111 protein-coding genes, 1 tRNA gene, 2 pseudogenes and 1 riboswitch (1 of these 115 running past the window's edge) are annotated in these 111,722 nt (G+C 64.7%); of the genes and pseudogenes, 49 read left to right on the top strand and 65 right to left on the bottom strand.

Annotated features, from left to right (window positions below):
• The 7 genes in view from JQ566_RS00565 to JQ566_RS00535 are tightly spaced (at most 58 nt apart) and all read right to left on the bottom strand, a layout consistent with a single transcriptional unit that may run on beyond the window.
• Positions 1-1,289, bottom strand: the 5' portion of a protein-coding gene (locus tag JQ566_RS00565) for an ATP-dependent acyl-CoA ligase (RefSeq protein WP_212367890.1). 337 nt of this gene lie to the left of the window's left edge; the window shows 1,289 of its 1,626 coding nt (coding positions 1-1,289); it begins with the start codon at positions 1,287-1,289; its stop codon lies beyond the left edge, outside the window.
• Positions 1,290-1,331: 42 nt separating this feature from the next.
• The gene (locus JQ566_RS00560; protein WP_212367887.1) at positions 1,332-2,489 is read right to left on the bottom strand and encodes an ABC transporter substrate-binding protein; all 1,158 of its coding nucleotides are present in this window, start codon (positions 2,487-2,489) and stop codon (positions 1,332-1,334) included.
• Between the two features lie 58 nt (positions 2,490-2,547).
• Positions 2,548-3,330: a cyclase family protein gene (locus JQ566_RS00555; RefSeq protein WP_212371414.1), complete on the bottom strand. Its 783-nt coding sequence runs from the start codon at positions 3,328-3,330 to the stop codon at positions 2,548-2,550.
• A gap of 35 nt (positions 3,331-3,365) precedes the next feature.
• Positions 3,366-4,607, bottom strand: coding sequence for an SDR family NAD(P)-dependent oxidoreductase (locus JQ566_RS00550; RefSeq protein WP_212367884.1), 1,242 nt, complete (start codon positions 4,605-4,607; stop codon positions 3,366-3,368).
• Complete coding sequence (locus tag JQ566_RS00545) at positions 4,604-5,782, bottom strand: thiolase family protein (protein WP_212367882.1); 1,179 nt, start codon at positions 5,780-5,782, stop codon at positions 4,604-4,606. Before JQ566_RS00545 ends, JQ566_RS00550 begins: the two co-directional genes overlap by 4 nt.
• 25 nt (positions 5,783-5,807) lie before the next feature.
• Entirely contained in the window at positions 5,808-6,236 is a 429-nt protein-coding gene (locus JQ566_RS00540) for an organic hydroperoxide resistance protein (protein WP_349643293.1), read from the bottom strand.
• Positions 6,237-6,269: 33 nt separating this feature from the next.
• On the bottom strand, positions 6,270-7,052 hold the full coding sequence (locus JQ566_RS00535; RefSeq protein WP_212367879.1) for an aspartate/glutamate racemase family protein: 783 nt from the start codon (positions 7,050-7,052) through the stop codon (positions 6,270-6,272).
• Between the two features lie 612 nt (positions 7,053-7,664).
• Between JQ566_RS00535 and JQ566_RS00530 the strand changes: the two genes are divergently transcribed.
• Genes JQ566_RS00530 through JQ566_RS00515 form a run of 4 tightly spaced genes read left to right on the top strand, consistent with a single transcriptional unit; the run spans position 7,665 to position 12,378 of the window.
• Entirely contained in the window at positions 7,665-8,813 is a 1,149-nt protein-coding gene (locus JQ566_RS00530) for an ABC transporter substrate-binding protein (RefSeq protein WP_212367876.1), read from the top strand.
• A 45-nt stretch (positions 8,814-8,858) separates the two neighbouring features.
• A complete protein-coding gene (locus JQ566_RS00525; protein WP_212367873.1) occupies positions 8,859-9,902 on the top strand; it encodes a branched-chain amino acid ABC transporter permease in 1,044 nt (347 codons plus the stop codon).
• A complete protein-coding gene (locus JQ566_RS00520) occupies positions 9,899-11,668 on the top strand; it encodes a branched-chain amino acid ABC transporter ATP-binding protein/permease (protein ID WP_212367870.1) in 1,770 nt (589 codons plus the stop codon). Before JQ566_RS00525 ends, JQ566_RS00520 begins: the two co-directional genes overlap by 4 nt.
• Positions 11,665-12,378, top strand: a complete 714-nt coding sequence (locus tag JQ566_RS00515) for an ABC transporter ATP-binding protein (protein WP_212367867.1) — start codon at positions 11,665-11,667, stop codon at positions 12,376-12,378. The genes JQ566_RS00520 and JQ566_RS00515 overlap by 4 nt, the downstream gene beginning before the upstream one ends.
• 157 nt (positions 12,379-12,535) lie before the next feature.
• Here the strand turns inward: JQ566_RS00515 and JQ566_RS00510 are convergent, their stop codons facing one another.
• From JQ566_RS00510 to JQ566_RS00495, 4 genes are read right to left on the bottom strand one after another with little or no spacing between them, the layout of a single operon-like run.
• Positions 12,536-13,261, bottom strand: coding sequence for a hypothetical protein (locus JQ566_RS00510; protein ID WP_212367864.1), 726 nt, complete (start codon positions 13,259-13,261; stop codon positions 12,536-12,538).
• Positions 13,258-13,695 (bottom strand): acyl-CoA thioesterase, encoded by a 438-nt coding sequence (locus JQ566_RS00505; RefSeq protein WP_212367862.1) that lies wholly within the window; start codon positions 13,693-13,695, stop codon positions 13,258-13,260. Before JQ566_RS00505 ends, JQ566_RS00510 begins: the two co-directional genes overlap by 4 nt.
• Positions 13,695-14,603, bottom strand: coding sequence for a fumarylacetoacetate hydrolase family protein (locus tag JQ566_RS00500; protein ID WP_212367859.1), 909 nt, complete (start codon positions 14,601-14,603; stop codon positions 13,695-13,697). The genes JQ566_RS00505 and JQ566_RS00500 overlap by 1 nt, the downstream gene beginning before the upstream one ends.
• Before the next feature lie 57 nt (positions 14,604-14,660).
• Positions 14,661-15,767, bottom strand: a complete 1,107-nt coding sequence (locus JQ566_RS00495; protein ID WP_212371412.1) for a cupin domain-containing protein — start codon at positions 15,765-15,767, stop codon at positions 14,661-14,663.
• Between the two features lie 416 nt (positions 15,768-16,183).
• On the opposite strand from JQ566_RS00495, the gene JQ566_RS00490 reads away from it, so the two are divergent.
• From JQ566_RS00490 to JQ566_RS00475, 4 genes are all read left to right on the top strand, one after another.
• Positions 16,184-18,343, top strand: a complete 2,160-nt coding sequence (locus JQ566_RS00490; RefSeq protein ID WP_212367856.1) for a thiamine pyrophosphate-dependent enzyme — start codon at positions 16,184-16,186, stop codon at positions 18,341-18,343.
• Positions 18,340-19,908 (top strand): indolepyruvate oxidoreductase subunit beta family protein, encoded by a 1,569-nt coding sequence (locus tag JQ566_RS00485; protein WP_212367853.1) that lies wholly within the window; start codon positions 18,340-18,342, stop codon positions 19,906-19,908. Before JQ566_RS00490 ends, JQ566_RS00485 begins: the two co-directional genes overlap by 4 nt.
• A gap of 136 nt (positions 19,909-20,044) precedes the next feature.
• Entirely contained in the window at positions 20,045-20,536 is a 492-nt protein-coding gene (locus tag JQ566_RS00480; RefSeq protein ID WP_212367850.1) for a MarR family winged helix-turn-helix transcriptional regulator, read from the top strand.
• On the top strand, positions 20,536-21,018 hold the full coding sequence (locus JQ566_RS00475; RefSeq protein WP_212367847.1) for a MarR family winged helix-turn-helix transcriptional regulator: 483 nt from the start codon (positions 20,536-20,538) through the stop codon (positions 21,016-21,018). Before JQ566_RS00480 ends, JQ566_RS00475 begins: the two co-directional genes overlap by 1 nt.
• 20 nt (positions 21,019-21,038) lie before the next feature.
• Here the strand turns inward: JQ566_RS00475 and JQ566_RS00470 are convergent, their stop codons facing one another.
• From JQ566_RS00470 to JQ566_RS00435, 8 genes are all read right to left on the bottom strand, one after another.
• Positions 21,039-21,767 (bottom strand): SDR family NAD(P)-dependent oxidoreductase, encoded by a 729-nt coding sequence (locus tag JQ566_RS00470; RefSeq protein WP_212367844.1) that lies wholly within the window; start codon positions 21,765-21,767, stop codon positions 21,039-21,041.
• A gap of 26 nt (positions 21,768-21,793) precedes the next feature.
• A complete protein-coding gene (locus JQ566_RS00465) occupies positions 21,794-23,410 on the bottom strand; it encodes an ATP-dependent acyl-CoA ligase (protein ID WP_212367841.1) in 1,617 nt (538 codons plus the stop codon).
• Positions 23,411-23,417: 7 nt separating this feature from the next.
• Positions 23,418-23,894, bottom strand: a complete 477-nt coding sequence (locus tag JQ566_RS00460) for an aromatic-ring-hydroxylating dioxygenase subunit beta (RefSeq protein WP_212367838.1) — start codon at positions 23,892-23,894, stop codon at positions 23,418-23,420.
• Positions 23,891-25,231, bottom strand: coding sequence for an aromatic ring-hydroxylating dioxygenase subunit alpha (locus JQ566_RS00455; RefSeq protein WP_212367835.1), 1,341 nt, complete (start codon positions 25,229-25,231; stop codon positions 23,891-23,893). The genes JQ566_RS00460 and JQ566_RS00455 overlap by 4 nt, the downstream gene beginning before the upstream one ends.
• Positions 25,232-25,264: 33 nt before the next feature.
• Complete coding sequence (locus JQ566_RS00450) at positions 25,265-26,215, bottom strand: PDR/VanB family oxidoreductase (RefSeq protein ID WP_212367830.1); 951 nt, start codon at positions 26,213-26,215, stop codon at positions 25,265-25,267.
• 111 nt (positions 26,216-26,326) lie between these two features.
• Positions 26,327-26,944: a flavin reductase family protein gene (locus JQ566_RS00445; protein WP_212367827.1), complete on the bottom strand. Its 618-nt coding sequence runs from the start codon at positions 26,942-26,944 to the stop codon at positions 26,327-26,329.
• A gap of 7 nt (positions 26,945-26,951) precedes the next feature.
• Positions 26,952-27,914 carry a carbon-nitrogen hydrolase family protein gene (locus JQ566_RS00440; RefSeq protein WP_212367824.1) on the bottom strand — a complete coding sequence of 321 codons (963 nt, stop codon included), beginning with the start codon at positions 27,912-27,914 and terminating at the stop codon, positions 26,952-26,954.
• Between the two features lie 64 nt (positions 27,915-27,978).
• Positions 27,979-29,613 carry an MFS transporter gene (locus tag JQ566_RS00435; RefSeq protein ID WP_249139148.1) on the bottom strand — a complete coding sequence of 545 codons (1,635 nt, stop codon included), beginning with the start codon at positions 29,611-29,613 and terminating at the stop codon, positions 27,979-27,981.
• Between the two features lie 173 nt (positions 29,614-29,786).
• Here JQ566_RS00435 and JQ566_RS34930 point away from each other — a divergent pair, with 173 nt between their 5' ends.
• Positions 29,787-30,665, top strand: coding sequence for an IclR family transcriptional regulator (locus tag JQ566_RS34930; RefSeq protein ID WP_212367818.1), 879 nt, complete (start codon positions 29,787-29,789; stop codon positions 30,663-30,665).
• 376 nt (positions 30,666-31,041) lie between these two features.
• Here the strand turns inward: JQ566_RS34930 and JQ566_RS00425 are convergent.
• A tRNA-Gln gene (locus tag JQ566_RS00425) sits at positions 31,042-31,116 on the bottom strand.
• Positions 31,117-31,360: 244 nt separating this feature from the next.
• Between JQ566_RS00425 and JQ566_RS00420 the strand changes: the two genes are divergently transcribed.
• Entirely contained in the window at positions 31,361-33,139 is a 1,779-nt protein-coding gene (locus JQ566_RS00420; RefSeq protein WP_212367815.1) for an acyl-CoA dehydrogenase family protein, read from the top strand.
• Positions 33,140-33,302: 163 nt separating this feature from the next.
• Here the strand turns inward: JQ566_RS00420 and JQ566_RS00415 are convergent, their stop codons facing one another.
• Positions 33,303-34,538, bottom strand: coding sequence for an MFS transporter (locus tag JQ566_RS00415; protein WP_249139147.1), 1,236 nt, complete (start codon positions 34,536-34,538; stop codon positions 33,303-33,305).
• A gap of 515 nt (positions 34,539-35,053) precedes the next feature.
• On the opposite strand from JQ566_RS00415, the gene JQ566_RS00410 reads away from it, so the two are divergent.
• The 8 genes and pseudogenes from JQ566_RS00410 to JQ566_RS00380 all read left to right on the top strand — a co-directional run bounded on the left by JQ566_RS00410 (position 35,054) and on the right by JQ566_RS00380 (position 44,152).
• The gene (locus tag JQ566_RS00410) at positions 35,054-36,709 is read left to right on the top strand and encodes a bifunctional metallophosphatase/5'-nucleotidase (protein WP_212367812.1); all 1,656 of its coding nucleotides are present in this window, start codon (positions 35,054-35,056) and stop codon (positions 36,707-36,709) included.
• A gap of 132 nt (positions 36,710-36,841) precedes the next feature.
• Complete coding sequence (locus JQ566_RS00405) at positions 36,842-37,771, top strand: histone deacetylase family protein (protein ID WP_212367809.1); 930 nt, start codon at positions 36,842-36,844, stop codon at positions 37,769-37,771.
• A 74-nt stretch (positions 37,772-37,845) separates the two neighbouring features.
• Positions 37,846-38,097 carry an exodeoxyribonuclease VII small subunit gene (locus JQ566_RS00400; protein WP_008132970.1) on the top strand — a complete coding sequence of 84 codons (252 nt, stop codon included), beginning with the start codon at positions 37,846-37,848 and terminating at the stop codon, positions 38,095-38,097.
• 632 nt (positions 38,098-38,729) lie between these two features.
• The gene (dxs, locus tag JQ566_RS00395; RefSeq protein ID WP_212367806.1) at positions 38,730-40,658 is read left to right on the top strand and encodes a 1-deoxy-D-xylulose-5-phosphate synthase; all 1,929 of its coding nucleotides are present in this window, start codon (positions 38,730-38,732) and stop codon (positions 40,656-40,658) included.
• Between the two features lie 202 nt (positions 40,659-40,860).
• Positions 40,861-40,950, top strand: a pseudogene (locus tag JQ566_RS34925) (nucleoside 2-deoxyribosyltransferase); the annotation flags it as partial.
• 39 nt (positions 40,951-40,989) lie between these two features.
• The gene (locus tag JQ566_RS00390) at positions 40,990-41,724 is read left to right on the top strand and encodes a TlyA family RNA methyltransferase (RefSeq protein ID WP_212367802.1); all 735 of its coding nucleotides are present in this window, start codon (positions 40,990-40,992) and stop codon (positions 41,722-41,724) included.
• The gene (locus JQ566_RS00385; RefSeq protein ID WP_212367800.1) at positions 41,717-42,964 is read left to right on the top strand and encodes a class I SAM-dependent RNA methyltransferase; all 1,248 of its coding nucleotides are present in this window, start codon (positions 41,717-41,719) and stop codon (positions 42,962-42,964) included. The genes JQ566_RS00390 and JQ566_RS00385 overlap by 8 nt, the downstream gene beginning before the upstream one ends.
• 111 nt (positions 42,965-43,075) lie before the next feature.
• Positions 43,076-44,152 (top strand): Acg family FMN-binding oxidoreductase, encoded by a 1,077-nt coding sequence (locus JQ566_RS00380; RefSeq protein ID WP_349643292.1) that lies wholly within the window; start codon positions 43,076-43,078, stop codon positions 44,150-44,152.
• Here JQ566_RS00380 and JQ566_RS00375 read toward each other — a convergent pair.
• Positions 44,149-44,748 (bottom strand): hypothetical protein, encoded by a 600-nt coding sequence (locus JQ566_RS00375; RefSeq protein WP_212367797.1) that lies wholly within the window; start codon positions 44,746-44,748, stop codon positions 44,149-44,151. The genes JQ566_RS00380 and JQ566_RS00375 overlap by 4 nt on opposite strands.
• 109 nt (positions 44,749-44,857) lie before the next feature.
• Between JQ566_RS00375 and JQ566_RS00370 the strand changes: the two genes are divergently transcribed.
• Positions 44,858-45,703, top strand: coding sequence for a nucleotidyltransferase domain-containing protein (locus tag JQ566_RS00370; protein ID WP_212367794.1), 846 nt, complete (start codon positions 44,858-44,860; stop codon positions 45,701-45,703).
• A gap of 3 nt (positions 45,704-45,706) precedes the next feature.
• On the opposite strand, the gene JQ566_RS00365 is transcribed toward JQ566_RS00370, so the two are convergent.
• Both JQ566_RS00365 and JQ566_RS00360 read right to left on the bottom strand, forming a co-directional pair.
• Positions 45,707-46,342 (bottom strand): hypothetical protein, encoded by a 636-nt coding sequence (locus tag JQ566_RS00365; protein WP_212367790.1) that lies wholly within the window; start codon positions 46,340-46,342, stop codon positions 45,707-45,709.
• Positions 46,343-46,517: 175 nt separating this feature from the next.
• Positions 46,518-47,381 carry a DUF1194 domain-containing protein gene (locus JQ566_RS00360; protein ID WP_212367787.1) on the bottom strand — a complete coding sequence of 288 codons (864 nt, stop codon included), beginning with the start codon at positions 47,379-47,381 and terminating at the stop codon, positions 46,518-46,520.
• A 376-nt stretch (positions 47,382-47,757) separates the two neighbouring features.
• A riboswitch (Fluoride riboswitch) is annotated at positions 47,758-47,834 on the top strand.
• 110 nt (positions 47,835-47,944) lie between these two features.
• Between JQ566_RS00360 and JQ566_RS00355 the strand changes: the two genes are divergently transcribed.
• The 5 genes from JQ566_RS00355 to clpS are packed head-to-tail and all read left to right on the top strand — an operon-like array spanning position 47,945 to position 50,684.
• Complete coding sequence (locus JQ566_RS00355; protein WP_212371406.1) at positions 47,945-49,150, top strand: MFS transporter; 1,206 nt, start codon at positions 47,945-47,947, stop codon at positions 49,148-49,150.
• A 16-nt stretch (positions 49,151-49,166) separates the two neighbouring features.
• Positions 49,167-49,556, top strand: a complete 390-nt coding sequence (gene crcB, locus JQ566_RS00350) for a fluoride efflux transporter CrcB (RefSeq protein ID WP_349643291.1) — start codon at positions 49,167-49,169, stop codon at positions 49,554-49,556.
• Between the two features lie 6 nt (positions 49,557-49,562).
• Positions 49,563-49,991, top strand: coding sequence for a fluoride efflux transporter CrcB (crcB, locus tag JQ566_RS00345; protein WP_212367772.1), 429 nt, complete (start codon positions 49,563-49,565; stop codon positions 49,989-49,991).
• 2 nt (positions 49,992-49,993) lie between these two features.
• Positions 49,994-50,335, top strand: a complete 342-nt coding sequence (locus tag JQ566_RS00340) for a DUF190 domain-containing protein (RefSeq protein ID WP_212367769.1) — start codon at positions 49,994-49,996, stop codon at positions 50,333-50,335.
• Between the two features lie 43 nt (positions 50,336-50,378).
• Positions 50,379-50,684, top strand: coding sequence for an ATP-dependent Clp protease adapter ClpS (clpS, locus tag JQ566_RS00335; RefSeq protein ID WP_027570976.1), 306 nt, complete (start codon positions 50,379-50,381; stop codon positions 50,682-50,684).
• Positions 50,685-50,727: 43 nt separating this feature from the next.
• Here clpS and JQ566_RS00330 read toward each other — a convergent pair whose 3' ends face one another.
• The 4 genes from JQ566_RS00330 to fabI form a co-directional block, all read right to left on the bottom strand.
• Positions 50,728-51,918 (bottom strand): adenylate/guanylate cyclase domain-containing protein, encoded by a 1,191-nt coding sequence (locus tag JQ566_RS00330; protein ID WP_212367766.1) that lies wholly within the window; start codon positions 51,916-51,918, stop codon positions 50,728-50,730.
• Between the two features lie 62 nt (positions 51,919-51,980).
• Complete coding sequence (gene aroC / locus JQ566_RS00325; RefSeq protein WP_212367763.1) at positions 51,981-53,069, bottom strand: chorismate synthase; 1,089 nt, start codon at positions 53,067-53,069, stop codon at positions 51,981-51,983.
• A gap of 118 nt (positions 53,070-53,187) precedes the next feature.
• The gene (locus JQ566_RS00320; RefSeq protein ID WP_212367759.1) at positions 53,188-53,787 is read right to left on the bottom strand and encodes a histidine phosphatase family protein; all 600 of its coding nucleotides are present in this window, start codon (positions 53,785-53,787) and stop codon (positions 53,188-53,190) included.
• 12 nt (positions 53,788-53,799) lie between these two features.
• On the bottom strand, positions 53,800-54,615 hold the full coding sequence (gene fabI, locus JQ566_RS00315; protein WP_027570972.1) for an enoyl-ACP reductase FabI: 816 nt from the start codon (positions 54,613-54,615) through the stop codon (positions 53,800-53,802).
• A gap of 173 nt (positions 54,616-54,788) precedes the next feature.
• On the opposite strand from fabI, the gene JQ566_RS00310 reads away from it, so the two are divergent.
• Complete coding sequence (locus tag JQ566_RS00310; protein WP_027570971.1) at positions 54,789-55,277, top strand: sigma-70 family RNA polymerase sigma factor; 489 nt, start codon at positions 54,789-54,791, stop codon at positions 55,275-55,277.
• A gap of 105 nt (positions 55,278-55,382) precedes the next feature.
• Positions 55,383-56,153, top strand: coding sequence for an anti-sigma factor family protein (locus JQ566_RS00305; RefSeq protein WP_212367755.1), 771 nt, complete (start codon positions 55,383-55,385; stop codon positions 56,151-56,153).
• A 361-nt stretch (positions 56,154-56,514) separates the two neighbouring features.
• Here JQ566_RS00305 and JQ566_RS00300 read toward each other — a convergent pair whose 3' ends face one another.
• Positions 56,515-57,477 (bottom strand): DnaJ C-terminal domain-containing protein, encoded by a 963-nt coding sequence (locus tag JQ566_RS00300; protein ID WP_212367752.1) that lies wholly within the window; start codon positions 57,475-57,477, stop codon positions 56,515-56,517.
• 106 nt (positions 57,478-57,583) lie between these two features.
• A complete protein-coding gene (locus tag JQ566_RS00295) occupies positions 57,584-57,991 on the bottom strand; it encodes an RT0821/Lpp0805 family surface protein (RefSeq protein WP_167406985.1) in 408 nt (135 codons plus the stop codon).
• 113 nt (positions 57,992-58,104) lie between these two features.
• Between JQ566_RS00295 and pdxH the strand changes: the two genes are divergently transcribed.
• Positions 58,105-58,746, top strand: a complete 642-nt coding sequence (gene pdxH, locus JQ566_RS00290) for a pyridoxamine 5'-phosphate oxidase (RefSeq protein ID WP_212367736.1) — start codon at positions 58,105-58,107, stop codon at positions 58,744-58,746.
• A gap of 50 nt (positions 58,747-58,796) precedes the next feature.
• Positions 58,797-59,549: an SDR family NAD(P)-dependent oxidoreductase gene (locus tag JQ566_RS00285; RefSeq protein ID WP_212371404.1), complete on the top strand. Its 753-nt coding sequence runs from the start codon at positions 58,797-58,799 to the stop codon at positions 59,547-59,549.
• A gap of 52 nt (positions 59,550-59,601) precedes the next feature.
• Here the strand turns inward: JQ566_RS00285 and JQ566_RS00280 are convergent, their stop codons facing one another.
• The 3 genes from JQ566_RS00280 to JQ566_RS00270 all read right to left on the bottom strand — a co-directional run bounded on the left by JQ566_RS00280 (position 59,602) and on the right by JQ566_RS00270 (position 61,828).
• Complete coding sequence (locus tag JQ566_RS00280; RefSeq protein WP_212367732.1) at positions 59,602-60,231, bottom strand: Uma2 family endonuclease; 630 nt, start codon at positions 60,229-60,231, stop codon at positions 59,602-59,604.
• A gap of 195 nt (positions 60,232-60,426) precedes the next feature.
• Positions 60,427-60,645, bottom strand: a complete 219-nt coding sequence (locus JQ566_RS00275; RefSeq protein ID WP_212367729.1) for a hypothetical protein — start codon at positions 60,643-60,645, stop codon at positions 60,427-60,429.
• Between the two features lie 205 nt (positions 60,646-60,850).
• Positions 60,851-61,828, bottom strand: a complete 978-nt coding sequence (locus tag JQ566_RS00270) for a magnesium transporter CorA family protein (protein ID WP_212367726.1) — start codon at positions 61,826-61,828, stop codon at positions 60,851-60,853.
• 337 nt (positions 61,829-62,165) lie between these two features.
• On the opposite strand from JQ566_RS00270, the gene JQ566_RS00265 reads away from it, so the two are divergent.
• Positions 62,166-62,852: a L,D-transpeptidase gene (locus JQ566_RS00265; RefSeq protein WP_212367723.1), complete on the top strand. Its 687-nt coding sequence runs from the start codon at positions 62,166-62,168 to the stop codon at positions 62,850-62,852.
• Positions 62,853-62,889: 37 nt separating this feature from the next.
• Here JQ566_RS00265 and JQ566_RS00260 read toward each other — a convergent pair whose 3' ends face one another.
• Positions 62,890-63,969 carry an extensin family protein gene (locus JQ566_RS00260; protein WP_212367720.1) on the bottom strand — a complete coding sequence of 360 codons (1,080 nt, stop codon included), beginning with the start codon at positions 63,967-63,969 and terminating at the stop codon, positions 62,890-62,892.
• A gap of 65 nt (positions 63,970-64,034) precedes the next feature.
• On the opposite strand from JQ566_RS00260, the gene JQ566_RS00255 reads away from it, so the two are divergent.
• Both JQ566_RS00255 and JQ566_RS00250 read left to right on the top strand, forming a co-directional pair.
• Positions 64,035-65,663: a fatty-acid--CoA ligase gene (locus JQ566_RS00255; RefSeq protein ID WP_212367717.1), complete on the top strand. Its 1,629-nt coding sequence runs from the start codon at positions 64,035-64,037 to the stop codon at positions 65,661-65,663.
• A 277-nt stretch (positions 65,664-65,940) separates the two neighbouring features.
• A complete protein-coding gene (locus JQ566_RS00250; protein WP_212367714.1) occupies positions 65,941-66,795 on the top strand; it encodes a DUF1499 domain-containing protein in 855 nt (284 codons plus the stop codon).
• A 118-nt stretch (positions 66,796-66,913) separates the two neighbouring features.
• Here JQ566_RS00250 and JQ566_RS00245 read toward each other — a convergent pair whose 3' ends face one another.
• The 4 genes from JQ566_RS00245 to JQ566_RS00230 all read right to left on the bottom strand — a co-directional run bounded on the left by JQ566_RS00245 (position 66,914) and on the right by JQ566_RS00230 (position 72,350).
• Positions 66,914-67,834, bottom strand: coding sequence for an MBL fold metallo-hydrolase (locus JQ566_RS00245; protein WP_212367699.1), 921 nt, complete (start codon positions 67,832-67,834; stop codon positions 66,914-66,916).
• A 185-nt stretch (positions 67,835-68,019) separates the two neighbouring features.
• The gene (locus JQ566_RS00240) at positions 68,020-69,234 is read right to left on the bottom strand and encodes an acyl-CoA dehydrogenase (RefSeq protein WP_024340297.1); all 1,215 of its coding nucleotides are present in this window, start codon (positions 69,232-69,234) and stop codon (positions 68,020-68,022) included.
• 132 nt (positions 69,235-69,366) lie between these two features.
• A complete protein-coding gene (ribB, locus tag JQ566_RS00235) occupies positions 69,367-70,443 on the bottom strand; it encodes a 3,4-dihydroxy-2-butanone-4-phosphate synthase (protein WP_212367696.1) in 1,077 nt (358 codons plus the stop codon).
• 176 nt (positions 70,444-70,619) lie between these two features.
• Positions 70,620-72,350 carry a cation:proton antiporter gene (locus JQ566_RS00230; RefSeq protein ID WP_212367692.1) on the bottom strand — a complete coding sequence of 577 codons (1,731 nt, stop codon included), beginning with the start codon at positions 72,348-72,350 and terminating at the stop codon, positions 70,620-70,622.
• A gap of 67 nt (positions 72,351-72,417) precedes the next feature.
• On the opposite strand from JQ566_RS00230, the gene JQ566_RS00225 reads away from it, so the two are divergent.
• Positions 72,418-72,945, top strand: a complete 528-nt coding sequence (locus tag JQ566_RS00225) for a DUF3124 domain-containing protein (RefSeq protein WP_212367690.1) — start codon at positions 72,418-72,420, stop codon at positions 72,943-72,945.
• An 86-nt stretch (positions 72,946-73,031) separates the two neighbouring features.
• Positions 73,032-74,264, top strand: coding sequence for an aminotransferase-like domain-containing protein (locus tag JQ566_RS00220; protein ID WP_212367687.1), 1,233 nt, complete (start codon positions 73,032-73,034; stop codon positions 74,262-74,264).
• A gap of 21 nt (positions 74,265-74,285) precedes the next feature.
• Here the strand turns inward: JQ566_RS00220 and JQ566_RS00215 are convergent, their stop codons facing one another.
• Positions 74,286-74,558, bottom strand: a complete 273-nt coding sequence (locus JQ566_RS00215; protein ID WP_124159822.1) for a helix-turn-helix domain-containing protein — start codon at positions 74,556-74,558, stop codon at positions 74,286-74,288.
• Positions 74,559-74,717: 159 nt separating this feature from the next.
• Here JQ566_RS00215 and JQ566_RS00210 point away from each other — a divergent pair, with 159 nt between their 5' ends.
• Entirely contained in the window at positions 74,718-75,170 is a 453-nt protein-coding gene (locus tag JQ566_RS00210; protein WP_212367684.1) for a hypothetical protein, read from the top strand.
• Between the two features lie 187 nt (positions 75,171-75,357).
• Here the strand turns inward: JQ566_RS00210 and JQ566_RS00205 are convergent, their stop codons facing one another.
• The 4 genes from JQ566_RS00205 to JQ566_RS00190 all read right to left on the bottom strand — a co-directional run bounded on the left by JQ566_RS00205 (position 75,358) and on the right by JQ566_RS00190 (position 78,336).
• Positions 75,358-76,923, bottom strand: coding sequence for an alkaline phosphatase D family protein (locus tag JQ566_RS00205; protein ID WP_212367681.1), 1,566 nt, complete (start codon positions 76,921-76,923; stop codon positions 75,358-75,360).
• Between the two features lie 281 nt (positions 76,924-77,204).
• On the bottom strand, positions 77,205-77,624 hold the full coding sequence (locus tag JQ566_RS00200) for a hypothetical protein (RefSeq protein WP_212367679.1): 420 nt from the start codon (positions 77,622-77,624) through the stop codon (positions 77,205-77,207).
• Between the two features lie 156 nt (positions 77,625-77,780).
• Complete coding sequence (locus JQ566_RS00195; RefSeq protein ID WP_212367676.1) at positions 77,781-77,939, bottom strand: hypothetical protein; 159 nt, start codon at positions 77,937-77,939, stop codon at positions 77,781-77,783.
• A 22-nt stretch (positions 77,940-77,961) separates the two neighbouring features.
• On the bottom strand, positions 77,962-78,336 hold the full coding sequence (locus tag JQ566_RS00190; protein ID WP_212367673.1) for a PRC-barrel domain-containing protein: 375 nt from the start codon (positions 78,334-78,336) through the stop codon (positions 77,962-77,964).
• Between the two features lie 199 nt (positions 78,337-78,535).
• Here JQ566_RS00190 and JQ566_RS00185 point away from each other — a divergent pair, with 199 nt between their 5' ends.
• The 5 genes and pseudogenes from JQ566_RS00185 (at position 78,536) to JQ566_RS00165 (ending at position 80,384) form a co-directional block, all read left to right on the top strand.
• On the top strand, positions 78,536-78,763 hold the full coding sequence (locus JQ566_RS00185) for a hypothetical protein (protein ID WP_212367670.1): 228 nt from the start codon (positions 78,536-78,538) through the stop codon (positions 78,761-78,763).
• A gap of 12 nt (positions 78,764-78,775) precedes the next feature.
• Positions 78,776-78,868 (top strand): annotated as a pseudogene (locus JQ566_RS00180) (DUF4142 domain-containing protein); the annotation flags it as partial.
• Between the two features lie 99 nt (positions 78,869-78,967).
• On the top strand, positions 78,968-79,552 hold the full coding sequence (locus JQ566_RS00175) for a phosphatase PAP2 family protein (RefSeq protein ID WP_212371402.1): 585 nt from the start codon (positions 78,968-78,970) through the stop codon (positions 79,550-79,552).
• On the top strand, positions 79,549-79,896 hold the full coding sequence (locus JQ566_RS00170) for a DUF3147 family protein (RefSeq protein ID WP_212367667.1): 348 nt from the start codon (positions 79,549-79,551) through the stop codon (positions 79,894-79,896). Before JQ566_RS00175 ends, JQ566_RS00170 begins: the two co-directional genes overlap by 4 nt.
• Entirely contained in the window at positions 79,896-80,384 is a 489-nt protein-coding gene (locus tag JQ566_RS00165) for a DUF3147 family protein (protein WP_212367664.1), read from the top strand. The genes JQ566_RS00170 and JQ566_RS00165 overlap by 1 nt, the downstream gene beginning before the upstream one ends.
• Here the strand turns inward: JQ566_RS00165 and JQ566_RS00160 are convergent.
• Positions 80,381-80,548: a hypothetical protein gene (locus JQ566_RS00160; RefSeq protein WP_212367661.1), complete on the bottom strand. Its 168-nt coding sequence runs from the start codon at positions 80,546-80,548 to the stop codon at positions 80,381-80,383. The genes JQ566_RS00165 and JQ566_RS00160 overlap by 4 nt on opposite strands.
• Positions 80,549-80,719: 171 nt before the next feature.
• Between JQ566_RS00160 and JQ566_RS00155 the strand changes: the two genes are divergently transcribed.
• The gene (locus tag JQ566_RS00155) at positions 80,720-80,965 is read left to right on the top strand and encodes a hypothetical protein (RefSeq protein WP_212367646.1); all 246 of its coding nucleotides are present in this window, start codon (positions 80,720-80,722) and stop codon (positions 80,963-80,965) included.
• A gap of 145 nt (positions 80,966-81,110) precedes the next feature.
• Here the strand turns inward: JQ566_RS00155 and JQ566_RS00150 are convergent, their stop codons facing one another.
• The 3 genes from JQ566_RS00150 to JQ566_RS00140 all read right to left on the bottom strand — a co-directional run bounded on the left by JQ566_RS00150 (position 81,111) and on the right by JQ566_RS00140 (position 81,815).
• Positions 81,111-81,314, bottom strand: coding sequence for a hypothetical protein (locus tag JQ566_RS00150; protein ID WP_212367644.1), 204 nt, complete (start codon positions 81,312-81,314; stop codon positions 81,111-81,113).
• Between the two features lie 70 nt (positions 81,315-81,384).
• Positions 81,385-81,609, bottom strand: coding sequence for a hypothetical protein (locus tag JQ566_RS00145; RefSeq protein ID WP_212367641.1), 225 nt, complete (start codon positions 81,607-81,609; stop codon positions 81,385-81,387).
• Between the two features lie 8 nt (positions 81,610-81,617).
• Positions 81,618-81,815 (bottom strand): hypothetical protein, encoded by a 198-nt coding sequence (locus JQ566_RS00140; protein WP_212367638.1) that lies wholly within the window; start codon positions 81,813-81,815, stop codon positions 81,618-81,620.
• A gap of 93 nt (positions 81,816-81,908) precedes the next feature.
• Here JQ566_RS00140 and JQ566_RS00135 point away from each other — a divergent pair, with 93 nt between their 5' ends.
• The 3 genes from JQ566_RS00135 to JQ566_RS00125 all read left to right on the top strand — a co-directional run bounded on the left by JQ566_RS00135 (position 81,909) and on the right by JQ566_RS00125 (position 90,492).
• Positions 81,909-82,421 carry a DUF4142 domain-containing protein gene (locus JQ566_RS00135; protein WP_212367635.1) on the top strand — a complete coding sequence of 171 codons (513 nt, stop codon included), beginning with the start codon at positions 81,909-81,911 and terminating at the stop codon, positions 82,419-82,421.
• Between the two features lie 273 nt (positions 82,422-82,694).
• Complete coding sequence (locus tag JQ566_RS00130) at positions 82,695-88,991, top strand: HAMP domain-containing protein (protein ID WP_212367632.1); 6,297 nt, start codon at positions 82,695-82,697, stop codon at positions 88,989-88,991.
• Between the two features lie 13 nt (positions 88,992-89,004).
• Positions 89,005-90,492, top strand: a complete 1,488-nt coding sequence (locus tag JQ566_RS00125; protein ID WP_212367629.1) for an HWE histidine kinase domain-containing protein — start codon at positions 89,005-89,007, stop codon at positions 90,490-90,492.
• Here JQ566_RS00125 and JQ566_RS00120 read toward each other — a convergent pair.
• Entirely contained in the window at positions 90,489-90,710 is a 222-nt protein-coding gene (locus tag JQ566_RS00120; RefSeq protein WP_212367611.1) for a hypothetical protein, read from the bottom strand. The genes JQ566_RS00125 and JQ566_RS00120 overlap by 4 nt on opposite strands.
• A 141-nt stretch (positions 90,711-90,851) precedes the next feature.
• Between JQ566_RS00120 and JQ566_RS00115 the strand changes: the two genes are divergently transcribed.
• Entirely contained in the window at positions 90,852-91,109 is a 258-nt protein-coding gene (locus JQ566_RS00115) for a hypothetical protein (protein ID WP_212367608.1), read from the top strand.
• A 95-nt stretch (positions 91,110-91,204) separates the two neighbouring features.
• A complete protein-coding gene (locus JQ566_RS00110; RefSeq protein ID WP_212367605.1) occupies positions 91,205-91,447 on the top strand; it encodes a hypothetical protein in 243 nt (80 codons plus the stop codon).
• A 200-nt stretch (positions 91,448-91,647) separates the two neighbouring features.
• On the opposite strand, the gene JQ566_RS00105 is transcribed toward JQ566_RS00110, so the two are convergent.
• Positions 91,648-91,869: a hypothetical protein gene (locus JQ566_RS00105; RefSeq protein ID WP_212367602.1), complete on the bottom strand. Its 222-nt coding sequence runs from the start codon at positions 91,867-91,869 to the stop codon at positions 91,648-91,650.
• A 115-nt stretch (positions 91,870-91,984) separates the two neighbouring features.
• Between JQ566_RS00105 and JQ566_RS00100 the strand changes: the two genes are divergently transcribed.
• Both JQ566_RS00100 and JQ566_RS00095 read left to right on the top strand, forming a co-directional pair.
• Positions 91,985-92,179 carry a DUF3072 domain-containing protein gene (locus JQ566_RS00100; RefSeq protein WP_212367599.1) on the top strand — a complete coding sequence of 65 codons (195 nt, stop codon included), beginning with the start codon at positions 91,985-91,987 and terminating at the stop codon, positions 92,177-92,179.
• Positions 92,180-92,266: 87 nt separating this feature from the next.
• Complete coding sequence (locus JQ566_RS00095; RefSeq protein ID WP_212367585.1) at positions 92,267-92,560, top strand: DUF6496 domain-containing protein; 294 nt, start codon at positions 92,267-92,269, stop codon at positions 92,558-92,560.
• Positions 92,561-92,566: 6 nt separating this feature from the next.
• Here the strand turns inward: JQ566_RS00095 and JQ566_RS00090 are convergent, their stop codons facing one another.
• Positions 92,567-92,929 (bottom strand): hypothetical protein, encoded by a 363-nt coding sequence (locus tag JQ566_RS00090; RefSeq protein ID WP_249139145.1) that lies wholly within the window; start codon positions 92,927-92,929, stop codon positions 92,567-92,569.
• A 272-nt stretch (positions 92,930-93,201) separates the two neighbouring features.
• A complete protein-coding gene (locus tag JQ566_RS00085; protein ID WP_212367579.1) occupies positions 93,202-94,743 on the bottom strand; it encodes a Do family serine endopeptidase in 1,542 nt (513 codons plus the stop codon).
• 211 nt (positions 94,744-94,954) lie between these two features.
• Between JQ566_RS00085 and JQ566_RS00080 the strand changes: the two genes are divergently transcribed.
• Positions 94,955-95,791 carry a universal stress protein gene (locus JQ566_RS00080; RefSeq protein ID WP_212367577.1) on the top strand — a complete coding sequence of 279 codons (837 nt, stop codon included), beginning with the start codon at positions 94,955-94,957 and terminating at the stop codon, positions 95,789-95,791.
• Positions 95,792-95,811: 20 nt separating this feature from the next.
• On the opposite strand, the gene JQ566_RS00075 is transcribed toward JQ566_RS00080, so the two are convergent.
• The 10 genes from JQ566_RS00075 to JQ566_RS00030 all read right to left on the bottom strand — a co-directional run bounded on the left by JQ566_RS00075 (position 95,812) and on the right by JQ566_RS00030 (position 107,063).
• A complete protein-coding gene (locus tag JQ566_RS00075) occupies positions 95,812-96,024 on the bottom strand; it encodes a hypothetical protein (RefSeq protein WP_212367574.1) in 213 nt (70 codons plus the stop codon).
• Positions 96,025-96,203: 179 nt separating this feature from the next.
• Complete coding sequence (locus JQ566_RS00070; RefSeq protein ID WP_249139215.1) at positions 96,204-98,048, bottom strand: putative bifunctional diguanylate cyclase/phosphodiesterase; 1,845 nt, start codon at positions 98,046-98,048, stop codon at positions 96,204-96,206.
• Positions 98,049-98,321: 273 nt separating this feature from the next.
• Positions 98,322-99,059 carry a ribulose-phosphate 3-epimerase gene (gene rpe / locus JQ566_RS00065; protein WP_212367568.1) on the bottom strand — a complete coding sequence of 246 codons (738 nt, stop codon included), beginning with the start codon at positions 99,057-99,059 and terminating at the stop codon, positions 98,322-98,324.
• Positions 99,056-99,988: a CbbX protein gene (gene cbbX, locus JQ566_RS00060; protein WP_212367565.1), complete on the bottom strand. Its 933-nt coding sequence runs from the start codon at positions 99,986-99,988 to the stop codon at positions 99,056-99,058. Before cbbX ends, rpe begins: the two co-directional genes overlap by 4 nt.
• Positions 99,989-100,087: 99 nt before the next feature.
• Positions 100,088-100,495: a ribulose bisphosphate carboxylase small subunit gene (locus tag JQ566_RS00055; protein WP_212367562.1), complete on the bottom strand. Its 408-nt coding sequence runs from the start codon at positions 100,493-100,495 to the stop codon at positions 100,088-100,090.
• An 11-nt stretch (positions 100,496-100,506) separates the two neighbouring features.
• The gene (locus tag JQ566_RS00050) at positions 100,507-101,967 is read right to left on the bottom strand and encodes a form I ribulose bisphosphate carboxylase large subunit (protein WP_212367551.1); all 1,461 of its coding nucleotides are present in this window, start codon (positions 101,965-101,967) and stop codon (positions 100,507-100,509) included.
• A gap of 37 nt (positions 101,968-102,004) precedes the next feature.
• Positions 102,005-103,090: a class II fructose-bisphosphate aldolase gene (gene fba / locus JQ566_RS00045; protein ID WP_212367549.1), complete on the bottom strand. Its 1,086-nt coding sequence runs from the start codon at positions 103,088-103,090 to the stop codon at positions 102,005-102,007.
• 12 nt (positions 103,091-103,102) lie between these two features.
• On the bottom strand, positions 103,103-105,121 hold the full coding sequence (gene tkt / locus JQ566_RS00040) for a transketolase (protein ID WP_212367547.1): 2,019 nt from the start codon (positions 105,119-105,121) through the stop codon (positions 103,103-103,105).
• 16 nt (positions 105,122-105,137) lie between these two features.
• Entirely contained in the window at positions 105,138-106,013 is an 876-nt protein-coding gene (locus JQ566_RS00035; protein ID WP_212367545.1) for a phosphoribulokinase, read from the bottom strand.
• Positions 106,014-106,025: 12 nt separating this feature from the next.
• Complete coding sequence (locus tag JQ566_RS00030; protein ID WP_212367543.1) at positions 106,026-107,063, bottom strand: class 1 fructose-bisphosphatase; 1,038 nt, start codon at positions 107,061-107,063, stop codon at positions 106,026-106,028.
• Between the two features lie 120 nt (positions 107,064-107,183).
• Here JQ566_RS00030 and JQ566_RS00025 point away from each other — a divergent pair, with 120 nt between their 5' ends.
• Positions 107,184-108,161: a LysR family transcriptional regulator gene (locus JQ566_RS00025; RefSeq protein WP_212367541.1), complete on the top strand. Its 978-nt coding sequence runs from the start codon at positions 107,184-107,186 to the stop codon at positions 108,159-108,161.
• Positions 108,162-108,403: 242 nt separating this feature from the next.
• Here JQ566_RS00025 and JQ566_RS00020 read toward each other — a convergent pair whose 3' ends face one another.
• The 4 genes from JQ566_RS00020 to JQ566_RS00005 all read right to left on the bottom strand — a co-directional run bounded on the left by JQ566_RS00020 (position 108,404) and on the right by JQ566_RS00005 (position 111,084).
• Positions 108,404-108,601, bottom strand: coding sequence for a hypothetical protein (locus JQ566_RS00020; protein WP_027570913.1), 198 nt, complete (start codon positions 108,599-108,601; stop codon positions 108,404-108,406).
• Between the two features lie 129 nt (positions 108,602-108,730).
• Positions 108,731-109,150, bottom strand: coding sequence for a DUF4118 domain-containing protein (locus JQ566_RS00015; RefSeq protein ID WP_212367533.1), 420 nt, complete (start codon positions 109,148-109,150; stop codon positions 108,731-108,733).
• Positions 109,151-109,278: 128 nt separating this feature from the next.
• Positions 109,279-110,472, bottom strand: a complete 1,194-nt coding sequence (locus JQ566_RS00010; RefSeq protein ID WP_212367531.1) for an MFS transporter — start codon at positions 110,470-110,472, stop codon at positions 109,279-109,281.
• A 57-nt stretch (positions 110,473-110,529) separates the two neighbouring features.
• Positions 110,530-111,084, bottom strand: coding sequence for a TetR/AcrR family transcriptional regulator (locus tag JQ566_RS00005; RefSeq protein WP_249139143.1), 555 nt, complete (start codon positions 111,082-111,084; stop codon positions 110,530-110,532).
• Positions 111,085-111,722: the final 638 nt, after the last annotated feature.

Genomic DNA, 111,722 nt, shown 5'->3' with positions numbered 1-111,722 from the left:
CGGCGGATCGAGTCCTTCATGCGATCGATGAAGCGGTAATGTCCATCCGTGTCGCGGACGACACGATCACCCGAATGAAACCAGAGATTCCGCCAGGCCTCGACCGTCTTCTCGGGCATGGCGAAATATCCGGTGGCGAAGGCGAACGGCTCGCTGGCGCGCAAGACGAGCTCGCCCGCCCGCCCATCGGGCAGTTCTGAATCGTTTTCGTCGACGATCCGCGCATCGAAGCCATCGGTCAGATGGCCCATTGTTCCGGGACGGTCGGAGGGAATAGCGCCGGCAAACACGAAGTTGGTCTCGGTCGATCCATAGCCGTCGACCAGCGTCACGCCGAACCGCTCGAGAAACGGCCCATGGATCTGCGGCGGCACGCCCCCACCCAAAGCCACGCGAACGCGATGAGCGGTATCGTCCTCGCTTCGAGGCTGGGCCAGGAGCATGGATGCCATGGCGCCGAGCAAATAGCCGACGCTCGCATTGTGGGCTCGCGCGGCGGCCCAGAAGCGGGACGCGGAGAATTTCGGCTCGAGCACGTACGTGCATCCGTTCAGCATGGCCTGATAGAACGCATTGAGCGCGTTGGTGTGGAACAGCGGCAAGGTCGTGAACAGAGTGTCGCCGTCGCGTATCCCGAGTGCCCGCGCCGAGCAGATGCCCCACCAGAACAGCTGCGCTTGCGGACAGCATACACCCTTGGCCGGCCCCGTGGTGCCCGAAGTATAGAGGATGGCAACGGTGTCCCCCGGCCGCACGGCACCGGCCGGCGCCATGGATGCGAGCGCAGGCAACGGCACGGATGCGATCCTTGACACCTCCGCGACCTGATCGATCGTCCATACGAGCGTCGGCAGGCTGGCCTCGGTGTCAACGGTCTCGATTGCAGCCAGAAACCCCGCCTCGGCAACGAGGAGCGCGGGGCGCGAGTTGCGGAAGATATGCGCGAGCTGGAGCCCACGCAGCGCCGTGTTGATCGGCACAGTGATGGCCCCAAGCCAGGCGCAGCCGAGATAGACTTGAAGAAACTCCGGCCGGTTCGAGCACATCAGCGCGACCCGGTCTCCCGGTTTGATGCCGGCCTCGATCAACGTCTGCGCCGATGCAGCCGCAATCGCCGCGGTCTGCGCGTAGCTCCAGCGCGTCTGTCCCGCAACCAGCAGGATGCGATCGCCATGGTGCTCCGCCTGCCGGGCGAGGATGGTCGCGAGCACGCGGTCGGACGGCGGAAACCGCTCGACCGCACGCGCCCAGGCCGGGGTTTCCTGCTGCCCTGGGCCGTCATCCCGCATGCAATGCTCCGTCGGATCTGGCTCGATCAGGCCGGCCCGAGATCAAGGCAGAAGCTTGTACTTGCCGTCCTCGATCTGAACGAGGACACGGGAACGATTGTCGACGCCGTGCCGGTCCGCCGGCGTGAAATTGTAGATTGCCTGCGTGCCCACGACTTCCTTGGTGGTGAACAAGGCTTGGCGCAGCGCGCTGCGGAATTCCGGCGAGCCCGGCTTGGCTCCCGTCGCCAACGCGCGTTTGGCGGCATCCAGGAAGACCAGCCAGCCATCGAAGGAGTAGGAGGAGAACCCATCCGCCGGCGTCTCGCCGTTCGCCTTCTCGTAGGCCGACCGGTAGGCCAAGGCGACCTTCTGGATCGGATTGCTCGCCGGAAGCTGTTCGGCCGCAATGACCGGTCCCGTCGGGCAGATGATGCCATTGGCGGTCTTGCCGGCGAGGCGGAGGAAATCGGCGCTGATCATGCCATTGTTGCCGTAGAGAGGTCCCTTGTAGCCGCGCTCGGACAGGGCAATGGCGGGCAGTGCGCCCGGCGTCCCCGTGCCACCGAGCATGATGCCATCGGGACGTGCCGCAAGCGCGCGCAGCACTTGCGCGGTGACCGACGAATCGGATCGGGCGTAGCGCTCGTTGGCGATGACCTTGATATCCGCGGCCTTGGCGCTCTGCGACAGCGAATCATACAACAGATCGCCCAGCGCATCCGAGAATCCGATGAAGGCGACCGTCTTCAATCCGTGCGCCTTCATGTGGTCGACGATGCCCTGGACCAGAAGCGGCATCGGCTGCGGCGTCTGCACGATCCAGGGCCCGCCTTCGCCGGCCGGAACGGATGCAATCGGGGACACCGCGACCATCGGCACCTTCATCTCGATCGCGGCGGTGGCCATCGCCAGCGTCTGCGGAGCGCCTGACGTCCCGATCAGGATGTCGACCTTTTCCTGCTCGACGAGCTTGCGCGCGTTCCGGGCCGAGGCGGTGGCGTCGGAAGCGTCGTCGAGCTGGATGAGGCGCACCTTCTCGCCGCCGATTTCGCCGACATAGGCCTCTCCCGCAGCGATCCCCTTTGCGTTGGGAATGCCGATCGACGAGACCGGCCCACTGAGGCCGGTGACGAAGCCGACGAGGATGTCGGCCTGGGCGCAGCACGGAACGCCCAGAAGCAGCAGCGCGGAACCGAGCAGTGATTTCATCGAGATCATGGCACCAGTCCTTCGTGGTTCTTGTCTGTCAATTTCGGGCAAGCGAATCCGCGCATTTTCACGCCGAGGAGACCAGCGCAATCACGCGCAGCGGACTGCCCGAACCGTTCTGGATCTTCAGCGGGGAGGCCACGACGATCGCCCCAATGGGCGGGAGCTGATCCAGGTTGCACAGGCATTGCAGGCCGTAGCGGCCCGCGCCGTGGAGGAAGTGATGCGCGGGATAAGGCGGCTCGAAATGCCCGGCCTGTCCTGCATCGGTGCCGATCGTCTCGGTACCGAAACCGATGATGCCGCGCTCCTCCACCAGCCATTTCATCACGGCCGCGTTCGGGCCCGGCGTGTGAGCGCCGTCATCCCGGAGGTTCGAATAGTCGCGCCATCCCTTCTTCGACCAGTCGGTCCGCAGCAGCACCCAGTGCCGGGAAGGGATTCGGCCGTGCCTGGCTTCCCAGGCCTCGACGATCGGCACCGTGAGCACGAAGTCCGGATCCTGCGCCGCTTGCGCGGAGCAATCGATGACACAGGCTGGCGCGATCATGTCCTTGGCCGGCATGGTATCGACCGCGTTGTTGGCGAGGTCCTTGCCCGTAAACCAGTGAATTGGCGCGTCGAAATGCGTGCCGGTATGCTCACCGAAAGTCACGTTGTTCCAGTACCAGGCCGGACCGCGCGCATCATAACGAGAAATCTCCTGTATGCGCACCGGCGCCGCCTGGCCGAATTCGGGCGGCAACACGATCACAGGAAAGTCGGGACTCAGCGTGAAACTCAGATCGATGACGCGCACGGCGCCCGAAGCGATCGCGCCCGCGAGATCCAGGAGAGTCTTACTGTGCATTGTCGCGTCCTCCAGCTTGATCAAATGGGGAGCACTCACCTATCGAGCTCGCGCTCGAGCGCTTTCGGATTGGCCGCGAGACGCTGCCTTATCTCCTCGGCAACGTCTCCGACATACATCTCTTCAAGTCCGCCCCTCAGCCCGGCGACGACCGCCTGCGCGATGGCCCGCGGCGCCACCTTCGGCGGCGGTACGGTCTGAAACCACTCGGTGTCGACTGGCCCCGTGAAGACGTTCATCAACTTGATGCCGCCGGGCCGGAGCTCGGCACGAAGACAGTGCGAGAGCGACAGGCACGCGGCCTGCGAGGCGGAGTAGGCGCCGAAGGCGGGCCAGTTCGCCAACGCGTGGACGGACAGAATGTTGACCCAGGCAACGCTGTTGTTGATGCCGTCGGCTCCCCGCATCCGCATCACCGGCCCGAATGCCTGCGCAAGATTGATGAAACCGAGATAGGCGTGATCGATTTCATCTCGCGCAATGCTCGTGCCCTTGCGGTCCAGGAGGCCGCCGGGCCTCACATACTCGGTCGTGTTCACGAGAATGTCGACCTTGCCGCCGATGTCGGCGGCGAGATCGCCGGTTGACTTTTCGTTGGCGGCATCGAAGTTCACGAGCTCGATACCGTCCTGCCCTCGGAGCAGCTCCTCTCCGGCGAACGGACGCCACGGCTCGGCGATGCCGACGAACACGACGTTGGCCCCGGCCGCCTTCAAGGCCAAGGCGGCCTCCCGGCCGATCGCGCTGCGGCCATTGGTCACGAACACCCGCCTGAACTTGGGATCGGCGCTCATTTCCCGCCACTGCCTGTCATCTGCCATGTTGGGGGTCTCCGCTTCGGGGCGGGCAAAGGCGACCGCCTGCCCGCTCTTGTCGAGCTGAAACGACATCCGGACCGCAACACCCTCGGCGCAGTCGGCATGGAGGTGCGATATCATGGTCGGGCCGCAATCCATCTTGACGAGCCCGACGCGCCAGGGTGCCCGCTCGCGGAAATAGACGTCGCTCGGCACACGCGCGGTGGTCTCGGCAAGCAGAGTGCCGCGTGGCGGTGCATCGACGAAAACAAGTCGGGCCGAAAGGCACATCGGGCACGCCTCGCGCGCAGGATAGGTGAACTTGCCGCAGGCCTCGCAACGCTGAAGCATGAAGCGCCCCTCGGCAGCCGCCCGCGTGAAGCCGTGCGAGGTCCTGCTCCGCGCACGCGGCGGCGACGTCGGCAGTCGCGTCCGCAGCAGCGGATTCTTGCGCCTCGGCGCTTCGATCGGATCGGTCATCGCGAGGGTCCCGCAAGAATTGCGGCGCCGGAGGCGAGACCGCGGTCATAGTTGATCATGCCGAAGCCGGACGCCAAGCAAAGATTTGCGTCGGCAACCTGGGTTGGGCCGGCCATCCCCAGGACCTGCCGCAAGCCTTCGACGAGGCCGAGATAGGCGCCGGCCGCACCCGCCTGCCCGACCGAAAGCTGGCCACCCGAGGTGTTGTGCGGAAAATCGCCGCCGACAGTCAGATCGTGCTGGCGCACGAACGCGGCGCCTTCACCCTTGCTGCAGAATCCAAGGTCCTCGAATTGCATCATGGTGATGATGGGATAGTCGTCGTAGGTCTGCACGACATCGAGAGCATCGGGTCTGATGCCGGCCATGGCGTAGAGCTCGCCGATGTCCATGGCCCAGCCGCCGCGCACCTGCATCGGATCGTCGGCGAAGGCATTGTGCCGTTCGATGGTCGACAACAGCTTCGCCGCGGGCAGCCGCAGCGATGCGGCCGTGTCCTCCCGCATCACGAGAAAGGCTTCCGCACCGGCGCAAGGCATCACACAGTCGAACAGATGTATCGGATCCGAGATCGGACGCGCCGCCAGATATTGCTCGAGCGTGAGGGGCGTCTTCATCAGCGCGTGCGGATTGCGCAACGCGTTCGAGCGCTGAGCGACGGCGATTCTGCCAACGTCCTCCCGGGTGACGCCGAACCGGCGCATGTAGTTGCGTGCGATCAGCGCAAAGCTCGAATTCGCGCCGCCCGCGCCATAGGGATAGACCGCATCCTGATTGAAGCGCGAGAAGTTCTCGAGCGTCGAACGAAAGGAATCGACGTGGTTGGTGTCTCCGGCGACGCAGACGACGATGTCGGCGTCCCTCGCCTGGACAGCCCGTGCCGCCTTGCGCAGCGCGGCAATGGCGCTGGCGCCGCCGAGCGGGATCGTATCGAGCCATCGCACGCAGAGCCCGAAATGCTGCGTCAACCCGATCCCGCTGTCCGCTCCCAAGGTGAAGCTGGAGACGCACAACCCGTCGATGTCGGAAACCCTGATGCCCGCTTGCGCAACGATCGCGCTCAAGGCGCGACCGATCCACCATTGGGCGCTGTCGATGGAATAGCGCACATAGGGTATCGTGACGGGAGCCGCCATCACGATGCCGTCGTAGGGTGTGCGAAGCGAGATCGTCAACTGTCGCCTGCCTTCTCTGTTCGCCTCAGATCACCGTCAGCCTCACGTCGATATTGCCGCGCGTTGCGTTCGAATATGGGCAGCGTTCGTGCGCACCATTGACGATGGCTTCCGCGGCCGACCTCTCCACGCCGGGCAGATCGACCTTCAATTCGACGGAAAGCGCATATCCGACCGGCACCGGCCCCATCGCCACCTTCGCGGTGACCGAGGGCTCCGCAGACGGCACGACCTTCCTGGTGCGCGCCACGAGCTTGACCGCGCCGAGGAAGCATGCGGCATAGCCCGCGGCAAAGAGCTGCTCCGGGTTGGTGCCTTCGCCGCCCGGCCCGCCCAGCGATTTCGGCAGCGACAGCGACACCGACAACAGCCCGTCCACGCTCGCGGCCTTGCCGTCGCGACCTCCCGTGGCCGTGACCTCGGTCTCGTACAGGATCTTTTCAGGCTTCATCATCTCGACTTCTCCATATGCGCCGGCGCATGAACTCTAGCGGCGCTCGCGCGCAAGCAGCGCGCGGAAATCGTTGCGCGCGGTTGAGCTGGTACGGCTGAAGCTAGGCCCACGGCTCGGCTCGGTGCCGTTGAGGCGCCTGAGCTGGACCCACATCTCGGCGCTCTTCAGCGCGACCGCCGCGCAGTTGACCACCGGCGCGTGCCCGATCTTCAGGCCGCGCTCTCGCCCGATCAACAGGCCCGGCAGCACGCCGGCGGGAATCACGACGTCGGCACCGCGTTCGATGAGGGGCCATGCGCACGCGATGAAATCCTTGATCATGCGGTCGTGCGCGGCCTGATCGCCCGCGAAAGCGTCCGCGAAATCCTCGGGCTTGCAGCCGAGGCCCGTCACGTGGACCAATCGATCGCGGAGACCGTAGCGCTCGACCTGCTCGTAGTGCCAGACCTCGAAGACAGGATCGAGCGTAACGAGGCCGAGCCGCCGACCGAGCTGCGAGGCGGCCAGCAGCGTCGCCTCGCCCGCCCCGATCACCGGAATATCCAGCGTCGCGCGAAGCTCATACAGACCGGGATCCTGGAAATGTCCCATGACGAACGCGTCGAAGCCCTGCTCTTCCGCAGCGATGCCGTTGTCGATGGCCCGGACGGCACAGCGCAGTTCGGCGAGCCGGCCAAATTCGCGATCCGGCGGCGACATGCCTTCGACATGGACCGTCGTGCCCGATGCCGCGATGCTGTTGAGGTATTCCGACAGGCGCGCCATGTAAGGCGCGTTCACGCTCGCATCGACGAAGCTCTGCCAGAAGATGCGCATCGTCCTTTTCCTCGGGAGGGTATGGAGGACCGGCCATCGGACCGTCGGCCTTAATATTTCAACCACAAACTAATTAGCGCGTCAAATGTGTGCGACGCACCCAAGGACGCGGCTCGGCACGCCGTAGCCGGCACCGCCATTCCGAAGGCTCGAACAGCTCAAGAATCGGCCGCCACTGCCGGAATTGTATGCAGCAGCATTTTTTTGAAGAGAGCCGCCAGCGCCTGTTGACGGGTTCCCGGAATATACTTTAGGCTTTAACTAATTCTCGCCGCTCTGCCGTAGCGGTGTAACAATGATGTTGCAGGGCACCGCTCTTGAGAGACTCGATCGTGTCGACAGTCTTCCGAGCTGGACGATGGGCAGCGGTGTCCCCGGGGGCGCTGCGCGGCCGCGCCTTGGAATTTGATGCACCCTCGAGACATGGACGGAAGTCGCTCCGCTACACGACCCTTCATCCGCGGGCAGCGGCATGACGCCGCCGCCAACCAGGCGAATTCCTTATATCTGCGCCGATCTCCGGCGCTGCAATAGCGCTTCCGATTCCCCCAGTCCGGATTCAGGTCCGGCAGCTTCCCACCATTCGCACGCGTATCAAAGCAGGAGAAGGCTATGCGCAAGACCCTGAGCTTGTTGGCACTTGCAACCGGAATCGTCATCGCGCCGGGGGCACGGGCCGACATCACCATCGGCTTCGTGACCTCGCTGAGCGGCAACGGCTCCTCGATCGGCATCCCCTATGGGCGCGGCATCAACGCCGCCTACGAATACAAGAAGTCGGTCAACGGCGAGACCATCCGCCTGATTCAGCTCGACGACGGATCCGATCCCTCGGCGGCGACGCGCAACGCGCGCAAGCTCGTGGAGGAGGAGAAGGTCGACCTGCTGATCGGCACCGCAACGGCGCCCTCGACGATCGCCATGGCGGCCGTCGCGAGCGAACTGAAAGTGCCGATGATCGCGGTTTCGCCGATCGTCAAGCTGCCCGATACGCCGGAGCAATGGGTGGTCTCCGTGCCGCAGCCAGCTTCCCTGCTCGTCAAGGTCATCGCTGATCGCATGAAGCGCGATGGCATGAAGAACATCGGCTATATCGGCTTCTCGGATGCGTGGGGCGATCTCGTCTATAATGGCGCCAAGGCGGCGGAGTCGGCCGACGGCATCAAGATCCAGACCAACGAGCGCTATGCCCGCACCGACACCTCTGTCACCGCCCAGATCCTGAAGGTCATGGCCGCCCGCCCCGACGCCGTGCTCGACGGAGGCTCCGGCACGCAAGGCGCGCTTCCTTTGCTCAGCCTTGCCGAGCGTGGCTTCAAGGGAAACACCTACGGTACGGTGGCGCTGGTCAATCCGGATTTCGTCAACGTGGGCGGCAAGGCGGCGGACGGCATTCAAGTCTCGGCCGGACCCGTGATCGTAGCCGAGCAGCTTCCCGAGGAGCATTTTGCCAGGAAGATCGCGCTGGATTTCCGCAGCGTCTACCAGAAGACCCACAACATTCCGACCACCGACGGCTTCTCCGCCTACTCGTTTGACGCCTGGCTGATTTTCGCCAACGCGGCCGAGCGCGCGCTCAAGTCCGCGAAACCGGGCACGGTCGAATTCCGCACGGCACTGCGTGATGCAATCCTCGGCACAAAGGAGCTGCCGGGGGTGCATGCCGTCTACAATTTCAAGCAAGGCTCGGTGACCGGCGTCGACGAGCGCTCCCTCGTCGTCGTCCGGTTGACTGGCGGCGCCTGGAAATACGTGCCGTAAGGACAGTCAAGGCGATCGACGACATAAAGGGGGAACAACGTCTCAATGACGAGCGATATCGCAGCCATCCTTGCGATCGACGGTATCGCCACCGGCGCCATCTACGCGCTCGTGGCGATCGGAACCGTCCTCATATTCACGGTGACGCGGGTCGTCTTCATCCCCTTTGGCGACATCGCGGCCTTCACCGCGCTGACGCTCGCGGCCCTCGACGCCAAGCGCTTTCCCGGAACGGGCGCACTGGTCGTGGTGCTGGCTTGCCTTGCGACCGTGATCGAGGTCGGCTCGCTGGCACGCTCTGGCGAGCTCCGCCTCGCCCCGCGCGCGCTTCTCTTCTATCTGGTACTCCCCCTTGCCGTGGTCGGTTGCGCCTGGCTGGCCACGCGCATGGACCCGCCCCTCGCCGTGAGGCTCATGCTCGCGCTGATGCTGATCACGCCGATCTCTCCGCTGCTCGACCGCATCGTCTTCCGCCCGATCGCCGACGGCACCGTGCTGCTGCTGCTGACGGTGTCTGTGGCGCTGCATTTCGCGCTGGTCGGGCTGGGTCTCTTGTTCTTCGGCCCCGAAGGCGTCCGCACTGAGCCGCTGACATCGTTGTCCATGGAATTCGCCGGCGTCCTGATCTCGGGCCAGACCATGCTGATCGTCATCGCCGCGCTTGTCTTCAGCGGGCTGCTCTATCTCTTCTTCGATTTCACGCTGGTCGGCAAATCCCTGCGCGCGACGGCCGTGAACCGGACCGGCTCGCGGCTGATGGGAATCCGTCCGGCGCGCGCCGGCACGATCGCTTATCTCCTCGGCTCGCTCATGGCCGGCGTATCGGGCATCCTGATCGCCCCGGTCAACACGGTATTCTACGATTCCGGCTTCCTGATCGGCCTCAAGGCGTTCGTCGGCGCCATCGTCGGCGGCATGACGAGCTATCCGGGGGCCGCGATCGGCGCGGTCGGCGTCGGCATCCTCGAAAGCTTCGCATCCTTCGAGAGCAGCGCACTGAAGGACGTCATCGTGTTCTCGCTGCTGATCCCGATCCTGATCTGGCGATCGCTCGCTTCGCTGCATTCCGAAGAGGAGATCGAGGAATGACCCGGCTTCACGTTCAGATCGCCGCGGCTGCGGCCGTGTTGGGCCTCGCTGTGGCTCCGTTGGTCCTCAGCCCGTTCAGCATCACTTTGATGAACTACATCGGTATCTACTCGCTGGTCGCCATCGGTCTTGCGCTGCTCACCGGCGTCGGCGGCATCGTGTCGTTCGGACAGGCGGCCTTCGTCGGGGTCGCGGCCTACGCGACGGCCTGGGTCTCCGCGTTGAACGGCCATTCGCCCTGGCTCGGCCTGCTGTTCGGCGTGGCGCTGACGTGCGGCGTCGCAACCGTTCTCGGCCTCGTCACGCTGCGCCTTCAGGGTCACTTTCTCTCGCTCAGCACGGTCGCCTGGGGCCTGGCGATCGGATTCCTGTTCGGCAACGTGGATGGGCTCGGCCGGTTCAACGGCATCTCTTCGATTCCGCCGATCAGCTTCGGATCGCTCGCCCTGGTTTCCAGCGCGCAGATCTATTTCCTGATCTGGGGAATCGTCGCTGGCGTGCTCTTCCTCGGCTACAATCTCCTGGACTCCCGGCTTGGCCGTGCCATGCGCGCACTGCGCGGCGGCAATACACTCGTCGAAAGCCTCGGCATCAACGCCTTCAGCATCAAGCTGGCGACGTTCGTGATCGCGGCGTTCCTGGCCTCGCTCTCGGGATGGCTGTACGCCCATATGAGCCGCTTCATCAGCCCGGGTCCATTCGATGCCGGCATGGGCATCGAATATCTGATGATGTCGATGGTCGGGGGCGCAGGAAGCCTCCTCGGCGGCGTCGTCGGCGCCGCCATCGTCACGCTGTTGAAGAACAGCGTGCAGGACTATCTTCCGCTGATCGCCAAGGGCGCGTCCGGGCAGCTCGAAATCGTCGCGTTCTCGGCGCTGTTCATCCTGTTCCTGCAATGGGCGCGACAAGGCATCGTGCCCTTCCTCGCACGCTACCTGCCGAAATTGAAGCGCGAGCGGCCAGCGCCGGCACCGCCCCTTCCCCGCCGTTCCCAGCCCAAACCGGGCGAGCTTCTCCTGAAGGTCGACGGCGCCGAGCGCCGGTTCGGCGGCCTCGTCGCCGTCAACAACGTCAGCTTCGAGGTCCGCGCGGGTGAAATCCTCGCGGTGATCGGCCCGAACGGCGCCGGCAAGAGCACGATGTTCAACTGCCTCACCGGTGCGCTCAGGGTCAACAAGGGCGAGATCGTCTTTGCCGGACGGCCGATCACGCGGGACGCGCAGTCGCGCATCGCGAAGGCGGGAATCGCGCGCACGTTCCAGCACGTCAAGCTGCGGCCGCGCATGAGCCTCTTGGAGAACGTGATGCTCGGCACCTATGGCCGCACCGGCGCAGGGCTGTTCGCCGGGGCCTTCCGGCTCAACCGGCGCGAGGAGGCGAGCGCCCGCCACGAGGCGCTGCTTCAGCTCGAACGCGTCGGGCTCGGCGAGAAACCGTTCGAGCTCGCCGGCAACCTGCCGCTCGGAAATCAACGCATCCTGGAGATCGCGCGAGCGCTTGCCGCCGATCCGACCCTCCTGGTGCTCGACGAGCCTGCTGCGGGCCTCCGCCGCCAGGAGAAGCTCAGGCTGGCCGAGTTGCTGCGCTCGCTGCGGGCGGATCACCTGACCATCCTGATCGTGGAGCACGACATGGAGTTCGTGATGTCGCTGGTCGACCGCATCGTGGTGCTGGATTTCGGCTCGAAGCTCTGCGAAGGCGCGCCGGCGGCGATCCGCAACGACGCACGGGTGCAAGAGGCATATCTCGGAGGCGTCGCGTGAGCTCGATGTTCTCGCTGTCGGACGTCACGGTCTGCTATGACAACGTCGAAGCGGTCCGCAATGTCTCGCTGTCGGTCGAAGAGGGACAGATCGTCACCGTCATCGGCCCGAATGGGGCCGGCAAGACCACGCTGCTCATGGCGGCGATCGGGCTGCTTTCGTCGAAAGGCCGCATGGTCTTTCAGGGCAGCGAGATCGGGAGGATGTCCGTCGAGGACCGCGTCGAGCGCCGGCTATGCCTGGTGCCGGAAAAACGCGAGCTGTTCTCCGACATGTCCGTCGCCGACAATCTTCTGCTGGGATCCTACAGCCTGCGCGACCGTTCGGGCGTCCAGAAGACGCTGGACGAGGTCTACGACCGCTTTCCGCGACTGAGGGAGCGGCAACGCCAGGCCGCCGGCACCCTCTCCGGCGGCGAACGGCAGATGCTCGCGCTCGGCCGGGCGCTCATGGCCAAGCCCAAGCTGCTCATGCTGGACGAGCCGAGTCTCGGCCTGGCACCGCTGATCGTGCGCGAGATCTTCCGCACCATTGCCTCGCTGCGCGATCTCGGTGTGTCGATCCTGCTGGTCGAGCAGAACGCGCGCGCCGCGCTGGAGACGGCCGACTACGGTTACGTCCTCGAGACCGGCGAGATCGTGCAATCCGGCCCCGCCAAGGATCTCATCCATGATCCCAGGCTGATCACGGCCTATCTCGGCGGCCACTAGACCCGGCCGGGATCGGCCGCGCGGGCCGCACCACAAAAATACTCGAAAACAACCCCATGCACAGTAGCCGGTGACAGCGATATCAATGACTTGACCGGCGGCTACGGATTTAGCGAAATCGACTTGCTCCGTCGGGCAAAACAGGGGCATGATGTCATCATCGCGCCGTTCTGGTGACGACCTCCCGCGGCTGCACCACCCTCGTCAGCATCGGAAAATGCTTGTTGCCGCCTGAGAACGGCGGGAACTGGACGAAGTCGGCGCGCATGCGCTCGATCACGTCGGAGCTCAACGCGCGGGAGAGGGCTGCCGGGCTGTCGAATACCAGCTTGTTGCGCTGCATGTACTCGACCCGGCGCGACGGCAGCCGGTCGATCCAATCGATCCGCGTATAGATCTCGATCTGGCGGACATTTGGAAACATCCGCATGATCGCAGGGTGGTACTTCAGATAATGCAGGTGCCAGGCGTTCATGTCTTCCGCCGGGCCGGGATAGTGAACGAGGTAGCTGCAAGAGATGGCCGGACCGTTCGGATGCGCAGCGACATCGACGGGAAACGCGCGCGTCAGCATCACCTGGTGCGTGACATCCAATCCGGTGAGGCCCGACAATCCGGCACCCGCTACCAGACTGGCAAGGACGCCACCGCGATCCATCGCCGCCTCGCATGCGAACAGATCGTCAAACCGCAGCTGAAGCGCGAACGCCGGGCCGGAGCCGTCGGCCTTATAGGGATGATCGACCGACTCCGGCCGCGTAAACAGCATGGCCTCGGTCATCGCCGGAATCGATCCGACCAATTCGGCAACGGCGGCAACTTCATCCGGATCAATCGACCGTTGGCCTGCAGGATCGGAGAATGTCACGAAGAGCGAGATCATGGCGGCGTCACCTGCGTTCCCTCGTCCGCGTGCAGATGCGACACGAGCGCGTCGCGAACGTCATCGGGCCAGGGAATGGCATGATGATCCACCAGCGACGTCGCGGCAAGGATCTGGCGGGCACGCCAGCGCGTGCCGTCTGCGCCGGAGACCACATGCGCCAGGTGAAGCGATGCCCGGCCGACCTTGCCGATGTGCAGCTTGAACGTCAGGAGATCGCCGAACATCGACGGCCGGGAAAAATCGCAGGTCAGATGCACGGTGGGTGTGCCGATCCTGCGGACCGCGATCAAGGCGGGCCAGGGAAATCCGATGTCCACCCAGAAGTCCTCGACGACCCCGTTGAGCATGTTCAGATAGGACGGGAAGTAGGCGATGCCGGAGGGGTCGCAATCTGCGAACCGCAGCTTGCGATCGAAAGAGAACTCCGTCATCAAATCGCGACGACGGGATGCCGGATGACACCGACGCCGTCGACCCCGGCCTCCACCACATCGCCCGGCCACAGCCATTCCTGCGGGCTCATGCCCGCGCCCACCCCTTCCGGCGTTCCCGTTGCGATGATGTCGCCCGGCTCGAGCGTCATTCCGGACGAAATGTCTGATATCAGGACCGGAATATCGAAGATCATGTACTTGGTGTTGGAGTCCTGCTTGGTGACGCCGTTCTTCGTCAGCCACAGCCGCAGATCATGCGGATCGGGAATTTCGTCGGCGGTCACGATGCAGGGGCCGAACGGCGCATAGGTGTCCATGCCCTTGGAGAAGATCCACTGACCGGCCCGGCGATTGTCGCGCGCGGAAATGTCGATCATCACCGAATAGCCGAAGACGTGGTCCATCGCCTTCTCGGGGACGATGCGCGTCGCAGTCCTGCCGATGATGACGGCAAGCTCGACCTCCCAGTCGAGTTGCTGCGTCATCCTGGCATTGTGCTGGATCGCCGCGCCGGGGCCGATCACGGAGGTCGGCGGCTTGGAGAAGACGACCGGCTGTTTCGGCAGATCCTTGTCCGTGTCCAGGCTCTTGGCGGATTCCGCGACATGCGCGCGGTAATTCAGCCCGATGCCGAAGATGTTCTTGCGCGGCCGCGGGATCGGGGCCTGCAGCTTCACGTCTTCAAGGGGAACCGCGGCGCCGGCCGACAGGCGTCCATTGGTGCTTGCAAGGCTATCCTTCAGCGCCGGCAGCAATGTCGCGTTGTTATCGATGAACGAGAGCATGTCGTTCGGCCACGCCAGGCCGGACGATGCGCCGAGGCGCTCGACATCGACGACCAGACCTTCGACGATGACCCCAAGGCGGGCACCGCTCGAGCCGAGAGTGTAGGTAACGAGACGCATGAAAACCTGATCCAGTTCTTTCCGTTGAAATGTGGGGCGGGCAACCAGATGCAGATGTCAGGCAGCCACCGGCTGATGGCCTGCATTGTCGCCATAGGCCTCTTCCCGATAGAGACCAAGGCCTTCGATCACGGGCAGGTCGTTGAAGCAGAACAGGCAGGCGTCCTCGCTCTTCGAGGCGTTGCCGTGCTCGTGCCAGGCCCAGGACGGAACGCAGAAGATGTCACGCTCCCGCCATTCGAAACGCCGGCCGGCGATCACGGAATAGCCGCTGCCCTTGGCGACCTGGTAGATGAAGCTGCCGGTGTGCCGATGCGATTTCGTCGTTTCGCCCGGGCGCAACAACTGCATGCTGGCGCCGATGGTCTGCATGACGTGCCCGCCGGTGACCGGATTGACGTAGTTCATCAGAATGCCGTCGTAGGGAGAGCCGTCGGTCGCAGCCGCATATTTCCGCAAGGCCTCGTAAGTCGGCTCCCATTCATATTTGAACATCGGCGAATATCCCTTCGACCACGGCGCGTTCACCGGGCGAAGTCCGGGATTGCCCCAGGTCCTGGTCATATCGTCGACCGGATAGCCGGATTCCTCCTGCTGGATGTTGGGATGCACCACGAAGAAGTTGGCTTCGAGCGCATTGACCAGCGGGATGTCGAGCCCGTCCTGCCAGATGCACACCGAGCCACCGGCGTCGACCCCATGCTCGTGCCAGGTGCCGTTCGGCGTGAGCACGAAATCGCGGGCTCCTAACGTCATCTTGTGACCGTCGACGATTGTGTAGGCCCCCGAGCCTTCCATGATGAAGCGCAGCGCCGAGGCCGAGTGCGCGTGAGCCGAGGCGACCTCGCCTGGGTGCATGACCTGCAAGCCCGAGTAGAGCCAGCCGACGGCAGCCGACACCTCGCGACGACCGGGATTGTTGAGATAGATCACCCGGCGTCCTGCCTTTTCCGGCGACACCAGCTCGACCGACCGCAGCACGTGTTCGCGCAGATCGTCGTAGCGCCAGAGCACGGGAACGGAGGCCGATTGCGGCTGCCACGGCTCGATCTTGTTGGCGACGGTCCACAAGGCTCCGGCTTCGTATCTCTCGAGGTCCTTGTAATAGGCCTTCAGCTCCGGAGTGTCTTCGACATTGGCCCGGCCGATCACGTTTTCGCGCATCTCATCCTCCAAGTCCTGTTTCGTGACGTCCTGTTTCGTGACGTCCTGTGTCATGAAGTCCTGAGTCATGGCGTCGCTCGATCGAAGCGCCCCCGTGCGTCGATTGCCTTCGCGAGGGCAGCGTCGACGATCCGGTTCCGAAGCAGCTATGGCCGGGAACAGCGTCCCGGAAGCTCGAGATCTTCTCCACGGACCGCGACCCGCGCGCCGGCGAGCCCGGCTTGTCCGCGGTCGCACGCGCGATATGATGACGAGGCGAAGGCCGCACGACGACAGCCTTGAAGCGAGACAGCTCGAGCATCGGCCCCACCCTGTCGCCGGCTTACGACCGGTCCCGAACCCGGGACCAGCGGCGCGGCCGGCATTGACTTACTTTACATGTAAAAGTATGATAATGCATATTTCTGGAGGACGCAATGGCTGAACGGTCTTTCGCGCGCGAAGTCGAAGATCTCCGGCTCGGCGCCGGTGACACCTTTCGCGGCGAAGGCATCCTCGCCATCACCAAGGCACTGCTGCAATCGGGTGTCGCCTATGTCGGCGGCTACCAGGGCTCGCCGATCTCGCATCTGATGGATGTGCTGGCCGATGCCAAGGACGTGCTCGACGATCTCGGCGTCGTGTTCCAGAGTTCGGCGAACGAGGCGGCGGCGGCCGCCATGCTCTCGGCCTCCGTGATGTATCCGCTGCGCGGCGCAGTGGCCTGGAAGTCGACCGTCGGCACCAATGTCGCCTCCGATGCCCTGGCCAATCTCGCCTCCGGCGGCGTCACCGGCGGCACCATGATCGTCGTCGGCGAGGACTACGGCGAAGGCTCCTCCATCATGCAGGAGCGGACCCACGCCTTCGCGATGAAATCGCAGATGTGGCTGCTCGACCCGCGTCCCGACCATGAATGCATCGTCAATCTGATCGAAAAGGGCTTCGAGCTGTCGGAAGTCTCGAACACGCCCGTGATGCTCGAGGTCCGCGTTCGCGCCTGCCACATGCATGGGAGCTTTGCCTGCAAGGACAATGTCAGGCCGGCGCACACCATCAAGGACGCGCTCAACAATCCCAAGCGCGACGTCAATCGCATCGTGCTGCCGCCGGCGGCCTATGAGCACGAGCAGGAGAAGATCAAGACACGCATGCCGGCGGCGATCGGCTTCATCCGGGACAACAGGCTGAACGAATGGATGGGACCGGCGCGAGGCAAGGTGGGCATCGTCATGCAGGGCGGCATGTACAACAATGTCATTCGCGCGCTGCAATATCTCGGCCTGTCGGATGCCTATGGCAATACCCAGGTCCCGCTCTACGTCATGAACGTCACCTACCCCGTGATCGAGGCGGAGGTCGCGGAATTCTGCCTCGACAAGGACGCCGTCCTGATCGTCGAGGAAGGCCAGCCGGAATATCTGGAGCAGGCGATCAACACCGTGCTGCGGCGCAAGGACATCCAGGCGCGCGTCCACGGCAAGGACGTGCTGCCGATGGGTGGCGACTACACAGCGCAGGTCCTGCTTGGCGGCATCAGGGACTTCCTCGAGAAGACAGAGCCGAGATTGCTCGGCAACAGGCCACCGGCGCCGGATGCCGTTCCCGTGCTCGGCCATCCCGCGGTCGAGAAGCTCAAGCAGGTTGTGCCGGCGCGCCCGCCCGGGCTCTGCACCGGCTGCCCGGAACGACCGATCTTCGCTGCCATGAAACTGGTCGAGGAGGAACTCGGCCAGCACCACGTCTCGGCCGACATCGGCTGCCACCTGTTCTCGATCCTGCCGCCCTTCAATATCGGCGCCACGACGATGGGCTTCGGCCTCGGTCCGGCCTCGACCTCGGCCTTCAACGTCAAGGCCGACAAACGCTCGATCGCGGTGATGGGTGACGGCGGCTTTTGGCACAACGGGCTGACCAGCGGCATCGGCAACGCCGTCTTCAACAAGCATGACGGCGTGTTCGTCATCGTCGACAACTTCTATACCTCGGCAACCGGCGGACAGGACATCCTGTCGTCACGCGCTGCCAACAAGCGGCGCAAGACCAACAATTCCATCGTGCAAGCCGTGAAGGGCATCGGCGCCCAATGGGTCCGGCAGATCGACCGCACCTATGACGTCGGCAAGATGCGCGACACGCTGAAGGAAGCGCTGACGACGGCGGATGAAGGCCCCAAGGTTATCGTCGCCTCGTCCGAATGCATGCTGAACAAGCAGCGCCGCGTGAAGCCGCAGATGAGCAAGGCCATCAAGGACGGCGTCCGCACCGTCAAGGAGCGCTTCGGCGTTGACGAGGACGTGTGCACCGGCGACCATGCCTGTATCCGGCTCTCCGGCTGCCCGTCCCTCTCGGTGAAGCAGCTCGACGATCCCCTGCGCGACGATCCGGTTGCCGCCATCGACAATTCCTGTGTCGGCTGCGGCAATTGCGGCGAGGTCGCCGAAGCCGCCGTGCTCTGTCCCTCATTCTATCGCGCCGACGTCATCCACAATCCAAGCCGATGGGACAAGTTGAAGTCGAAGGTCGCGATGTCCGTGATCGGCTGGCTGCAGCGGCGGCGCGATCGCCGGCGCGTGGGGCTCGAGGCGCTGGCATGAGGGACGAGAGGGTACGGCTGGCCCTGCCCGCCGCGGGAGATGCGACCGAGCGGCCGATCTCGATCGCGATCGTTGCGATGGGCGGCCAGGGCGGCGGCGTCCTCACCGACTGGATCGTGCAGCTCGCCGAGAACCACGGCTGGGTCGCGCAGTCGACCTCGGTGCCCGGCGTTGCCCAGCGCACCGGCGCGACGATCTACTATATCGAGGCGATGCCGCCGCTCGACGGCCGCAAGCCGATCCTGTCCTTGATGCCGACGCCCGGCGACGTCGACGTGGTGATGGCCGCCGAATTCATGGAAGCCGGCCGCTCGATCCTGCGCGGCCTCGTGACGCCGGAGCGCACGACCCTGATCGCTTCCAACCACAGGTCGTTTGCGATCGGCGAGAAGATCGTGCCCGGCAACGGCATTGCCGACAAGGGCGCGGTGACAGGCGCAATCGGCGTTGCCGCCAAGACCGAGATCATCTTCGACCTGAACGCGCTGGCGATCGCGCATGGCAGCGTCATCTCGGCGGCAATGTTCGGAGCGCTGGCAGGAGCCGGCGTGCTGCCGTTCAACCGCGAGAGCTATCTCGACGTGATCCGCGCCGGCGGCAAGGGCGCAAAGGCCAGCATCGAGACTTTTGACGCCGCCTTCGACCGCGTCAAGACCGGGCCTGCGGACGTTGCGGCACCGGTCGAGCCGCGACCGGCCAGCACGAAGCCCGCTCCTGCACCGCTCGACCCGCAGCTCAGTGGACTTGTCGCGCGGTTGACGCGGGAGGTGCCCGTACCTGCGCAGGCGATGGCGCGTGCCGGCCTGAGGAAGGTCGTCGATTTCCAGGACGTCGCATATGGCGCCGAATATCTCGACATCCTCGTCGCGCTGTCCACCACGGACCGGAACGCCGGCGGCGCCGAGCGGGACTACGCATTCACGCAGGCCGCAGCAAAGCATCTCGCCAACGCGATGAGCTATGACGACGTCATCCGCGTCGCCGACCTCAAGACCCGCGCCGGTCGCCGCGCGCGGATCGAAAGCGAACTGGAGCTGTCGCAAGACCAGGTACTCCACACCACCGAATTCATGCACCCGCGCATGGAGGAGGTCATGGGCCTGCTGCCGGCAGGCTTCGGGCGCTGGCTTGGCGCGAGACCCCGCCTCCTCGGCTGGCTCGATCGCCGCGTCAACAAGGGGCGCCGGGTGCGGACCTATTCGCTGCCCTGGTTCCTGGTGCTCTATGTCGTGGGCGGGCTGCGGAGCATACGCCGCCACTCGCTGCGTCACGCGGTCGAGACCGATCATCGGGACCAATGGCTCAGGAACGCGACCGATGCCGTCGGCATCAATTACCAGCTCGGCGTGGAAATCCTGCAATGCCGCAGGCTGGTGAAGGGCTATTCCGATACCCACAGCCGCGGGCTGTCGAAATTCGACAGGACGCTGGCTGCGATCAAGCTGGTGGAGCGGCGCGAGGATGCCGCCGACTGGGCGCGGCGGCTTCGGGAGGCGGCACTGAAGGACGGCCCGGGCAAGGAGCTCGACGGTGTGATCCGGACCATCGAGAGCTTCGCCTCATGAGATTGACGCCGGCGCCGAATGCCGTTCAAGCTGAAGCGGGCCAGAATCGGTCTGCCTGACGGCGCTCCCCGGTCGGTCCCGGGGCGACGACCTTCCAAATACCTCCTTCAGACCAACCCGTAGCCCTGGTCACGCGATGCCGGCAGCGCTCAAAGAGACTATCGTTCCCGTCGGGCAGATCGAGACCCGGCTCTGGCTGCAGCTGTTGTCGCTGCACGGCGACATCTTCGCGTCGCTGAACTCCCTGCTGGGCTCGGAGTTCGGCTTGTCGCTGGCGAAATTCGACGTGCTGGCCCAGCTCGACCGCGACAGGAACGGCCTCGCGCTCGGACAATTGTCGCAGAACCTGAAGGTATCCGGCGGCAACGTCTCGGGCCTGGTGCAGCGCCTCCTGGCGGACGACCTCATCAGCAAGGAAATGTCGAGTGAGGATCGCAGGTCGTTCATCGTGCGCCTCACGCCGAAAGGCGAAGCCTTGTTCAGGAAGGCCGCCGACGTGCACAAGAGACATCTCAGCCAACGGTTCGAGAACACCTCGGCCAAGGAACTCGAAACGGCGCTGACGGTGCTGCGTTCTCTTTCGGCAAAAATCCGTACCCCCAGCAAAAAGCAAAGTCGAAAAAGCTAATGGCAAGAGAATCCAGGAGCAGGTGGAGATCCGGGCCGCCAAGGTCGAGGGACCAGCTGCACGCCTACATTCCCTACCTGATCAATCGGCTGGCAAATCGCTGGAACCTGGATCAGAACCGGGACCTCACCGAGCACGGCATCAACAACGTCGTCTTTCGCACCTTGTCGGTCCTGTTCATCTACAAGACCCTCACGGTCAACGAGATCGCCGTTCTCGCCGTGACCGAGCAGTCGACAGCCAGCCGCATGGTCGAATCCATGGTGTCCGCAGGTCTCGTCAAGCGCGAGATCGCCGAGGAGGATCAGCGCCGCCGGGTCGTGGCGTTGACCGCCGACGGCGAGGCGCTGCTGCGAAAGATCTGGCCGATCATGGCAAAGAACTACGAGCGCCTGACTGCCGGCATCGATCCCGACGAGATCGAGGTCTGCGCGCGCGTGCTGGCCAAGATGGTGGAGAACGTCAAGCAGAACCAGATCTGATGCGCGTCATCTGACGCGCGTTATGGGCCGAGGCCGACGAGGCTGGTGCCGCCGCACACATAGAGCACCTGCCCGGTCACGAAGTCCGAGCGTTCGTCGAGAAAGAATTCGATCGCGTGCGCGACGTCCCCGCGCGCGCCGAGCCGGCCGACCGGGACGTTGCGCGCCATTCTCTCCTGTCGCTCGGAGTCCTTGGGGACGATGCCCCAGAAATTGTCGGTCAGGATCGGGCCCGGCGCGACGACGTTGACGGTGATGCCGCTGGCCGCAAGCTCCAGCGCCCATGTCCGCGCCATGCCGTGCACGCCGGCCTTTGTGGCGGAATAGGCCGAGCGGGTCGCGGCGCCCATCGCCGCACGCGAGCTCACGAACACGATGCGGCCGAAACGGCGCGATATCATCCCCTCCAGAGCGGCCTGGGTCAGGAGCATGGGTGCGCCGAGATGCAGCTGCGCAAGCGCCAGGATGTCTTCGGGCTTCGCATCGGGCAGCAGGTTCGGCAGGATGATGCCGGCATTGTGCACGAGACAATCGATCGCGTGGTTGGAGCTGATCTCCTGGGCGACGGCCCGTGTCTGCTCGAGGCACGTCAGGTCGGCGCGATACGCCGTGAGCAGATCGTGCGTCCAGTCCGGTGCGTCCAGCCCGACCGAGACCACGCGCTGGCCCCTGCCGACGAGATTCTTCGCCAGTGCTTCGCCGATCCCGGAATTCCCGCCGGTGATGAGGGTGGTGCGGACATGGCTCATGTTCGGTTTCCCATCGGCGACATGCGTCAGACCTGCCGCCGCTTCAGATCGCGCAGATCGAAGAAGGCGCCGTCCTGCATCAGCTTGGCGACGAATTCCTTCAAGCCGCCGCGCTGGATCTTCTCGGTTGCGGTCAGCGGCAGCCGGCCGACGAAACAAATCCAGCCGGGCGCCTTGTAATAGGCCATCTGCTCCAGGCTCCAGCGGACGATGTCCTCGGCCAGCGCGCGGTCGGCGTCCGCCTGCTCGGCGATGATGACGGCCGCGACCTCGTCGCCGCGCACCGGGTCCGGGGTTGCCGCAACGGCGGCCTGCCGTATCAGGGGGTGACGATTGAGGACGGATTCGACCTCGACGGCTGCGATGTTCTCGCCGGAACGGCGGATGACGTTCTTCTTGCGATCGACGAAATGCAGATCGCCGTCCGCATCCCGCGCGACGATATCGCCGGTGTGCAGCCAGCCCCCGGCCCAGGCCTCCGCCGTGGCCTCGGGGTTCTTGAGGTACTCCCGGAAGAAGCCAAAGCGCGGATCCGCGCCGGCTCGCCGCACCAGCAGTTCTCCCGGCGCGCCGGCCGGTGCGTCATCTCCGCTGTCATCGACGATGCGAATGTCGACCTCCGGGGCCGGGCGCCCGAAGCAGCTGGTGCCGATCTTGCGCGGCTCGACATTGGCGGCGATCACGCCGCCGCTACCGGTCTCGGTCATCGCCCAGGCCTCGATCAGCGGGAAGCCGAAGCGCGCCTCGAACGGTGCGTGGAGCAGCTTGTCGACGCCGGCGCCAAAGCCGAAGCGCACGGTATGCTGCCGATCCTGTTCCGAGGGCGCGGCGCTCATCAGCATCGACGGCATGACGCCGAGATAGTGCAGGCACGTTGCCCGGCTGTCCCTGACCGAATTCCACCAGCTGCGCGGATGAAAGCGATCGAGCATGGTCAGGCAGCCGCCGACCGAAACCATCGCCATCAGCGAGACCGCCATCGCGTTCATGTGGAACAGCGGCAGCGGCGTGATCATGCGTTCGCCATCGTGCTTCAGGCCGATCAGCCCGCCGGCGTCGCGATACCAGTTTCCGCTGTGCAGGAAATACTGGTTGGTGAGAACGCAGCCTTTCGGCTGCCCGGTCGTACCGGACGTGTAGAGCAAGGCGCATTCCGTTGCGCCGCCCGCAGGCCGCAAGGGCCGTTCACCGTCATATGGCGCGGGACTATCGTCGTCGCCGGTCACGACCGGCATCGGTCGGCCGGCCTGGCGCGCGGCAGCCTCGACCTCGGCGCACCGCCCGGCGAGGACGACGGCCGCATTCATCTCGGAATGGGCGACGATGTATTCGAGCTCGCTCATGCGCAAATCGGGATTGATCGGCACGACGGAGACGCCGAGCGCGTTCAGCGCGAACCAAAGCTCGACGAACACGGGCCGGTTCTGAAGCAGCAGCCCGACCCTGTGTCCTTCGCCGTAGCCTTTCGCCGCGAACGCCTGCCGCCGGGCCTCGATCCGTTCGAGCATGGCGCGATAGGAAATCTCGCCGGCCGCGATGCCGTAAATGCCGGCCGTCTCCGGCAGCACGTTGAGAAAGCCGCCCTCGCCCCGGCGCAGGGCGGTCTCGCGAAAGCGGGCATAGACGGTTGTCTCTGCGGTCACGGTGCCCTCACATGAAGAGCTGGATGTTGCCGAAAGGCGCGTCGAAATTGACGAGATCGACGCGCTTGAGCCTGATCTTCAGGCCCTCGTCGGACCGAACCAGCTCGTGAGTGGCCCACCCGGAATAGCGCTCCAAGAGATCGCCGCGCGTCTCGGTGTAGATGTACGACGTGCGCGCCTTGAAGACGCCGGCCGCGGCGTCGCAGGCGATGACCCTGGGCGCCTGGAGCAGATGATGGCAGCGGCTCTTCGGCTTCTGGCTGAAGGTGCGTTCGCCCGCGAGACGCTCGACCCGTACCTTGAGCAGCAGCAGATCCTCATACATCAACGACGGCTGCAGCACCGGGTCCTGCTGCTGCCATTCGAGCGGCATCCAGTAGCGCCCTTCCGGGTGAAACAGATCGAGCCAGCTCTGCCACTGCATGGCGTCGAGAAGCTCGGCCTCCCGGTAGATGAAATCCGCGACGGCCTTCTCGTCGATCATTCCGCGGCCTCGGCGTGCTTGTCCATGCCCATGGTCATGAATTTGGCCCAGGCGTGAAACTGATTGCGCATTTGCCGCTCCGACGTCCCATTGATGACGGCGGTGACGTCCGCCTGTTCGTCCTGCTCGTACAGGCGGCGCAGATTGACCCATGGATTACCGTTGGACTTGAGGCCTTCCTGTGCCCGCTCATACATCTCGAGATCGTCGTGCCCGACGATCGAGGTCGGCGCGTTGATGAAGCGATTATACATCAGGGCGCGCTCATAGAGCTTGTCGGGCGCCCCAACCAGGCGATAGACCCAGCTCTCGACCAGCGTCCTGTCGACCGCGATCGGGATGAAATTGCGCAGGATCTGCACCGCGCCCTTGACCATGATGTTCGGGAAATAGACCGTGTTGTGCCGGACCTCGCCCAGGATTTCGTGGGCCCGCGTCTCGCCATAGGCCGCAACCATCTGCTCGAGATAGCCGCCGACGTCGGAATAGTTCGAATGGATCGAGTTGGCGACGCCGGTGTGGCCGTGCCCGTTCGGCCAGATCCGGATGCCGCTCTGCTCGTAGAATTCGTAAGGGCTCATGAACGGGCCATAGAGCTGCACCGCCATCGGCGTCTCCTTGGCTTCGCCCTGCTCGCGCTTCCAGACCTTGACTGCCGTGCCGGCCGAGCTCTCATGGGCAACCATGGGATGACAGGTGTCGGTCTGGTTTTCGACCAGCATCTTCCAATTGCAGGTGTGCATGTAGCGGATCGGCGCCGCCACGACCGCGAGCCTGCCCTCCGGCGAGCGATCCACCATGTTGTCGATCGTCGAGAGGCTTTCGCCGAAATAGTCTTCGAAGGACAGGCCGCTCTCGTTCAGCCGCGCAAAGATGAAGTCGCGATAGATCGCGACATTCCTGACCCTCGACAGGCCCTCGTTTGCCTGCGTGTCGCCGAAACCGGTGCCGTCGTAGCCCTTCTTCAGAGGGATCGCGAGCAGCGAGCCGTCGGTCTTGAACGACCATGCGTGATACGGACAGCGAAAGAACTTGCCGGTGTTGCCGCAGGGTTCCGAGGCGATCTTGACGCCCTTGTGCGGACAGCGGTTGTAGAAGACATGGATCGAGCCGTCTGTGTGGCGGCTCGCCACCACCGGCTGCCGGCCGATCGTAGCGGTGATGAAGTCGCCGGGCTTCGCCAGCTGGCTGGCGTGTCCGACATAGATCCAGCTGTTGGGAAACAGCTGACTCATCTCGAGATCGAAGATCTCGGGATCGATGTAGACGTCGCGATGCACCTCGGCCTCGCGCACCAACGCCGCGATCGACTGCACATGCCCGGCGTATCTGCTCATAGCGTATCTGCTCATAGCGCCCTTGCCTTCGTCCTAGAGGTCCAGCACCAGCCGTTCCGAATTCGCGCGCGACACGCAGATCTGCATGACCTTGTTGGATGCCTTCTCGTCGTCGCTCAGGATGACGTCGCGGTGATCGGGCACGCCTGCAATCACGCCGCACTGGCAGATGCCGCAATCGCCGCGCCGGCAGTCGTAGAGAACCTCGTGCCCCGCAGCTTCGAGCGCCTCGATGATGCTCTGGTCGGCCGCGACGGCGATGACCTCTCCGGTCGATTTGAGCTCGACTTCGAATGCACGGTTCGGCGCGGCCGGCGCCTCCCGCCTGAAGAGCTCGTAATGGATGCGACCGGCGGCAATGCCCCTGGCGAGAGCGGCAGCCTTCACCGCTTCGATCATGCCAAGGGGGCCGCAGGCATAGACGTGGGAATTCGCAGGCGAAGCGTGCAGCGCCGCCTCGATGTCGAGGCACGAGCTGTCGCTGTCGTAATGGACCGACAGCGCGCGCGCACACATCGCCTGCAGCTGCGGCAGGAACGCCAACGCACCCGGCGCTCGTCCGGCGTAGTGAAGGCGGTAGGCAATTCCCCGCGCCTCGAGCTCGGCCGCCATCGACAGGATCGGCGTGACACCGATGCCGCCGGCGAACAGAAGCGCAGGCGTGTCGTCCTCGTGCAGCTGGAAATTGTTGACGGGCGCCGAAGCGGTCACGACGTCGCCGACCTTGAGCGCATGCATGAAGGCCGAGCCGCCGCTCGACATCCGCTCGCGCAGAACCCCGAGCGCGAGGAGGCCCTGCGGCAGGCCCGGCAGGGCCACCAGGGAGTAAGGCCTGTCTCCCCCGCTCGGGAGCGAAACACGAACGTGCGCCCCCGCCGTCCATCGCGGTGCCGCACCGCCCTCCACGCCGAACACGAGGCTGCGTATCGTCGGCGTCTCCGCCGTGACCGACTGCACCTTGAGCCTCAGCTGATGCGTGTCCATTCGCGGGTCTTCATAATATATGAATTTGCATATTTTTAGACATGTAATAATTGGATGTCAATCGACTCTCGGTCGAGACGCGGCGGCCATGACCGGATCTGCCGGCGCGCCCTATTCCATCGGCGGCGGCCGCACCAGCTGAAAGAGGTCCCGTGGACTCGCATACCAGCCGGAGCCGTGCATGCGTGCAATGAGGTCGAGGCCGATCGTATCGATGTGGCCCCTCTTTGCATCGATCACGAACTGCTCCGCCACGTGAGCACAGACGACCTCTCCGATCACGGCGATTTGCCGCGGCCCGGTTTCCTGAACCGAGAGGGAGCGACATTCGAACGCAACCGGGCAACCCCTGATGAGCGGAGGCGAGACCATCTGCGAGGGAAACGTCTCCAGCCCCGCAATCTCCGTCTCGTCGACCCCGGCCGGCGCATCCACCGCCGTCGCATTCATGGCTTCGGCCATCCGGTGCGGCACCAGGTGAACGACGAACTCACGCGTCTCGACGATATTCTGCGCGGTGTCTTTCAGGCCTTTGTCCGGATGACGCAGCAAGCCGAGCACAACCGTCGGCGGCTCATGCCCCAGCACGTTGAAGAAGCTGAAAGGCGCCGCATTGGCGCCCCCGTCGCGGGACCGGGTCGTCACCCACGCGATCGGCCGCGGAGTCACGGTCGCGGTGAGGATCTTGTAGCGGATATCCGCCGGAAGCTGCCCCATATCGAAGAGCATCGGACCCTCAATTGCGTGCGCGAGCGGCGCTGATGCTGGATACCGCCTGTTTCGGCCGGTCGTCGACGACGAGCTGGAAGACGTCCGGTCGGGCATAATGTCCTGCGGCGTCGAAATCGAACTTGCCGCGCGTCACGTCGGCGAGGTCGATGTCGGCATACAGGATGGTCTCACCCTCGAAGCATGGTCCCGCCAGAACCTTGCCGAGCGGATCGACGATCGCGCTGCCGCCGCGCATCAGCACGGTCTCGGGGTCGACACCCAGCGCGCACTCGTAGTCGGCCGGGAAGGCGCCGCGCTTGAGATACTGACACGCCGTCAACACGAAACAGCGTCCTTCCAGAGCGATATGCTGCATGGTCGGAAGCCAGGTATCCCGATCATCCGCGGTTGGAGCGCAGTAGATGCTGATGCCCTGGCTATACATGTGCATGCGCAGCATCGGCATGTAGTTTTCCCAGCAGATCACCGCGCCGATATTCCCGAGCGAGGTCTCGAACACCGGCATGGTCGAGCCGTCGCCGAAGCCCCAGATCAGCCGCTCGCCCGCGGTCGGCATCAGCTTGCGATGCTTGCCAACAAGACCGCGCGCGCCGTCGAAGAAGAGCGCCGTACAGTAGAGCGTACCCTGCTCTCGCTCGATGCAGCCGATGACCGTAAAGGCTCCGGTTGCGGCCGTCGCCACGGCGATCGTTTCGACCTCCACGCCGTCGAGATCGATGGCCGCCTCCCAATACAAGCGGAACGCCTCGCGTCCTTCGGGCTTGCGCATGCCGACGGGAGCGCCAAACGAACTTCCCTTGGGATAGCCGCCAATGAAGGCTTCGGGGAAGACGATCAGTCTGGCACCCGCGTCAGCCGCCTGCGCGATCAAGGCCGCTGCCTTTTGCGCTGACGCCAGCGCGCTCGTCGGGTCTGACGCAGCCTGAACGACGGCCGCCTTGTAGGTGTTCGATCGGTTGATATCCATATTGTCATCCCGGGCACGGAGAAGGAAAGCGGGCCGCTCTCCGCGGCCCGCCAGCGTGTCACCCTCAGTGATCAGTCTCGAGCCTCGGCCTGTTCGGCAGCATGATCGATCCGATCACAGCCACGACCGTGCAGATGACGACCGGATACCAGAGCCCCGCAAACACGTCGCCGACCGCGAGCGAAAGATAGGTTGCAAAGAAGGGCAGGAAGCCACCGAAGATGCCGGCGCCGATGTGGTATGGAAACGAAAGCGCCGTGTATCGGATGTTCGCCGGGAACACCTCGACCAGGAACGATGCCACCGGCCCATAGACCATCGCGACGATGACGGTCATGACGACCAGCAGAAGAACGATGTAGGCCGACGACACCTTTGCGGGATCGGCCTTGGCGGGGTACCCCGCCTCGGACACGGCCTTGCGGTAGGCCGCCGCATCGTATCCGGGAATCGTTCTGCCATTGACCGTCATGGATACGGCCTGGCCGTCGAGCGGAGCGGCATAGCTGAAGTTGATGCCGCTTCCGATCAGCAGCTTCTTGGCTTGGACGCAAGGCTTGCTGTGATCGCCGTGCGAGCTCAGCAGCGCAGCCGCAAGGCCGAACCGGCATGCTTCGCTGGAGGTGTCGGCGTGTACCGTCACCGGTGCAGTGCGGGTCGCGGCGACGAGCTGCGGATTCCCAGCCTCCAGAAGCGATGAAAACATCGGCCGGTAGCACAGCGCCGAAAGCACGAGCCCCGTCATCATCAGCCATTTGCGCCCGACCCGGTCGGACAGCCAGCCGAAGAAAATGAATGCCGGAGCACCGATGACGAGGCCGATGGCCATCAGGGTATAAGATGTTTGCAGGTCGATCCTTGCGATCTGCTGCATGAAGATCATCACGTAGAACTGGCCGGTGAAGTAGGTGGACCCCATGCCCGCCGTCACACCGAACAGCGCGATCAGCACCAGGCGAAGGCTGGACCACCGGGCGAAGGTGTCTCTCACCGGACTCTTGGACAGGCGACGCTCCGCCTTGAGACGCGTAAAGACAGGCGATTCATGCAGCCTGACTCGGACGTAGATCGAGAACGCCAGCATCGCAATCGAGATAATGAAGGGAGCGCGCCATCCCCAAGCCCTGAAATCGGCCTCGCTCATGACGCTCTGCGTCCCGATGATGACCGCGATGGAGAGCGCCAGTCCGATCGACGAAGTGATCTGGATCCAGCCGGTCAGAAGCCCGCGCCGGTCAGGACGCGAGTGTTCTGCAACGTAGACGACGGCACCGCCATATTCGCCGCCGACCGCGAGGCCCTGGATCAATCGCAGCATGACCAGCGAGATCCACGCAGCATGACCCACACTGGCGTAAGTGGGCAGGAAGCCGATCAACGCCGTACCGCCTCCCATCATCACGATGGTGATGAGAAAGGTATATTTTCGACCGACCAGATCACCGATGCGACCGAAAACCACGGCGCCGATCGGCCGGATCACGAAACCGGCAGCGAGAGCACCGAGCGAGGCAAGCACGGCAGCGGTCGGGTTGTCCGGCGGAAACAGCACCGAACTCATGAAGACGGCCAGCGAGCCGTAGATGAAGAAGTCGTACCACTCGAACATGGTGCCGAGGGTCGAGGCAAGGACGACCTGCCGCTCCTCGCTGCGCGTCAGATTCTGTTCGGCCGGCAGCGCCGTCGCTCTTGCATCCATCGTCATTCCCCTGTTTGCGCCCGCGGCCAAACCCAGCCCCGCTTCAGGCAATTTTATTTAGTCATATACATATGATGTCGTCAAATACAGCAAGCTTGAATATCCGGCGCGACGCGCCCAATAATGCGCCAGAACGAAACCCGCCATAACACTCTGATCTATAAGGATTTTCAGTGAAGAAGCCGCGCCGCCCCCGCCCGCCGGATCCGGCGGGCGCATCCGCACCAGGAGCCAAACCCGGCAAAATCACCACGGCCCAACGGAGCGGTCGGCGCGGCATTCAGTCGATCGAGATCGGCTTCAAGATCCTCGACTACCTCAGAACCGAAATGCGGCCCGTGCCGCTGAAGATGATCGCCGCCAACACCGGAATGTCCGCGGCCAACGTCCACTATTATCTCGTTAGCTTTCAGGCGGTCGGCATCGTCCGGCAGGAAACGGACACGGGTTGCTATGCCCTCGGCCCCTACGCGTTGAAGCTCGGCATGGCCGCCATCGAGCAATTCGACGTCTTCGCTGTGGCGCGGCCCGCCATGACCGAGCTCGCGACGACGATCGGCCACACGGTGTTTCTGGGCGTCTGGGGCAATCGTGGTCCGACCATCATCTACCGCGTCGAGGGCGGAGCGAGCCGCCCCATCATCGAGCTGCGTGTCGGAAGCGTCCTCAGCCTGCTGCGATCCGCGTTGGGGCGAAATTTCCTCGCACATCTGCCGCGCTCGCTGACGGGCGGGATGCTGGATCAGGAGCTCAGGGAGGAGCTCTCGCGCGAGACACGGGTGGACGATGCGCCGACCACCAAGGCCGAGGTGGAGGAGATGATGAACACGATCCGGCGCGACGGCATCAGCCGCTGTCGTGATGCTCTTCTGCCAAACTTCACCTCCCTATCCGCACCGATCTTCGACCAGGCCGGATTCATGATCGCAGCCATCACGATGATGGGGCCCATCGGCATTCTCGATGATGACCTGAAAGGGCCGACGGCGACAGCGCTGATCACGCATGCGCGCGCCCTTTCCGAGACCGCCGGTTGGCAATCCGAAGGATGACAGGCAACGATTTCAAACAAGCAAGAAGCCGCCGTTCGAGGCACGTTGTGGCTCGACTCTGCCAATCACATTGTTGGGCGTAGATGGCCCGCCGGCTGCCAAAAAATACCGTTTGAAAAACCGCTTTGGTTCGGTTCTCTCAAACGGCTTCTCTCGCCAAGGTCTTGATTTATATGGTGGGCACACCAGGCTCGAACCTGGGACCCGCTGATTGAGAGGCAGCTGCTCTTGTCCGCATCAAGTCGAACTCGATGCTTCAGCAAATCGCGAAGTCACCGACCCGCATCGTGCGTCTGCTGTTCCGGGCTCGGTCTGGCGACGAGAGCGATCGGACATGATCATACCGATCATTCTTCGCAGTAGGTTAGGTGTTTTCTGGCTGGGGCGGGAGGGATCGAACCTCCGAATGGCGGAATCAAAATCCGCTGCCTTACCGCTTGGCTACGCCCCAACAGGCGACGAACGGAACGGGGTAGAACCGGCACCCGCAGATTCCCGTCGGTCGCAGCCGGTCTATAGGGAGCGGCGCGGCATTTCAACCGCCTGGAGGGGCAAAAAGGGCCCGGCGGCCGACACTCTATTCCGGGCCCCATCGGCCCTCCCCGTTCCGGCCAGACAATCCGGCGTCCCCCCAGTTGAGACCGCCCCCGTTTCATGGGAATACGGCGCCAATATCTGTTTTCGGGGAGTGAGCCATGACCTACCGCGCGCCGATTTCTGACATGCTGCTGTCGCTCAACCATGGCGCGGGCCTCAAGGCCGCCGTGGAAGCCGGTCATTATGGCGATTTCGACGCCGACCTCGCGGCCGCCGTGCTGGAGGAAGCCGGCAAGTTCGCTTCGGACGTCCTGGCGCCGCTCAACAAGGTCGGCGACGAGCACGGCATCAAGCTCGAGGGCGGCAAGGTCACGACCGCACCGGGCTGGCCTGACGCCTACAAGCGCTGGACCGAGGGCGGCTGGAACGCGGTGTCGGGCCCCGAAGATTTCGGCGGCCAGGGCCTGCCGCTCGCGATCAACGCCGCCTGCAGCGAGATCTGGAGCGCCGCCAACGTCGCCTTCGGCCTCTGCCCGCTGCTGACGGCCTCGGCGATGGAGGCGCTGGATGCGCATGGCAGCGACGAGCTGAAGAAGATCTATCTCGAAAAGCTGGTCTCCGGCGAATGGACCGGCACGATGCAGCTGACCGAGCCGCAGGCCGGCTCCGACGTCGGCGCGCTGCGCACCCGCGCCGAAAAGCAGGCCGACGGCACCTATCGCATCAAGGGGACGAAGATCTTCATCACCTATGGCGAGCACGACATGACCGACAACATCGTGCATTTCGTGCTGGCGCGCCTGCCGGATGCGCCCGCCGGCACCAAGGGCATCTCGCTGTTCCTCGTTCCCAAGTTCATGGTCAATGCGGACGGCTCGCTGGGGCAGCGCAACGACATCTTCGCCTCCGGCGTCGAGCACAAGCTCGGCATGCATGCTTCGCCGACCTGCACCATGACCATGGGCGATCATGGCGGCGCGATCGGCTTTTTGATCGGCGAAGAGAACCAGGGCATGCGCTGCATGTTCACGATGATGAACCAGGCCCGCCTCGGCGTCGGCCTGGAGGGCGTCGGCGTTGCCGACCGGGCCTACCAGCAGGCGCTGTCCTACGCCCAGGAGCGGAAGCAGGGCCGCGCCGTCGGCAAGACGGACGACGGCTCGGATGCGATCTTCGTGCATCCCGACGTCAAGCGCATGCTGATGCGGATGCGGGCGCAGACCGCGGCCGCGCGCACCATCTGCTATGCGACCGCCGTCGCGATCGACGTCTCGACGCGCGCCAAGGACGCGAAGGTGCGCACTGATGCGGCAGCACGCGCGGCGCTGCTCACGCCGATGGCCAAGGCCTATTCCACCGATATCGGCAACGAGGTCGCCTATCTCGGCGTGCAGGTGCATGGCGGCATGGGCTTCATCGAAGAGACCGGCGCGGCCCAGCACTACCGCGATGCCCGCATCACCGCGATCTACGAGGGCACCAACGGCATCCAGGCGATCGATCTCGTCATGCGCAAGCTCGCGGCCAATGGCGGCGCGTCGGTGTGGGCGCTGCTCGACGAGCTCTCGGCAACCGTCAGCCAAGTGGAGGCCTCCAACGACCCCGCCTTCGGCACCGCGGGCGTGAAATTGCGTGAAGCGCTCGACGCGTTGGCGCGCACCAGCAAATGGCTGCTGGAGCGCGTTACGTCCGCGCCCAACGAGGCGCTTGCCGGTGCGACGCCGTATCTGCAGCAGTTCGGCGCGACGCTTGGCGGCTGCCTGCTCGCCTCCGAGGCGCTCGCCGCAAAGGCCGACGGCAATACGGATGCCGTGCGCTATGTCTCGCTCGCGCGTTTCTTCGCCGAGAACATCAGTGTGCAGGCCGGCGCGCTCGAGCGCACCGTGACGGAGAGCGCGGAGTCGGTGGCGGCGGCGGACGCGGTCTTGCTGGGGTAGGCTGCTTCACGTGTCCCGGACGCGCTGCAACGCGTCGCGTTGCTGCGCAGAGCCGGGACCCACGCCAAGGAAGAGATCGCGGCGACATGGGCCCCGGCTCTGCAGCGCACCGCTGAAGTAGCGCTGCGCTGCGTCCGGGGCACGAGAGGCAACCCAGTTCAAGCTACGAAGCTGCGACCTCGGCCCTTCTCCCCGGCCGCCACAGGACCACGCCCGCCGCGGCGAGATCGAGCACCATGCACAGCGCGAACGCCGTCGTGTAATTGCCCGTAACGCTCCGCACGACACCGACGATGCCCGGGCCGAAGGCGCTGACGATGCCGCTGATCGAGGTGCCCAAACCCATCGCGGCGGCGAAGGCGCTGGCGCCGATCTCGCGCTGGATGATCAAGGGCGGGAACGTGATCATGTTGCCGATCGAGAAGCCGTAAACGGCACAGCACAGCAGCAGCATCGTCGGGCTCGTGCTCTGCAGGAGAACGAGCAGCGCCGCCGCCTGGCTCGTCATCGACACCGCGCAGGCGAGACGCGGATCGAGCCGGTCGACGAACAGGCCGAGCGAGAGGCGGCCGACCATCGCCATCACCGCCATGATGGTCACGGCAAGGCCGGCACTGGCGCGCCCGATCAGCGGCTCGAGAAAGCTCACCTGGTGGATGATGAATCCCATCTGCGCCAGCAGCGCCACCGCTATCGGGAGCACCATGGTCCAGAATGCCGCGTTGGCGAGCAGCGCCTTGCGCGAGTGAACCGGCGCGGCGAAGCCGGAGGAACGTCCGCCCGATGCCCGCGACATCCCGGCAGGCCAGCCGATGAAGATCACGACGACAGGCAGCACCAGCACCATCATCGCGACCGTGGCCGCCAGCATCGCGGAACGGAAGCCGATGCTGCCGGTCAGCGACAGCAGCAGCGGGACGAGGATGATGCCGCCGCAGGTCGCGCCGTTGAAGGCGAGGCTGAGCGCGAGCCCGCGCCGACGCTCGAACCAGGAATTCAGCACGGTCGCGATCACAACCGTCCCCATCCCGGTCCAGCCGACCGACATCAGCGCATAAGCGAGATAAAGCTGCCAGGGCGTCTGCATCAGCGCCAGCAGCACGGTCGAGGCGCCGAGCGCCGACAGGCCGCACAGGATCAGCGAGCGCAGCCCGATGCGCCCGAGCAGATCGTCGGTGAAGATGACGAGCACGGAGGTCAGGAGAAACGAGAAGGTGCTGGCCGCGGAAACCAGCGTGCCCGGCCAGCCATGGGCACGCTGGAGCTCGGCGAGATAGACGCCCTGGCCATAGAGGCCGAAGCCGAACATGAAGAAGGCCATCAGGAAGCAGGCCAGCACGACGCGCCAGCCGCGGTAATGCGGCGAGGATTCGTCAATACGGGTTGCGGCAATCGTCAAATCGAGCAGTCCGTCAAATGGAACAGGGCCGGATCGTGCACTACAACCACCGGTTTTTCAAATGAAACATTGTAGCTAACTGTTGCGATGCGCGACGGCCGCGGGTGCCATGCATCAAACTTACGGGAATTCAGCGCCGAAAGATTGAGCGAGCGCATTGGCAGGCCTGCGAGATGATGTCGGCTGATATTTCGCAACACTCGCGAGCGACAAGCATCGCGGCGCGCGCAGGGAGCGCTCATGCCGAATGGCAACATCGTCGCGGAACGATCTGCCGGCTTCCGGCCGAGGCAGCCGCGACCTCGCGCAAGCTGCTGCGCACCCCGCCGGACGACGGGGGTGAGGGGTTGTTTCCGCGAGCATCTCTCTCACATGGTTATTCGCGGATAGAACCCCTCATCCGTCGCGGACTTCGTCCGCGCCACCCACTCCCACAAGGGGAGAAGGAAGAAAGCGCGGCACGTTCACGACAAAGCATCGTGAAATCTTCGCGCGGAACGACTAGTCTCGGTTCCATGCAATACCGATCCATCCTTGCCGCACTCGCGCTGACCTGCGCCCTTCCCGCCTCTGCCCAGACTGCCGCCCCCGTCGAGCTGCGCGTCCTCGCGATCAACGATTTTCACGGCCATCTGCGGCCGCCGCCGGGCGGCATCCGCATCAGTGACCCTGAAGACAAGACCAAGAAGGTGATGGTGGCGGCCGGCGGTGCCGAATACATGGCGACGCTGGTGAAGCAGCTGCGCGAGGGGCGCAGGAACACCATCTTCGTCGCGGCCGGCGATCTGATCGGCGCGAGCCCGTTCCTGTCGGCGATGTTCCACGACGAGCCCTCGATCGAGTCGCTCTCGACGATGGGCCTTGCGATCAGCTCGGTCGGCAATCACGAATTCGACGAGGGCAAGACCGAGCTCTTGCGCATGCAGAGCGGCGGCTGCCATCCGGTCGACGGCTGCCAGGGACCGCACCCCTTCACGGGCGCCAAATTCCGTTACCTCGCGGCGTCCACCGTCGAGACCGCGACCGGCAAGAGCGTGCTGCCGCCCTACGAGATCCGGGAATTCGACGGCATCCCCGTCGCCTTCATCGGGCTGACCTTGAAGGAGACCGCGGGCATCGTCTCGCCAGCGGGCATTGCCGGGCTCGAATTCCGCGACGAGGCCGAGACGGTGAACGCGCTGGTGCCGCCGCTGAAAGCGCGCGGCGTCGAAGCGATCGTGGTGTTGATCCACCAGGGCGGCGAGCCCGCCGGCGACTACAATGAATGCCCCGCCATCACGGGGCCGATCGTCGACATCGTCAAGAAATTCGACCGTGCCGTCGACGTCGTCGTCAGCGGCCACACCCACCGCGCCTATGTCTGCGATATCGACGGGCGGCTCGTCACCAGCGGCGACAAATACGGCACGCTGGTCACCGCGATCGATCTCAAGCTCGATCCCGCAACGCGCGACATCGTCAGCGCCAAGGCCGAGAATGTCATCGTCGCCAATGCTTCGCTGGCCAAGGATCCCGAGCAGACCGCTCTGATCGACGCCTACGACAAGCTCTCTGCGCCGATCGCCAACCGGCCGGCCGGTTCGGTGACGCAGACGCTGTCGCGCGTGCCGAACGAGGCCGGCGAAAGCGCGCTTGGCGATATCATTGCCGACGCGCAATTGCTCGCAACCCGCGATGCGAAGGATGGCAGCGCTGTCATCGCGCTCACCAATCCCGGCGGCATCCGCACCGACATCGTTCCGAAGGAGAATGGCGCGATCACGTTCGGCGATGTCTTCGCCAGCCAGCCGTTCCGCAACCGCCTCGTCACCATGACGCTGACGGGCAGCCAGCTCAAGGACATGCTCGAGCAGCAATGGCTGGACCCGAAGCGGCCACGGATTCTCCAGGTGTCGAACGGGTTCAGCTATACTTGGGACGCATCGAAGCCATTCGGCGAGCGCGTCAGCCTCGAGAAGATGACGCTCAACGGCAGGCCGATCGAACCTGGAAGCGGCTACCGCGTCACGCTCAACGATTACCTCGCCGTCGGCGGAGACGGGTTTACCGTCGCCAAACAGGGCACGGCGCCGCAATATGGCGGCTACGATGCGGACGCGCTGTTCGCGTTCTTCCGGGCACACGGACCGATCGGTCCGCTGCCGCCGAGCCGCATCCTGCGCGTGAATTGATCCGGATCAAACGGCCAGATCGGGACGACCCTTTGCCATTGCCGCCCAAATGCCTAGATTGGGTTTTGCATTGCGTTTTGGCGCCGGATGCGCCAAGCGACGTCAAGAGCCGTTTTCCATGAGGCCGACCTGATGAGCACGCTTCTCCTTTCCCATAAGGCCTGCCTCGACCATGTCACGCCGCCGGGACACCCTGAGAGGCCGGATCGTCTGCGCGCGGTGGAAGAAGCTTTGTCGCATGAGCGCTTCCAGTTCCTGGCGCGCGAGGAGGCGCCGGAGGGCGATCTCGACCTCGTCACGCTCTGCCACAACGAGCATTACGTCACCGAGCTGCGCCACATCGCGCCGACCAGCGGGCAGGTCTATATCGACGGCGACACCTCGATGTCCCCGGGCACGTGGGAAGCGGTGATGCGCGGCGTCGGCGGCGCGGTTGCGGCGACCGAAGCGGTGATGACGGGCGAGCACCGCAACGCCTTCGTTGCGGTCCGCCCGCCCGGCCATCACGCCGAGATCGGCAAGCCGATGGGCTTCTGCTTCTTCGACAATGTCGCGATCGCCGCGCGCCACGCCCAGCGCAAATACGGCATCAAGCGCGCGGCCATCGTCGATTTCGACGTGCATCACGGCAACGGCACGCAGGACATCTTCTGGTCGGACCCGACCGTGATGTACTGCTCGACGCACCAGATGCCGCTGTTTCCAGGCACCGGCGCGAAGAGCGAGCGCGGCGATCACGACACCATCGTCAATGCGCCGCTCGCCTCCGAGGACGGCGGCCCGGAATTCCGCTCCGCGTTCGAGAATCTGATCCTGCCGCAGCTCGAAAAATTCAGCCCCGAGTTCCTGATCGTCTCCGCCGGCTTCGACGCGCATTATCGCGATCCCTTGGCTTCGCTGAACCTGCGCGCCGAGGACTATGCCTGGGTGACGCGCAAGCTGATGGATCTCGCCGACAAGACCGCCGGAGGCCGCATTGTTTCGGTGCTCGAGGGCGGCTATGACCTGCAAGGACTGAAAGAATCTGTTACGGCGCATGTCGGCGCCCTGATGGGCGCTTGACGCACCCGCCACATTGCGCCCGCAAAACTCTGCTTTCTCCAAGGTGAAAGCGAATCGGGCAATCGGAAACGGATATGGCCGAAAATACTCAAGTCGACGTCTCCAGGCTCACCTTCGAGCGCGCGATCGAGGAACTCGAAACGATCGTGAAGCGGCTCGAGGACGGCAAGGTGCCGCTCGAGGAATCCGTGACGATCTACGAGCGTGGCGAGGCCCTGAAGCGCCGCTGCGAGGAACTGTTGCGCCAGGCCGAGGCCCGCGTCGACAAGATCACCACCGATGCCAGCGGCCAGGCCACCGGCACTGCTCCGCTCGACGTCCAGTAGAGAATGAAGCCGAGACTTTTCCGCTCAGTCTCCTGACCACCCAGGGCCGCGCGAGACGCAGGGCCGCAGAACGTTTTCACGGGGAGTGTGGCCGCATCCTTTTCAGGATCACACGGTGCTGTTCCGTGAACCATCGCGGTTCCGTGCCGGCGGATCGATTCCGTCCCCGTTCCAGAATCGGCCGCCGAGGGCGCGAAAAAGCTCTCATTCGGGCAAAAAGCCCGCCAGGAACCGAGCAAGGCCGGAACCCCTTATCCCGGGCCAAGGTTAACCACTCTGGCCCGCCAGTTGCACCTGCATACCCCTAATCGGTCCGGCGGGTTGGCTTTGGCCCAAGCTTTGGTGTAAAGCTGCGCGGAGTGTGGCTTTTTGCAAGCCTTGCGTGGGCACCGATTACCGACGACAAGTGCTTCAAACTGCTAATGAAATTGGCTTGGGACGGACGAAGCCGATCTAAGTGACAGGGATCACAGAGACTGAACCGGAGCGCACTTAAGCTTACCTAAGCTTGAAGACGGGGCCTTGCCCCGTGCAGGTGGCTCCGACGGTTTGAGGACTCGCGCTGCGCCGATATTGTGCAAACCCATCGCGCACCGGAATGACCTTCCGGCGCTGACAAATTGGAAATCGCCGTGAACGCATACAGTAAGACGCCGCTTCTCGACACCATCCGGACGCCGGAAGACCTGCGCAAGCTCAAGGTCGAGCAGGTTCGCCAGGTCGCCGACGAGCTGCGGCAGGAGACCATCGATGCCGTCTCGGTGACCGGCGGTCACTTCGGCGCGGGCCTCGGCGTGGTCGAGCTCACCACCGCGATCCACTACGTCTTTGACACGCCGCGCGACCGGCTGATCTGGGACGTCGGCCATCAGGCCTATCCGCACAAGATCCTCACCGGCCGGCGCGACCGCATCCGCACGCTGCGCACTGGCGGCGGCCTGTCCGGCTTCACCAAACGCAGCGAGAGCGACTACGATCCGTTCGGCGCGGCGCATTCGTCGACCTCGATCTCCGCCGGCCTCGGCATGGCGGTGGCACGCGACCTCTCCGGCGGCAAGAACAACGTTATCGCCGTGATCGGTGACGGCGCGATGTCGGCCGGCATGGCCTACGAGGCCATGAACAATGCGGGTGCGATGAACTCGCGCCTGATCGTCATCCTCAACGACAACGACATGTCGATCGCGCCGCCGGTCGGCGCCATGAGCGCCTATCTGTCGCGCCTCTACTCGGGCAAGACCTATCGCACGCTGCGCGATGCGGCCAAGCAGATCAACAAGCGCCTGCCCAAGATCCTCGCCAACCGCGCCAATCGCGTCGAGGAATATTCCCGCGGCTTCATGATGGACGGCGGCACGCTGTTCGAGGAGCTCGGCTTCTATTATGTCGGCCCGATCGACGGCCACAATCTCGACCATCTCCTGCCGGTGCTGAAGAACGTCCGCGACATGGAGACCGGCCCGATCCTGGTCCACGTCGTGACGCAGAAGGGCAAGGGCTACGGCCCGGCGGAAGCCTCCGCGGACAAGTACCACGCCGTCGTCAAGTTCGACGTCGCGACGGGCACCCAGGCCAAGGCCAAGCCGAATGCGCCGGCCTATCAGAACGTGTTCGGCCAGAGCCTCGTCAAGGAAGCGGAGAAGGACGACAAGATCGTCGCCATCACCGCGGCGATGCCGTCGGGCACCGGCGTCGACATCTTCAACAAGGCGTTCCCGGACCGCACCTTCGACGTCGGTATCGCCGAGCAGCACGCGGTGACGTTCGCCGCCGGTCTTGCCAGCGAAGGCTACAAGCCGTTCTGCGCGATCTACTCGACCTTCCTGCAGCGCGGCTACGACCAGATCGTGCATGACGTCGCGATCCAGAACCTGCCCGTCCGCTTCGCCATCGACCGCGCCGGCCTCGTCGGCGCCGACGGCGCGACTCACGCCGGTTCGTTCGACAACGCCTATCTCGGCTGTCTGCCCAACATGGTGATCATGGCGGCAGCGGACGAGGCCGAGCTCGTGCACATGGTGGCGACCCAGGTCGCGATCGACGATCGCCCGAGCTCGCTGCGCTATCCGCGCGGCGAAGGCCGCGGCATCGAGATGCCCGAAGTCGGCATTCCGCTCGAGATCGGCAAGGGCCGCATGATCCGCCAGGGCAGCAAGATCGCGCTGCTCTCCTTCGGCACGCGCCTCGCCGAATGCGAGAAGGCTGCCGACGAGCTCGCCGCCCACGGCCTGTCGACCACGATCGCCGATGCGCGCTTCATGAAGCCGCTGGATACCGAGCTGGTGCTCAAGCTCGCGCGCGACCATGAGATCCTGATCACGATCGAGGAAGGCTCGGTCGGCGGCTTCGGCTCGCATGTCGCGCAATTCCTGACCGACCAGGGCGTGCTCGACACCGGCATGGTCAAGTTCCGCTCGATGGTGCTGCCCGACGTGTTCCAGGACCACGACACGCCGGCCGCGATGTACGGCCGCGCCGGCCTCGACGCCAAGGGCATCGTCGCCAAGGTGTTCGAAGCGCTCGGCAAGGATGTGAAGGCCGAGACGGTCAAGCTGGCTTGATGGTTTCACCTCTCCCGCGTGCGGGAGAGGTCGACGCGCAGCGTCGGGTGAGGGCTTTCTCCTCGAGGGGAAGCTTCCGTGCGGCGACAACCCTCTCCCGGCCCTCTCCCGCAAGCGGGGGAGGGAGCAGAGCATGCGCTGTGGCTCACATCACGATCCCAATTTTTCGCCATTCCCTTCATAAAATGTCGACCGAGTCAGCTGCCCGCCGGTGACGCCGGCCACGACGTCCATCGATGTCCGGCACGATCTGGCCGCGTTCGCGGCTTGCGTCCGGATGGCGGCCGCGTGATTGATCGCTACATTAGCCTTTCATCGCCCCGGAGATCCGATGCCCCCTCCCCGCAAGCGCGCGGATGTATTGCTGGTCGAGCGCGGCCTGTTCGAGAGCCGGGCGCGGGCACGCGCGGCCATCGAAGCCGGGCTCGTCACGGCCGACGACAAGCAGGTCTCGAAACCGTCGGAGACGATCGCTGAGGACGCGGTGATCCAGGCCGAGCCCGCGCACCCCTACGTCTCCCGCGGCGGGGTCAAGCTCGCCGGGGCGCTGGAGCGCTACCCGATTGATGTCGAGGACCATGTCTGCCTCGATGTCGGCGCCTCCACCGGCGGCTTCACCGAGGTGCTGCTGGCGAACGGCGCCAGCCTGGTGTTCGCAATCGACGTCGGCAGCAGCCAGCTGCATCCCTCGCTGCGCGATCACCCGAAGATCGTGTCGATGGAGGAGACCGACATCCGCAGTTATGAGGGCAAGCGCCTGCCGGCGCGGCCCGATGTCGTCGTCATCGACGTCAGCTTCATCTCGCTGAAGGCGGTGCTGCCCGTGGCGCTGTCGCTAGCGGCCGCGCCGATGAGCCTGCTGGCACTGATCAAGCCGCAATTCGAGGCGGACCGGAAGCACAACAAGAAGGGCATCATCCGCAACGCCGCCGTGCACCAGGAGATCTGCGACGACATCGCGGCCTTTGCCGCTTCGCTCGGCTGCACCGACATCGAGGTGTTCCCCTCGCCGATCACGGGCGGCGACGGCAATCTCGAATTCTTCCTGGGCGCGCGCCGTGGTTGAGCGACTGACCATCGATCATGTCGGCCATCGCGGTGACGGCGTCTGCCTCGACGCCGGCGAAGCAATCTATGTGCCCTACACGCTCGGCGGCGAGACCGTCGAGGTCGATCACGTCGTGGGCCACCATCCCGACCGCCGCAAGCTGCTCGCGGTGGAGGTCGCAAGTCCCGAACGCGTCGAGCCATTCTGTCCGCATTTCGGCGTCTGTGGCGGCTGCGCCATCCAGCATTGGGCGGCCGAGCCGTATAGCGCCTGGAAACGCAATATCGTGGTGGAAACGCTGGCGCAGGCCGGCGTCAATTGCGAGGTGGCGCCGCTGGTCGATGCCCACGGCGCCGGGCGCCGGCGCATCACGCTGCATGGCCGGTTCGGCACGCACGACATCCTCAAGGTCGGCTTCTCCGCGACGAGCTCGCATGACGTCATTCCGATTCATCGCTGCCCCATCCTCGATCCCGCACTCGCCAGCGCGCTTGATGCCGCCTGGGCGCTGGCCGAGCCGCTGACATCCAGGATGCCGGTGACGAAGCCGCTCGATATCCAGGTCACCGCCACCGCCAACGGCCTCGATGTCGACGTGCGCGGCTCCGGCCCGCTGCCGACGCAGCTGGTCACGGCGCTGTCGCGCGTCGCCGAGCAGCATCGCCTGGCACGGCTGACCCGGCACGGCGAGCTGGTGCTGCAACGCCTGCCACCGACGGTGAAGATGGGCCGCGCCGAGGTGACGCTGCCGCCAGGCTCGTTCCTGCAGGCGACGGTGGCGGGCGAGGAGACGCTTGCGGCACTCGTCGCCGAGCGCATCGACAAGGCCAAGGAGGTTCTCGACCTCTTCTGCGGCGTCGGCCCGTTCGCTCTGCGGCTCGCGGAGAAGGCCCGCGTCACTGCTTACGACAGCGACGCCAGCGCCGTCGCAGCCCTCGTGAAAGCCGCGCGCACACCGGGCCTGAAGCCGATCAGGTGCGAGCCGCGCGATCTGTTCCGCCGCCCCCTGGTGCCGCAGGAGCTGCGCGACTTCGACGCCGTGGTGTTCGACCCGCCGCGCCAGGGCGCCCAGGCGCAGGCGTTGAAGCTCGCCGCGAGCAAGGTGCCCGTCGTGGTCGCGGTGTCCTGCAACGCCGCAACCTTTGCCCGCGACGCGCGGCTGCTGATCGACGGCGGCTATCGGCTGGAGGCGGTGGTTCCGGTCGATCAATTCCGCCACACGCCGCATGTGGAGCTGGTCGCGAAGTTCGCGCGGTAGGCCGCGAGCTCACAACCGAGCGAGGGTCCTCCAACCTTGATGCCCGTCAATTGCTCCGTCGTTCGCTGGCGCTAAAAGCGTCCTGTGCAATTCAACGTGGAGCGGACGTTCGTGGTTGACCGACGCCAATTCATCGCGGCAGCGCTCGGCCTTTCTACGGCAGCGATCGGCGGCCCAGCTGTAGCTGCGGCCATGACCTATGACGAGGCGGCAAATACGTCACGGGCTCCGCTGCAAGCCGTGCCGAGGGATCGCGAGCTCGTGCGCTTTGCTACCCTCGCGGCCAACAGCCACAACACCCAGCCATGGATCTTCTCGGTTCGCGGCAATGTCATCGCGATTGCGCCGGACTTCACGCGCCGCTGTCCGGCCGTCGATCCGGACGATCATCACCTCTTCGTCAGTCTCGGCTGTGCCGCCGAAAACCTCATCCTCGCCGCGTCCACGCTGGGCTGGCACGCCGATCCGGTCGTCGACGGCGATCGCATCGTGATCACGCTCGATGAGGCCCCTCCTGCGGCATCGGCACTGGCCGACGCAATTCCCGTCAGGCAATGCACCCGTGCCGCCTTCGCCGGCAAGCCTGCCGCGCCCGAGATCTTGCACCAGCTCGAGAACGCCTGCCGCCAACCCGACGTCGCGGCGATCCTGATCACCGAGCGTGCGGGCATCGCAAAAGTCACCGACTACGTGCTCGAAGGCAACTCGGCGCAAATGCGCGACACGGCCTTCATGCGCGAGCTCGTCAGCTCGATCCGCTTCAACGAGGCGGAGGCACTCGCGACCATGGACGGGTTGTTCGCGCCCGCGTCGGGAAATCCTTCGCTGCCTTCATGGGTGGCGCGGCCGCTTCTGAAGCTGTTCTTCACCGAGAGCGGGGAAAACAAGAAATACCGCGAACAGCTCGACAGCTCTGCGGGCGTCATCGTGCTCGCTGCCGATCGCAGCGACAAGTCGCATTGGATCGCGGTCGGCCGCGCCTGTCAGCGCTTCGGGTTGCAGGCGACCGCGCTGGGACTGAAATATTCCTTCGTCAACCAGCCAATCGAGGTTGCAGCACTGAGGCCGCAATTTGCGACCTGGCTCGGACTCGGCGAACGGCGCCCCGACATCGTGATGCGCTTCGGAACCGGCCCGAGCCTGCCGAAATCGCTGCGGCGTCCGCCGGAGCTGGTGATGCAATCCTAACGCCGAAGGCCGCTCAGCGCCGGCGATTCGCCGGGCAGCATGTTCGATCTGATGTCGCTGTCCATGCGGCCCGAATCCTGCTGGGTGTAGCCGACGCCGAACGACAGGCTGAGATTGGAGGTCGGCTTGAATTCGACACCCGCAAACCCGCCATAGCCGGGCCCGGCGCTGGAGGTGAGCGGTGCCAGCGAGCTGCCGACGCCGTTGCCGTATTTCAGCGTGTCGAAGCCGGCGAAGAACGTGACGGGCATGCCGCCAGCCGTCTTCGTGTTGTAGCCGAACTGCGTGCTGTCATAGGACAGCGCGCTGAAATTGCCGGCCGAACCGGGTTGATTGAAGCCGCTCCAACCCAAATTGCCGCGTTCGCTGCCGACGAAGAAACCGTTCGCATAGCTGGTACGCCAAGCCGCATCGCCGGCGTTGAAGCTCGGGAAGTTGCCGTAGATATCAGAGCTCTGACCGGCGCCTCCGCCGAGGCCGAAAGGCCCGCCGGGGATCCAATATCTCAGCGGCGCGACTTGCGCATGAACCAGCTCTCCGCCGAGACAGAGCACTGCGAGAGCTGCAAGGAGACATGAACGTGCGAGGTTGAACATTCAGATGACCGTCAAGAACTCCGTAAATTATACTCCTCGACCATCATCAATGCCAGCGAAGTGACCGCGCCGGCCTCGCTGCCGCAAGCCTTTCGGGGAACTGCACCTGATGCCGCACGATCCGTTGCTCACCCGCCTGAAATCCGTTCTTGCCGACGTGCCGGGCGTTCAGGCTGTCGTGCTCGGCGGCTCACGCGCGCGGGGCAGCGGGCACGCGGCGTCGGACTACGATATCGGCCTCTATTTCAAGACGGCGATTCCGCTGGACACCGAACGGGTGCTGGCCGCCGCGAAGGACATCGCTGACGATCCCGCCGTCACGGCCGTGACGCCAGTCGGAGAATGGGGCCAGTGGATCGTCGGCGGCGCCTGGCTTGCGGTGGAAGGCCGCAAGGTCGACCTGCTCTACCGTAATGCCGACGCGGTCGAGGCCGTCATGGAATCCTGCCGCGCCGGCGTGATCACCATGGACTACCAGCCCGGCCATCCGCACGGCTTCTGCTCGGCGATCTGGATGGGCGAGATCGCGTATTGTCAGCCTTTGCACGATCCGAACGGCGTGATCGCTCGGCTCAAATCGATCGCGCTGCCTTATCCGCCGCCGCTGCGTGTGGCGTTGATCCGGCGCTTCCAGTGGGAAATCCTGTTCAGCATCGAGAATGCCGAGCTCGCAGCCGTACGTAACGAGCGGAGCCACATCGCGGGATGCGTCTACAGGTCGCTCGCCTGCGTCGCGCAGGTGCTGTTCGCACTGAACGAGCGCTATCTGATCAACGAGAAGGGGGCCCTGCAGGAGGCAGCCGGCTTGCCGCTGGGGATCCCACACTTGGTGGAGCAGTCCGACCAAATCTGGCAACTCGTCGCTGATGGCGGCTTCGCACAGGCCTGCGCAATGCTGCGGCAAGTCGACAAACAATTGAAGACGCTGACGCAACCCGGCGGGACACCGCCGTGACCGCTATGCCGTCTTGTCGACAGAAGACGACGAATCCGCCGGCGGATATTTCGTCACCGGCACCATGAAGGATTTCGTGCCGACCTGATAGATGACCTTGCCGTTCTGTCCGTCGTCGGTCGCGATCTGTGCCTGCCCGAACATGATGACGTTCTTGTAGACGTAGCCGGTGCCCTGGCGCGTAATGCCGTCGGTGGTGACGCTGACCTGCGCTTCCTTGCCATTGACCGCGAGCACCTTGAAGCTCGCGCTCTTGCCGTTGGCGCTGGAATAGCCGCCCCAGCTTCCCATCAGGCGGCTGTCGGAAGCCGGCGGCGCCTGCTTCTCGAGATTCGCGGTCTGCTTGCCAGCGCCCCCGAAGGAGAACAGCAGCACCATGTTCTTGCCGTCCTTGGTGCCGACCGTGACCCCGCCAAAGGTGATAAGCGTGCCCCGAACCTCGGCAAAGCCGCGCTCGGTGTGCCCGTTATGAGTGTATTCGACCTGCGCCCGGGCACCGCGGATGTTCACGACCTTGAAGCCAACGGGCTGGTTGTTGCCCACCCAATTGCCCTTCCAGTCACCGATCAGCGCGCTCTGGTGATACAGCCGCTCATTGGCGGGCGAAATCTGGCTGGTGCTCGATGTGACGATCGCCATTGGAATGCTCGGTGGACGGGTTCGACGAACCCGCTCTCGTTCGCGCGTCCGACAGCAAAGTCAAAACAGCGATCGGAAACGAACTGAAACGACCGGATTAGGGCCATGCACCGGTTAACGAGCGGTTAAGTTCAACCGCCGGGCGAGATGAGGCGAAACGTCCCAACGGGGTGCGCTAGCGTCCCCAGCGATCGGACCAGATCTTCTCGCCGATCAGGCAGTTGACGCGCGGCTCCTTGTCGGCAACGCGCATCACGGGACGCTCCGGCGTGCGGCCGGCGACCTCCATCAGCAGCTTGGTGCGGATCGCTTCCTTGAACTTGTCGCGGTCCTTGATCGTGACGACGAAGGAGCCGGGACCTCCGATGACGCAGTCCTCGTAGTAGAAATCGAGATTGTCGATGTCCATCGTCGAATAGGACGGCTCCTTGACCATGATCGGCAGGCCGTTGATGACGATGCCCTTCTCGAGCGCGGCATCGCGCGCCACCGTGACCGGACCGCCATTGTTGTTCGGGCCGTCGCCGGAAATGTCGATGACACGGCGCAAGCCCCGATAGGGGTCCTCGTCGAACAGCGGCATCGCGAAAGTGATCGCGCCGGAGATCGAGGTGCGCGAAGCGCGCCGGATCGGCGTCTTCATGATCTCGGCGGCGACCGCATCCGCCGTCTCCGGTCCGTCGACCAGCCGCCAGGGAATGATGATCTTCTGGTCGCTGGAGGCGGCCCACTCGAAATAGGTCACCGCGATCCGGCCGTTCGGGCCGAGCTTCAGCGCCTGCAGGAACTCCTTCGACTGGATGGCCTGCGCATATCCCTCGCGCTGGATCGCGAGCTCGTCCATGTCCATGGAGTAGGACACGTCGACCGCCAGGATCAGCTCGACGTCGACCGTCTGCGCGTCCTTGTCGGCCGCAAGCCGCTGCGGTTGAGTTTTGGGCGCTTCGAATTTGGGTCCTGGTGCCGCGATGCCCGCGACGTCCCCTCCGGCAAACATGCCGGCCACCAGCACAGCCCCGATCGAGAACAGCAAACGCATCGCAGTCTCCCGTCGTATGACGCGATGGTGACATGCAATCGCCTTGCCGCAAAGGCCGAAGATCGCTTGCGCTTCACATTCGAGTTAAGAATTCCCGGGTCGAGAATTCTCGAGATGGGAATTTGCGCGCTTTGTGCAAAGCTGCCGCCGTGTTGCCGCGCTCGCGCCGCAGGAGCGCTCGCGATCCCGCAAGCTGTCATTCCGGGACTCGCGAAGCGAGAACTCCGGCGCGCCCTTGCGCGCCTGAGAATCTCGAGATTCTCAGGTGCGCAAGGGCGCACCGGAGTTCGATGCTGCGCATCGCCCCGGAATGACGGTGCCAGTGGAGACACTCCCCCTCCCACTTGCCCGGCACGATTTCCATGCTAGGGTTGGTCGCACAGATGGGGATGGAGTCCCCCGACAACCGCCCGGCGGTCGATGACCTCGTGGGCTGATGACCCCTGCTTGAGGAGAGGCGATGTTTGGGCCTCTGCCTTTGGCGGGAGCATAAATATACCCGCCGATGGCGGGTTTTTTGTTGCCTGGTGGCGAAGGCCAAAGGAGAAGGCGAAGACGTGACGATGACGACACCGAACGCGGCGCGCACCACGCTGCCCAAGGGGATCTGGGTGCTCGGCTTCGTCTCGATGCTGATGGACATTTCCTCCGAGATGATCCACGCGCTGCTGCCGGTCTATCTCGTCACCGTGCTCGGCGCTTCCACGCTCACCGTCGGCTTCATCGAGGGGATCGCGGAGGCGACAGCCGCGATCACGAAGATCTTTTCCGGTGCGCTGTCGGACTGGCTCGGACGCCGCAAGCTGCTCGCCGCGCTCGGCTACGGGCTTGCCGCCTTCACCAAGCCGCTGTTCCCGCTCGCACCCAGCGTCGGATGGCTGGTGGCCGCGCGCTTCATCGATCGCGTCGGCAAGGGCATTCGCGGCGCGCCGCGCGATGCGCTGATCGCCGATATCGCGCCTCGCGGCCTGCGCGGCGCGAGCTTTGGCCTGCGCCAGTCGCTCGACACCATCGGTGCCTTCGTCGGGCCGCTGGTCGCGATCGGCCTGATGTGGTGGACGGCGGACAATTTTGTCCTCGTGTTCTGGGTGGCCGTGCTGCCGGCCTTCCTCTCCTTTGGCCTGATCGCCTTGGCCGTGAACGAGCCGGAGCCGGACCCGAGCCGGGAGCCTGCGAAGAATCCGCTCAATCTCGCCGCAATGCGGCAGCTCGGATCCGTGTACTGGCGCGTCGTCGCGGTCGGGGTGGTGTTCACACTCGCCCGCTTCAGCGAGGCCTTCCTGATCCTGCGCGCGCAAAACATCGGCCTCAATGCGATGTGGGTGCCGGCGGTGCTGGTGCTGATGAACATCGCCTACGCGCTCTCGGCCTATCCGGCCGGCGTGCTGTCGGACCGGGTCAACCGGACCAGCCTGCTCGCTGTTGGTCTCCTCTTGCTCGCCGGCGCCGACCTTGCATTCGCGCTGCTGCCGAACCTTGGTGGCCTCGCGCTCGGTGTCGTGCTGTGGGGGCTGCATATGGGATTGACGCAGGGCCTGCTCGCGGCGCTCGTTGCCGACGCAGCCCCGCCGAGCCTGCGCGGCACGGCGTTCGGCTATTTCAACCTGTTCACGGGGCTTGCCCTGCTGGCGGCGAGCGTCATCGCCGGTGCGTTGTGGGATGCCTATGGCCCGGCCGGCACGTTCCTGGCCGGGCTCGGCTTCGCTCTGGTGTCGCTGGTGGGGTTGCTCGCCATCGGCAACGGGCTGGCCACGGAGGACAAACGATGACGGGAGGCGGTTCATCGTGCTGAGCGGAGTGCTTGCGATCATGATCGGCAGCGTGCTGGGCGGCTGCGCGCGCTATTTCGTCTCCGGTGCGATCGCGCGGCGGCTGGGCGAGACGTTTCCGTGGGGCACCATGACCATCAACGTCACCGGCGCCTTCCTGATCGGCATTTTGGGCGCGCTGGCGACGCATCCGGGCTCGGTCTTCGCCTCACCCACACCATGGCTGTTCGCGGTGACCGGGTTTCTCGGCTGCTACACCACGGTGTCCTCGTTCAGCCTGCAAACGCTGACGCTCGCGCGTGGCGGCGAGCCGCTCTCGGCGCTCGGCAATGTCGTGTGCTCGGTCGGGCTGTGCCTCGCCGCCGTCAGCTGCGGCTTCCTCATCGCCGACAGCTTTGGAGGGTAGAGGCGAATGAACGCTCCGTCCTCCGCCGAACGCTGGCGCAGCGTCGTGCTCTACGCCTGGGTCGCCGCCGGCAGCATCGCCGGCGGGCTGACGCGTTATCTGGTCGGACTCGCGCTCGACACCGGGCCGGGCTTTCCTGTCGCGACGCTGTTCATCAACGCGACGGGCTCCCTGATCATCGGCTTCTACGCGACGCTGACCGGCCCCGACGGCCGCGTGCTGGCGCGGCCCGAGCACCGGCAATTCGTCATGACCGGGTTTTGCGGCGGCTACACCACCTTCTCGGCCTTCAGCCTGGAGACCTTCCGCCTGCTCCACGGCGGCATGAAGTACACGGCGCTCGCCTATGTCGCGGCGTCCGTGATCTGCTGGCTGGTGTCGGTATGGGCCGGGCATATGATGGCGAGCCGCTACAATCGCTTGACAAGGAGCTGAGCATGCAAATCCCCGATCAGGCAGTTTCGCTCCGGATCTTCATCGGCGAGAGCGACCATTATGACGGCAAGCCGCTCTATGAGGCGATCGTGATGACCGCGCGCGAGCGACATCTGGCCGGCGCCACCGTGCTGCGCGGTCCGATGGGCTTCGGCAAGTCCAGCCGGCTGCACACCTCGAAGATCCTGCGGCTGTCGGAAGACCTGCCGCTGCTGATCGAGATCGTCGACAGCGAGGACAACATCAATGCATTCCTGCCCATCCTGGACGGCATGATGTCGAGCGGGCTGATCACCTTGGAGAAGGTGCAGGTCCTGCAATATGGTGCGAAGGCCGCGGGCTGATCGCCCCGGCAGGGAACCCAAGCCGCCGTGTCCAGGAGGCGGAATGAACGACGCCGTCACCAAGCCGAAAACCAGGACGAAGACCAAGGTCGAGCGACCGCGGCTGCACAAGGTCATCCTGATCAACGACGACTACACGCCGCGTGAGTTCGTCACCTTGGTGCTGAAGGCTGAGTTCCGCATGACCGAGGATCAGGCCTACAAGGTGATGATTACCGCCCACAAGCTTGGCGCCTGCGTCGTCGCCGTGTTCACTAAGGACGTCGCCGAGACCAAGGCCACGCGCGCCACCGACGCCGGCCGCGCCAAGGGCTATCCGCTGCTGTTCACGACCGAGCCGGAGGAATAGGGCTTCGTCTTGCGACGATGAACGACATTCAGCTCATTGCACGTCAAGCCATCACGACCGGCGTCTCTTCCGCGAGCCCGTACACGCGCTGCGCCTTGGAAAATCCCGCGATCGGAAACTCGCCGAGCTCGTGCCAATCGTGGCGGCAGACATTGGCAAAACCTTCCGAGGCGACGACAGTCCGCCCCAGGCGACCCGTGATCTTCTCCAGCCTTGCGGCAAGGTTGACGGCGGGGCCGATGCAGGTGAAGTCCAGGCGGTTGCCGCCGCCGATATTGCCGTAGAGAATGTTGCCGACATGCAGCGCGACGCCGAAGCGGAAGCGCTCGACGACGTCGCCGACCGAAAAGGTGAGCGCCTCGACGCTGGCGCGGGACTCGCGCGCCGCCTCCAGCACCCGCGCGCAGACATGCGCGGCATCGCCGACATATTCGTCGATCGGAAACACCGCGAGCAGGCCGTCGCCCATGAATTTCAGCACCTCGCCGCCATGACCGCGGATCGCGGTGACCTGGCAGTCGAAATACTGGTTGAGGATCTCGACCACGGTCTCGGCCGGCAGCCGGTCCGATAGCGCGGTGAAGCCGCGCAGATCCGAAAGCCAGATCACAGCCTGCATGATGTCAGTGTGACCGCGGCGGATCTGGCCGCCGAGGATGCGCGAGCCAGCACGGTTGCCGACATAGGTGTCGAGCAGCATCTCGGCGGTGCGGCGCAGGCTGATGATCTCGCTGATGCGCGCGAGAGGCGCAATGACAGCTCGGATGGCCGCGATGTCGTCGTCGCTGAAGCCGCCGGACTGCTGCGTGATCCAGCTCGTCGCGTGAATGGAGCCATCGAGAAAAGGCACCGGCACCGCAACATAGTCGGTCGCGCCTTCGGCGCGCATATCGTCGAGGAACGGAAATCGCTTGCTGTCGGGATCGCTTGCGCGGCCCCTGACCTCGATCCCCTGCTCGAACACGACGCGGAGCGGGCTGCGGGCGAATTCAGGCGTGTCCAGGATCTCGAAATCGACGCTGCCGACTTCGACTCCCTGGCCCTGCCGCCAGATGAAGTTGCGGCCGAAGACCTCGGGATGCAGCGTGCGGATGAAGATGCCGAACCGCCACAGCGGCAGGCCGGCCGCGACCAGACGTTCGCAGAAATCGGCAATCCCTACGGCCGGCTCCTGAGCCGCCCAGACGCCGTCGATCAACCAGTTGCAGATGCGCTGAAGCTCGGAGCTGTTCATGGCGGCATTTGCGGACGAAGTTGTGAGGTCGTCAAGCTGCGCGGTGGGCTAGTACCGCGACATCAGCGTCCCACCTGCCCGCGATCGCGCAAAAAGTGATCGGCCAGAACGCAGGCCATCATGGCCTCTCCGACGGGTACGGCACGGATGCCGACGCAGGGGTCATGGCGCCCCTTGGTGGAGATCTCGGTATCGGCGCCCTTGCGATCGACGGTGAGACGCGGCTGCAGGATCGACGAGGTCGGCTTCACCGCGAAACGCACCACCACCGGCTGTCCGGTGGAGATGCCGCCCAGCACACCGCCGGCATGGTTGGACAGGAAGCGCGTGCCGTCATTGCCGGTGCGCATCTCGTCGGCGTTCTCCTCTCCGGTGAGCTCGGCCGCGCCGAAGCCGGCGCCGATCTCGACGCCCTTCACCGCGTTGATGGTCATCATCGCGCCCGCGAGATCGGAATCGAGCTTGGCGTAGATCGGCGCGCCAAGACCCGCCGGCACGCCTTCGGCCACGACCTCGATCACAGCGCCGATCGAGGATCCGCTCTTGCGGATGCCGTCGAGATAGGTCTCGAAGAACGCGGCCTTGTCCTTGTCGGGACAGAAGAACGGGTTCTTGGCGATCTCGTCCCAGTCCCACTTCGCGCGATCGATCTTGTGCGGGCCGATCTGCACCAGCGCGCCGCGCACCTTCACGTCGGGCAGCACTTTTCGCGCGATGGCGCCGGCGGCAACGCGCATCGCGGTCTCGCGCGCCGAGGAGCGCCCGCCACCGCGATAGTCGCGCAGGCCGTACTTCGCCTCATAGGTGAAGTCGGCGTGACCGGGACGAAACTTGTCCTTGATCTCGGAATAGTCCTTCGAGCGCTGGTCGGTGTTCTCGATCAGGAGGCCGATCGGGGTGCCCGTCGTCACCTGCACGCCGGTCTCCGGGTGCGCCATCACGCCGGACAGGATTTTGACCTGGTCCGGCTCCTGGCGCTGGGTGGTGAAGCGCGACTGGCCGGGCCGGCGGCGGTCGAGGTCCTTCTGGATGTCGGCCTCGGTGAGCGGAATCATGGGCGGGCAGCCGTCGACCACGCAGCCGATCGCCACCCCGTGGCTCTCGCCGAAGGTGGTGACGCGGAACATGTGGCCGAAGGTGTTGAAGGACATCCGTCTCTAGCTCGTAAGTCAGTTCTGACTTAACTCGCCCTGAAATGAGGGTCAAATGCCACCCCAGTCGTCATGGACAAGCCCGGGCATGGCGGCGGAGGTGGGGCCGCACTCCAGGCTAACTGAACTTCTCCAGCCGCCCGTCGCGGAACACATAGACGGCGCCCTGCTCGATATAAAGCTCGGCGGCGCTGGCGGGGGTCTCGATGCCCAAGGCCACCATCAGGGCGCGGCAGGTGCCGCCATGGGCGACCGCGACGGTATCGACCAGAAGCGACTCGTACCAGTCGAGCATGCGCAGCTGCACGGCCGCGTAGGTCTCGCCGCCGCTTGGCGCCACCTTCCATTTGTCGGCAAGGCGCCTTGCATAAACATCGGGATCTGAGGACTCGCTTTCCGCCAGAGTCAGCCCCTCCCAGACACCATAGCCGATCTCGCGCAGACGGTCGTCGAGGGAATAGTCGGCAGGCGGCAGCTCGAGCTTGCCGCGCGCGAGCTCCATGGTCTGACGCGCACGTCCGAGCGGGCTCGACACATAGGGCAGCGCCGCTCTGTCCTTGCCGTCGCGCTTGAACAGATCGGCCAGAACGCCGGCAGCGTGCATCGCCTGACCGCGGCCGCGTGCGTTCAGCGGGACGTCCTTGGTGCCCTGGAGCCGGCCGAGCGCGTTCCACTCGGTCTCGCCATGGCGAAGGAAGTAGATCGTGGGCACCGGCATGTCGGCTGAAAGCTAGTCCTTGCCACTCAACGAGATGTCAGGCGCGTCCGGGCGCTTCATACCCAGCACGTGGTAGCCGGAATCGACATGATGCACCTCGCCGGTGACGCCGCGCGAGAGGTCGGAGAGGAAATACAGCGCGCTGCCGCCGACGTCTTCGGTCGAGACGTTGCGCCGCATCGGCGCGTTATATTCGTTCCACTTCAGGATATAGCGGAAATCGCCGATGCCGGAGGCGGCGAGCGTCTTGATCGGCCCCGCCGAGATGGCGTTGACGCGGATGTTCTTCTCGCCGAGATCGGCAGCGAGATAGCGCACGCTGGCTTCCAGCGCCGCCTTGGCCACGCCCATCACGTTGTAATGCGGCATCCACTTCTCGGCGCCGTAATAGGAGAGCGTGATCAGCGAGCCGCCATCCGTCATCAGCTTTTCGGCGCGCTGCGCCACGGCCGTGAACGAATAGCAGGAGATCAGCATCGACTTCGAAAAATTCTCCTGCGTGGTGTCGACGTAGCGGCCGTCGAGCTGCTCGCCATAGGCGATCGCGTGCACCAGGAAGTCGATCTTGCCCCACTTCTCCTTCAGCACCGCGAAGGCGGCGTCGATGGTCGCGGCATCAGTGACGTCGCAATGGCCGAGCACGAGACCGCCGATCTCGGCGGCAAGCGGCTCGACGCGCTTCTTCAGCGCATCGCCCTGGTAGGTGAAGGCGAGCTCGGCACCGGCAGCGTGGCATGCCTTGGCGATGCCCCAGGCGATCGAGCGGTTGTTGGCAACGCCGAGGATCACCCCGCGCTTGCCTTGCATCAGACCTGAATTCTGCGCCATTTTTGAACGTCCCGTCGAGCTCTCGTTGAGGTCTGGAGGTACACCAGCCCTCCCCTGCGGTACAGCCCTAATCCGCAGCGTTAACGCTGTTTCGAGTGCCGGAATAGCCGTTCCGTTCGGGTGTTATGATGATTGAGGCGCCCGCGCCGAACGCTGGGGACATCAAGACCGCAATGAATGCGTTTCGCCAGAGTGTGGAAGCCATGATCCCGGCGCTGCGCCGCTATGCCCGCGCGCTTACGCGCGATGCGGATGCGGCCGACGATCTGGTGCAGGACACATTGGTGCGCGCGCTGCGTTCGGAACGGCTGTTTCTCGGAGGCGACGTCAGGAGCTGGCTCTATACGATCCTGACCAACCTCAACAAGAACCGGCGGCGCTCGCTGGCAAGGCGCCCGCAATTCATGCCGCTGACGGAGAACAACCCGGATGCCAGCGGGACCGAGGCCGAAGGACGCGACATCGAGAAGGCGCTGGCCACCCTCGTCGAGGAACAGCGTTCAGTGCTGCTGCTGGTGATGCTGGAAGGCATGAGCTATCGCGAGGTCGCCGACATCCAGGGCGTGCCGATCGGCACCGTGATGTCGCGCCTGGCGCGCGCCAGGGCCCACGTCAAAGCCTCGCTGGAGGGCGAGCGCCCGGCGCTGAGGCGGGTGAAATGAGGACAGGGTGATGCATCGCGTATCGTGCGCCCGCAGACTGCCGAGGACGCGAGCGAAGTTGAGCCACGAACGATTTTTTGGGCCGCAGAGCCAGAGACGACCGATATGAACGACCGCAAGATCCCAGTGACCGAGGACGAACTGCACGCCTATGTCGACGGCGAGCTGCCGGCCGAGCGCCGCGCCGACGTCGAGGCCTTTCTTGCCGCCCATCCCGACGAGGCCGAGCGCGTGCAGTCCTGGCGTGCCATGGCTGAGATGCTGCACGCCCGCTACGATGCCGTTGCCCAGGAACCGGTGCCGGCACGGTTGGAGCTGGAGCGGCTGGAGCGCCGCCCGCGGCAATGGCTCTATGGCGCCGCCGCGGCCGTGCTGGTGGCTTTCGTCGCCGGCGGCACGGCCGGCTGGGTCGCACATGGTGCCGCCAACACGCCCTCGACCTTCCAGAGCTTTACGGCGGACGCGCTCGACGCCCATCGCCTTTATGTCGTCGAGGTCCGCCACCCCGTCGAGGTCGGCGGCAGCGAGCGCGACCACTTGCAGGCCTGGCTGACCCGACGCTGCGGCTGGACCGTGTTCGCACCGAACCTGGAGGCGAGCGGGCTGAAGCTGGTCGGCGGCCGGCTCTTGCCGGGACCGAACGGTCCGGCGTCATTCCTGATGTATGAGGGCGCCTCGGGCGAGCGGTACACGATCTACTCCGCCAAGACCCAGAATGGTGCAACGCAAATGCGCTACGCCAAAACGGACAAGGACGGCGCGCTGTTCTGGGCCGAGCGCGGCGTCGGCTACGTCGTCAGCGGCAGCAGTGACCGCGACCGGCTGACCAGGGTGGCGCAAGCCGTCTACGACCAAGCAGAGAAAAACGGCACCTAGACAACTGCACAGGCGCAGTGCCCAGATTCCGTCATCGAAAATTTGGAATCAGAACATCGGCGCGTCTCATTATCGCACCGGGTGTTCACGCGATTATGAGTGGCGTTCGATCCGCCGATCGACGCGGGCGGCCTCGATTGGGGTTTTTGGTACCGCGCTGGTCCCCCTCTCGAGGCCGCACCTTTTTATCGGCTGCCCCGCCGGACAGCCGACACGCCTCAAACGTCAGCGTCGAAGCGCAATGCGCTTCAGACGTATGTTGAGCATCATCCTTTCGGGAAGAGAATGCTCCGATCGTCGAGGTGGCCTCGGATAGCGCCCTCTTGTTTGCGCACGCAGCCCTCCGGGTCCGGATCGTATGCTAGCCGAGCCCGCTACGCGGATTGTAGGGATGTTGGTCCCGCCATTTCTCCATCAATGCCTCAAGCTCTGTGTCGTTCCCGTCCGGTAGCATAATCCTGATGGTCACGAAGAGATCCCCGGTTCCACCGGCTTTGGGCAGGCCCTTGCCCTTGAGGCGGAAGGTCCGGCCGCTGGAGGTGTTTTTGGGGACCGAGAGCTCCACGGCATTGCCGAGGGTGGGCACGCGGACCTTGCCGCCGAGCACCGCCTCGTAAAGCGTGACCGGCAGGTCGATCCTGAGGTCGGCACCCTCGACCTTGAAGAACGGGTGCGGCGCAATGTTGATGGTGATCAGGAGATCGCCGGGCGGATGGCCATGCGCGCTCTCGCCTTGCCCCCGGAGCCGAATCTGCTGGCCTTCGGTGACGCCAGCCGGAATCTTGACGTTGAGCTCCTTGCCCGTCGGCAGCCGGACGCGCTTCTCGCCCCCCTTGGCCGACTCCTCCAGCGAAACGGACATGGCGACGTTGACGTCGAGATCGAGCCCGATGCCGCCGGTGTCGAACTCGAACTGGGCGCCGCCGCCGGCCCCGGGCCGCGCGCCGCGCGTTCCGCCGCCGAACATGCTGTTGAGGATATCCTCGAACGCGCCGCCGCCCGGGCCGCCCGCACCGCCGCTCCGAAACGTATAGCTCTCGAACCCGCCAGGGCCCGCGCGGCCGCGTGGGCCGCCGCCACCCGGAAAGCCCTGGAAGCGCGGCTTGCCCTCGGCGTCGATCTCGCCACGGTCAAACTGCTTGCGCTTGTCCTCGTCGCCGAGGATCTCGTTGGCCGAGTTGAGCTCGGCGAAGCGCTCGGCCGCCTTCGGGTCACCCTTGTTGCTGTCCGGATGGTGCTTCTTCGCCAGCTTGCGATAGGCGCTTTTGATCGCGGCAGCGCTGGCGCTCCGCGGCACCCCCAAGACCTCATAGGGGTCGCGCATTCGTCACGTCTCCTTCAAGAAATCGAATTGTTCAAAGGGCTCCCCGCCCCACCTGCCGGTCATGTGGGAAGAGAGTGGCATTTTTGCAACTAGGAGCGCGCTGAAGCTAGCTCCGCCACGGCTTTAGCGTATGAATCTCCCAACGGCCACGGCTGCTTTGGCAGCCGGCGCCCTGGAGCCAGCTTTCGGTGCTGCCGTTGACGTAGCTCGCCAGGAAGTCGCGGCATTTGCGTCCGTCCTCGGCGGCATAGGACTGGGCGATCGGCGTCACCGAGCCGCGCGCGCCGGTCTCCGGATTCTCCCAATGCTGGCTGGAATCCTTGTCGCCCTTGCTGAGGACGTCGGAGGCGGCGTTGCGGGTGAAGGCGAGATCGGTCTCGGTCGGGGGAGCGTCCTTCGCCGGCCGCGCGATCGAGCCGGTGAGGTCGCTGTCGTCGGCCTTGGCATAGGCGCTGCTGTCGTTGCGGGAAAAGCTGCACCCCCCGGCGCCAACCCCGATCAGAATCATCGTCATGACAAAGCCGGACGGCCGGATCGCCGATAGGCCAACGCGTCCCCATGCCCTATATAGGGCGGTAGCGGACAACAACGCGTTTTGGGCCGCGGGACGCAACTCGGACTCCAGACATGACCGACACGACCTCGATGAAACACCAGACACCCTTAACATCCGGTGATTTCACTGCCGCCGACGAGCCATTTGCGCTGTTCGAGACCTGGCTGAACGAGGCGATCAAGAGCGAGCCGAACGATCCGAACGCCATGGCGCTCGCAACCGTCGACCCTGACGGGCTGCCTGACGTGCGCATGGTGCTGATGAAGGGCTTCGATACCGAGGGTTTCGTCTTCTACAGCCACATCGCCAGCCAGAAGGGCCGCGAACTCGCCGCAAATCCTAAGGCAGCGTTACTTTTTCACTGGAAATCGCTGCGCCGCCAGGTCCGCATTCGCGGCAACGTGACGCCGGTGACCGACACTGAAGCCGACGCCTATTTCGCCACGCGCCCCAAGCAGGCCCAGATCGGCGCCTGGGCGAGCAAGCAGTCGCAAGAGCTGGAGAGCCGCTTCGCCTTCGAACAAGCCATCGCCAAGGTTGCGGCCAAATACGTCATCGGCGAAGTGCCGCGGCCGCCGGGCTGGAGCGGCTGGCGCATCACGCCCTCGCGTATCGAGTTCTGGCACGACCGCCCGTTCCGCCTGCACGACCGCATCGAATTTCGCCGTGACGCGGCCGGCCAGAAATGGTCCAAGACGCGGATGTACCCATGAGCATCATCTTGAACCTTGTCTCGAGCTTTGGGCCGAATTGAAAGATGTCCATGCCGCATTCGTCCAATGCGCCGCGTCGTACGCTGCTCCTGACCGGAGCCAGCCGCGGCATCGGCCACGCCACCGTGATCCGCTTCTCCTCGGCGGGCTGGCGGGTCATCACCTGCTCGCGGCACCCCTTTCCCGAGGACTGCCCGTGGGACGCGGGACCCGAGGACCACATCCAGGTCGACCTCGGCGATCCCCAGGACACCGCGCGCGCGATCGGCGAGATCCGCCAGCGGCTCGAAGGCGGCACGCTGCACGCGCTGGTCAACAATGCCGCGATCTCGCCCAAAGGACCGGGCGGCTCCAGGCTCGGTTCGGTCGACACCGACCTCGACACCTGGACTCACGTCTTCAATGTCAACTTCTTCGCGCCGATCATGATGGCGCGCGGGCTGATCGAGGAATTGAAGGCCGCCAAGGGCTCGGTCGTCAACGTCACCTCGATCGCAGGCTCGCGCGTGCACCCCTTCGCGGGCGCGGCTTATGCCACCTCGAAGGCGGCGCTCGCCTCGCTGACGCGCGAGATGGCTTCCGACTTCGGCCGCGTCGGCGTGCGCGTCAACGCGATCGCCCCGGGCGAGATCGACACCTCGATCCTGTCGCCCGGCACCGAGAAGATCGTCGAGCAGCAGATCCCGATGCACCGGCTCGGCACGCCCGACGAAGTGGCAAAGATCATCTACGTGCTGTGCACCGACACCAGCTCTTACGTCAACGGCGCCGAGATCCACATCAACGGCGGCCAGCACGTTTGATCTCGTCATTCCCGGTTGGCCCATCAGGGGCAGACCCGGAACGAGACAAAGATCAAGCTGAACGTTGTTGTCCGCGACGCGGCTGGAGCGGCGTCCCCTCGTAGAGATCGGCGACTGCGCATTGCAGCCCGAATTCGGGCAGCTTCAGATCATCGGATGCTCCGAGCGTTTGCGAATTCCACCCGGCTTGCGTCCTGGCGTCCAGGCGCACCTCCATCCGGTCCTGCTCGATGATGAGCACTGCATCGCAGGCCGCATGTGCGAGATAGATGGTCCGCTTGACGTCGATCCACTTCGTCTCGGTGTCGGGCACCCGCGTGCCGTCGGTCGCGGAGACGATCTCCGCCAACAGATAGGCCCGGTCCACAAACCTCTGGTCCGGCTCGTACTCTGCATCGATGACCGCGACGTCCGGTTCCGGCCGAAATTCGCCCGAGCCGAGCTCGATGCCCGGACGCTGCATGGCAATGCGACCCTGGTCGTGTCGCGCCAACGCATCGTTGAGCAGACGCTCGAGGTTTCCTGCGATGCGGTTGTGCGCGATCGTTGGCGGGGTCATCATTATCGGGACACCTGCAACGAGTTCCCAGCGTTCATGATCCGGGCGACCCTCCTGGAACGCACGAAAGCGCTCGCCGGACATGTGCCCGGCCCTGGTGGGTTCTTTGATTCCAACACCCATCGGCACCTCCGACGTCACAACGCGCGCAAGCCTAGCCGGCTCCGCCACGAATACCAATAGAGATAAGAGGGGTCGGGCGGAGGCGCCATGGCCCAAATCGGACGCACGGCCAAACGTCAGGGAGAACTCGGGACGGAAGCAAGGCGATCCAGACAACGCCGCCGCAAGACCTGGATCGCCCTTACCTTCCGTTCCTCAATCGAGTCGAATCCGACGCGACCTCTCGCGCGGCAGCGAAGCGGCCGTGCTGAATGCAGTCGAGCAGTCGTCGTCGTTCTCACCATCGAGCAGCGGAGCACCACAGTGCCGGCACATGCGTGCCGACATCGACGGCGCCTTGCCGCTCGCCAGGACCTGACGATAGTTCGCCAGATCGATGACGTTGCGGGGCGACGTTATGTGTTTCTCAACCATGGCTGTTCCTCGCGGCTACGCACTGCTTATCGCAGACAAGTTTCGCGCAAACGTTCAGCCCACCGCTCAAATTTTACCGGAGGAATTGCGGCACGATTCGCGCATCACCGCGCCGCCGCAATCCCGATCTATTCTGCGACACGATTTACCGTGTCTTTGCGAGCGGCGTAAGGTCTCGGTAGGTATCTTTGCTCGAGCACGGCACCTACAGCCACTTCTTCCACTTGAAGATCCAGTACGGAACGATGGCGGCGATCAGCATCATCACCAGCGCCATCGGATAGCCGTGCACCCATTCGAGTTCCGGCATCAACTTGAAATTCATGCCGTAGACCGAGGCGATCAGCGTCGGCGGCATCAGGACGACGGCCATCACCGAGAACAGCTTGATGATGTTGTTCTGCTCGAGATTGACGACTCCGAGCATGGCGTCGAGCACGAAGGTGATCTTGTTGGACAGATAGGAGGCGTGGTCGGTCAGCGAGGCGACGTCGCGCTGCATGGTCTTGAGCTGCTCGCGCATGTCCTTCGACCATTTCACGCCCTCGACCACCGCGGACAGGAACGTCACGACGCGACCGATCGACACCAGACTCTCGCGAACCTTCGAGGTCAAATCGCCCTTGCGGCCGATCGAGATCAAGATCTGGGAATATCTCTTTGCCTGCCCGTGGCGCTCGCTCTCAGGCTCGAAGATGTCGTGCGAGACCTGATCGATCTCGGTGCCGCAACGCTCCAGAATGTCGGCGCAGCGGTCGATCACGGCGTCCAGCAGCTCCATCAGCACCATCTCGCCGGTGATGGAAGGCGTGCAGGAGCGACCGAGCTTGGCCTCGACCAGGGCGAACGGCTTCGGCTGGTCGTAGCGCACCGTCACCAGGCGGTGGTCGCCGAGGATGAAGGTCACCGCCGTGGTCCGGGGCATGTCGGTATCGGAGTAGCACATCAGCGTCGCAGTCATGTAGCGCGCGCCGTTCTCCATATAGAGGCGGCTGGAGATCTCGATCTCCTGCATGTCTTCCCGGGTTGGGATGGCGATGCCCGCGAGCCGCTCCACCGCCTTGTCCTCGGCCGCGCTCGGATTGACGAGGTCGATCCAGACGGCGTGCTCCGGCACCGCCGCAAGATCCTCGATGACAGCCTTCTTGAGGACGGACTCGGAGGGAACAAACACCGAAAACATCAAAAGCTCCAGAGATCCTGCGACAGAATGACAGCCCCTTAGCGCGATTCTGACAGGTTCACGATGACAACAACATTAACGGAGCGTTTGCATTTGTGGCGCCCCCGGGCTCAACTGTGGCACGGAATCGACAGCTTGGCGCATTTCGCCAAAAAAACCCTCACAACACCCCCAAATTTGCGGCAGAAAAGCCACAGCTGGGCTCTTGCAGCGCGGGAAAAGGCCTTCAGCGCTGGAATTGTGGCAGATTTCAACGATAATGGGATCAGCGGAGTCGAGGAACTTGGGCGCCAGGCTCAGGCCCTCCGCACGGTATTGTTTTGATTGGAACCAAACCATGTCGTCGCTGAAAGTTAAGTTTGGGATTTTGGCCGCTGGCCTGATGCTGTCGGGCTGCATGCAGGCCACTCACTACGAGGCGACCGACACCAAGGCCTTCAAGCCGAAGGACAAAGAACTCCTCGCCAAGGTCAAGTACGAGAATACTGCGGTCGCAGAGCCGTTCCGCCGCGCCATCGTCCAGTACCACCGCAAGGAATCGCCTGGCTCGATCGTGGTCGATTCCGACAACCATTACCTCTATTACGTGCTGGATGGCGGCAAGGCGATCCGTTACGGCATCACCGTCGGTGAAGAGGCGATGGCCTGGTCGGGCATCGCCAAGGTGGGCAGCAAGACCGAGTGGCCGGCCTGGCACCCCACCCCCGGCGAAATTTCGCGTCTGGGCGTGCCGACCTATGTCGCCCCCGGCCCGGACAATCCGATGGGCTCCCGTGCGATGTACCTCTATTCGGGAGGCAAGGACACGCTGTTCCGCATCCACGGCACCAACCAGCCGGAATATATCGGCGCCTCGATCTCGTCCGGTTGCATCCGCCTGACCAACGAGGACGCGATCGATCTCTATGATCGCGTCAAGGTCGGCACCCTCGTCGTGGTGCTCGAGCCGAAGCACGGCGACTCGCCCTACAATTCACGTCTGGCGCTCGGCAGCAGCCAGACCGGCCAAGCGGGCAGCTACTGATCGCTTCCTGATCTCGGACAATCAAAAGCGCCGGTCTTTACCGGCGCTTTTTTGTTGCGGGTTTGGAAGGTTGGGCTTTGTTGCCGTCTGACCTGTCCGTAGGCGCAGCCGATTTCTCTGTCGCCTCGTTCTCAGCGCCCTCCTTGTCTTCGGGCTTGGCCGCGACCTCGCGCGGCGGCGCCTCCTCGGGCCGTTCCGCCGGCAGCAGCGGGGCGATTAGCGGCAGGGGATCCCACACGTTCCACTGACAGATCCGGTAGTCGTTGCGCCGCTGCGCCAGATCGAGATGGATGTGGTCCTCATGGTACCAGTCCGAGCCCGGGCCGAGCACGGTGGAGAAGCGCGCGCAGACCGAATGCAGCACGCGCTCACGCACATCGCGCGACATGGAACGGTCGGTGAGGCCGAACGACTGCCCATTGGCGAGCTTGATGGCGCGGATGTCGAGAGCATTGGCCTTGCCGTGCTCGGACAGCATCGCACCGACGACGCGGTTGCGGCCGCGGCACTCGAAGCTGTCGAAATTGTCGAGATCGCTGATGGCGGAGCCGAGGCTCGCGGCCAGCGGAGCCATGTCCTTGCGCACCCAGTCCGCTATGGCGGACGCCATGGTGCAGCGGAGGATCGCCGCCGGCTTCACCGTCACCTTGCGCTTGTCCGGCAGCACGATGGCCTCCAGCCGCACCAGATCCTCGCCGCCACAGGCGCCGGGGCCGCGGATATCCGGAATGGACGGTGCGACCGCGATCTCCTCGGTCAGCGCGAGGCGGCAGGCCGAGAGCTGCTTCTCCGGCGGCCGCGCGGCCTCGGCGGGCTTGGTGTCCCCCGGCGTGTCCGGGGACGGCTTGCCCTCGGCCTCCGGCGGGGCCTCGTCCGACGCTTTCGGGGCCTCCTCGGGGCGTGGTTTCGGGAGCGGGATCTTGGCGGAATGAACCGTCGGACGCGGTCGTGGTGTACCAAGACCAAAGATATCGAGCGGCGCAGCATATTTTCGCGCCTCTGCCCGCTCCGTCAGCACAAGCGACATCCCCAGCACAGCGGTAACCATTGCCGCGCCAGCGGACATATAGCCGCGACAAGACCATTTGCGGCGAAAGTCCGGCAGGCTAAAAGTCATGTCAATTCTTTGGCCCAACGCTGAGAGCGACAAAGCGCCCAGCAACTTCTCGGAGGAACGTCGGAATGCTTGGTTTGATGCAAGATTGGCCCCTGCTCTGCCACCGGATCATCGAACACGCCGCCAGGATTCATGGCAAGCAGGAGGTGGTCACGCGCTCGGTCGAGGGACCGATCCATCGCACCAACTACGCCGAGATCCACAAGCGCGCGCTCAAGGTCTCGCAGATGCTGGAACGCGACGGCATCAAGCTCGGCGACCGTGTCGCAACGATCGCCTGGAACACCTGGCGCCATCTCGAGGCTTGGTACGGCATCATGGGGATCGGCGCCATCTGCCATACCGTCAATCCCCGCCTTTTCCCCGAGCAGATCGCCTGGATCATCAACCATGCGCAGGACCGCATCGTGATGACCGACATCACCTTCGTTCCGATCCTGGAGAAGGTCGCCGACAAGCTGACAAGCGTGGAGCGCTACATCGTGCTCACCGACAAGGCGCATATGCCCGAGACCACGCTGAAGAACGCAGTGGCCTACGAGGACTGGATTGCCGAGGCCGACGGCAAGTTCAAATGGAAGGACTTCGACGAGAACACGGCGGCCGCGATGTGCTACACGTCGGGCACCACGGGCGACCCGAAGGGCGTGCTGTACTCGCATCGCTCCAACGTGCTGCACGCGCTGATGGCCAACAATGTCGACGCGCTCGGCACCAGTGCGTCCGAGACAATGCTGCCGGTGGTTCCGCTGTTCCACGCCAACAGCTGGGGCATCGCCTTTTCCGCGCCCTCGCAGGGCACCAAGCTGGTCATGCCCGGTGCCAAGCTCGACGGCGCCTCGGTCTATGAGCTGCTCTCGACCGAGAAGGTGACGCACACCGCCGGCGTACCGACGGTGTGGCTGATGCTGCTCCAGCACATGGCCGCCAACAATCTCAAGCTGCCGGATCTGAAGATGGTGGTCTGCGGCGGATCGGCGATGCCGCGCTCGATGATCAAGGCCTTCCTCGACATGGGCTCGAACGTCCGCCATGCCTGGGGCATGACCGAAATGAGCCCGATCGGCAGCGTCGCGGCGCTGAAGCCGCCGTTCCAGAATGCAACGGGCGATGCCAAGCTCGACGTGCTCCAGATGCAGGGTTATGCGCCCTTCGGCGTGCAGATGAAGATCACCGACGATGCCGGCAAGGAGCTGCCCTGGGACGGCAAGACCTTCGGCCGCCTCAAGGTCTCCGGGCCCGCCGTCGCCAAGGCCTATTACCACGTCGACACCAGTATCCTCGACGAGGAAGGCTTCTTCGACACCGGCGACGTCTCGACCATCGACGAGGACGGCTACATGCGGATCACCGACCGCTCCAAGGACGTGATCAAGTCCGGCGGCGAGTGGATCTCCTCGATCGACCTCGAAAACCTCGCGGTCGGCCACCCGGCCGTGGCGGAAGCCGCCGTGATCGGCGTGTTCCACCCCAAATGGGATGAGAGGCCGCTTTTGATCGTGCAGCTCAGGCAGGGCCAGCAGACCACACGCGAGGACATCCTCAAATACATGGATGGCAAGATCGCCAAATGGTGGATGCCCGACGATGTCGTCTTCGTCGACGGCATCCCGCATACCGCGACGGGCAAGATCCTGAAGACGGCACTGCGCGACCAGTTCAAGGATTATCGCTTCCCGAACGCGGCGGCGTAGGCATCGGTGCCCACCTTCCCCTGGAGGGGGAGGGTCGGCTCACATGGAGCGCAGCGAAATGTGAGACGGGGTGGGGTGACGATCTCTCCGCAACCAACAGTGCCCGTGTGGAGAGATCACCCCACCCCGCTCGCGCTGCGCGCGATCGACCCTCCCCCTCCAGGGGAGGGTAAGAGGGTGATCGACTCTTGAATTTGCCTTCGGGCCGTGGTCTCAACGGCGCATCGTCGCGCCGGATCGGCCGGCGCCGCCCTCAACGTCCGGCAGAGCTCACCCGATGGCCCGCAGGTTTTCCGCTCCCTACCAGTCGGAGCCCGTGTCCAGCCTTGCGAGCTGGGCGCGCAATCTGGCCGTGTTCGCGGTGGTGGCGGCGGTGGTGTCGATCATCATCGTCCGCTTCGATTTCCTGGAGCCGAAGCCGGCGCTTGTGACTTTCCTCGGCGGGCTCGCGATCGCCGGCCTCTCGATCTTGTTCGGGCTCGCCGGCTTTGCCGCGATCTGGCAGAACGGCTCGCGTGGCATGGCGCGCATCCTGCTCGCCTTCCTGATCGACGGGGCGATCCTCGCCTACCCCGCCTATCTCGGCCTGCAATATCGTAAGCTGCCGTCGATTTACGACATCACCACCGCCCCGATCGATCCGCCGCGCTTCGAGGCGCTGGCACGGCTGCGTACCGGCGAAGGCACCAATCCCGCCGTCTACGCCGGCCTCTATTCGGCGGAGCAGCAGCGCCACTTCTATCCCGACATCGAGCCCGTCGAGCTCGAGATTTCGGTCGACCGCGCCTATGCGATCGCGCTCCAGCTCGTCCACAAGCGCAAATGGATCGTGATCGATGAGCGCGCACCGCAGCCACCGCGCCGCATCGGCCGCATCGAAGCGGTCGCGCGCACGCCGATCATGGGTTTTCGCGAAGACGTGTCGATAAGGGTCGTGCCGGATGGCGATGATTCCCGCGTCGATATCCGCTCTGCCTCGCGCAATTTCGACAGCGATCTCGGCAGCAACGCCGCGCGCGTCAAAAAATTCATCGACGATCTCAACACCGCCGCCGATGCCGACGCGCTCAAGCCGGTAAAGAAGACGCCGGTCGCGCCGCCCAAGGCGCCGGCGAAGACGGTGAAAAAGTGACTCCCGCCGTCATTCCGGGGCGATGCGCAGCATCGAACCCGGAATCCATTCATCCACCAACACTGCGGCCCGATGAATTCCGGGTTCGCGCTGGCGCGCGCCCCGGAATGACGAGAGTTTAGACCGCCATCCGATACGTCCCGCCGATCACGGGATCGCCCTCGGTCGCGACCACGCCGCGGGCGACCAAGTCTTCGAGGTGCGCCAGCACGGAGTAGCCGGCGGCCGCCGTCAGCCTCGGATCGATACCGATATAGATCGCGCGGACCATGGTCGGGATGTCGGTCTCGCCCTTGGCAAGGCGGTGCAGGATCGAGGCCTCACGCGCCTTGCGGTGACGAATCAGGAAGCGCGCAAAGCGCGGGCCCTCGGGAATCTCGGGGCCGTGGCCTGAGAAATAGAGATCCTCCTCGCGTGCCGCGAGCCGGTCCAGCGAGTCCATGTAGTCGATCATCGAGCCGTCGGGCGGCGCCACGATCGAGGTCGACCAGCCCATCACGTGATCGCCGACGAAGTTGAATTTTCGCTCGGGCCAGGCGAATGCCAGATGATTGGCCGTGTGACCGGGGGTCGCCACGGCCTCGAGCCGCCAGCCGTCGCCTTCCACGATGTCGCCGTGTGCGAGGTTGACGTCCGGCGCAAAATCGCGGTCGACGCCGGACTCCGGATTGTGTTTCTCGCTCTCGAAACGCGGGCGCGAGGCGCGATGCGGACCTTCGGCATAAACCGGCGCCCCGGTCGCCTGCTTGATCCGCGCGGTATTCGGCGAATGGTCGCGGTGGGTGTGGGTGACGAAGATGTGCGTCACCGTCTCGCCGCGCACGGCATCGAGCAGCGCCGCCGCATGCGCCTCGTCATCCGGACCGGGATCGATGATCGCGACATTGCCCTTGCCGACGACATAGCTGACCGTGCCGGTGAAGGTGAACGGGCTCGGATTGTTGCAGAGCACACGCCGCACACCGGGGCGGACCTCCTCGACGATGCCGGGCCGAAGCGGAAAGTTGCGGTTGAACGGGACGTCGTCGTTGTCGGACATGAGACTTCCTGTGCACTGCTGCCCCAACCCTCGCCGTCATACCCCGCGAAGGGGTATCCAGTACGCCGTGGCGCCTGTGGCGAAGGCGAGGTCTCTGGATACTGGATCGCCCGCCCGAGTGCGCAATTGCGCACAAGGCGGGCGATGACAGCTCAGCAAAACAATGGCCGCGGAATGCGTGACGACTAGAAAAACGCCTGAATGCCCGTGATCGCGCGGCCGAGGATCAGGGCGTGGACGTCGTGGGTACCCTCGTAGGTATTGACCGTCTCGAGGTTATGGACGTGGCGCATCACGTGATACTCGATCGAGATGCCGTTGCCGCCGTGCATGTCGCGGGCGGTGCGGGCGATATCGAGGGCCTTGCCGCAATTGTTGCGCTTGACGATCGAGATCATCTCGGGCGCGAACTTGCCCTCGTCCATCAGGCGGCCGACGCGCAACGAGGCTTGCAGGCCCAGCGCGATCTCGGTCTCCATGTCCGCGAGCTTCTTCTGCACGAGCTGGGTCGCGGCGAGCGGCTTGCCGAACTGCTTGCGGTCGAGCGTGTACTGACGGGCGCGATGCATGCAGTCCTCGGCGGCCCCTAACGCCCCCCAGGAGATGCCGTAACGGGCGCGGTTGAGGCAGCCGAACGGGCCCTTGAGGCCGGAGACGTTGGGCAGCAGGGCGTCTTCCGGAACCACGACGCCGTCCATCACGACCTCACCGGTGATGGAGGCGCGAAGTGAGAGCTTGCCGCCGATCTTCGGGGCGGAGAGGCCCTTCATGCCCTTCTCCAGCACGAAGCCGCGGATCTGGTTGTCGTGCGCGGCCGACTTGGCCCAGACCACGAACACGTCGGCGATCGGCGCGTTCGAGATCCACATCTTGCTGCCGGTGAGGCGATAGCCGTCCGAGACCTTCTCGGCGCGGGTCTTCATGCCGGCGGGATCGGAGCCGGCGTCGGGCTCCGTCAGGCCGAAGCAGCCGACCCACTCGCCGCTGGCGAGCTTCGGCAGGTACTTCTTGCGCTGGTTCTCGTCGCCATAGGCGTAGATCGGGTACATCACCAGCGAAGACTGCACCGAGTTCATCGAGCGATAGCCGGAATCGACCCGCTCGATCTCGCGCGCGACGAGGCCATAGGCGACGTAGCTCGCATTGGCACAGCCATACTCTTCCGGCAGCGTGATGCCGATCAGGCCGAGCTCGCCCATCTCGTTGAAGATCTCGCGGTCGGTCTTCTCTTCGAGATAGGCCTTGGAGACGCGCGGCAGCAGCTTGTCCTGGGCGTAAGCGCGGGCGGTGTCGCGCACCATGCGCTCGTCTTCGGTGAGCTGCTCGTCGAGCAGGAACGGATCGTCCCACTGGAAAGAAGCCGCAGCCGGCTTGTCCTTGGCCTGAGGGCGCACGCTCATAAAACGTCCTTTCGCGTCTGGTTCCGTCGATAATTGCCCGACAAAGTAAAGCGCCGCGGCAACAAGTTCAATTGCATCCTGGTTTCGGTCGTTCCGGGGCGGCACAACGGCGCGCGCCTGGAAGCGATGCGGTCAGCTTTCGAGCTGCTCGTTGGCAACGATCTCGATGCCGAAGCCCGACAGACCCTTGTAGTCGTGCACCGAGGAGGTGAGATGCCGGATCGAGGTGACGCCGAGGTCGCGCAGGATCTGGGCGCCAACGCCGACCTCGCGCCACTGGCGGTTGCGGTCAGCCTCCGTCGACGACTCGTCCGGCAGCGGCGCCACGGGGACACCGGCCGCGCCGTCACGCAAGTATACCAGCACGCCACGGCCCGCTTTCTTGAAATGCTCGAGCACGACCGCCATGCGCTTGTGGCCGGTGAAGGTGTCCTTGACGATGTTCGGCTTGTGGAAGCGCGTCAGCACGTTCTTGCCGTCGCCGACGCCGTTGTAGACGAAGGCGACGTGAGCGATGGAATCGAAGGGCGAGCGGTAGGCATAGCCCTGCAAGGGACCGATCGGGCTCTCGGTGACGAACGTCGAGACCCGCTCGATCAGTTTCTCGCGCGCCTGGCGGTAGGCGATCATATCCGCGATGGTGACGTGCTTGAGCTTGTGCTCGGCGGCGAAGCGGGCGACCTGCTCGCCCTTCATCACGCTGCCGTCGTCGTTCATCAGCTCGCTGATGACGCCGACCGGCGGCAGGCCGGAGAGCTTGCAGAGGTCGACGGCGGCCTCGGTATGGCCGGAGCGCAGCAGCACGCCGCCGTCCTTGGCGATCAGGGGGAAGATGTGACCGGGCCGGGCGAAGTCGTTGGCGCCGACATTGGAATTGGCGAGCGCGCGGCAGCACGAGGCGCGCTCCTCGGCGGAGATGCCGGTGCCGCCATCGGGCTTGTAGTCGACCGAGACCGTGAACGCGGTGGTGTGCGCGGAATCGTTGTGGGCGACCATCGGATCGAGCCGCAGGCGGCGCGCGTCCTCGGTCGTCACGGGCGCGCAGACGATGCCGGAGGTATGGCGGATGATGAACGCCATCTTCTCGGCGGTGCAGAGCGAGGCGGCGACGATCAGATCGCCCTCGCCCTCACGGTCCTCGTCGTCGGTGACGACCACGAGCTCACCCCGGGCAAAGGCCTGCAAGACTTCCTGAACGCTATCGGGCATTTCCCAATCTCTATCGGTTATGGCCGGGAGGCTTAGCCGGACTTGGGTCGGGGCGCTAGTCTCCCCAGCGCAACCACATATGCCAGACGGCAGGCCTGCCAAGGGGTTTCAGGCTTGCACCGGGCATACCAGCGATATAAGCGCAGATCGCCCGCACGGAAGGCCGCCGGACGCCGTCAAGGCAGCACCTCGCGGCGCTCGCCGAGGCGCTGATCGAGCTCGGCGCGCTTGTCGGCTAGCAGGCCGGCCTGGGCGGCTTCGATCACGGTAAACAGCTCATGAGCATCGCTGAGCCGGGTCACGGTGACGTAGCTGGCGCCGGCCGCATAGAGCTCGCCCACGTCCGACAACAGATCGGCCGTGGCAACGATCAGGGCGGTCGGATTGAGCGCGCGGACGTGACGGACCAGCTTCTCGTTGCTGGCGCCCTTAAGAAGCGCGTCCGGCACGCTGAGGATGATCATCTCGGACTTGCCGACGCCGGCGTGGAGCAGCGTGTCGGCGCTGCTGATGTCGCCATAGATCACGTGCAGACCGCGCGAGAGCAGGGTCTGGTACACATTGGGGTTGAAATCGACCACCGTGATCTGCTCCAGCAGCACCGGTGCCTGCCGTTCGATCTCCGCCAGCAGCGCGCTCGCCGCACGGAAAAAGCCGAGGATGACGATGCGGCGGGCCTCGCCATGGCCGCCTCCGTGTCCGTCCTCGGCATGGCCGTTGCCATGGTCGAGATCGCGCAAGCCGATCCGCTTCAACGGGCCGATCGCCCAGCGGGTGATCTCGTCGCTGCGGGTCATCACGAAGGTGGAGAGCACCGCCAGCACCACGAAGGCAAAGGAGGCCGCATTCGCCGTCTCGGCCGCGATATGGTGGTCGGCGACACCGGTCTGGATCACCACCAGCGAGAACTCGGAGATCTGGGCAAGGTTCAGCGCCGGCAACAGGCTGGCGCGCAGGCCCTGCTTCATCAGGTAGAGCGGGGTGAACGTGGTAACGAGGCGGCTCACCACCGTGAACGCCGCGATCATCAAGGCAAGGCCAATCACCGAGAGGCCGGGCACGGGAATGGTCATGCCGAGCGCGACGAAGAACAGCGTGATGAAGAAATCGCGGAGCGTGGTGACCTTGGCGGTCACGTCGAGCGCGTAAGGGAAGGTCGAGAGCGAGACGCCGGCGATCAGCGCGCCCATCTCGCGCGACAGCGAGAGCCGCTCGGCGGTCTCGGCGACGAGGAAGCACCAGGCCAGCGCGCCGAGCAGGATCAGCTCGGGCCGCCGGGCGATCTGGTGGAACAGCCGCGGCAGCACGTAGCGGCTGACGAGCAGCGCGGCAGCGACCAGCACCGCGACGCGGCCGATCGAGAGCAGGATGACGCTGACCTGCAGATTGGCCAGGCTCGGCTGCACCGCCAGGAACAGGATGGCGAAGATGTCCTGGAGCACCAGGATGCCGAGGGTGATGCGGCCCGGCAGCGTATCGAGCTCGCGTTTCTCGTAGAGCACCTTGACGATGATGACGGTGCTCGACAGCGCGCAGGCGACACAAAGATAGACCGCATCGAAATGCCCGCCGCCGAGCGACAGGCCGATGCCGACGAAGAACAGAATCCCGAGCAGACAGCCGCCGACCAGCTGGCTGCCTGCCGCGAACAGGATCACCCGCCCTGCCCGCACGATCTTCTTCAGGTCGATCTCGAGCCCGATCATGAACAGCATGAAGATCAGGCCAAGCTCGGAGATCACGCTGATCGATTCCTGCGAATGGACCCAGCCGGCACCGAATGGACCTATGCAAAAGCCGGCGATAAGGTAGGCCAGGATCAGCGGTTGCCGGGAGAAATGGGCGAGCAGGCCCAGCATCCAGGCAAACAGGATAGAGAGAGTGATGTCGCGAATCAGCTCATGCATGCCAAATTGGTCCGTTTTGCCGCACCCTAGAGACGGGTTGCGGTGCGGCAAGCGAGCAATTCGTCACATGCGGAATGGGCTCGTCGCAGCCGTGCTGCTAGGTCCCCTCGCCTTTGCCGTGCCCGCCGCCGCGCAATCCAAAGTCAATATCGAACAAAACTTTGCCGATTCGCTCACCGCGCTGCCGAAGGAGCAACTCGCCGTTTCCGGCGGATTCTACGTGCCCGCCTATTCCAGCGTCGCGATGAGCCAGGGCAAGCTGCGTGTCGACTTCTCGGTGACGCTGAGCGTGCACAACGCCTCCGAGACCCAGCCGCTGGTCGTCAAACGCATCGCCTATTTCGATACCGCAGGCAAGCAGGTCGAGAGCTATCTGAAGACGCCGGTGGCGTTGAGGCCGCTCGCCACCGTCTCGATCTTCATTCCGACCGACGACGTGCGCGGCGGGACCGGCGCCAATTTTCTGGTCGACTGGGCCGCCACGGGCGAGATCGCCGAGCCGGTGGTCGAAGCGCTGATGGTTGGCGGCATCGCCAACGCGCATTACGCTTTCATCAGCCAGGGCCGTCCGACCAGGACGGCCAAAAAGAACTAAGGCCGTCCGACCAGGACGGCCGGCAAGAAGTAAGGCGGCCAGCGCAAAGCCGGCCGCTCAACAAGAACAAGACGAGGAACGCTCCCATGACGTCCAGCTTCGAATTCGCGCCCCTGTTTCCCGCAGGGCTGCCGGCCCCCTCCGCGCGCTGGACGGGCCTTGCCAAATACAGCTTCGTCGGCGGCAACAACGATTCCGAGCAGGTGCCGCTCGACGAGCTGATCGAAGCAACCAACACGGTGCTGCGGCGCGAGGGCCGCTCGCTCGCCACTTACGGTCTGGCGCATGGTCCGCAGGGCTACCTGCCCTTGCGCGAATTCCTGGTGACCAAGCTTGAGCGCGATGCCGGCATCACCTGCACGGTCGACGATCTCCTGATCGTCTCCGGCTCGCTCCAGGCACTCGATCTCGTCAACGCCACCCTGTTGGCGCGCGGCGACACCGTGATCTTCGAGCAGGAGAGCTATCAGGGCTCATTGACCCGCCTGGCGAGGCTCGGTGTCAACGTCATCGGCATTCCCCTCGACAAGGACGGCATGCGCATGGACGTGCTGTCCTCCACGCTGGCCGACCTGAAGAGCCGCGGCATCCGTCCGAAATACATCTACACCATTCCGACGGTGCAGAACCCGACCGGCAGCATCATGCCCGAGAGCCGCCGCACCGAGCTGGTGCGGCTCGCGACCGAATACGGCGTGCCCATTTTCGAGGACGATTGCTATGCCGATCTCGTCTGGTCGGGGCAGCGCCCGCCCGCGATCTACGCGATGAGCCCCAGCGGCGGCGTGATTCATATCGGCTCGTTCTCGAAGTCGATCGCGCCGGCGCTGCGCGTCGGCTTCGTCGTTGCGCCCTGGGAAGTGATGTCGCGGATGCTGGCGCTGAAGACGGATGCGGGCTCCGGTGCGCTGGAGCAGATGGTGCTCGCCACCTATTGCAGGCCGCATTTTTCAACCCACGTGCCGGCCCTGACCAAGGCGCTGCGCACCAAGCTCGACACGCTGATGGAAGCGCTCAACGAGCAGTTCGGGACCGCCGCCGAATTCGAGGAGCCGAAGGGCGGCATCTTCCTCTGGGTGAAGCTGCCCGACCAGGTCGATACGCTGAAACTGTATCAGGCCGCGCTCGCCGCCGGCGTCTCGATCAATCCGGGACCGGAATGGTCGACCAACAAGGGCCATTCCAGCTCGCGGCTGCGGCTGTGCTTCGCAAGCCCCACGCACCAGCAGATCCGCGATGGCGTCGCCGTGCTGGCCGAGGTCTGCCGCAAGGAATTCGGCGTGCCGGCCCGCAGTGCCAATGTGGAGAAGCGGGCCTAAGGCCCGGCCGAGACCGTCTCCTCAGGCCACCTGTGGCTGGCTACCGTGGATCGCGGAGGCGAGCCGCAGCAACAGGACGATCGAGACGTTGCCCTTGCCGGCCTCGATCTGGGCGATGTAGCGCTCGGAGATCCCGGAGCGGCGGGCGAGCTCCCGGCGGGACAGGTCGCAGCGCATGCGCGAGGACCGCAAGCGATCGCCCAGCTCGGTCAGAAACGCGGCCTCGGAATAAGGCGGTACGGCACAGCTCCCCGGCAGCACTTCACCCGCAAAATCCATGACTTGATTCAGCATTGGTCTATCCACGTTCGCCTTCGGAAAATGCCATCTTACCTTCGAAACGCCCTGCCTCATTGACGCGGATCAAATTCGCGAGCGATCGGCGGCTGCCGTGGAACGGCCGCGAGCGCGATGCTACACTTTGGAATTCTTCGAGGCGGGGTTTCTCAGGACATGATGCGTTGTCTTAGCCGCGGGATCGCGGCTGCGGTGCTGTGGGTCGCGTTCACCTCCATGGCCGGCGCCGAGACGCTGGCCGTGACCGTGGAGCAATGGGGCCTGCTCGGCTCGTGGGCGGTCGATTGCTCGGCCCGGCCGGACCGCGACAAGGGGGCACTCTTGACTTACGAAATCCGGAAGGACAGCCGGGTGATGTACCGCCGCAATTTCGGCGAGGCCGGGGACGAGAACGAAGTGGTGTCCGCCGCGGTCAACGCCGAGGGCCTGCTCAATGTGATGGTTTACTTCCCCTCGCTGCACCAGGCGCGCGAATTTGGCCTCCTGTTGCAGAAGGACGGCAGCCTGCGCGCGATTTACAATCGCAGCGAGCGCGGCGAGTACACGATCAGGGATGGCAAATACGTCGCCACCGGCGCACCAACGCCCGCGCAGCAGCGCTGCGATTAGCCGTCATTCCTAAGCATGATCGAATCGGAACACTGCTGCACACGTTGCGCTGACGTGGCCCTTTGGGTCCGGATCATGCTCACCTGAACATCCGTTCAGAATTCTTTCCCCGTTCCTCCGGAACGTTCGCGTGAACGCACTGTTCAGATGTGCGTTCGATTGGAGGGGCTCGGACGCGATCCGTTCCTCACGAATGCTGCGCCACCACGGCCGGACGCACCTGCGGCTGCGGCACGATATCGACCGACCAGAGGTCGCGGTTGTCGACATCTTTCAGCGTTACCCTCATCACGCCGGTTGCACCATCGATGTCGACCCTGCCGAAGAACTGCAAGCCGAAGCACGGCGCCAGATTCTCGCCCTGCGCTGCGCTACAGCCATGCTGGTACATCGCGACCGGGCCAAAGGTGTCGTCGAGCTCGCCAGGCCCCCAGGTGCCGGCATGCAGCGGGCCGGAGACGAACTCCCAGAACGGGTCAAAATCCTGAAATTGCGCCTTGTTCGGATCGTAGTAGTGCGCGGCGGTGTAGTGCATGTCGGCAGTGAGCCAGACGATGTTGCGGATGCCGGCGCGCTTGATGGCGGAAAGCAGATCGGCGATCTCGTGCTCGCGCCGGTCGGGCGGCCCATCGCCAAGCGCGACGGCATCCAGGCTGATCAGGCCGATCGGCAAATCGGCCGCGATCACTTTCCAGGTCGCGCGCGAGGCGGCGAGCTCGCGCTTCAGCCAGGCGAGCTGCTCGGCGCCCAGGATCCAGCCGCGGCGATCATCGCCTTTGTTCCAGCTGTCGTCGCGGTAGCTGCGCATGTCGATCATGAAGACGTCCAGCAGCGGGCCGTAGGCGATCTTGCGATAGACGCGTCCTTTTCGCGCACCGATGTCGCGGATCGGCATGAATTCGAAGAAGGCGCGGCGGGCGCGCGCGACCAGGCGCGGCGTGCCGTCGTCCTCACAGCCGGCCTCGTCATAACTGCCGATCGGCGACCAGTCGTTGGTCACCTCGTGATCGTCCCATTGCGCGAACATCGGCACCTCCGCGTGGAAGGCGCGGAAGTGCTCGTCGAGGTGGTTGTATCTGTAATTGCCGCGGAACTGCGCCAGGGTGTGCGCGACCTCGGATTTCTCCTCGGTGACGATGTTGCGCCATGTCTCGCCATTCGGCAGCTTTTGTTCGGCGGGAATCGTGCAGTCTGCGTAGATGTGATCGCCGGAGTGGATGAAGAAATCCGGACGGTTGTCGAGCATGGTCCGATAGCTGCGGTAGCCGCCGCGGGAGACGTCGATGCCCCAGCCCTGCCCCGCGGTGTCGCCGGACCACAGGAACGAGATCGACTGGCCAGCTGCCGGCGCGGTACGGAAATGGCCGATGCGGGTTTCGCCGGCAAGACCGGTGGCAATGTCGTCGAAGCGGACACGGTAGAAGATGTCCTGCCCGGGAGGCAGATCGTTCAGCAGCAGTTTTGAGGTGAGATCGGCGTCAGGCCGCGCATCGCCGGAGGCCGACGCGATGATGGTCTTGAAGCTCTCGACGGTCGAACATTCCACCTGCATCCGCGCGGGCCGGTCGGCGCGCGCCCAGATCACGGCGGAGCCGCCGGAGACATCGCCGGACTGGATGCCGCCTGCGATCTGCGCGCGGTCGGCGGCGCGGCTGAGGTGAGGCTTCGCAAGCGAGGCAATGGTGAGGCTGGAGGCGGAGCGGACCAGGAACTGCCGCCGGGTCCATGCGCGCGAAGCGCGGGGCGTTGCCATTCAGGAGACCTTCGTCGAATCGCGACGAAAGGTGCCTGCGCTCCTTGACTCCCGGCTTACGGTTTCTTGACTCGGGGCCTACGGTTTTACGACGCGGGGATGACGGGCGAGATACAGCCCGGGGGTGCGCTCCCTCGCCCCGCTTGCGGGGAGAGGGGGAGTCTCGACGGGGGCGGTGACAGTTGGACTCGCGGAGGCTCCCCCTCACCCGGATTGCATCTTCGATGCAATCCGACCTCTCCCCGCAAGCGGGGAGAGGTGAAGCGGCCGCAACGTCGCGGCTAGCGCTTCCAGTTGCAAATGCCGCCGGAGCGGCAGGGCCAGGTCTGGATGCGCGTGTCCATCGCCTGTGCATCGAGCGGATTGCCATGGCGATGTGACAGCCTGGTGCGTGCTGCGCCACGCGGCTGGGTGCCCTTCGTATGCGCGACCTTCGGCTCGGCCACACGGACGCGTTCGGCGGCAACCTTCTTCGGCACGTCGACGGGCTCAGCGCGCGCCTGCGCCTCGTTGCCACCGCGCGCTTCGAGTGCGACCGGTGCGAAGTGCGTCTCCGGCCCGAGACGCTTCGGCGACAGCACGGCCTTGGACAGATCGAGGCCGAGATATTCGTCGGGCTTGTAGTCGTCAGCGCGCGCAATGCCTCCCCCTGCGATCGCGAGGGCAAAAGCAATTGCGAAGGGAACGCTTTTCAGGACCACGGACGCCTCCTGAAATCGATTTATGAAAGGGGGTAATTTACCCCTATTTAGGAGGCGTCGCGCGCAATTCCAGCGGCCAAATGCGGCCGTGGTTAAGAAGTTTTGAGGTGTCAGGCGACCTCGCGTCGCTTCGGTCCCGTCCAATGGGGCGCAGCTTCAGTGCGTCTTCGTCTCGTGCCACTTCTCGAGATCGGGCTTCACCTCGTCCGAACGCTGCTCCTTCTCGGGATTGCCCTTCCAGGGCTTGTCCGTCTGTCGGTGCGAACCCCAGTCGTTCTGCTGCCGGGGATCGTCATTGGGCCGTTCCTTGCTCATCGATCTCCCTTTCCCTGAAATCTCAAGCGAAGGGAACACCGTAATAGGAGTTGATGCCGCGCACCGCGGCGTCGTCACTCCAGTTCCAATCGCTTCGTGCGGCGTATTTCGGCGCGCCCTCCAGCTCCTTGGTGGTGATGCCGGTGACATAACCGCCGAGCTCGGTGTCGTATTTCAGCGACTGCCAGGGCAACGGGTAGTGGTCGTTGCCGAGTCCCAGGAATCCACCGAAGCCGAGCACGGCGTATGACACCTGACCACTGATCTTGTCGATCATCACGCGCTCGATCGAACCGATCCGGTTGCGATCGGCGCCATAGACCGATGTTCCCTCGACCTTGTCGCTGCCGATCAAACGGCCCGTCTCACTGCGATCCAGTTCGTCTCGGTTCAACATCGAAAATTCTCCACTCAGCCACGTGCAAAACCAACCGGACAGGCACGCGATCGTTCCGGTGCATGTTCCCTGAGCGGGTCAGGAACATCGCACGAAACGGGTGGTTCTCTGAGTTTCATACACCTGCCAAGCCAAGGACCACGCGCAATGTCCCAGAGCGTCTCCGACTTCATCGCCCAGCATCTGCATGAGGCGAACCATGAGTGACTTCCGCGATATCCAGCACGGCGTCAACGACCCGGTCGACGGCGTCGACGTGAAGTGGCATTTCAACGACAACCGGACGCCGCATGAGCGGGCGCAGCGTCATGCGGACGTACGGGCCGACGCAACCGCCACGCCGGCCGAGCCGTTTCTGCCCGAGCGGCTTCGACGCAAGCCGACTGATCCCCTCAATCCGCGGACCGGTCGGAATCCCGCGGATTGACCGTTAGGAACCTCGGCACTCGGCGTCGCGCCGACCACGGCCGACTTCGTCAAGCAGGTCGCCATCAGCGACATGTTCGAAATTGAATTGAGCAAGCTCGCTGAGTCGCTGGCCAAGCATCTCGCCTCCACCGATTCACTCAGGAACCTTCCTTGTCTCCGGGCTTTACAAAACCGTCGCGGAGGAGATCTCGCCGGCGGACCGATGGCACCCGTAACAATCAAACCCACCCGGATCGATACGGCGATCGCGAACGAGATCGCACAGAACACCAACTCAAGTCTCGAGCACGCCGCCCAAGCAATGACCTGGGTCGCCGACGAGCATGTGATGGTCGCACTCGCTGCGGCGGGATGGCTTTGCACCCGGCTCCGGCATCCGCAGCAGCGTCCCGTTGCCGATCATGTCCTGGTGGTCTCGCTGGTGACGGCCGTATTGCCGCATGTGTTGAAATCCCTCTTCGATCAGACGAGGCCCGACCGGCTGACGGTTAGCGGCCATTGGCGCGGTGTTCCTTATTCGGGGCGCCCCCGCGACGCGTTTCCCTCAGGTCACGCTGTGCATATGGGCGCGCTTGCTTCGGCCGCCGACCTGTTGCCGCCAGCCTCGCGCCGCTGGGCTCGCTCGCTGGCCGTAGCTCTGTCGCTGACGCGCGTGGCGCTGCTCGCGCACTGGACCAGCGACGTGGTGGCAGGCTTCACACTCGGCATCGTCGTCGAGCGACTGTTCAGGCCGTTCACGCTGGCGAAGTCGCAGCGGCGGCTCGAAGCTTCGCGGGTACGGCCATGACGGAATATCTCGTGCGCTTCGTCGCCGGCGGTCTGATCGTATCCGTCTTCGCAATCTTCGGTGACATGCTGCGGCCAAAAAGCTTTGCCGGGCTGCTCGGCGCGGCGCCGTCGGTCGCGCTGGTCACCCTTGGCATCGCCGTGGTCCAGCACGGCCCGCAATATGCTGCGGCCGACAGCTGGACGATGATCTATGGCGCCATCGCGCTCGCCTGCTACAGCCTCGTCGTCTGCCACCTCCTGATGAGATTCCGTCTCGGCGCGCTCCCCGCCACGATCCTGGCCTTTGCCGTATGGCTCGTGGTCGCCTTCGGTCTGCTCGCCGGTTTGGGAGGTGCCGCCTGATGCCGGTCAAGCTATCGTCATCGGCGCTGAAAGAGACGCGTTGGTACGAATACGCCATTCGCTTCGTGCTCGGCGGCTTCGCGACGGTGCTCGCCGGAGTCATTGGCTCGCAATTCGGCGTTTCTGTCGGCGGGCTCTTCCTTGCACTTCCAGCCATCTTCTGCGCCAGCGCGACGTTGATCGAAAGCCACGAGCGGCACGCCAAGGAGAAGGCCGGCCTGAGCGGGCGACGTCGCGGACAGAAGGCCGCGGCGCTCGATGCCGCAGGCGCGGCACTCGGCAGCATCGGCCTCGCGGCGTTCGCCGCCGTCTTCCATGCCACCGTCGGGGCAAGCGTCGCATTCGCTTTCATCGCCGCGTTGACTGTCTGGGCGATCGTTTCCGTGTCGGCCTGGTGGCTCAGGCGCAAGCTTCGCATTGTCACACACAAATCGCGCCGATCAGCCCGTTCGCCATCGGCAACGGGCTCTCGCTTCGTGAAGCCTTAGCTCGCTTTCGCCCCCGTCGAAGTCCGCGATTGCGGCGGCTGGAGGCCGGGACTGTTCGCCCAGCGCTCGACTTCATCGATGACCTTCTGATGGCTTGGCCGCACCGGCTCGGGCGCTTCAGGCTCTTCCGAAAGCTTGCGAGGTAACCTGACTTCGTCCGTCATGGCCTCTCTCCCTTTCGGGAAGAATGCACCATGGCAGGATACGCTTCAATCTAACTCATTGACTACGCTGGATATTTTTACTCATTTGGAGACTTTGCCGACTCTGGCGGAACTCCCGCCAAGTTGGTTCGTTGAGTAAACTACTCAACCTACTCAATCTGCGTGATCGCCATGAACGACCTTCGCGCCGAGCGCCTTCAGGTCATGCTCTCGCCGGAAGAGTTGGCCGCCATTGACGATTTCCGGTTCAAACACCGCATGCCGACGAGGGCGGCAGCAGTCCGCGAACTCCTCAAGTTCGGACTGGCCGCTTTGGGCGTCGATGCCGCTGCCGGCGTGAAGTCAAGCAGCTTCGGCGTGTTCGGCCGCGGGCCTGACGGACATACTCAGGGGGACCCGGAGAGCGGCGGCGGCTGACGCAGGGAAGCCCCCTCCATAAAGCAAACGGCCCCGGCACGGGGGTGCCAGGACCGTCCTTGGAGATTGCTTCCGGCGCACCGGGGGCATGACGACCGGAAGCAATCCGTCGACTCTTCCCGCGGGAATTCGTTCCTCGTGAGAACTAGCCTGTCGCGTCGCTCGAACCGTCCGGCATCGCGCCGGATCCTGGCGTCTTGCTATCGTCGTTCAGCTTGGGATCGCGCGTCGCTTCACGCGAGGGCGAGCCTTTCGGATCCGTCTTGTGCACGGACTGTGCACGCTGCTTGTCGCGTGGCTGCTCCTCCGCACGCTTGTCCTTGACGATGCCTTGGTCGGAATGGGCCATGATGGGCTCTCGCTTCACCTGGTGTCTCGGAGCGCTTACGCACTGCGGCGTCGAATGTTCCGATGCACGGCTAACTGCGCGCCGCGTGGACAGCAGCAGATGCGTTCTCGAGATGCACCTGCCGCACCGTCGTCACCGTCGCGAACGCGACCGAGACGCCAAAGGCGAGAATGAGGGAAAGAAGAGCCAGACGCGGAGCCATCGCCAAAACCTCCTTCTGAAACTGGAAATCGACGCGATCGACGGTTCCCGGATCATCCCAAATCAATTGTTTGCCTTCCGTGCGCGGTCTCACACGTAGATTCACACGTCTCGCTTCGGAGCAGCAATGTGGAGCGAAACGGGCGGGATTTCGCCATCGAGCCAATCCTGCTCGTTCGCGAGCGCCATCCACGCTTCGGCCATGCGCGAATAGCGCTTGTGGGCGGGTTGTCCGTCGGCTCGCTCGGCGAGCTGAAGACAGTTGTCGGCGTTATCCCTGAGGATGTCAGACTGTTTCATGTGGAGGACGTGGGGACGGAACTCTCGCGTCGCAACCCGCTTACCGGATCGTAATGCGAAGGGAACTTCGCACGCCGTTCGTCATTGATTTCGATGCAAGTTGTTGCCGCAATCATCCTGGCATTCATCAGCACCGCGGCGCTCGCCGACAGTACCGGCGAGCGGAAGCTTGGCGAACCGCCACCGACGGCGGTTGAAGTTATCAGCAGCGTCTACAATTTCAGCGGATTTCAACAGGGTCTTCTCGAGAACACCGACCTCAAGGGCAATGCGGAGGTCAAAAATCTCGCCGCCCTGCGCGCCGAGGAAGCGGCCAAGCGCGACAAGAGTCTGAAGGAGATCCAGAAGGCAATTGGCGCGGAACTGCACGTCGGCAGGGCAACATCCCCGACCGCGAGCCTCGTCGAGCCCGAAATGTCGGATGGTCCAACCTACGTCAGAAGCTTTTATGCCGCGCAGATTCCCGAGTACGAATCGATCATCAGCCTGCTTGAGCGCTATCTGAAGGCGCCCGACAATACAGCGCTGGCAGCGTTCGCGCGCGAGCAGCTCCCGATGCTGCGCTCGCAGGTCAGGGACGCGGAGCGCACCATGGCGGACAAGTAGCCGTCTACGGGCTAACCGTCGGGCGCGGCGCTCCGTTCCGAACAGTGAATGCCGGGATGGACGAGCAGAGCGGCGGGCCCACGAGGGCATTTCCTTCCGAGTGGCTTGGAACCAATTCGGAGGATCATCGTTACTTTAGCCGGGCTGAGCAAAGCGGGTTCCATTTCCTAGCGTGTACCATGGCGCTTGATTTCGAATTTGGCTGACGCTCTATTCCATTTCGACCAAACGCGTCTTGCCTCGGATTCGGTCGACGCTTGCGGGGGAATCAGTATGAGCGACCTCGAACCCGGAACTGCATCGCGCTCCGGTCGTCGCGTCCCAAAACCAAAAACCAACGGTACGTCGGAGCCCGATTCCCGGGCGGAGCTTTTGCTCGCCTTGCAGGCGATGCGCAGCGGCGACTTTTCGGTGCGCATGAGCGGCGACTATCTCGGCATAGACGGCAAGATTGCCGACACACTTAACGAAATCATCGCCGCCAACCAGCGCATGGCGCAGCAGCTCGAGCTGGTCGGCCAGGTTGTGGGGCGCGAAGGCAAGACCCGCCAGCGCGTGAAGTTCGGCCTCGCCTCGGGCTCCTGGGCCGACATGGAAGGTTCCGTCAACACGCTGATCGACGACCTGTTGTGGCCGACGCGCGAGGTGACGCGCGCGGTCGCCGCCGTCGCACAAGGCGACCTGCTCCAGACCGTCAAGCTCGACGTCGATGGCCGTCCGCTCGGCGGCGAGTTCTTGCAGTCTGCGACCATCGTCAACACCATGATCAAGCAGCTCGGCGTGTTCACCTCCGAGGTGACGCGCGTCGCGCGCGAGGTCGGCACCGAGGGCAAGCTCGGCGGCCAGGCCCAGGTGCCTGAGGTGACCGGCGTCTGGAAGGACCTGACCGAGAGCGTCAGCTCGATGGCGAACAACCTGACCAACCAGGTTCGCAACATCGCCGAGGTGACGATCGCGGTCGCCAATGGCGACCTGTCCAAGAAGATCACGGTCGACGTCCGCGGCGAGATCCTCCAGCTCAAGGAAGCCATCAACACGATGGTGGACCAGCTCCGCTCCTTCGCCTCCGAAGTGACGCGCGTGGCGCGCGAGGTCGGCACCGACGGCAAGCTCGGCGGCCAGGCGATCGTGCCGGGCGTCGCCGGCACCTGGAAAGATCTCACCGATTCCGTCAACGCGATGTGCGGCAACCTGACCGCACAGGTGCGCAACATCGCCAACGTCACCACCGCCGTGGCGCGCGGCGACCTCTCGCGCAAGATCACGGTGGACGTGCGCGGCGAGATCCTGGAGCTGAAGGACACCATCAACACCATGGTGGACCAGCTCAACTCGTTCGCTTCGGAAGTGACGCGCGTCGCGCGCGAGGTCGGCACCGAGGGCAAGCTCGGCGGCCAGGCCCAGGTGCCGGGTGTGGCCGGCACCTGGAAGGACCTCACCGACAACGTCAACTTCATGGCCTCGAACCTGACCGCGCAGGTCCGCAACATCGCCGACGTCGCAACGGCCATCGCGAGCGGCGATCTGTCGAAGAAGATCACGGTGAACGTGTCGGGCGAGATCCTTCAGCTGAAGGAGACGCTCAACACCATGGTCGACCAGCTCAACGCCTTCGCCGGCGAAGTAACGCGCGTCGCCCGCGAGGTCGGCACCGAAGGCCGGCTCGGCGGCCAGGCCAACGTGCTCGGCGTCGCCGGCACCTGGAAGGACCTGACCGAGAGCGTCAACTCGATGGCCTCGAACCTGACCGCGCAGGTCCGCAACATCGCGGAGGTGACGACGGCGGTCGCCGGCGGCGACCTGTCGAAGAAGATCACCGTGGACGTGCGCGGCGAAATCCTCGAGCTGAAAGACACCATCAACACCATGGTGGACCAGCTCAACGCCTTCGCCGGCGAAGTCACGCGCGTGGCGCGCGAGGTCGGCACCGAAGGCAAGCTCGGCGGCCAGGCCGTGGTGCGCGGCGTCGGCGGCACCTGGAAGGACCTCACCGACAGCGTCAACTCGATGGCCTCGAACCTGACCGGCCAGGTCCGCAACATCGCCGAGGTCGCGACAGCGGTGGCGAAGGGCGATTTGTCCAAGAAGATCACGGTGAACGTGTCGGGCGAGATCCTCCAGCTGAAGGAGACGCTGAACACGATGGTCGACCAGCTCAACGCCTTCGCCGGCGAAGTCACGCGCGTCGCGCGCGAGGTCGGCACCGACGGTAAGCTCGGCGGCCAGGCCGACGTGCCGGGCGTCGCGGGCACCTGGAAGGATTTGACCGACTCCGTGAACTCGATGGCGGGCAACCTCACCGCCCAGGTCCGCAACATCGCCGAAGTCGCGACCGCGATCGCCGGTGGTGACCTGTCCCGCAAGATCACTGTGGACGTGCGCGGCGAGATCCTTCAGCTCAAGGACACGCTGAACACCATGGTCGACCAGCTCAACCGCTTCGCGGGCGAGGTGACGCGCGTTGCGCGCGAGGTCGGCACCGAAGGCCGCCTCGGCGGCCAGGCCAACGTGCCCGGCGTGGCCGGCACCTGGAAGGACCTCACCGACAGCGTCAACTCGATGGCGGGCAATCTCACTGCCCAGGTCCGCAACATCGCCGAAGTGACGACCGCCGTGGCGCGCGGCGACCTCTCGCGCAAGATCACCGTGGACGTGAAGGGCGAAATCCTCGAGCTGAAGAACACCATCAACACCATGGTGGACCAGCTCAACGGTTTCGCAGGCGAAGTCACGCGCGTCGCCCGCGAGGTCGGCACCGAAGGCAAGCTCGGCGGCCAGGCCGAGGTGCCCGGCGTCGCAGGCACCTGGAAGGACCTCACCGACAACGTCAACTTCATGGCCTCCAACCTGACGGCCCAGGTCCGCAACATCGCCGAGGTCGCGACCGCCATCGCCGGCGGCGACCTCTCGAAGAAGATCACGGTGGACGTGCGCGGCGAGATTCTGCTGCTCAAGGACACGCTGAACACCATGGTCGAGCAGCTGCGCTCCTTCGCCGCCGAAGTCACGCGCGTCGCGCGCGAGGTCGGCACCGAAGGCCGGCTCGGCGGCCAGGCCGTCGTGCCCGGCGTCGGCGGCACCTGGAAGGATCTCACCGACAACGTCAACCTGCTCGCCGCGAACCTCACCACGCAGGTCCGCAACATCGCCGAAGTCACCACGGCGGTCGCGCGCGGCGACCTCTCGCGCAAGATCACCGTGGACGTGAAGGGCGAAATCCTCGAGCTGAAGAACACCATCAACACCATGGTGGACCAGCTCAACGCCTTCGCCGGCGAGGTCACGCGCGTGGCGCGCGAGGTCGGCACCGAAGGCAAGCTCGGCGGCCAGGCGCAGGTGCCCGGCGTCGCAGGTACGTGGAAGGACCTCACCGACACCGTGAACCTGATGGCTGCGAACCTGACCGAGCAGGTGCGCGGCATCGTCAAGGTGGTGACCGCGGTGGCCAATGGCGATCTCAAGCAGAACCTGACGATGAAATCGCGCGGCGAGGTTGCCGCTCTCGCCGACACCATCAACAACATGACCGAGACGCTCGCGACCTTCGCCGATCAGGTGACGTCGGTGGCGCGCGAGGTCGGCGTCGAAGGCCGGCTCGGCGGTCAGGCCAACGTGCCCGGTGCCGCCGGCACCTGGAAGGACCTCACCGGCAACGTCAACCTGCTCGCGGCCAACCTCACCTCGCAGGTGCGCGCGATCGCGGAAGTGGCGACCGCCGTGACCAAGGGCGACCTGACGCGGTCGATCCAGGTCGACGCCCGCGGCGAGGTCGCGGAGCTCAAGGACAACATCAACACGATGATCACGAACCTCCGTCTCACGACGGACGTGAACACCGAGCAGGACTGGCTGAAGACCAACCTCGCCAAATTTACCAACATGCTTCAGGGCCAGCGCGACCTCACCACCGTCGGCCGGCTGCTGCTCACCGAACTGTCGCCGCTGGTGAACGCCCATACCGGCGTGATCTACCAGGTCGAGAACGAGGACAGTCCGCAGCTCCTGCTGCTGGCCTCCTACGCCAGCGATGGCGTCTATCCCTATCTGCCCGTGCTCCAGTTCGGCGAAGGCCTGATCGGCCAATGCGCCCTCGACAAGCGGCCGCGCATGGTCGCCGACATTCCGTCCGACGTTGTGCCGATCAACTCGGCGCTGTTCCGCGTTGCGCCGAAAAACCTCGTCGTGCTGCCGGTGCTGTTCGAGGGCCAGGTCAAGGCCGTGATCGAGCTCGCCTCGCTCATCTCCTTCACGACCTCGCAGATGACGTTCCTGGAACAGCTCACCGACTCCATCGGCATCGTGCTCAATTCGATCGAGGCGACGATGCAGACGGAAGGTCTGCTCAAGCAGTCGCAGCAGCTCGCCGGCGAGCTGCAGACCCAGCAGCGCGAATTGCAGCAGACCAACGACCAGCTCGAGCAGAAGGCGCAGCAGCTCGCCGAGCGCAACGTCGAAGTCGAGCGCAAGAACCAGGAGATCGAGCAGGCCCGGCGCGCGCTCGAGGAGAAGGCGACCGAGCTCGCGCTGACCTCGAAATACAAGTCCGAATTCCTCGCCAATATGAGCCACGAGCTGCGGACGCCGCTGAACTCGATCTTGATCCTCGGGCAGCAGCTCGGCGACAACCCGGATGGCAACCTCTCGGCCAAGCAGGTCGAATTCGCCCGCACCATCCACGGCGCCGGCACCGACCTGCTCAACCTCATCAGCGACATTCTCGATCTCTCGAAGATCGAGTCCGGCACGGTGACGGTCGACGCCGAGGAGATCCCGACCGCGAACCTGCTCGAGACCGTCGGCCGGCCGTTCCGGCACGAGGCAGACAACCGCAACCTGTCGTTCAAGATCGACGTCGATCCGAACCTGCCGCGCAGCATCGTCACCGACTCCAAGCGCCTGCAACAGGTCCTGAAGAACCTGCTCTCCAACGCCTTCAAGTTCACCGCCGAAGGCGAGGTGCGCCTGAAGGTCGCCGGCGCGGTCGGCGGCTGGGGGACCGATCACCCGGTGCTGAACTCCGCGCCGGCCGTGATCGCCTTCGAAGTGTCCGATACCGGCATCGGCATTCCCCTGGAGAAGCAGAAGCTGATCTTCGAGGCGTTCCAGCAGGCGGATGCCGGCACCAGCCGAAAATATGGCGGCACCGGACTCGGACTCGCGATCAGCCGCGAACTCGCGAGCCTGCTCGGAGGCGAGATCCATCTGCGCAGCGCGCCGGGCAAGGGCTCGACCTTCACGCTTTACCTGCCGTTGAAATATTCCGGCCCGACGCTCGCGCCGCGCGCTGCGCCGGCGTCACAGCAATACAGCCAGCCGCCGGCGCTGCAGCCGGCCGCGCCCGACCAGCAGCGCGTCGTCGAGCAGCTTCCCGACGATCGGCTCAAGCTCGAGCCCGGCGACACCATTCTCCTGATCGTCGAGGACGATCCGCACTATGCCCGCGTGCTGGTCGATCTGGCCCGTGACAAGGGCTTCAAGGTTCTGGTCGCCGCCCGCGGTGCCGAAGCGCTGGATATGGCCAAGCAGTACCAGCCGACGGCCGTCTCGCTCGACGTGTTCCTGCCCGACATGCTCGGCTGGACCGTGCTGAGTCAGCTCAAGCACAATCCGCTCACCCGCCACATCCCCGTCCAGATCATTACGCTCGACGAGGACCGCCAGCATGCGCTGGCGCGCGGCGCATTCTCCTTCGTCAACAAGCCGACGACGACCGAGGGCGTCTCCGCCGCCCTGACGCAGATCAAGGAATATGCGCGGCCGCGACGCAAGCGGCTGCTGATCGTCGAGGACAACGAGGCCGAGCAGCTTTCGATCCGCGAACTGCTGCACCACGACGACATCGAGATCCTGGCAACGGATACCGGGGCCGGCGCGCTCTCGACGCTGCGCGAGCAGCCCTTCGATTGCGTGGTGCTCGACCTGCGGCTGCCCGACATGAGCGGCTTCGAGGTGCTCGACCAGATCCGCAACGACGAGGCGCTGTCGAACATCCCGGTCGTGGTGTTCACCGGACGCGAGCTCTCGGCGGAGGAGGATGCCGAGCTTCACACCATGGCGCGCAGCATCGTGGTCAAGGGCGTGGAGTCGCCGGAACGCCTGCTCGACGAGACCGCATTGTTCCTGCACCGCGTGATCACGGAGCTGCCGATCGAGAAGCAGCGCATGCTGGAGAAGCTGAACAGTTCCGACGAGGACCTGATCGGCAAGACGGCCCTGCTCGTCGACGACGACGCCCGCAACATCTTCGCGCTGTCGAGCGTGCTGGAACGACGCGGCATGAAAGTGCTGACGGCGACGACCGGCAGCGAGGCGGTGGCACTGGTCGAATCCAATCCGGAGATCGCGATCGTGCTGATGGACATCATGATGCCGCAGATGGATGGCTATCAGACCATCGGCGTGATCCGCGAGAACCCGGGCTTCGCCCGTGTTCCGATCATCGCGTTGACCGCCAAGGCGATGAAGGGCGACCGGGAGAAGTGCCTCGAAGCCGGCGCGTCCGACTACCTCGCCAAGCCCGTCAACACCGACCAATTGCTGCTTGCGATCCGCATGTGGCTGCACCGCTGAGTGGGATCCGCGAATGGACCACGACAAGGTCAATATCCTCCTCGTCGACGACCAGCCCGCCAAGCTGCTCGCCTATGAGGTGATACTGAAGGATCTCGGCGAAAACCTCGTGATCGCCGCCTCGGGGCGCGAGGCGCTGGAGGTGCTGCTCAAGACCGAGATCGCGGTGATCCTGGTCGACGTCTGCATGCCCGAGCTCGATGGTTTCGAGCTCGCCGCGATGATCCGCGAGCATCCGCGCTTCCAGAAGACCGCGATGATCTTCATCTCGGCCATCCAGGTCAGCGACATCGACCGGTTGCGCGGCTACGAGATGGGCGCGGTCGATTACGTGCCGGTACCGGTCGTGCCGGAAGTGCTGCGCGCCAAGATCAAGGTGTTTGCCGAGCTCTACCGCAAGACGCGCGAGCTCGAACGGCTGAACCACGAGCTGGAGGATCGCGTCCGCGCACGCACCGCTGAACTGGAAAGCTCCACCGCGAAGCTGCGCGAGAGCGAGCAGCGGCGCAGCATGGCGATCGCTGCCGGCAAGATGGGTTCCTGGGACTGGGACTGGATCAGCGGCGATTGGATGTGGGACGAGGGGCAATACCGCATCTTCGGCGTCGGCCCGGAGAGCTTTGAGGTCAATCCAGCCAACGTTCAGGGGCTGCTGCACCCCGATGACGTCGATCAGTTGCGCAAGGCGATCGCCGAATTCAACAAGGGCACACGCGCCTATGAGACGGAGTTCCGCATCGTGCGGCCCGACGGCGAGGTGCGCTGGTGCGTCGGCACGGCGGCCGCGACGGTCGACGAGAGCGGGCGCGTGGTGCGCGTCAGCGGCGTCACCGTCGATATCACCGAGCGCAAGCGCGCCGAGGAGCGGCAGAATCTCCTGGCGCGGGAAGTCGATCATCGCGCCAAGAATGCGCTGGCGCTGGCGCAGTCGATCGTGCGCCTCACGCGGGCCGACGAGGTCAAGGCCTATGTCAACGCCGTCGAGGGACGCATCAATGCGCTGGCGCGCGTGCACACCATCCTGTCGCTGTCGAGCTGGCAGGGCGCCGAGCTCTCCAGGCTGATCGACGAGGAGCTTGCGCCCTATTCGCTCGGCGACCAGATCAGATTGGCGGGTCCCGAAGTTCAGTTGCTGCCGGCGACGGCCCAGACGCTGGCGCTCGCACTGCACGAGCTTTTCACCAACTCGGCAAAGTATGGCGCGCTCTCGACTCGATCGGGGCGGCTCGCCATCGATTGGCAAGTCGAGAACGAGCTGCTCACGCTGAGCTGGGCGGAATCCGGCGGTCCGCTGGTCATGACACCGAAGTCGCGCGGCTTCGGCACGCGGAGCCTGCTTGCGAGCATCGAGTCCCAGCTTGGCGGGCAGGCGCAGTTCGATTGGCGCGCCGAGGGCCTGTTGTGCCGGCTTGAGGTGCCGTTGACACGCAAGACGGCGACGACCGCACTCGGCAAATTCGACACCGCCGGCTCCGCCGAATTGCAGCGCGCATCCGGTTAGCCGGACACTGCGCTCGTCATGCGCTGGGCCATCCGCGGTTCGCGCGCGACGCGTCCTTCGAGCCAAGCTTCCGTTTGGGCGAGATCGCGCAGCGCCCTGGCATAGCGGCGAGCCGCGCTCCGCTCCGCTCCACGCGGGAGCTTGCGCGCCTTGCGCAGGATGTCGGCGGCCGCGTTGCGATAGGCCAGCGAGCGGTAAAGAAAGACTACCTTACCCATATTGATGTTCCCGTTTTGATGGCCCCCATCCTCGCAAGCCCGGCATGAACATCGGATGAAGCTCCTAATGACAATTCCTTCAAATCGAATGGAACCAGGGAATCGCGCGCGCGTTGGCATGCCAGTTCGGGATGCAGTCCCATGCGCTCCAAGAAGTCGTCCGAGCTGATCTCTGCCAGCGGCCTTATCAAGCTGATGACGCATGCAATGATGGGCGCAGCCCTCGGCCTCACCTTCAGCCTCACGCTCGTCCTGTCCAATCCGGCCGTGGCCAACCTGCTGAACAACGGCGGAAGCCAGGCCGCTGCGGTCTTCGCCCTCACCTTGGTGACGACGTTCGCGATCGGCGCGACGCTGACCGGCGTCGTGTTCATCCTTGCAGAGGACAATCAATCTTGAAGCGCGCGTGACGCGTGAGAGATGCTTTGTTGGGAACTCCTGCGGCGAATAGCGGTTGGCTGCCTGCGTCAATTTAACTCAGGGAGTTTCCCCGCATGAAGACGACCAAGCTCGCTCTCGCCGTGATGCTGGCAACCGGCCTAGCCGCCGCGCCGTTCGCCGCCCAAGCCAAGTCGCATAAGGCCAAGCATGGATCCTCGATGTCATCGTCGCAGACCACCGGCGCCAATACCAAGTCATCCAAGGGCGCAGATCCTTCCGGCCAAGGCGGCTCTGGTCCCGGCTCCGATCAGGGCGGCACCATGACGAACAAAGGCGGCATGACCAACACCAAATAGGCGCTCCCTGGAATCCATGAAGGGCTCCGCCATTGCGGGGCCCTTGCCCCTGGTGCTCGACGCTCCAGCTGTCAGCATCGGCATCCACGAGCTTCCGGCACTCGCGCCGCGCGCTCATTCAACCGCGATCGCGGTTCGGCGCGCGGTTGCAAGATCCGGTATCGGTCCGACTCTTCCTCCGCCGCGCGCTTCCAAATATCTCAGCGGCGCCCGATCGCACGTACGGGATTGCCGACTGTCTTCACGGGACGAACGCGCACCGGGTCGCGGACATCAGGTAGCACGTCGCTGCCACCAGCCGCCTGCCATTCGCCGATCAGGAGGTTGATTTTCCGGCGCAGATCCATCTGCGCCAGAGCCCTTTCTGTGCAGTCGCAGTCGCGCTCGACGAGGTCGCGCACCGACGCCTCGACGTCGGCCATCTCAAGCCTCAAGGCTCTGATTTTACGTCGAATTTCATTAATTCTATTGTCCATGGCTTGTTAGAACAAAATAAGAACATATAGTCAAGTCACGACTTCGGGACGGAGCAGCGACATGCAGGTTCAAGGTAAATACGACGCCAGGGTTTTTCTGAGCGAGCAGATGACGCGAGCGCAGGGCCTCAGGCTGAAGCGCCTGAGCGAAGAGGCCTATCAACCCGCCCAATATGCACGGGATCTGTCCTTCGGCGAGGCCGCACAGCGCATCCGGGCTCTTGAAGCGGAGATCGAGCTGGCGAATTCCTTCTAGGCTGCGGCTCGCGTCTGGAACGTTGCACCCGCGCTCCCGGAACCACGGCCGTGCCGAATGGTTTTCTTCGGCCAAGGGAGAACATGCATGGCACGCAAGGCAAAGAAGCGCCGCTACTCACGCAGCTCCGGCAGCGACGTCGAAAGCGAGATGCGGCGCTACAAGAAGGGCACCGCGAAGAGCGGACGAGGAGGACGCGGCGGCCGCGTGAAGAGCCGCAAGCAGGCAATCGCGATCGGACTGTCGAAGGCGCGCAAGAAGGGCAAGAAGGTCCCGAAGAAGGCTTCGAAGCGGAAGAGCGCCAAGAGGACGTCCAAGAGAACGTCCGGGACGTCGTCGAAGAAGTCGTCGAAGCGCAAATCCAGCAAGCGCTCACGCTGACCAGTCTCAGATCATGCTCCCCGGCATGAAGCAGCGGATCGAAATCCCGAACGCAGTCTTTACCGGCCACACCATGGTGCGGCCGGCCCGGTTCGGCTCGGTGATGACGGCCTCGTCCGGCACCTCGATCCACTGTCCATCGAGGCGCACGCGGTAACGCCCGTTGTGCGACTCCCAGTCGGGATCGGCAACGGCGAAACCATCCGCATCCGAGCAGCACGGACCGAGATGGCTGCGCAGGCTGTCGAACCATGGCTTCAGGGGCGAGTCGGCGTAGCGGCCGTCGTCGCGGCCGAGCGCGTTTCCGTCCCAGAGCAGCAATGGCGCCAGGAGCAGCGCACTCTTCAGCGAGAGCTTCAATCGATCCATGTCGGCACCGATCAAGTATGAACCACCGGCCAGTTCCACAAAGCGCGGGGAAGGTTCGAAGTTCCACGCTTGCAACTCGACTCCACAGCTACGTTGCAGCAGAGCAGAGAGGCACCCCGGAACTGTGACCAGCGAACACGGCTTTTTCGGACGCACCGGGTCATCATCCCTGCCGCTAACGAGAATGTTATCGGGACTTAGCGAGCCTGAGTACGTATGCGAAAGGCGGCCCGAGGACCACCTTTCTGGACTTGTACCGGTCGAGCTTCGCCTTACGCGAGCGGCACCGCGACGAAGCGGGTGGCATCCGCGCTTCTGACCTGCAACAGAACGCTGCGCTTGCCCGACGATTTGGCCTGCGCCAGCTCCGAACGCACCTCGGCGACATTGCTGACAGCCTTGCCACCGACATTGAGGATGACGTCGCCGGTCCGGATGCCGCGCTGCGCCGCCGGCCCTTGCGGGTCAACCTCGGTGACGACGAGGCCGTTCTGGCCGGCGCCCTGCACCTCGCCGGCCGGAGCCAGACCAAGCCCGAGGCGCGGCGTGCCGGCGCCCGGCTGCACCTTGCCGTCATAGTCCTTGTTCCGGGCCTGCTGTTCGTTCGCCAGCTCACCGAGCGCCAGGGTCACCGTTTTGCTGTCGCCCTTGCGGAAGACATCGAGCTTCACGGACGTGCCCGGCGCCAAGGTGGCGATGGTGCGGGCGAGGTCGCGGGAGTCCTTGATCGCGGTGCCGTTGACGGCGGTGATGACGTCACCCGCCTCGATGCCGGCCTTCGCCGCCGGGCTGCCAGCTTGCGGACTGTCGACGATCGCGCCGCGCGCCTCCTTGAGGCCGAGGCTGTCGGCAATATCCGACGTCACGGGCTGCACCTGCACGCCGAGCCAGCCCCGGGTGACCGCGCCCTTGTCCTTCAATTGCGCGACGACGAGCTTGGCGGTCGAGGCCGGAATATCGAAGCCGATGCCGACCGAGCCGCCCGAGGGCGAGAAGATCGCAGTGTTCACACCGATGACGTTGCCGTTCATGTCGAAAGCCGGGCCGCCGGAATTGCCCTTGTTGATGGGCGCATCGATCTGGATGAAGTCGTCATAGGGACCATTGCCGATATCCCGGCCGCTGGCCGAGACGATGCCGGCGGTCACAGTGCCGCCGAGACCGAAGGGATTGCCGACCGCGACCACCCAATCGCCGATGCGCGGCTTCTGGTCGGAGAACTTGACGAACGGAAAGTCCTTCTTGCCGTCGACCTTGATCAGCGCGAGATCGGTCTTCGGATCGGTGCCGACGACCTTCGCGGTGTAGGTCGTGCCGTCGTCCATCGTCACCTGCACGGACTCGGCGTGGTCGACGACATGGTTGTTGGTCACGGCATAGCCGTCCGCGGAAATGAAGAAGCCGGAGCCTTCGCCCGTGATCATCTGATGACGTTGGCGCGGCATGCCGTTCGCGCCGCCCGGGAAACGGAAGCCGAACTGTCGTGAGAACTGGTCGAACGGCGTGTCCTCGTCCGAATCCATCCGGTTCTGCTGCAGCATCGCGCTCTTGTCATTGTCCTGGTCGATTCTGACCCGCACCGAGATCACCGCGGGTTTGACCTTGCTGACCAGATCGCCGAAGCCCGGCGGCGTTGCGACGGCTTCCGCAGCCTGAGCCGGCGCAATGAAGGAGTTCATGCCGAACGGCGAAGAGCCCGGCGCAATTGACAGGGCGGCCACGCCCAGCGCGGCCACGGTGCCGAGCAGCGCGAGCCGGCGCGGCCTCAAGATCTTGCGAGACGTGGTAGTGTCGGAATTGACGCGATCGTTCATGTCGAAATGTCCATGTTGAGCCGGTGTCGCCTTGCCCTCAACATGGTCGCTGCCACCTTACGGCGTCCCGTCCATCCGATTAAATCTCGGCAAAGAATGGGTGAGCGGGCGCAGCAGGCAAATCGTCGCCGGCCGTTTGATGCAGCTCAACACGGGTCCTTCGCGCAGTGAAAAACTGCGACCATCGGATGATGTCCACTGGAGGCGCGCCATGTACAAAGACATTCTCGTCCACATTCCCACCGAACGTCCCATGCGTTCCGTGATCGAGGGCTCGATCTCGCTCGCGGCGAACCTCAACGCACATCTCGACGCGGTCGCAGTCGGCTATGTCGCAAGCAGTGCAGCCTACGTGATAGAGGGCGGCGCGGCGGTGGCGGCCGTGTTCGAACTGGAACGCGAGCGCGCCGTGGAGCGGGCCGAGGCCGCACTCGCGGTGTTCAAGAGCGAAGCGGCGAACGCCGGCATCTCCTACGCCTGCCACGCACTCGGCGCGATTCCGGCGGATGCAGCCGGCTCGCTCGGTGAGATGGCCCGACTGCACGACCTCAGCGTCGTGCTCCAGCCTGATCCATCGGAAGGCTCGTTCGACAACGACGTGCCAGGCGAGATCCTGTTCCAGGCGGGCGGCCCGGTGCTGTTCCTGCCCTACACCTTCCGTGGAGCCTTCAAGGCGAACCGGATCGGCATCTGCTGGGACGGCAGCCGCCTCGCCGCCCGCGCTGTGCGCGACGCCGCACCGTTCCTGGCGCGCGCCGCAGAGACCGTGATCATCACCATCAACGAGACCGACGCCGCCTCCGGCGAAGCTTCGGCGAGCAGTCTGGCAAAACATCTCCGCCGGCGCGGATTGTCGACCCGCACGGTCGCCCTATCGGCAACACGCGCCGACATTCAGCCGACCATCCTGTCGCTGGCGGCGGACGAGAGTCTCGACCTCCTGGTGATGGGTGGCTACGGCCATTCGCGGTTGCAGGAGCGCGTTCTCGGCGGCGTCACCCGCGCCATGCTGGAAGCCATGACGGTCCCGACGCTGATGTCGCATTGAGCCGTGCCGGCTTGGCGCCATCACGCCGCGGCGGGAGTTTCCCATGTCGCGGGCGCGGCGGTGTCCTTGTCGCGTTGCACGTTACAGGCGTCGAAATGCGCCTTGAGTTCGATTTCGGCAAGATGCTCGAAATGTTCGGCCTGGCCGAGGAGTTCCCAGTTCTGGAGCGGCCGATAGGCCGCCTGCTGACGACAGAGGGACGCCAGCGCCCGGTAGCGACGTACGTTCTCCATGAGACCCTCCCTCGCATTGCTAGGGTTATTGCCCTGATTTACGTCAGGTCGATGGCGGTTGTGCAAAAGATTTGCTGCGCCCCGCATCTAAACTCGGCTCGTTCTTGGGACATGCGTAGTCAGGCCAAAGCTCCAGATAGTGCCGAAGGACGCCCGGAACCCCGCCCACAGGCCAGGCGCTAGGCGTAGAGGCGGCGCTCCACGGTCACGCCGATCAGGTCGAGATAGCGTTCGATCCGGTCGGGCGGGCCGACGAGATAGCCCTGCATCTCCTCGCAGGCCTCCCGCGCCAGGAAGGTACGCTGCGCTTCCGTCTCCACCCCTTCGGCAATGACTGGAATATTCAGGGCGTGCGCGAGGCTCAGGACCGCGCGGACAATCTCGGCCGATTGCGGCGTCGCCTCGAGATTGGAAATGAAGCCGCGATCGATCTTGATCTTGTCGAACGGGAACGACTGCAGATAGGACAGCGAGGAATAGCCGGTGCCGAAATCGTCCATCGCAATGCGGATGCCGAGGGCCTTCAGCCGGCGCAGCAGATTGAGCGCACGGGTGAAATCGCCGATCAGCACGCCCTCGGTGATCTCGACCTCGAGCCGCGTCGGCGCAAGCCCCGTCTCCAACAGGATTTGGTGGATCGATCGCTCGAGATCGCCGGCCTGGAACTGGACCGGCGACAGATTGACGGCGACTTGCAGCGGCCGCGGCCAGGATGCCGCCTCACGGCACGCTTCGCGCAAGATCCATTCGCCGATCTGGACGATCACCCCGTTCTCCTCGGCGAGCGGAATGAACTCCTCCGGTGGCACGAAGCCCCGCGTCGGGTGATTCCAACGCAGCAGCGCCTCGAAGCCGATGACCTCACCATCCACCCGCGCCTGCGGCTGGAAATAAGCGAGGAGCTGGTTCTGCTCGATCGCCTGGCGCAGATCGTGCTGCAATAGCCTGCGGTCGCGCAGTTCCTGGTCCATCTTGGGTTCGAAGCAGCGAACCCGGCCCCTGCCCTCGCGCTTGGCACGATAGAGGGCTGAGTCGGCATTGGCGAGCAGCGTCGCGGCGTTCACGCCGTCATCCGGATAGAACGCGATGCCGACGCTGAGGCCCACGTGGGAGAGATAGTCGTCGACCTCCAGCTCCTTGCCGATCGTCTCGACCAGACGTTCAGCCAGCGCCAGAACGTCCTCACGGCGTGTGTTGTCGGGCATCAGGATCATGAACTCGTCGCCGCCGATACGGGCGACGAAGGCGTCTTCGGCTTCCGTGGCAAGTCGGCCAGCCGCCGCTCGCATCAGCATGTCGCCGACAGGGTGACCGAACACGTCGTTGACCTCCTTGAAGCGGTCGAGATCGAGGCTCAGCACGGCAAAACTGGTCGCCGCCTCCTGCGCCCGCTCCAACCGCTCGCCGAGCGCCGCGTTGAAGGCGCTGCGGTTCGGCAGCTCGGTGAGCACATCATGATGCGCGAGATGACTGATGCGCTGTCGGGTGGTGACGCGCTCCGTGACGTCCTCGATCACGCCAACCAGATACTGCGGATCCCCGTCGCCATCTGTGATCAGCATTTTGCGCGAATTGACGACGCGGTCGCGGCCCTTGACGCCCACTTCGAGCAGATGCTCCTCGAGGAACATCGGCATGCCGCTGGCAACGACGCGTCGATCCTGCTCATTGACCACGTGGGCGACATCGGTCGGGAAAATCTCCTCGGCTGTTCGGCCCAACATCTGTTCGCGCGGCAGGCCATAGTAGATCTCGCCGGCGCGGTTGAGCAGGATGTAGCGTGAGCTTTTCGCGCATTTCGCGAACACGGCGATCGGGATGTTCTCGATGATGATATCCAGAAATTCGCGGGTCCGCAGCAGTTCTTCTTCGGCCCGGTCACGCGTCTGCACGGGCCCATTCGTCACGAGCGGACGGTCGCAGGTCTCGTAAGCCGCACTGACGAGCTCGCCCAGTTTGCTCAAATCGACCTGCTCTGTCGCGCTGATCGCGCAACGAAGCTGCTCGGCGAACAAGCGATGCATGCTCACGTGATTGTTCACGTCGCATTGAGGCAGCATGTTTGAAAATTCCTTCAATCCCGAAATCACCGCGCTCTCATGCATTACTAAACCATAGATTGAACCGACTAGCATTGCGCGAGCGTTAATCCAACCTACGGTCGGCTGGGTTGGTTACGCCGGCCTGAAGGAACTCGACGGGTTTGCGCGTGATCCCCGTAAAAGCCCGGAGAGATGTGGCACTCTTTGGGACAACCGGAGAGCAGAGCGGCGCTGAGGCCGCGTGTCATCCGTAATCTACCGGATACGCGCAGTCTCCCTGGCACGTGCCGGTTGCGCGGAAGTATCGTGCAATCCTGCAACCCGCGCCGTCTCGGCCGCGAGGCGGATGGCCGCAATGTTGGCGGCGTATTCAATGCCATCCCTGCCACGAAACACCGCGGACCCCGCCACCAGCGTATCGGCGCCCGCTCCGGCAACGGCAACGGCATTGTCGCGCGTGATGCCGCCGTCGACCTCGAGCCGGATCGGCCGGTCGCCGATCATGGTTCGAATTCGTCTGATCTTATCGATCTGGGACTCGAGAAACGACTGACCGCCGAATCCGGGATTGACCGTCATGACAAGCACGAGATCGATGCGGTCGAGCACATGTTGGACGGCAGCTTCCGGCGTCGCCGGGCACAAACTGACGCCGGCCTTCTTGCCGAGCGCACGGATCGCCTGGAGCGAGCGGTCGAGATGCGGCCCCGCTTCGGCATGAACGGTGATGACATCCGCACCGGCCTTCGCGAAGGCCTCGAGATAGGGATCGACCGGGGCGATCATGAGATGCACGTCGAACACCTTCTTCGTCAGCGGCCGGATCGCCTTGATCACATCGGCGCCGAAACTGATGTTCGGGACGAAATGTCCATCCATCACATCGCAATGGATCCAGTCGGCACCGGCCGCATCGATGGCCGCGATTTCCTCGCCGAGACGCGCGAAGTCCGCGGCCAGGATCGAGGGAGCGATGAGTATCTCCTTGGTCATGGCTTTGCACTCCGCGTATCAGTGCCGCCGCTGAAGACCCGGCTCGCCAGGACGTCCGCGGGATCGACCGTTTCGAGGTCGGCGACATCGAGCATGCGGTCGAGATCGGACACCAGCCGATCGGCCTGCCGCAAGCGGATGCGGTCGACGGCGTTGCGGATCGAGCGCGCATTGGAGAAGAACGGTTGGGTCCGGCGCAGCGCGATGTATCGCTCGAACGCATCGCGCGCCGCCGCCGAGAAGCGATAACCTCTCTCTTTCAGCATCAGCTCGGCGATGACAAGCAACTCGGCCTCCGAGTAATCCGGAAATTCGATGTGGTGGGCGATGCGCGAGCGGAAGCCGGGGTTCGAGGCGAAGAAGCTCGTCATCCGCTCGCCATAGCCGGCGAGGATCACGACGAGGTCCTCGCGCTGGTTCTCCATGACCTGGAGCAGGATCTCGATCGCCTCCTGACCGTAGTCGCGCTCGTTGTCGGGACGATGCAGGTAATAGGCCTCGTCGATGAACAACACGCCGCCCATCGCCTTCTTCAGGATCTCCTTGGTCTTCGGCGCGGTGTGGCCGATATACTGGCCGACGAGATCGTCACGCGTCACCGAGATCACCTGCCCGCGCCGCACGAAGCCGAGGCCGTGCAGGATCTTGGCCATGCGCAGCGCCACGGTGGTCTTGCCGGTGCCGGGGTTGCCCGTGAACGACATGTGCAGCGTCGGCGGCGCGGAGGCCAGTCCCGCCCGTTGCCGGATACGCTCGATCAGCAGCAGTGAGGCGATCTGGCGCACACGGCTCTTGACCGGCTTGAGTCCGATCAACTCCTGATCGAGCTGTTGCAGCGTATCGGTGATCCCGGCCGCTTCAGCCTCCTTGCGGAGATCGAAATGGGTCTCGCTGTGTTCGGTCATGGTTGCGTGGGGCACATCGAGCATCGGGGCCTCGAAAAAAGGGCTTCGCCGCGAGGGAGGCGGCGAAGCAGTTGGTCCGCCAAGGATGCGGAGCAGGGAGAGCTCCGCGCGGAAGCGGATGACTTAAGCTGACGCGCGCGCGGCCGGCCGGCGCACCGTGGTGTAGCGGATTGCGCGGCCACTCGCCTCCTGGCGCACCAGCTCGAACTCCGCCTCTTGCTTCGGCCGGTTGACGAGGAAGGAGATCCGCACCGATTCCCAGCCGTGGCTGGAATCGAAGCCGCTGATGCGGATGTAGCGGTCGCCGTAGACCCTGCGGCACTCGGCGAGCTCCATCATCACGCCGGCGGCATCCTGGAGATCGAACATCGGCAGGCCCCACATCTCCCAATAGGTATTGCGGGGATGCGGATCATCGGTGAACTCGATGTTCACCGCCCAGCCATTGGCGAGGCAATACTGCACCTGGCTGGTGATCTGCTCGTCGGTCAGATCGGGCAGGAACGAGAAGCAGCCCTGGGTGATCTTCATCTCAAATCTCCTCAGACGGTTTCCAGCACCGTCGGCACGAAGTCCGGCGTGTCGGTGGATTGATAGTTGAAAGTCACGTCCTTCCAGACCTCGAGCGCGGCCTTCAGCGGCGTGCAGGTCTGGGCCGCCTTGGCGAGGATCTCCGGCCCTTCGTGGACATAGTCGCAGCCCTCGTTGCGGGCGAGGATCATCGCTTCCAGCGCCACGCGATTGGCGGTCGCGCCGGCCGCAATGCCCATGGGATGGCCGATGGTGCCGCCGCCGAATTGCAGCACGACATCCTCACCGAGCAGGTCGAGCAACTGGTGCATCTGGCCGGCGTGAATGCCGCCGGAGGCGACCGGCATCATCTTGTTGAGGCTCGCCCAGGACTGGTCGAAAAACAGGCCGTGCTCGAGCTTGGCCGGGTTGAAGTCCTCGCGGCAGACATCGTAGTAGCCGCGCGTGGTGTTGGGATCGCCCTCAAGCTTGCCGACCACCGTGCCGGCATGGATGTGGTCGACGCCGGCAAGGCGCATCCATTTGGCGATGACGCGGAACGACACGCCATGGCTCTTCTGCCGCGTATAGGTCGAGTGACCGGCGCGATGCAGATGCAGGATCATGTCATTGCGCCGCGCCCATTTGGACATGGACTGGATCGCGGTGTAGCCGATCACGAGGTCGATCATGACGACGACCGAGCCGAGCTCCTTGGCGAACTCCGCGCGCTCATACATGTCCTCCATCGTCCCCGCGGTGATGTTGAGGTAAGTCCCCTTCACCTCGCCCGATTCCGCCTGGGCGCGGTTCACCGCCTCCATGCAGTAAAGGAAACGCTCGCGCCAGTGCATGAAGGGCTGCGAGTTGATGTTCTCGTCGTCCTTGGTGAAGTCGAGCCCTCCCTTCAACGCCTCGTAGACCACGCGGCCATAGTTGCGCCCGGATAGACCGAGCTTCGGCTTCACCGTTGCGCCCAGCAGCGGCCGACCGAACTTGTCCAGGCGTTCGCGCTCGACCACGATGCCGGTCGCAGGGCCCTGGAACGTCTTCACATAGGCGACCGGGAAACGCATGTCCTCGAGCCGCAGTGCCTTCAGCGGCTTGAAGCCGAACACGTTGCCGATGATCGAGGCGGAGAGGTTGGCGATCGAGCCCGGCTCGAACAGATCGAGGTCATAGGCGATGTAGGCGAAATACGAGCCCGGCGAGCCCGGCACCGGATCGACGCGATAGCATTTCGCGCGATACTTCTCGGCGGCCGTCAGGCGATCGGTCCACACCACCGTCCAAGTCGCGGTCGAGGATTCGCCGGCCACCGCAGCGGAGGCCTCGATCGGGTCGACGCCTTCCTGCGGCGTGACGCGGAACAGCGCGATGACGTCGGTGTCCTTCGGGACATAGTCGGGCTCCCAATAGCCCATGCGCTTGTATTCCATGACGCCCGAGCGATAGCGCTCTTTGCCGCGGACTGTGCCTGCATGTGCGTTCATGTCTCTCTCCTGCTCTTTTCTCTGCTCTTCTGATTGACTAGGCCGCCACGGACTCGCGGGCGTCGACGCGCGGATCGAGCTCACCGGCGCGATAGCGACGCGCCATCTCGCTCATCGGGACCACCTTGATCCTGCTGGCATGGCCCGCGGTGCCGAACTGCTCGAAGCGCTCCCGGCAAAGCTCGCGCATCGCGTCCATCGCGGGCTTGAGGAACTTGCGTGGGTCGAACTCGGAGCGCGCTTCCGCCGCCACCTTGCGGAACACCGCGGTCATCGCCAGCCGGCAATCGGTGTCGATATTGACCTTGCGCACGCCGCTCTTGATGCCGCGGACGATCTCCTCGACCGGCACGCCCCAGGTCTGCGGCATCTCGCCGCCGAACTGGTTGAACATGTCCTGGAGCGGCTGCGGCACCGAGGAGGAGCCGTGCATGACGAGATGCGTGTTCGGAAGCCGGCGATGGATCTCCTCGACCACCCGCATCGCCAGGATGTCGCCATCCGGCTTGCGGCTGAATTTGTAGGCGCCGTGCGAGGTGCCCATCGCGATCGCCAGCGCATCGACCTTCGTCGCGCGAACGAAATCGACGGCCTGGTCCGGATCGGTCAGCAGCTGGTCATGGCTGACCTTGCCCTCGACGCCATGACCATCCTCCTGCTCGCCGCCGCCGTGCTCAAGCGAGCCGAGCACCCCGAGCTCGCCTTCGACGGAAGCACCCACCCAATGGGCGAGATCGACGACGCGGCGGGTGATCGCGACATTGTAGTCGTAGTCGGCCGCGGTCTTGGCATCGGCCTTGAGCGAGCCGTCCATCATGACCGAAGTGAAACCGTGGGCGATGGCCGAGGCGCAGGTCGCTTCGTCATTGCCGTGGTCCTGGTGCATGCAGAGCGGAATGTCCGGATAAGTCCGCTCGAGCGCGTCGATCATGTGCGAAAGCATGAGATCGCCGGCATAGCTGCGCGCGCCGCGCGAGGCCTGAATGATGACGGGCGCATCGACCTCGGCCGCCGCCTGCATGATCGCGATGCCCTGCTCCATGTTGTTGATGTTGAACGCCGGCACGGCATAGCCGTGGCTGGCGGCATGATCGAGCAGTTGGCGAAGTGTGATACGGGCCACGGGACGTCCTCCTTATTGACTCTTGCGCGCAATCGCCCGGCGAGCGGCTTCCGCAATGCTCTGCGGCGTGATGCCGAATTCGCGGTACAGCACGGCTGCCGGCGCCGAGGCACCGAAACCGCGCATGCCGACGAATTCACCGCCGGCGCCGATCCAGCGATGCCAATCGCCGGCTACGGCCGCCTCGATGCCGACGCGCGGTGCGGTGCCGAGCACGGAGGCGCGGTAGTCCTCCGACTGCTCCGCGAACAGCGCGAAGCACGGCGCCGAGACCACGGCAGCACGGATGTGCTCGGTCGCGAGCAGGCGCGCGGCTTCCATTGCAATCGACACTTCCGATCCGGTTGCGATGAGCGTCACGTCGCGGCCGCCATCCGGCGAGACGACGAGATAGGCACCGTTGGCGACGCGGTTTCTGCCGCGCACATCGCTGCGGAAGGTCGGCAGGGCCTGCCGCGACAGGCACAGCACGGACGGACGGTGCTCCGCCGCAAGCGCGCAGTCCCAGGCCTCCAGCGTTTCCACCGCGTCAGCCGGCCGGAACACGAGCAGGTCAGGAATGACGCGCAGCGCCGCGAGATGCTCGACCGGCTGGTGCGTCGGGCCATCCTCGCCGAGACCGATGGAGTCGTGCGTCATCACATGAATGACGCGCAGCCGCATCAAGGCCGCAAGGCGGATCGCCGGCCGGCTGTAATCGGAGAACGCCAGGAACGTGCCGCCGTACGGGATGAAGCCGCCATGCAGCGCGAGGCCGTTCATCGCCGCGGCCATGCCGTGCTCGCGGATGCCGTAGTGGATGTAGTCGCCGGCGAACGCACCGCTCTTGACCGGCGCCTGCGCCTTGGCATGCGTCAGGTTCGAATGGGTGAGGTCCGCCGAGCCGCCGACCAGGCCGGGAATCGTCCCGGCGATGGCATCGAGCACCTGTTGCGAGGCCTGCCGCGTCGCGAGCTTCGGCCGCTCGTCGGCAAAGCGCTCGCGCAATTTCGCCGCAGCCAGCGCATAGGCGGCCGGCAGAGTCACGGCCTTGCCCTCGACGAACAGATCGCGCTGCTCTGGCGTCGCATCTTCGTAACGATCGAGCCAGGCGAGGCGATCGACCTGCCCGCGCTGCCCGATCATCCGCCACGCCTTGAGCACCGGGATCGGCACCACGAAGGGCTGATAGTCCCAACCCAGCGTCCGCCGCGCCGCTGCCGTCTGCTCGGTGCCGAGCGGCGCGCCATGCGCCTTCTCGGTGCCCTGTCTATCAGGCGCGCCATAGCCGATGATGGTGCGACAGGCGATCAGCGACGGCTTTGCGGTCTCCCGCTCCTCCGCAATCGCCTGCGCGACGGCTTCGGGATCATGCCCGTCGACGCGGCGCACCGACCAGCCTGAGGCGGCGAAGCGCGCGAGCTGGTCGTCCGACGTTGCCAGCGAGGTCGGCCCGTCGATGGAGATGCCGTTATCGTCGAACAGCACGATCAGCCGGCCGAGCCCGAGATGGCCGGCAAGCGAGATCGCCTCCTGGCTGATGCCCTCCATCAGGCAACCATCGCCTGCAATGACGTAGGTGAAGTGGTCGACGAGCCCGTCGCCATGTCGCGCATTGGCCATGCGCTCGGCGAGCGCCATGCCGACGGCGGTCGCGATCCCCTGCCCCAATGGGCCCGTCGTGGTCTCGACGCCGGGCGTGTGACCATATTCGGGGTGGCCCGGCGTCTTCGAGCCCCACTGCCTGAAGGCCTTGATGTCGTCGAGGCTGACGTCGCCGCCGGTCAGATGCAGCAGCGCATAGAGCAGCATCGATCCGTGGCCCGCCGACAGCACGAAGCGGTCGCGATCCGGCCAGTTGGGGTGGGCCGAGTCGAACTTCAGGAAGCGCGAGAACAGCACGGTCGCGACGTCGGCCATGCCCATGGGCAGCCCGGGATGTCCGGATTGCGACGTCTCGATAGCGTCCACCGCGAGGAAGCGGACGGCGTTGGCGAGATCGTTGTGCGTGACCGCCGTGAGGTCGGCTTCGGCGTGGACCGAGATGTTCATCGGATTCTCTCCCTGTTCACTTCAGGCTGCGCTTGCGCTCGATGAGCTGCATGATCAGCGGCGTCAGGATCAGCTGCATCGCCAGATCGAGCTTCGCGCCGGGGCAGACGATCGAATTGGCGCGCGACATCCAGCTCTGCGGCAGCATCGACAGCAGGTAAGGGAAGTCGATGCCGCGCGGATTCTTGAAGCGGATCACGACCATCGATTCGTCAGGCGTCGGGATCCAGCGCGCGATGAACGGATTGGAGGTGTCGACCGTCGGCACGCGCTGGAAGTTGATGTCGGTCTCGGTGAATTGCGGGCAGATGTAGTGGATGTAGTCGGGCATCCGCCGCAGGATGGTGTCGGTCACGGCCTCGGTCGAATAGCCGCGCGCGCTGCGGTCGCGGTGCAGCTTCTGGATCCATTCGAGATTGATGACGGGAACGACGCCGATCTTGAGGTCGGCATAGCGTGCGACATTCACCTTGTCCGTGACCACGGCGCCGTGCAGGCCCTCGTAGAACAACAGGTCGGAATTCTCCGGCAGCTGCTTCCAGTCGGTGAAGGTGCCGGGCGCCGCGCCATGCAGCGCGGATTCCTCGGCGTCGTGGACGTAATGCCGCGTCACCGCGGTGCCGGTCTCGCCGTAGTCGCGGAAAGCGCGCTCCAGCTCCTCGAACAGGTTGGTCTCGGGGCTGAAATGGCTGAAGTGCCTGTTGCCGCACTCCGCTTCCTTCGCCATCTGCGTACGCATCTCGGCGCGGTCGTAGCGATGGAAGGCGTCGCCCTCGATGTAGGCGGCGTTGACCTTCTCGCGGAAGAAGATCTGCTCGAAGGTCTTCTTGACCGAGGTGGTGCCGGCGCCGGAGGAGCCGGTGATGGAGATGATCGGATGCTTCCTGGACATGGGACGCCTCGCTCAGAGCCGGAAGAATCCGCGCCGCGCGAACAGCGGTGCGGAGACGCTGGCGATCAGCAGCGGATCGCAATGCAGTTCCTCGACGCGCCGCACCTCGTTGCTCGAGCCCATGATCAGCGGCACGCGCTGGTGCAGGCTCTGGGCCGATAGATCGAGGATGCGCTCGCGCCCGGTCGAGGCCGAGCCGCCGGCCTGCTCGATGATCATCGCCATCGGATGCGCCTCGTAGGTGAGGCGCAGGCGGCCGTCGCCGTAGCCGGGCCGCGCGTCGGAAGGGTAGAGGAACACGCCGCCGCGGGTGAGGATGCGATAGGCCTCCGCGACCAGCGAGCCGATCCAGCGCATGTTGAAATCGTGGTTGGCCGGCCCCTCGACGCCGGCGAGGCATTCGTCGATAAAGGCGCGCACCGGCGGGTCCCAGTGCCGGCGGTTCGATGAATTGATCGCAAACTCCTCGCCGGCCTCGGAGATCTGCACGGCGCCGCGCGCGAGGCGGAAGCAGCCGGCCTTGCGGTCGAGCGTGAAGATGTCGACGCCGTCGCCGAGCGTCAGCACCAGCGAGGTCTGCGGGCCGTAGGTGACGAAGCCCGCCGCGAGCTGCGCCGAGCCGCGCTGATGGAAGGCCAGTGAGAGATCATCAGGTGCCGGCAGGATCGAGAAGATCGTGCCGACGGTCATGTTGATGTCGATGTTGGAGGAGCCGTCGAGCGGATCGATCGCAACGCAGATGCGCCCCTGACGATCGACGATCTGGGCCTCGCGCATCTCTTCCGAGGCCAGCGCCGCGATCGGCAGCCGACCGAGGCAGCGGCGCAGGATCGCGTCGGCCTGGACGTCGAGATCGCGCTGGACATCGCCATCGCTGTTGCGCCCGGTGGTCAGGCCTGAGGCGTCGGCGAGATCGCCGCTAGCGATGAGATCGGCGATCTCGATCGCCGCTGCCGCGATGGCATCGACGGCACCTGCGACCGCGAGCGCGTGAGATGCGGTCTCTGAATACCGCTGAAGGTGGTCGTCCAGCCTGAGTTGCCCGGTCATCTGCGTCCATCCCCTTTGCCGGCGCCACATCCAGTTCCCTCCCCGCTGGAGGCTGGTGCGGTCGGTCCCGGCATCAGGAGATTGACAGCGGCGGCTTAATAAGGAAAATTTCTAATTATAATGAGCCTCAAAGAATTTTCTTATAGTGGCCCCGGCCATGCGGCGGCCCAGCTCCGGCATCTGACGATCCGGCAGCTTCGCTCGCTTGCGGCGCTGTCGGCCAAGGGCAGCGTGACGGCGGCCTCCAGCCATCTCGGGCTGACCCAGCCGGCCGTGACCCAGCAGCTTCGGCAGCTTCAGGATCTTGCCGGCCTGCCGCTGGTGCAGCGGACCGGCGACGGCATGCTGCTGACGGAGGCGGGCAAGGAGGTGCTGGCGCTGGCCGAGCGGGTCGAAGCCGCGATCACGGACTGCCAGGGCGCGCTCGACCTGCTTGCGGGGCGGACCGGCGGCACGGTGCAGCTCGGCGCGGTCTCGACCGCGAAGTATTTCGTGCCGCATGCGATCGCGGCGTTCTCCAAGCGCTATCCCAAGATCGAGATCAAGCTCACCATCGGCAATCGCGAGGAGATCCGCGAGGCCATGCACGGCTACGACCTCGACTTCGCGGTGATGGGTCGGCCACCGGCCGACGTCACCGTCGACGTCCGCCAGCTCGGACGCAATCCGCACATCATCGTCGCGCGCAAGGGCCACTGGCTGGAGAAGGATTCCGGCCTCAACCTGACCGACCTCGTGCACGAGACCTTCCTCACCCGCGAGCCCGGCTCGGGCACGCGGACGCTGATGGAGGGCATGTTCCAGAAGTCGGATCTCGAGCCGATCATCGGCATGGAGATGAGCAGCAACGAGACCATCAAGCAGGCGGTCATCGCCGGGCTCGGCATCGCCTTCATCTCGGCCCACACCGTGGCGCATGAGCTCGCCGAGGGCCGGCTCGTCGTGCTCGACGTCGCGGGCCTGCCGATCGTCCGGCAATGGTACGTGATCCGCCGCAGCGACAAGGTGCTGCTGCCGCCCGCGCAGGCGATGTTCGATTTCCTGGGCTCGGAAGGCTCGAATTATCTGCCTGAAGTGCCCGAGCTCGGCGGGCGATAGCCGGCCGGCGCTCAGCTCATCAGCTTCATGGCGACGATCGCCGCCAGCACCACGATGATCTGGAGCAGACGCTCCGTCGTGAAGATACGGTTGAAGGTGGTCATCGCTTGCCCCGGCCGACGTGAAGGAGATCTCGATCGGCCCGTTGCTAGCACAGAAGGCCGCGGAGACAACTCCGCAATTGCCCCATGGGCGATCCCGCCTTCGGCGAGCCGGTTCACGGCCGCGCCGATCGTTAACGATCAGGCCGCGAGCGGGGCGGTGCAGTCCGTGCGCGTCGCGAAATAGGCTTCCAGCTCCGACAGTGCCCGCGCTTCCCAATCCCTCGCCTGCTCCAGCAGCGACCAGCTCTGGCCCGGGCGGAACGCAGCGGTCTGGCGATAGAGCGATGCGATGCCGCGGTAGCGGCGCACATTCTCCAAAATGGCGTGACCGTTCATGTCCGAAAACTCCCTCGTCATTCCCGCGGGAGAAACTGCGGCCAAATCTTTTTCGAAAAGTTAGCGGCGCGCGGCAAGTTCGCGGATGGTTGCCGGACTGTTGCGCGGGCGCAACGCGCGCGGTGCGATCTATTGCGGATTCGTTGCCGCGCTCTCGCCCGAAGGCTTCAGGCCGCCGCTTCTGATGATCGTCATCGTCTCGCGGCAGAGGTCGGCAAGGCCAATCAGGAGGACGGCCAGGAGGCAGAACAGGTTGATGGAGTCGGCATTCGCGCTGGTCAGCGGGGTGAACTGGAAGACCGGCGGTATGAACGCCCACCACACCAGCGGAACGGTGAGCAGCGCGGCGAATGCCGCCGCCGGCGCACCCGCAACGAGCGCAAGCGCGAACAGGCCGGGCAGGAACGCCACGAGATAGTGCTTTGCGCCGAGCGCGACACAGATGCCCTGAAGCACAGCCGACATTGCGACGACGATTAGCCCGAGCAGAAATGCCTGCCACGACCAAGGCCGTACCCGCGGTACGCCAAACAGCCCCGCACGTCTCATCAGCCTCCCCCTGCCGCCCGTTAACCAGGTGCGTTGCAACCAAAGTACTACAACGGCGCCGGGACCGCGAGACGGAAATTGCGTCCTCGCGGGGTTGGTAAACGGGCCGCATCGCGCCATTCCGGCGACTATTCGGTCGCCGCATAGAGCAGGCCCGCGACGGGCAGAGCGAGGCCAATGGCGGAGGCCAGCGCCCAGCCGCCTTGCGCGAAGGCGAAGGCTCCGACCGCGGAGCCGGCCGCGCCGGCGGCGAAGAATGTCGCCATGTAGAGGCCATTGAGGCGGCTGCGGTGCTCGTGGCCGAGTGCGAAGATGGCGCGGAAGCCGAGCACGACATTGCCCTGGACACCGATGTCGATGGCGATCGCGGCCATCACCAGACAGGCGAGATTCAGCATCGAGCCGGGCGCGCCGATAAAGGTCACGAGGAAGCCGGCGGCCGCGAGCAGCATCGCGACCAGCGTCGCGACACGGCTATGGCCGCGGTCGGCTAGCCGTCCGGCGATCGGTGCGGCGAACACGCCGGCGACGCCGGCCAGCGCAAACAGCGCGATGCCGCGCTGAGAGAAGCCGAACTCGCCGGCGAGCTGAAGCGGTGCCACCGTCCAGAACAGGGTGAAGGCGCCGAACAGGCTCGCCTGGTAGAGCGCCCGGCGCCGCAACAGCGGCGTGGCCCGCACCAGATGCGGCATCGACAGCAACAATTCGCCGTAGTGCATCCGCGTGACCGGCTTGCGCTTCGGCAGCGTCATCCAGAGCACGGCCGCGAGCACGATCATCAGCGCGGCGGAGCAGAAGAACACCGCGTGCCACGACAGCACGGCTGTGACGAAGCTCGACACCGGACGCGCCAGCATGATGCCGAGCATCAGGCCGGTCGAGACGTTGCCGACGACGCGGCCGCGGATGGCTTCCGGCGCCAGATGCGCCGCATAGGGAATGATGATCTGCACCGCGACCGAGCCGAGCCCGATGAATAGCGCTGCGATCAGGAAAGGCAGCGCATGGGTCGCGAATGCGGCGGCGAGCAGCGCTGCTGCGCCAAGCGTGATCACCGAACAGATCAGGGCGCGGTTTTCGACGAGATCGCCGAGCGGCACGATCAGCAGCAGCCCGGTGCCGTAGCCGATCTGTGTCATGGTCACGATCAGTCCCGCCGCTGCATGCGAGAGGCCGAGTGCGGCGCTGATCGGGGCGATCAGCGGCTGGGCGTAGTAGATATTGGCGGCGACCATGCCACAGGCCGCGGCAAGCACGAAGGTCAGGCGCTGCGACACCGCATCCGGCCCGGGCGCGGTCTCGATCGTGGCATTCATCGTCATTCGCATGGACTCCAGATAAGGTATAGGGAATGACCATTCCCTATTATGACAAAAAATTCAGGCGAGCAGCTTCATCGCGACGCCGACGAGGCGCATCCCGTCGAGCGGCAGGCGTGCCTTGCCGACGACGCGCAGGCCTTGCGTGATGCAGATCATCAGCCGGGCGGTGTCGTCGGCCGCGACATGGCGCGGAATCGAACCGTCGGCCTGGCCCTCGCGAATGAGGCCGGCGATGAAGCTTTCGTTGCTCTTGAGCTGCGCATTGACACGGGCGCCAACGACCGGATCGAGCGCGGACAGCTCGACCGCGCCGCCGACGACGAGGCAGCCGCGCCGCCCCTCGCTGCCCTGGGAATGCTCGACATAGGACAGCAACACGTGACGGATTCGCTCGCGGCCGGTTGCGCCGCGCGCCGCCGCGCTACGGGTCTGCTCCTGGCGCAGCGCCGTGTAACGCTCGAAGGCGGCGAGAAACACCGCATGCTTGTCGCGAAACGCCTTGTAGATGCTTCCCGTGGCGAGCCGCATCGCCGCGGTGAGGTCGCCGATCGAGGTGGCATGATAACCGCGCTCGCGAAACACCCGCACGGCCCTGTCGAGGGCGGTATCCATGTCGAATTCCCGGGGGCGGCCGGGCGGACGGACGATGGCTTGCGATCGGCGGGCGGTCTTTTGCATTGCGGGATAATAGGGAATGGACGTTTCCGAATAAAGACACGTGGTTGTGATTGGGGGCAATGACGGTGACGTCATTCTCGTGTCCCGGGCAAGCTGCAACGCCATAGCGCGCTGAAGACGCGCGTAAACGCGCTTACGGCGTTGCGGCGCAGAACCGGGACCCAGGGCAGCATGGCACCGCGCGGATGGATGGGCCCCGGCTCTGCAGCGCACCGTCAAAGGGACGCTGCGCTGCGTCCGGGGCACAAGATCGAAGTGTGGCGCACGCTCTCTCCACGTCGTCATTGCGAGCGCAGCGAAGCAATCCAGAATCCCTCCGCGGCAAGACTCTGGATTGCTTCGCTGCGCTCGCAATGACGGAGTATGAGGCAGCAGCGTCGCTCGTTCGGCTCGCATTTCAAATCGCAGACATGCGTTCGCATCCTCGCGGCGCAATTCGTCCGAGCTTTGCTTGATCGCTTCGCCCTCATATCCAAGAGGGCGCAGGGAAGGCCGCATAGGCGTTAAGGTAGCGCAGGCATGGATTGATACCGACGTTTTCGGGGAGGCTCGCGCAGGTGTCGCCCAAGCGC

This window comes from Bradyrhizobium sp. SZCCT0231, from assembly GCF_018130245.1.
GTDB classification, from domain to species: Bacteria; Pseudomonadota; Alphaproteobacteria; order Rhizobiales; family Xanthobacteraceae; genus Bradyrhizobium; species Bradyrhizobium japonicum_F.
This window is presented reverse-complemented; position numbering and strand designations above follow the sequence as displayed.

Coding starts and splice junctions, on each gene's coding strand:
- JQ566_RS00055 (WP_212367562.1), bottom strand. CDS start 100,495: ATGAAGATCACCCAGGGCTGCTTCTCGTTCCTGCCCGATCTGACCGAC.
- JQ566_RS00420 (WP_212367815.1), top strand. CDS start 31,361: ATGACCTACCGCGCGCCGATTTCTGACATGCTGCTGTCGCTCAACCAT.
- rpe (WP_212367568.1), bottom strand. CDS start 99,059: ATGACCAAGGAGATACTCATCGCTCCCTCGATCCTGGCCGCGGACTTC.
- JQ566_RS00355 (WP_212371406.1), top strand. CDS start 47,945: ATGACGACACCGAACGCGGCGCGCACCACGCTGCCCAAGGGGATCTGG.
- JQ566_RS00240 (WP_024340297.1), bottom strand. CDS start 69,234: ATGAGCGTGCGCCCTCAGGCCAAGGACAAGCCGGCTGCGGCTTCTTTC.
- clpS (WP_027570976.1), top strand. CDS start 50,379: ATGAACGACGCCGTCACCAAGCCGAAAACCAGGACGAAGACCAAGGTC.
- JQ566_RS00460 (WP_212367838.1), bottom strand. CDS start 23,894: ATGATCGACGAGAAGGCCGTCGCGGATTTCATCTACCGGGAGGCCGAG.
- JQ566_RS00005 (WP_249139143.1), bottom strand. CDS start 111,084: ATGGATACCGCCCTCGACAGGGCCGTGCGGGTGTTTCGCGAGCGCGGT.
- cbbX (WP_212367565.1), bottom strand. CDS start 99,988: ATGCTCGATGTGCCCCACGCAACCATGACCGAACACAGCGAGACCCAT.
- JQ566_RS00310 (WP_027570971.1), top strand. CDS start 54,789: ATGAATGCGTTTCGCCAGAGTGTGGAAGCCATGATCCCGGCGCTGCGC.
- JQ566_RS00375 (WP_212367797.1), bottom strand. CDS start 44,748: ATGTTCAACCTCGCACGTTCATGTCTCCTTGCAGCTCTCGCAGTGCTC.
- JQ566_RS00115 (WP_212367608.1), top strand. CDS start 90,852: ATGCGCTCCAAGAAGTCGTCCGAGCTGATCTCTGCCAGCGGCCTTATC.
- JQ566_RS00365 (WP_212367790.1), bottom strand. CDS start 46,342: ATGGCGATCGTCACATCGAGCACCAGCCAGATTTCGCCCGCCAATGAG.
- JQ566_RS00520 (WP_212367870.1), top strand. CDS start 9,899: ATGACCCGGCTTCACGTTCAGATCGCCGCGGCTGCGGCCGTGTTGGGC.
- JQ566_RS00285 (WP_212371404.1), top strand. CDS start 58,797: ATGCCGCATTCGTCCAATGCGCCGCGTCGTACGCTGCTCCTGACCGGA.
- JQ566_RS00250 (WP_212367714.1), top strand. CDS start 65,941: ATGGCCCGCAGGTTTTCCGCTCCCTACCAGTCGGAGCCCGTGTCCAGC.
- JQ566_RS00210 (WP_212367684.1), top strand. CDS start 74,718: ATGATGCGTTGTCTTAGCCGCGGGATCGCGGCTGCGGTGCTGTGGGTC.
- JQ566_RS00160 (WP_212367661.1), bottom strand. CDS start 80,548: ATGACGGACGAAGTCAGGTTACCTCGCAAGCTTTCGGAAGAGCCTGAA.
- JQ566_RS00535 (WP_212367879.1), bottom strand. CDS start 7,052: ATGCGCATCTTCTGGCAGAGCTTCGTCGATGCGAGCGTGAACGCGCCT.
- JQ566_RS00270 (WP_212367726.1), bottom strand. CDS start 61,828: ATGTTTTCGGTGTTTGTTCCCTCCGAGTCCGTCCTCAAGAAGGCTGTC.
- JQ566_RS00525 (WP_212367873.1), top strand. CDS start 8,859: ATGACGAGCGATATCGCAGCCATCCTTGCGATCGACGGTATCGCCACC.
- JQ566_RS00050 (WP_212367551.1), bottom strand. CDS start 101,967: ATGAACGCACATGCAGGCACAGTCCGCGGCAAAGAGCGCTATCGCTCG.
- JQ566_RS00130 (WP_212367632.1), top strand. CDS start 82,695: ATGAGCGACCTCGAACCCGGAACTGCATCGCGCTCCGGTCGTCGCGTC.
- JQ566_RS00140 (WP_212367638.1), bottom strand. CDS start 81,815: ATGAAACAGTCTGACATCCTCAGGGATAACGCCGACAACTGTCTTCAG.
- JQ566_RS00070 (WP_249139215.1), bottom strand. CDS start 98,048: ATGCATCGCTTGTTCGCCGAGCAGCTTCGTTGCGCGATCAGCGCGACA.
- JQ566_RS00510 (WP_212367864.1), bottom strand. CDS start 13,261: ATGATCTCGCTCTTCGTGACATTCTCCGATCCTGCAGGCCAACGGTCG.
- JQ566_RS00215 (WP_124159822.1), bottom strand. CDS start 74,558: ATGCTGAATCAAGTCATGGATTTTGCGGGTGAAGTGCTGCCGGGGAGC.
- JQ566_RS00540 (WP_349643293.1), bottom strand. CDS start 6,236: ATGATGAAGCCTGAAAAGATCCTGTACGAGACCGAGGTCACGGCCACG.
- JQ566_RS00195 (WP_212367676.1), bottom strand. CDS start 77,939: ATGAGCAAGGAACGGCCCAATGACGATCCCCGGCAGCAGAACGACTGG.
- JQ566_RS00295 (WP_167406985.1), bottom strand. CDS start 57,991: ATGACGATGATTCTGATCGGGGTTGGCGCCGGGGGGTGCAGCTTTTCC.
- JQ566_RS00275 (WP_212367729.1), bottom strand. CDS start 60,645: ATGGTTGAGAAACACATAACGTCGCCCCGCAACGTCATCGATCTGGCG.
- JQ566_RS00225 (WP_212367690.1), top strand. CDS start 72,418: ATGCGGAATGGGCTCGTCGCAGCCGTGCTGCTAGGTCCCCTCGCCTTT.
- JQ566_RS00500 (WP_212367859.1), bottom strand. CDS start 14,603: ATGCGTCTCGTTACCTACACTCTCGGCTCGAGCGGTGCCCGCCTTGGG.
- JQ566_RS00015 (WP_212367533.1), bottom strand. CDS start 109,150: ATGAGACGTGCGGGGCTGTTTGGCGTACCGCGGGTACGGCCTTGGTCG.
- JQ566_RS00080 (WP_212367577.1), top strand. CDS start 94,955: ATGTACAAAGACATTCTCGTCCACATTCCCACCGAACGTCCCATGCGT.
- JQ566_RS00300 (WP_212367752.1), bottom strand. CDS start 57,477: ATGCGCGACCCCTATGAGGTCTTGGGGGTGCCGCGGAGCGCCAGCGCT.
- JQ566_RS00255 (WP_212367717.1), top strand. CDS start 64,035: ATGCTTGGTTTGATGCAAGATTGGCCCCTGCTCTGCCACCGGATCATC.
- JQ566_RS00450 (WP_212367830.1), bottom strand. CDS start 26,215: ATGGACACGCATCAGCTGAGGCTCAAGGTGCAGTCGGTCACGGCGGAG.
- JQ566_RS00445 (WP_212367827.1), bottom strand. CDS start 26,944: ATGCTCTTCGATATGGGGCAGCTTCCGGCGGATATCCGCTACAAGATC.
- JQ566_RS00110 (WP_212367605.1), top strand. CDS start 91,205: ATGAAGACGACCAAGCTCGCTCTCGCCGTGATGCTGGCAACCGGCCTA.
- JQ566_RS00305 (WP_212367755.1), top strand. CDS start 55,383: ATGAACGACCGCAAGATCCCAGTGACCGAGGACGAACTGCACGCCTAT.
- JQ566_RS00470 (WP_212367844.1), bottom strand. CDS start 21,767: ATGAGCCATGTCCGCACCACCCTCATCACCGGCGGGAATTCCGGGATC.
- JQ566_RS00555 (WP_212371414.1), bottom strand. CDS start 3,330: ATGCACAGTAAGACTCTCCTGGATCTCGCGGGCGCGATCGCTTCGGGC.
- JQ566_RS00485 (WP_212367853.1), top strand. CDS start 18,340: ATGAGGGACGAGAGGGTACGGCTGGCCCTGCCCGCCGCGGGAGATGCG.
- JQ566_RS00440 (WP_212367824.1), bottom strand. CDS start 27,914: ATGGATATCAACCGATCGAACACCTACAAGGCGGCCGTCGTTCAGGCT.
- JQ566_RS00390 (WP_212367802.1), top strand. CDS start 40,990: ATGCCCCCTCCCCGCAAGCGCGCGGATGTATTGCTGGTCGAGCGCGGC.
- JQ566_RS00035 (WP_212367545.1), bottom strand. CDS start 106,013: ATGTCCAGGAAGCATCCGATCATCTCCATCACCGGCTCCTCCGGCGCC.
- JQ566_RS00190 (WP_212367673.1), bottom strand. CDS start 78,336: ATGTTGAACCGAGACGAACTGGATCGCAGTGAGACGGGCCGTTTGATC.
- JQ566_RS00400 (WP_008132970.1), top strand. CDS start 37,846: ATGGCCGAAAATACTCAAGTCGACGTCTCCAGGCTCACCTTCGAGCGC.
- JQ566_RS00170 (WP_212367667.1), top strand. CDS start 79,549: ATGACGGAATATCTCGTGCGCTTCGTCGCCGGCGGTCTGATCGTATCC.
- JQ566_RS00340 (WP_212367769.1), top strand. CDS start 49,994: ATGCAAATCCCCGATCAGGCAGTTTCGCTCCGGATCTTCATCGGCGAG.
- JQ566_RS00330 (WP_212367766.1), bottom strand. CDS start 51,918: ATGAACAGCTCCGAGCTTCAGCGCATCTGCAACTGGTTGATCGACGGC.
- JQ566_RS00155 (WP_212367646.1), top strand. CDS start 80,720: ATGAACGACCTTCGCGCCGAGCGCCTTCAGGTCATGCTCTCGCCGGAA.
- JQ566_RS00495 (WP_212371412.1), bottom strand. CDS start 15,767: ATGCGCGAAAACGTGATCGGCCGGGCCAATGTCGAAGACACTCCGGAG.
- JQ566_RS00020 (WP_027570913.1), bottom strand. CDS start 108,601: ATGAACGGTCACGCCATTTTGGAGAATGTGCGCCGCTACCGCGGCATC.
- JQ566_RS00455 (WP_212367835.1), bottom strand. CDS start 25,231: ATGAGCAGATACGCCGGGCATGTGCAGTCGATCGCGGCGTTGGTGCGC.
- ribB (WP_212367696.1), bottom strand. CDS start 70,443: ATGCCCGATAGCGTTCAGGAAGTCTTGCAGGCCTTTGCCCGGGGTGAG.
- JQ566_RS00185 (WP_212367670.1), top strand. CDS start 78,536: ATGAGTGACTTCCGCGATATCCAGCACGGCGTCAACGACCCGGTCGAC.
- JQ566_RS00090 (WP_249139145.1), bottom strand. CDS start 92,929: ATGGATCGATTGAAGCTCTCGCTGAAGAGTGCGCTGCTCCTGGCGCCA.
- JQ566_RS00085 (WP_212367579.1), bottom strand. CDS start 94,743: ATGAACGATCGCGTCAATTCCGACACTACCACGTCTCGCAAGATCTTG.
- JQ566_RS00175 (WP_212371402.1), top strand. CDS start 78,968: ATGGCACCCGTAACAATCAAACCCACCCGGATCGATACGGCGATCGCG.
- JQ566_RS00505 (WP_212367862.1), bottom strand. CDS start 13,695: ATGACGGAGTTCTCTTTCGATCGCAAGCTGCGGTTCGCAGATTGCGAC.
- JQ566_RS00095 (WP_212367585.1), top strand. CDS start 92,267: ATGGCACGCAAGGCAAAGAAGCGCCGCTACTCACGCAGCTCCGGCAGC.
- JQ566_RS00245 (WP_212367699.1), bottom strand. CDS start 67,834: ATGTCCGACAACGACGACGTCCCGTTCAACCGCAACTTTCCGCTTCGG.
- tkt (WP_212367547.1), bottom strand. CDS start 105,121: ATGAACATCTCGGTCCACGCCGAAGCCGACCTCACGGCGGTCACGCAC.
- JQ566_RS00280 (WP_212367732.1), bottom strand. CDS start 60,231: ATGGGTGTTGGAATCAAAGAACCCACCAGGGCCGGGCACATGTCCGGC.
- JQ566_RS00560 (WP_212367887.1), bottom strand. CDS start 2,489: ATGATCTCGATGAAATCACTGCTCGGTTCCGCGCTGCTGCTTCTGGGC.
- JQ566_RS00370 (WP_212367794.1), top strand. CDS start 44,858: ATGCCGCACGATCCGTTGCTCACCCGCCTGAAATCCGTTCTTGCCGAC.
- JQ566_RS00435 (WP_249139148.1), bottom strand. CDS start 29,613: ATGGATGCAAGAGCGACGGCGCTGCCGGCCGAACAGAATCTGACGCGC.
- crcB (WP_212367772.1), top strand. CDS start 49,563: ATGAACGCTCCGTCCTCCGCCGAACGCTGGCGCAGCGTCGTGCTCTAC.
- JQ566_RS00025 (WP_212367541.1), top strand. CDS start 107,184: ATGAGCCTCAAAGAATTTTCTTATAGTGGCCCCGGCCATGCGGCGGCC.
- JQ566_RS00010 (WP_212367531.1), bottom strand. CDS start 110,472: ATGACGATGAATGCCACGATCGAGACCGCGCCCGGGCCGGATGCGGTG.
- JQ566_RS00320 (WP_212367759.1), bottom strand. CDS start 53,787: ATGCCGGTGCCCACGATCTACTTCCTTCGCCATGGCGAGACCGAGTGG.
- JQ566_RS00475 (WP_212367847.1), top strand. CDS start 20,536: ATGGCAAGAGAATCCAGGAGCAGGTGGAGATCCGGGCCGCCAAGGTCG.
- JQ566_RS00135 (WP_212367635.1), top strand. CDS start 81,909: ATGCAAGTTGTTGCCGCAATCATCCTGGCATTCATCAGCACCGCGGCG.
- JQ566_RS00075 (WP_212367574.1), bottom strand. CDS start 96,024: ATGGAGAACGTACGTCGCTACCGGGCGCTGGCGTCCCTCTGTCGTCAG.
- JQ566_RS00260 (WP_212367720.1), bottom strand. CDS start 63,969: ATGACTTTTAGCCTGCCGGACTTTCGCCGCAAATGGTCTTGTCGCGGC.
- JQ566_RS00205 (WP_212367681.1), bottom strand. CDS start 76,923: ATGGCAACGCCCCGCGCTTCGCGCGCATGGACCCGGCGGCAGTTCCTG.
- JQ566_RS00105 (WP_212367602.1), bottom strand. CDS start 91,869: ATGGCCGACGTCGAGGCGTCGGTGCGCGACCTCGTCGAGCGCGACTGC.
- JQ566_RS00550 (WP_212367884.1), bottom strand. CDS start 4,607: ATGACCGATCCGATCGAAGCGCCGAGGCGCAAGAATCCGCTGCTGCGG.
- JQ566_RS00165 (WP_212367664.1), top strand. CDS start 79,896: ATGCCGGTCAAGCTATCGTCATCGGCGCTGAAAGAGACGCGTTGGTAC.
- JQ566_RS00100 (WP_212367599.1), top strand. CDS start 91,985: ATGCAGGTTCAAGGTAAATACGACGCCAGGGTTTTTCTGAGCGAGCAG.
- JQ566_RS00530 (WP_212367876.1), top strand. CDS start 7,665: ATGCGCAAGACCCTGAGCTTGTTGGCACTTGCAACCGGAATCGTCATC.
- JQ566_RS00230 (WP_212367692.1), bottom strand. CDS start 72,350: ATGCATGAGCTGATTCGCGACATCACTCTCTCTATCCTGTTTGCCTGG.
- JQ566_RS00480 (WP_212367850.1), top strand. CDS start 20,045: ATGCCGGCAGCGCTCAAAGAGACTATCGTTCCCGTCGGGCAGATCGAG.
- JQ566_RS00410 (WP_212367812.1), top strand. CDS start 35,054: ATGCAATACCGATCCATCCTTGCCGCACTCGCGCTGACCTGCGCCCTT.
- JQ566_RS00490 (WP_212367856.1), top strand. CDS start 16,184: ATGGCTGAACGGTCTTTCGCGCGCGAAGTCGAAGATCTCCGGCTCGGC.
- JQ566_RS00125 (WP_212367629.1), top strand. CDS start 89,005: ATGGACCACGACAAGGTCAATATCCTCCTCGTCGACGACCAGCCCGCC.
- aroC (WP_212367763.1), bottom strand. CDS start 53,069: ATGTCCTTCAACACCTTCGGCCACATGTTCCGCGTCACCACCTTCGGC.
- JQ566_RS00265 (WP_212367723.1), top strand. CDS start 62,166: ATGTCGTCGCTGAAAGTTAAGTTTGGGATTTTGGCCGCTGGCCTGATG.
- JQ566_RS00120 (WP_212367611.1), bottom strand. CDS start 90,710: ATGGGTAAGGTAGTCTTTCTTTACCGCTCGCTGGCCTATCGCAACGCG.
- JQ566_RS00360 (WP_212367787.1), bottom strand. CDS start 47,381: ATGCGTTTGCTGTTCTCGATCGGGGCTGTGCTGGTGGCCGGCATGTTT.
- fabI (WP_027570972.1), bottom strand. CDS start 54,615: ATGGCGCAGAATTCAGGTCTGATGCAAGGCAAGCGCGGGGTGATCCTC.
- pdxH (WP_212367736.1), top strand. CDS start 58,105: ATGACCGACACGACCTCGATGAAACACCAGACACCCTTAACATCCGGT.
- JQ566_RS00150 (WP_212367644.1), bottom strand. CDS start 81,314: ATGGCCCATTCCGACCAAGGCATCGTCAAGGACAAGCGTGCGGAGGAG.
- JQ566_RS00405 (WP_212367809.1), top strand. CDS start 36,842: ATGAGCACGCTTCTCCTTTCCCATAAGGCCTGCCTCGACCATGTCACG.
- JQ566_RS00030 (WP_212367543.1), bottom strand. CDS start 107,063: ATGACCGGGCAACTCAGGCTGGACGACCACCTTCAGCGGTATTCAGAG.
- JQ566_RS00220 (WP_212367687.1), top strand. CDS start 73,032: ATGACGTCCAGCTTCGAATTCGCGCCCCTGTTTCCCGCAGGGCTGCCG.